General features: G+C 71.3%; 102 protein-coding genes, 1 tRNA gene, 11 pseudogenes and 1 riboswitch (2 of these 115 running past the window's edge). Of the genes and pseudogenes, 56 read left to right on the top strand and 58 right to left on the bottom strand.

Going from position 1 to position 110,340, the window contains the following annotated elements; all coding sequences use genetic code 11:
• On the bottom strand, window positions 1-899 hold the 5' portion of the coding sequence (locus tag ACOBQB_RS27070) for an NAD(P)-dependent oxidoreductase (RefSeq protein ID WP_423595103.1). The gene continues 37 nt to the left of window position 1, outside the view; 899 of the gene's 936 nt are visible here — the first part of the coding sequence; the start codon lies at window positions 897-899; its stop codon lies off the left edge, out of view.
• Between the two features lie 55 nt (window positions 900-954).
• Between ACOBQB_RS27070 and ACOBQB_RS27065 the strand changes: the two genes are divergently transcribed.
• On the top strand, window positions 955-1,350 hold the full coding sequence (locus tag ACOBQB_RS27065; protein ID WP_423595101.1) for a winged helix-turn-helix transcriptional regulator: 396 nt from the start codon (window positions 955-957) through the stop codon (window positions 1,348-1,350).
• 143 nt (window positions 1,351-1,493) lie between these two features.
• Here the strand turns inward: ACOBQB_RS27065 and ACOBQB_RS27060 are convergent, their stop codons facing one another.
• The 3 genes from ACOBQB_RS27060 to ACOBQB_RS27050 form a co-directional block, all read right to left on the bottom strand.
• Complete coding sequence (locus ACOBQB_RS27060) at window positions 1,494-2,741, bottom strand: MerR family transcriptional regulator (RefSeq protein WP_423595099.1); 1,248 nt, start codon at window positions 2,739-2,741, stop codon at window positions 1,494-1,496.
• A 73-nt stretch (window positions 2,742-2,814) separates the two neighbouring features.
• On the bottom strand, window positions 2,815-3,228 hold the full coding sequence (locus ACOBQB_RS27055; protein WP_423595097.1) for a VOC family protein: 414 nt from the start codon (window positions 3,226-3,228) through the stop codon (window positions 2,815-2,817).
• Between the two features lie 10 nt (window positions 3,229-3,238).
• Window positions 3,239-3,658 carry a helix-turn-helix transcriptional regulator gene (locus tag ACOBQB_RS27050; RefSeq protein ID WP_423598792.1) on the bottom strand — a complete coding sequence of 140 codons (420 nt, stop codon included), beginning with the start codon at window positions 3,656-3,658 and terminating at the stop codon, window positions 3,239-3,241.
• 162 nt (window positions 3,659-3,820) lie between these two features.
• Here ACOBQB_RS27050 and ACOBQB_RS27045 point away from each other — a divergent pair.
• The 4 genes and pseudogenes from ACOBQB_RS27045 to ACOBQB_RS27030 all read left to right on the top strand — a co-directional run.
• A pseudogene (locus ACOBQB_RS27045) lies at window positions 3,821-4,057 on the top strand (carboxymuconolactone decarboxylase family protein); the annotation flags it as partial.
• Between the two features lie 73 nt (window positions 4,058-4,130).
• Window positions 4,131-4,643 (top strand): helix-turn-helix domain-containing protein, encoded by a 513-nt coding sequence (locus ACOBQB_RS27040; protein WP_423595095.1) that lies wholly within the window; start codon window positions 4,131-4,133, stop codon window positions 4,641-4,643.
• A gap of 33 nt (window positions 4,644-4,676) precedes the next feature.
• Complete coding sequence (locus ACOBQB_RS27035; protein ID WP_423595093.1) at window positions 4,677-5,339, top strand: hypothetical protein; 663 nt, start codon at window positions 4,677-4,679, stop codon at window positions 5,337-5,339.
• A gap of 181 nt (window positions 5,340-5,520) precedes the next feature.
• Window positions 5,521-5,853 carry a DUF2516 family protein gene (locus ACOBQB_RS27030; protein ID WP_223775391.1) on the top strand — a complete coding sequence of 111 codons (333 nt, stop codon included), beginning with the start codon at window positions 5,521-5,523 and terminating at the stop codon, window positions 5,851-5,853.
• 101 nt (window positions 5,854-5,954) lie between these two features.
• Here the strand turns inward: ACOBQB_RS27030 and ACOBQB_RS27025 are convergent, their stop codons facing one another.
• From ACOBQB_RS27025 to ACOBQB_RS27015, 3 genes are all read right to left on the bottom strand, one after another.
• The gene (locus tag ACOBQB_RS27025) at window positions 5,955-7,454 is read right to left on the bottom strand and encodes a PP2C family protein-serine/threonine phosphatase (RefSeq protein WP_423595091.1); all 1,500 of its coding nucleotides are present in this window, start codon (window positions 7,452-7,454) and stop codon (window positions 5,955-5,957) included.
• Window positions 7,455-8,555: 1,101 nt separating this feature from the next.
• On the bottom strand, window positions 8,556-9,662 hold the full coding sequence (locus ACOBQB_RS27020) for an NlpC/P60 family protein (protein ID WP_423595089.1): 1,107 nt from the start codon (window positions 9,660-9,662) through the stop codon (window positions 8,556-8,558).
• A gap of 325 nt (window positions 9,663-9,987) precedes the next feature.
• Entirely contained in the window at window positions 9,988-10,791 is an 804-nt protein-coding gene (locus ACOBQB_RS27015; RefSeq protein WP_423595087.1) for a class I SAM-dependent methyltransferase, read from the bottom strand.
• A gap of 168 nt (window positions 10,792-10,959) precedes the next feature.
• Here ACOBQB_RS27015 and mshA point away from each other — a divergent pair, with 168 nt between their 5' ends.
• From mshA to ACOBQB_RS27000, 3 genes and pseudogenes are all read left to right on the top strand, one after another.
• On the top strand, window positions 10,960-12,369 hold the full coding sequence (gene mshA / locus ACOBQB_RS27010; RefSeq protein WP_423595085.1) for a D-inositol-3-phosphate glycosyltransferase: 1,410 nt from the start codon (window positions 10,960-10,962) through the stop codon (window positions 12,367-12,369).
• Window positions 12,362-12,967, top strand: a complete 606-nt coding sequence (locus ACOBQB_RS27005; protein WP_423595082.1) for a YbjN domain-containing protein — start codon at window positions 12,362-12,364, stop codon at window positions 12,965-12,967. Before mshA ends, ACOBQB_RS27005 begins: the two co-directional genes overlap by 8 nt.
• Before the next feature lie 113 nt (window positions 12,968-13,080).
• Window positions 13,081-13,698 (top strand): annotated as a pseudogene (locus tag ACOBQB_RS27000) (hypothetical protein); the annotation flags it as partial.
• Here the strand turns inward: ACOBQB_RS27000 and ACOBQB_RS26995 are convergent.
• Window positions 13,640-14,983, bottom strand: a complete 1,344-nt coding sequence (locus tag ACOBQB_RS26995; RefSeq protein WP_423595080.1) for an MDR family MFS transporter — start codon at window positions 14,981-14,983, stop codon at window positions 13,640-13,642. The pseudogene ACOBQB_RS27000 and the gene ACOBQB_RS26995 sit on opposite strands and share 59 nt — an antisense overlap.
• A gap of 173 nt (window positions 14,984-15,156) precedes the next feature.
• Between ACOBQB_RS26995 and ACOBQB_RS26990 the strand changes: the two genes are divergently transcribed.
• On the top strand, window positions 15,157-15,918 hold the full coding sequence (locus ACOBQB_RS26990) for a phosphoglyceromutase (protein WP_423595078.1): 762 nt from the start codon (window positions 15,157-15,159) through the stop codon (window positions 15,916-15,918).
• Window positions 15,919-16,004: 86 nt separating this feature from the next.
• Here ACOBQB_RS26990 and ACOBQB_RS26985 read toward each other — a convergent pair whose 3' ends face one another.
• A complete protein-coding gene (locus ACOBQB_RS26985; RefSeq protein WP_423595076.1) occupies window positions 16,005-16,193 on the bottom strand; it encodes a hypothetical protein in 189 nt (62 codons plus the stop codon).
• A 539-nt stretch (window positions 16,194-16,732) separates the two neighbouring features.
• Window positions 16,733-17,594 (bottom strand): annotated as a pseudogene (locus tag ACOBQB_RS26980) (tyrosine-type recombinase/integrase); the annotation flags it as partial.
• Here ACOBQB_RS26980 and ACOBQB_RS26975 point away from each other — a divergent pair.
• A pseudogene (locus tag ACOBQB_RS26975) lies at window positions 17,579-17,875 on the top strand (NUDIX hydrolase); the annotation flags it as partial. The pseudogenes ACOBQB_RS26980 and ACOBQB_RS26975 sit on opposite strands and share 16 nt — an antisense overlap.
• Before the next feature lie 46 nt (window positions 17,876-17,921).
• Window positions 17,922-18,334: pseudogene (locus tag ACOBQB_RS26970) on the top strand (ATP-binding protein).
• Here ACOBQB_RS26970 and ACOBQB_RS26965 read toward each other — a convergent pair.
• Complete coding sequence (locus ACOBQB_RS26965) at window positions 18,300-18,608, bottom strand: hypothetical protein (protein WP_423595074.1); 309 nt, start codon at window positions 18,606-18,608, stop codon at window positions 18,300-18,302. The pseudogene ACOBQB_RS26970 and the gene ACOBQB_RS26965 overlap by 35 nt on opposite strands.
• Window positions 18,609-19,192: 584 nt before the next feature.
• On the opposite strand from ACOBQB_RS26965, the gene ACOBQB_RS26960 reads away from it, so the two are divergent.
• The gene (locus ACOBQB_RS26960) at window positions 19,193-20,212 is read left to right on the top strand and encodes a hypothetical protein (RefSeq protein ID WP_423595072.1); all 1,020 of its coding nucleotides are present in this window, start codon (window positions 19,193-19,195) and stop codon (window positions 20,210-20,212) included.
• A gap of 1,639 nt (window positions 20,213-21,851) precedes the next feature.
• Here ACOBQB_RS26960 and ACOBQB_RS26955 read toward each other — a convergent pair.
• A pseudogene (locus ACOBQB_RS26955) lies at window positions 21,852-22,199 on the bottom strand (ATP-binding protein); the annotation flags it as partial.
• A 17-nt stretch (window positions 22,200-22,216) separates the two neighbouring features.
• Between ACOBQB_RS26955 and ACOBQB_RS26950 the strand changes: the two are divergent.
• Window positions 22,217-22,780: pseudogene (locus ACOBQB_RS26950) on the top strand (GntR family transcriptional regulator); the annotation flags it as partial.
• On the opposite strand, the gene ACOBQB_RS26945 reads toward ACOBQB_RS26950, so the two are convergent.
• The 4 genes from ACOBQB_RS26945 to phoU form a co-directional block, all read right to left on the bottom strand.
• The gene (locus tag ACOBQB_RS26945) at window positions 22,719-23,159 is read right to left on the bottom strand and encodes a hypothetical protein (RefSeq protein ID WP_423599016.1); all 441 of its coding nucleotides are present in this window, start codon (window positions 23,157-23,159) and stop codon (window positions 22,719-22,721) included. The pseudogene ACOBQB_RS26950 and the gene ACOBQB_RS26945 overlap by 62 nt on opposite strands.
• A gap of 106 nt (window positions 23,160-23,265) precedes the next feature.
• Entirely contained in the window at window positions 23,266-23,481 is a 216-nt protein-coding gene (locus tag ACOBQB_RS26940; protein ID WP_423595070.1) for a hypothetical protein, read from the bottom strand.
• Window positions 23,482-23,673: 192 nt separating this feature from the next.
• Window positions 23,674-25,662: a YncE family protein gene (locus tag ACOBQB_RS26935; protein ID WP_423595068.1), complete on the bottom strand. Its 1,989-nt coding sequence runs from the start codon at window positions 25,660-25,662 to the stop codon at window positions 23,674-23,676.
• Between the two features lie 616 nt (window positions 25,663-26,278).
• Window positions 26,279-26,965 carry a phosphate signaling complex protein PhoU gene (gene phoU / locus ACOBQB_RS26930; RefSeq protein ID WP_423595066.1) on the bottom strand — a complete coding sequence of 229 codons (687 nt, stop codon included), beginning with the start codon at window positions 26,963-26,965 and terminating at the stop codon, window positions 26,279-26,281.
• Window positions 26,966-27,239: 274 nt separating this feature from the next.
• Here phoU and ACOBQB_RS26925 point away from each other — a divergent pair, with 274 nt between their 5' ends.
• Entirely contained in the window at window positions 27,240-28,556 is a 1,317-nt protein-coding gene (locus tag ACOBQB_RS26925; protein WP_423595064.1) for a sensor histidine kinase, read from the top strand.
• Window positions 28,553-29,233 carry a response regulator transcription factor gene (locus ACOBQB_RS26920; RefSeq protein WP_127911779.1) on the top strand — a complete coding sequence of 227 codons (681 nt, stop codon included), beginning with the start codon at window positions 28,553-28,555 and terminating at the stop codon, window positions 29,231-29,233. Before ACOBQB_RS26925 ends, ACOBQB_RS26920 begins: the two co-directional genes overlap by 4 nt.
• Window positions 29,234-29,310: 77 nt before the next feature.
• On the opposite strand, the gene ACOBQB_RS26915 is transcribed toward ACOBQB_RS26920, so the two are convergent.
• On the bottom strand, window positions 29,311-30,048 hold the full coding sequence (locus ACOBQB_RS26915) for a copper chaperone PCu(A)C (protein WP_423595062.1): 738 nt from the start codon (window positions 30,046-30,048) through the stop codon (window positions 29,311-29,313).
• Between the two features lie 648 nt (window positions 30,049-30,696).
• On the opposite strand from ACOBQB_RS26915, the gene ACOBQB_RS26910 reads away from it, so the two are divergent.
• The 7 genes from ACOBQB_RS26910 (at window position 30,697) to ACOBQB_RS26880 (ending at window position 37,539) form a co-directional block, all read left to right on the top strand.
• Window positions 30,697-31,179, top strand: coding sequence for a CarD family transcriptional regulator (locus tag ACOBQB_RS26910; protein ID WP_003953493.1), 483 nt, complete (start codon window positions 30,697-30,699; stop codon window positions 31,177-31,179).
• Window positions 31,180-31,469: 290 nt separating this feature from the next.
• Entirely contained in the window at window positions 31,470-32,201 is a 732-nt protein-coding gene (ispD, locus tag ACOBQB_RS26905; protein WP_423595060.1) for a 2-C-methyl-D-erythritol 4-phosphate cytidylyltransferase, read from the top strand.
• On the top strand, window positions 32,191-32,700 hold the full coding sequence (ispF, locus tag ACOBQB_RS26900; protein ID WP_423595058.1) for a 2-C-methyl-D-erythritol 2,4-cyclodiphosphate synthase: 510 nt from the start codon (window positions 32,191-32,193) through the stop codon (window positions 32,698-32,700). The genes ispD and ispF overlap by 11 nt, the downstream gene beginning before the upstream one ends.
• Window positions 32,701-32,783: 83 nt before the next feature.
• On the top strand, window positions 32,784-33,188 hold the full coding sequence (locus ACOBQB_RS26895) for a PPOX class F420-dependent oxidoreductase (RefSeq protein WP_423595056.1): 405 nt from the start codon (window positions 32,784-32,786) through the stop codon (window positions 33,186-33,188).
• A gap of 81 nt (window positions 33,189-33,269) precedes the next feature.
• Entirely contained in the window at window positions 33,270-34,673 is a 1,404-nt protein-coding gene (gene cysS / locus ACOBQB_RS26890; protein WP_423595054.1) for a cysteine--tRNA ligase, read from the top strand.
• 109 nt (window positions 34,674-34,782) lie between these two features.
• The gene (rlmB, locus tag ACOBQB_RS26885) at window positions 34,783-35,727 is read left to right on the top strand and encodes a 23S rRNA (guanosine(2251)-2'-O)-methyltransferase RlmB (protein WP_423595052.1); all 945 of its coding nucleotides are present in this window, start codon (window positions 34,783-34,785) and stop codon (window positions 35,725-35,727) included.
• Between the two features lie 102 nt (window positions 35,728-35,829).
• Window positions 35,830-37,539: a DoxX family protein gene (locus ACOBQB_RS26880; RefSeq protein ID WP_423598790.1), complete on the top strand. Its 1,710-nt coding sequence runs from the start codon at window positions 35,830-35,832 to the stop codon at window positions 37,537-37,539.
• Between the two features lie 149 nt (window positions 37,540-37,688).
• Here ACOBQB_RS26880 and ACOBQB_RS26875 read toward each other — a convergent pair whose 3' ends face one another.
• The 3 genes from ACOBQB_RS26875 to ACOBQB_RS26865 form a co-directional block, all read right to left on the bottom strand.
• Window positions 37,689-38,408, bottom strand: a complete 720-nt coding sequence (locus ACOBQB_RS26875) for a nucleotidyltransferase family protein (protein WP_423595050.1) — start codon at window positions 38,406-38,408, stop codon at window positions 37,689-37,691.
• A gap of 36 nt (window positions 38,409-38,444) precedes the next feature.
• The gene (locus tag ACOBQB_RS26870; RefSeq protein WP_423595048.1) at window positions 38,445-38,906 is read right to left on the bottom strand and encodes a hypothetical protein; all 462 of its coding nucleotides are present in this window, start codon (window positions 38,904-38,906) and stop codon (window positions 38,445-38,447) included.
• 351 nt (window positions 38,907-39,257) lie between these two features.
• Complete coding sequence (locus ACOBQB_RS26865) at window positions 39,258-40,394, bottom strand: ABC transporter ATP-binding protein (RefSeq protein WP_423595046.1); 1,137 nt, start codon at window positions 40,392-40,394, stop codon at window positions 39,258-39,260.
• Window positions 40,395-40,613: 219 nt separating this feature from the next.
• Between ACOBQB_RS26865 and ACOBQB_RS26860 the strand changes: the two genes are divergently transcribed.
• Window positions 40,614-40,687: transfer RNA gene (locus ACOBQB_RS26860), tRNA-Thr, on the top strand.
• 75 nt (window positions 40,688-40,762) lie between these two features.
• Here ACOBQB_RS26860 and ACOBQB_RS26855 read toward each other — a convergent pair.
• Window positions 40,763-42,187, bottom strand: coding sequence for an NAD(P)/FAD-dependent oxidoreductase (locus ACOBQB_RS26855; RefSeq protein WP_423595044.1), 1,425 nt, complete (start codon window positions 42,185-42,187; stop codon window positions 40,763-40,765).
• A 179-nt stretch (window positions 42,188-42,366) separates the two neighbouring features.
• Between ACOBQB_RS26855 and ACOBQB_RS26850 the strand changes: the two genes are divergently transcribed.
• The 3 genes and pseudogenes from ACOBQB_RS26850 to ACOBQB_RS26840 form a co-directional block, all read left to right on the top strand.
• The gene (locus tag ACOBQB_RS26850) at window positions 42,367-43,200 is read left to right on the top strand and encodes a thioredoxin domain-containing protein (RefSeq protein WP_423595042.1); all 834 of its coding nucleotides are present in this window, start codon (window positions 42,367-42,369) and stop codon (window positions 43,198-43,200) included.
• Window positions 43,201-43,242: 42 nt separating this feature from the next.
• Window positions 43,243-44,145: an aminoglycoside phosphotransferase family protein gene (locus ACOBQB_RS26845; protein ID WP_423595040.1), complete on the top strand. Its 903-nt coding sequence runs from the start codon at window positions 43,243-43,245 to the stop codon at window positions 44,143-44,145.
• A gap of 103 nt (window positions 44,146-44,248) precedes the next feature.
• Window positions 44,249-44,719 (top strand): annotated as a pseudogene (locus tag ACOBQB_RS26840) (GNAT family N-acetyltransferase); the annotation flags it as partial.
• 80 nt (window positions 44,720-44,799) lie between these two features.
• Here the strand turns inward: ACOBQB_RS26840 and ACOBQB_RS26835 are convergent.
• The 3 genes from ACOBQB_RS26835 to ACOBQB_RS26825 form a co-directional block, all read right to left on the bottom strand.
• Window positions 44,800-46,191: a GNAT family N-acetyltransferase gene (locus ACOBQB_RS26835; protein ID WP_423598788.1), complete on the bottom strand. Its 1,392-nt coding sequence runs from the start codon at window positions 46,189-46,191 to the stop codon at window positions 44,800-44,802.
• 84 nt (window positions 46,192-46,275) lie between these two features.
• Entirely contained in the window at window positions 46,276-47,292 is a 1,017-nt protein-coding gene (locus tag ACOBQB_RS26830; protein ID WP_423598786.1) for a zinc-binding dehydrogenase, read from the bottom strand.
• A gap of 66 nt (window positions 47,293-47,358) precedes the next feature.
• Window positions 47,359-48,555, bottom strand: a complete 1,197-nt coding sequence (locus ACOBQB_RS26825; protein ID WP_423595038.1) for an FAD-dependent oxidoreductase — start codon at window positions 48,553-48,555, stop codon at window positions 47,359-47,361.
• A gap of 123 nt (window positions 48,556-48,678) precedes the next feature.
• On the opposite strand from ACOBQB_RS26825, the gene ACOBQB_RS26820 reads away from it, so the two are divergent.
• Window positions 48,679-49,383 carry a pentapeptide repeat-containing protein gene (locus ACOBQB_RS26820; RefSeq protein ID WP_423595036.1) on the top strand — a complete coding sequence of 235 codons (705 nt, stop codon included), beginning with the start codon at window positions 48,679-48,681 and terminating at the stop codon, window positions 49,381-49,383.
• Between the two features lie 650 nt (window positions 49,384-50,033).
• On the opposite strand, the gene ACOBQB_RS26815 is transcribed toward ACOBQB_RS26820, so the two are convergent.
• Genes ACOBQB_RS26815 through ACOBQB_RS26805 form a run of 3 tightly spaced genes read right to left on the bottom strand, consistent with a single transcriptional unit; the run spans window position 50,034 to window position 52,335 of the window.
• Complete coding sequence (locus tag ACOBQB_RS26815) at window positions 50,034-50,531, bottom strand: hypothetical protein (protein ID WP_423595034.1); 498 nt, start codon at window positions 50,529-50,531, stop codon at window positions 50,034-50,036.
• 29 nt (window positions 50,532-50,560) lie between these two features.
• Entirely contained in the window at window positions 50,561-51,205 is a 645-nt protein-coding gene (locus ACOBQB_RS26810) for a response regulator (protein WP_423595032.1), read from the bottom strand.
• Entirely contained in the window at window positions 51,202-52,335 is a 1,134-nt protein-coding gene (locus ACOBQB_RS26805; RefSeq protein WP_423598784.1) for a sensor histidine kinase, read from the bottom strand. The genes ACOBQB_RS26810 and ACOBQB_RS26805 overlap by 4 nt, the downstream gene beginning before the upstream one ends.
• A gap of 340 nt (window positions 52,336-52,675) precedes the next feature.
• Between ACOBQB_RS26805 and ACOBQB_RS26800 the strand changes: the two genes are divergently transcribed.
• From ACOBQB_RS26800 to ACOBQB_RS26785, 4 genes are all read left to right on the top strand, one after another.
• A complete protein-coding gene (locus ACOBQB_RS26800) occupies window positions 52,676-53,233 on the top strand; it encodes a GlcG/HbpS family heme-binding protein (protein ID WP_423595030.1) in 558 nt (185 codons plus the stop codon).
• A 49-nt stretch (window positions 53,234-53,282) separates the two neighbouring features.
• A complete protein-coding gene (locus tag ACOBQB_RS26795; RefSeq protein ID WP_423595028.1) occupies window positions 53,283-53,651 on the top strand; it encodes a hypothetical protein in 369 nt (122 codons plus the stop codon).
• On the top strand, window positions 53,648-54,802 hold the full coding sequence (locus ACOBQB_RS26790) for a hypothetical protein (protein ID WP_423595026.1): 1,155 nt from the start codon (window positions 53,648-53,650) through the stop codon (window positions 54,800-54,802). The genes ACOBQB_RS26795 and ACOBQB_RS26790 overlap by 4 nt, the downstream gene beginning before the upstream one ends.
• Before the next feature lie 74 nt (window positions 54,803-54,876).
• Window positions 54,877-56,340: a M1 family metallopeptidase gene (locus ACOBQB_RS26785; RefSeq protein ID WP_423595024.1), complete on the top strand. Its 1,464-nt coding sequence runs from the start codon at window positions 54,877-54,879 to the stop codon at window positions 56,338-56,340.
• A 67-nt stretch (window positions 56,341-56,407) separates the two neighbouring features.
• Here ACOBQB_RS26785 and ACOBQB_RS26780 read toward each other — a convergent pair whose 3' ends face one another.
• The 3 genes from ACOBQB_RS26780 to ACOBQB_RS26770 all read right to left on the bottom strand — a co-directional run bounded on the left by ACOBQB_RS26780 (window position 56,408) and on the right by ACOBQB_RS26770 (window position 58,479).
• On the bottom strand, window positions 56,408-57,430 hold the full coding sequence (locus ACOBQB_RS26780) for a hypothetical protein (RefSeq protein ID WP_423595022.1): 1,023 nt from the start codon (window positions 57,428-57,430) through the stop codon (window positions 56,408-56,410).
• Window positions 57,408-57,761: a PadR family transcriptional regulator gene (locus ACOBQB_RS26775; protein WP_423595020.1), complete on the bottom strand. Its 354-nt coding sequence runs from the start codon at window positions 57,759-57,761 to the stop codon at window positions 57,408-57,410. The genes ACOBQB_RS26780 and ACOBQB_RS26775 overlap by 23 nt, the downstream gene beginning before the upstream one ends.
• Window positions 57,762-57,903: 142 nt before the next feature.
• A complete protein-coding gene (locus ACOBQB_RS26770) occupies window positions 57,904-58,479 on the bottom strand; it encodes a TerD family protein (RefSeq protein WP_359645620.1) in 576 nt (191 codons plus the stop codon).
• A 210-nt stretch (window positions 58,480-58,689) separates the two neighbouring features.
• Between ACOBQB_RS26770 and arfB the strand changes: the two genes are divergently transcribed.
• The gene (arfB, locus tag ACOBQB_RS26765) at window positions 58,690-59,118 is read left to right on the top strand and encodes an alternative ribosome rescue aminoacyl-tRNA hydrolase ArfB (RefSeq protein WP_423595018.1); all 429 of its coding nucleotides are present in this window, start codon (window positions 58,690-58,692) and stop codon (window positions 59,116-59,118) included.
• A 134-nt stretch (window positions 59,119-59,252) separates the two neighbouring features.
• Here the strand turns inward: arfB and ACOBQB_RS26760 are convergent, their stop codons facing one another.
• Window positions 59,253-59,744 carry a flavin reductase family protein gene (locus ACOBQB_RS26760; RefSeq protein ID WP_423598782.1) on the bottom strand — a complete coding sequence of 164 codons (492 nt, stop codon included), beginning with the start codon at window positions 59,742-59,744 and terminating at the stop codon, window positions 59,253-59,255.
• A 427-nt stretch (window positions 59,745-60,171) separates the two neighbouring features.
• Here ACOBQB_RS26760 and cdgB point away from each other — a divergent pair, with 427 nt between their 5' ends.
• Both cdgB and ACOBQB_RS26750 read left to right on the top strand, forming a co-directional pair.
• Window positions 60,172-61,803, top strand: coding sequence for a diguanylate cyclase CdgB (gene cdgB, locus ACOBQB_RS26755; protein WP_423595016.1), 1,632 nt, complete (start codon window positions 60,172-60,174; stop codon window positions 61,801-61,803).
• Between the two features lie 87 nt (window positions 61,804-61,890).
• Window positions 61,891-62,883, top strand: coding sequence for a carbohydrate-binding protein (locus ACOBQB_RS26750; protein WP_423595014.1), 993 nt, complete (start codon window positions 61,891-61,893; stop codon window positions 62,881-62,883).
• 99 nt (window positions 62,884-62,982) lie between these two features.
• On the opposite strand, the gene ACOBQB_RS26745 is transcribed toward ACOBQB_RS26750, so the two are convergent.
• The 4 genes from ACOBQB_RS26745 to ACOBQB_RS26730 all read right to left on the bottom strand — a co-directional run bounded on the left by ACOBQB_RS26745 (window position 62,983) and on the right by ACOBQB_RS26730 (window position 67,073).
• The gene (locus ACOBQB_RS26745) at window positions 62,983-63,831 is read right to left on the bottom strand and encodes a class II fructose-bisphosphate aldolase (protein WP_423595012.1); all 849 of its coding nucleotides are present in this window, start codon (window positions 63,829-63,831) and stop codon (window positions 62,983-62,985) included.
• A gap of 70 nt (window positions 63,832-63,901) precedes the next feature.
• Window positions 63,902-64,837 carry a 1-phosphofructokinase family hexose kinase gene (locus ACOBQB_RS26740; protein WP_423595010.1) on the bottom strand — a complete coding sequence of 312 codons (936 nt, stop codon included), beginning with the start codon at window positions 64,835-64,837 and terminating at the stop codon, window positions 63,902-63,904.
• 104 nt (window positions 64,838-64,941) lie between these two features.
• Entirely contained in the window at window positions 64,942-66,099 is a 1,158-nt protein-coding gene (nagA, locus tag ACOBQB_RS26735; RefSeq protein ID WP_423595008.1) for an N-acetylglucosamine-6-phosphate deacetylase, read from the bottom strand.
• Window positions 66,099-67,073, bottom strand: a complete 975-nt coding sequence (locus tag ACOBQB_RS26730) for an ROK family protein (RefSeq protein WP_423595006.1) — start codon at window positions 67,071-67,073, stop codon at window positions 66,099-66,101. Before ACOBQB_RS26730 ends, nagA begins: the two co-directional genes overlap by 1 nt.
• Before the next feature lie 244 nt (window positions 67,074-67,317).
• Here ACOBQB_RS26730 and ACOBQB_RS26725 point away from each other — a divergent pair, with 244 nt between their 5' ends.
• Entirely contained in the window at window positions 67,318-68,355 is a 1,038-nt protein-coding gene (locus ACOBQB_RS26725; RefSeq protein ID WP_423595004.1) for a beta-propeller fold lactonase family protein, read from the top strand.
• A 73-nt stretch (window positions 68,356-68,428) separates the two neighbouring features.
• On the opposite strand, the gene ACOBQB_RS26720 is transcribed toward ACOBQB_RS26725, so the two are convergent.
• A complete protein-coding gene (locus ACOBQB_RS26720) occupies window positions 68,429-69,322 on the bottom strand; it encodes an SIS domain-containing protein (protein ID WP_423595002.1) in 894 nt (297 codons plus the stop codon).
• A gap of 276 nt (window positions 69,323-69,598) precedes the next feature.
• Here ACOBQB_RS26720 and ACOBQB_RS26715 point away from each other — a divergent pair, with 276 nt between their 5' ends.
• The 4 genes from ACOBQB_RS26715 to ACOBQB_RS26700 all read left to right on the top strand — a co-directional run bounded on the left by ACOBQB_RS26715 (window position 69,599) and on the right by ACOBQB_RS26700 (window position 72,562).
• The gene (locus ACOBQB_RS26715; RefSeq protein WP_423598780.1) at window positions 69,599-70,816 is read left to right on the top strand and encodes an ABC transporter substrate-binding protein; all 1,218 of its coding nucleotides are present in this window, start codon (window positions 69,599-69,601) and stop codon (window positions 70,814-70,816) included.
• A gap of 9 nt (window positions 70,817-70,825) precedes the next feature.
• The gene (locus tag ACOBQB_RS26710) at window positions 70,826-71,059 is read left to right on the top strand and encodes a DUF3263 domain-containing protein (protein WP_223775346.1); all 234 of its coding nucleotides are present in this window, start codon (window positions 70,826-70,828) and stop codon (window positions 71,057-71,059) included.
• A gap of 19 nt (window positions 71,060-71,078) precedes the next feature.
• On the top strand, window positions 71,079-71,957 hold the full coding sequence (gene otsB, locus ACOBQB_RS26705; RefSeq protein ID WP_423595000.1) for a trehalose-phosphatase: 879 nt from the start codon (window positions 71,079-71,081) through the stop codon (window positions 71,955-71,957).
• Between the two features lie 86 nt (window positions 71,958-72,043).
• Window positions 72,044-72,562, top strand: coding sequence for a hypothetical protein (locus ACOBQB_RS26700; RefSeq protein WP_423594998.1), 519 nt, complete (start codon window positions 72,044-72,046; stop codon window positions 72,560-72,562).
• Here ACOBQB_RS26700 and ACOBQB_RS26695 read toward each other — a convergent pair.
• The gene (locus ACOBQB_RS26695) at window positions 72,559-73,977 is read right to left on the bottom strand and encodes an alpha,alpha-trehalose-phosphate synthase (UDP-forming) (protein WP_423594996.1); all 1,419 of its coding nucleotides are present in this window, start codon (window positions 73,975-73,977) and stop codon (window positions 72,559-72,561) included. The two genes, ACOBQB_RS26700 and ACOBQB_RS26695, sit on opposite strands and share 4 nt — an antisense overlap.
• Before the next feature lie 52 nt (window positions 73,978-74,029).
• On the bottom strand, window positions 74,030-74,974 hold the full coding sequence (locus ACOBQB_RS26690) for a glucosyl-3-phosphoglycerate synthase (protein ID WP_423594994.1): 945 nt from the start codon (window positions 74,972-74,974) through the stop codon (window positions 74,030-74,032).
• A 152-nt stretch (window positions 74,975-75,126) separates the two neighbouring features.
• A riboswitch (SAM riboswitch) is annotated at window positions 75,127-75,255 on the top strand.
• A gap of 17 nt (window positions 75,256-75,272) precedes the next feature.
• Here ACOBQB_RS26690 and thrC point away from each other — a divergent pair.
• The 4 genes from thrC (at window position 75,273) to groL (ending at window position 79,593) form a co-directional block, all read left to right on the top strand.
• Window positions 75,273-76,568, top strand: coding sequence for a threonine synthase (thrC, locus tag ACOBQB_RS26685; RefSeq protein ID WP_423594992.1), 1,296 nt, complete (start codon window positions 75,273-75,275; stop codon window positions 76,566-76,568).
• Between the two features lie 113 nt (window positions 76,569-76,681).
• Complete coding sequence (locus ACOBQB_RS26680) at window positions 76,682-76,957, top strand: ubiquitin-like small modifier protein 1 (RefSeq protein WP_128432056.1); 276 nt, start codon at window positions 76,682-76,684, stop codon at window positions 76,955-76,957.
• Between the two features lie 454 nt (window positions 76,958-77,411).
• A complete protein-coding gene (locus tag ACOBQB_RS26675; RefSeq protein WP_005315736.1) occupies window positions 77,412-77,615 on the top strand; it encodes a cold-shock protein in 204 nt (67 codons plus the stop codon).
• A gap of 352 nt (window positions 77,616-77,967) precedes the next feature.
• A complete protein-coding gene (groL, locus tag ACOBQB_RS26670; RefSeq protein ID WP_223775341.1) occupies window positions 77,968-79,593 on the top strand; it encodes a chaperonin GroEL in 1,626 nt (541 codons plus the stop codon).
• 99 nt (window positions 79,594-79,692) lie between these two features.
• Here groL and ACOBQB_RS26665 read toward each other — a convergent pair.
• The 7 genes and pseudogenes from ACOBQB_RS26665 to ACOBQB_RS26635 all read right to left on the bottom strand — a co-directional run bounded on the left by ACOBQB_RS26665 (window position 79,693) and on the right by ACOBQB_RS26635 (window position 83,470).
• Window positions 79,693-79,956, bottom strand: a pseudogene (locus tag ACOBQB_RS26665) (Txe/YoeB family addiction module toxin).
• A complete protein-coding gene (locus tag ACOBQB_RS26660) occupies window positions 79,953-80,204 on the bottom strand; it encodes a type II toxin-antitoxin system Phd/YefM family antitoxin (protein ID WP_423594988.1) in 252 nt (83 codons plus the stop codon). The pseudogene ACOBQB_RS26665 and the gene ACOBQB_RS26660 overlap by 4 nt, the downstream one beginning before the upstream one ends.
• An 85-nt stretch (window positions 80,205-80,289) precedes the next feature.
• Window positions 80,290-80,964 (bottom strand): Uma2 family endonuclease, encoded by a 675-nt coding sequence (locus ACOBQB_RS26655; protein WP_423594986.1) that lies wholly within the window; start codon window positions 80,962-80,964, stop codon window positions 80,290-80,292.
• A 59-nt stretch (window positions 80,965-81,023) separates the two neighbouring features.
• Window positions 81,024-81,911: a hypothetical protein gene (locus tag ACOBQB_RS26650; protein WP_423594984.1), complete on the bottom strand. Its 888-nt coding sequence runs from the start codon at window positions 81,909-81,911 to the stop codon at window positions 81,024-81,026.
• A 224-nt stretch (window positions 81,912-82,135) separates the two neighbouring features.
• Window positions 82,136-82,381: a DUF397 domain-containing protein gene (locus ACOBQB_RS26645; RefSeq protein ID WP_423594982.1), complete on the bottom strand. Its 246-nt coding sequence runs from the start codon at window positions 82,379-82,381 to the stop codon at window positions 82,136-82,138.
• Between the two features lie 2 nt (window positions 82,382-82,383).
• On the bottom strand, window positions 82,384-82,647 hold the full coding sequence (locus ACOBQB_RS26640; protein WP_423594980.1) for a DUF397 domain-containing protein: 264 nt from the start codon (window positions 82,645-82,647) through the stop codon (window positions 82,384-82,386).
• Complete coding sequence (locus tag ACOBQB_RS26635; protein ID WP_423594978.1) at window positions 82,631-83,470, bottom strand: helix-turn-helix domain-containing protein; 840 nt, start codon at window positions 83,468-83,470, stop codon at window positions 82,631-82,633. Before ACOBQB_RS26635 ends, ACOBQB_RS26640 begins: the two co-directional genes overlap by 17 nt.
• A 115-nt stretch (window positions 83,471-83,585) precedes the next feature.
• Here ACOBQB_RS26635 and ACOBQB_RS26630 point away from each other — a divergent pair, with 115 nt between their 5' ends.
• Together ACOBQB_RS26630 and ACOBQB_RS26625 are read left to right on the top strand one after the other, a co-directional pair.
• Window positions 83,586-83,801 (top strand): hypothetical protein, encoded by a 216-nt coding sequence (locus ACOBQB_RS26630; RefSeq protein WP_423594976.1) that lies wholly within the window; start codon window positions 83,586-83,588, stop codon window positions 83,799-83,801.
• Window positions 83,794-84,018: a hypothetical protein gene (locus ACOBQB_RS26625; protein WP_423594974.1), complete on the top strand. Its 225-nt coding sequence runs from the start codon at window positions 83,794-83,796 to the stop codon at window positions 84,016-84,018. The genes ACOBQB_RS26630 and ACOBQB_RS26625 overlap by 8 nt, the downstream gene beginning before the upstream one ends.
• Window positions 84,019-84,044: 26 nt before the next feature.
• Here ACOBQB_RS26625 and ACOBQB_RS26620 read toward each other — a convergent pair whose 3' ends face one another.
• The 4 genes from ACOBQB_RS26620 to ACOBQB_RS26605 all read right to left on the bottom strand — a co-directional run bounded on the left by ACOBQB_RS26620 (window position 84,045) and on the right by ACOBQB_RS26605 (window position 87,559).
• Entirely contained in the window at window positions 84,045-84,656 is a 612-nt protein-coding gene (locus ACOBQB_RS26620; RefSeq protein ID WP_423594972.1) for a DUF642 domain-containing protein, read from the bottom strand.
• A gap of 72 nt (window positions 84,657-84,728) precedes the next feature.
• A complete protein-coding gene (locus tag ACOBQB_RS26615; protein ID WP_423594970.1) occupies window positions 84,729-85,376 on the bottom strand; it encodes a DUF642 domain-containing protein in 648 nt (215 codons plus the stop codon).
• A gap of 254 nt (window positions 85,377-85,630) precedes the next feature.
• The gene (gene murQ / locus ACOBQB_RS26610; RefSeq protein WP_423594968.1) at window positions 85,631-86,581 is read right to left on the bottom strand and encodes an N-acetylmuramic acid 6-phosphate etherase; all 951 of its coding nucleotides are present in this window, start codon (window positions 86,579-86,581) and stop codon (window positions 85,631-85,633) included.
• Window positions 86,582-86,632: 51 nt separating this feature from the next.
• The gene (locus ACOBQB_RS26605; protein ID WP_423594966.1) at window positions 86,633-87,559 is read right to left on the bottom strand and encodes a MurR/RpiR family transcriptional regulator; all 927 of its coding nucleotides are present in this window, start codon (window positions 87,557-87,559) and stop codon (window positions 86,633-86,635) included.
• Between the two features lie 71 nt (window positions 87,560-87,630).
• Between ACOBQB_RS26605 and ACOBQB_RS26600 the strand changes: the two genes are divergently transcribed.
• Both ACOBQB_RS26600 and ACOBQB_RS26595 read left to right on the top strand, forming a co-directional pair.
• Window positions 87,631-87,987: a hypothetical protein gene (locus ACOBQB_RS26600; RefSeq protein ID WP_423594964.1), complete on the top strand. Its 357-nt coding sequence runs from the start codon at window positions 87,631-87,633 to the stop codon at window positions 87,985-87,987.
• On the top strand, window positions 87,984-88,250 hold the full coding sequence (locus ACOBQB_RS26595; RefSeq protein ID WP_423594962.1) for a DUF4031 domain-containing protein: 267 nt from the start codon (window positions 87,984-87,986) through the stop codon (window positions 88,248-88,250). Before ACOBQB_RS26600 ends, ACOBQB_RS26595 begins: the two co-directional genes overlap by 4 nt.
• A 52-nt stretch (window positions 88,251-88,302) precedes the next feature.
• Here the strand turns inward: ACOBQB_RS26595 and ACOBQB_RS26590 are convergent, their stop codons facing one another.
• Together ACOBQB_RS26590 and ACOBQB_RS26585 are read right to left on the bottom strand one after the other, a co-directional pair.
• A complete protein-coding gene (locus tag ACOBQB_RS26590) occupies window positions 88,303-89,535 on the bottom strand; it encodes a Cmx/CmrA family chloramphenicol efflux MFS transporter (RefSeq protein ID WP_423598778.1) in 1,233 nt (410 codons plus the stop codon).
• A 167-nt stretch (window positions 89,536-89,702) separates the two neighbouring features.
• Window positions 89,703-90,359: a hypothetical protein gene (locus tag ACOBQB_RS26585; protein ID WP_423594960.1), complete on the bottom strand. Its 657-nt coding sequence runs from the start codon at window positions 90,357-90,359 to the stop codon at window positions 89,703-89,705.
• A gap of 100 nt (window positions 90,360-90,459) precedes the next feature.
• Here ACOBQB_RS26585 and ACOBQB_RS26580 point away from each other — a divergent pair.
• From ACOBQB_RS26580 to ACOBQB_RS26570, 3 genes and pseudogenes are all read left to right on the top strand, one after another.
• Window positions 90,460-90,836, top strand: a pseudogene (locus ACOBQB_RS26580) (MFS transporter); the annotation flags it as partial.
• Window positions 90,837-91,081: 245 nt separating this feature from the next.
• Window positions 91,082-91,768: a maleylpyruvate isomerase family mycothiol-dependent enzyme gene (locus tag ACOBQB_RS26575; protein ID WP_423594958.1), complete on the top strand. Its 687-nt coding sequence runs from the start codon at window positions 91,082-91,084 to the stop codon at window positions 91,766-91,768.
• A gap of 16 nt (window positions 91,769-91,784) precedes the next feature.
• Window positions 91,785-92,477, top strand: coding sequence for a CatB-related O-acetyltransferase (locus tag ACOBQB_RS26570; RefSeq protein ID WP_423594956.1), 693 nt, complete (start codon window positions 91,785-91,787; stop codon window positions 92,475-92,477).
• Window positions 92,478-92,519: 42 nt separating this feature from the next.
• Here ACOBQB_RS26570 and ACOBQB_RS26565 read toward each other — a convergent pair whose 3' ends face one another.
• The gene (locus tag ACOBQB_RS26565) at window positions 92,520-93,500 is read right to left on the bottom strand and encodes a hypothetical protein (RefSeq protein WP_423594954.1); all 981 of its coding nucleotides are present in this window, start codon (window positions 93,498-93,500) and stop codon (window positions 92,520-92,522) included.
• A gap of 214 nt (window positions 93,501-93,714) precedes the next feature.
• Here ACOBQB_RS26565 and ACOBQB_RS26560 point away from each other — a divergent pair, with 214 nt between their 5' ends.
• The 4 genes from ACOBQB_RS26560 (at window position 93,715) to ACOBQB_RS26545 (ending at window position 98,228) form a co-directional block, all read left to right on the top strand.
• On the top strand, window positions 93,715-93,933 hold the full coding sequence (locus ACOBQB_RS26560) for a heavy-metal-associated domain-containing protein (RefSeq protein WP_423594952.1): 219 nt from the start codon (window positions 93,715-93,717) through the stop codon (window positions 93,931-93,933).
• Window positions 93,934-93,994: 61 nt separating this feature from the next.
• Window positions 93,995-96,307: a heavy metal translocating P-type ATPase gene (locus ACOBQB_RS26555; protein WP_423594950.1), complete on the top strand. Its 2,313-nt coding sequence runs from the start codon at window positions 93,995-93,997 to the stop codon at window positions 96,305-96,307.
• Window positions 96,308-96,467: 160 nt separating this feature from the next.
• A complete protein-coding gene (locus ACOBQB_RS26550) occupies window positions 96,468-97,157 on the top strand; it encodes a copper homeostasis protein CutC (protein WP_423594948.1) in 690 nt (229 codons plus the stop codon).
• A 549-nt stretch (window positions 97,158-97,706) separates the two neighbouring features.
• Window positions 97,707-98,228, top strand: a complete 522-nt coding sequence (locus tag ACOBQB_RS26545; RefSeq protein ID WP_423594946.1) for a DUF2165 domain-containing protein — start codon at window positions 97,707-97,709, stop codon at window positions 98,226-98,228.
• On the opposite strand, the gene ACOBQB_RS26540 is transcribed toward ACOBQB_RS26545, so the two are convergent.
• Together ACOBQB_RS26540 and ACOBQB_RS26535 are read right to left on the bottom strand one after the other, a co-directional pair.
• Window positions 98,225-100,270 carry a HelD family protein gene (locus ACOBQB_RS26540; protein WP_423594944.1) on the bottom strand — a complete coding sequence of 682 codons (2,046 nt, stop codon included), beginning with the start codon at window positions 100,268-100,270 and terminating at the stop codon, window positions 98,225-98,227. The genes ACOBQB_RS26545 and ACOBQB_RS26540 overlap by 4 nt on opposite strands.
• A gap of 293 nt (window positions 100,271-100,563) precedes the next feature.
• Window positions 100,564-103,059, bottom strand: a complete 2,496-nt coding sequence (locus ACOBQB_RS26535; RefSeq protein ID WP_423594943.1) for a helicase-associated domain-containing protein — start codon at window positions 103,057-103,059, stop codon at window positions 100,564-100,566.
• 464 nt (window positions 103,060-103,523) lie between these two features.
• Here ACOBQB_RS26535 and ACOBQB_RS26530 point away from each other — a divergent pair, with 464 nt between their 5' ends.
• Window positions 103,524-105,167 carry a DNA repair helicase XPB gene (locus tag ACOBQB_RS26530; protein WP_423594941.1) on the top strand — a complete coding sequence of 548 codons (1,644 nt, stop codon included), beginning with the start codon at window positions 103,524-103,526 and terminating at the stop codon, window positions 105,165-105,167.
• Here the strand turns inward: ACOBQB_RS26530 and ACOBQB_RS26525 are convergent.
• Window positions 105,125-106,219, bottom strand: a complete 1,095-nt coding sequence (locus tag ACOBQB_RS26525) for a glycosyltransferase 87 family protein (protein WP_423598776.1) — start codon at window positions 106,217-106,219, stop codon at window positions 105,125-105,127. The two genes, ACOBQB_RS26530 and ACOBQB_RS26525, sit on opposite strands and share 43 nt — an antisense overlap.
• A 595-nt stretch (window positions 106,220-106,814) precedes the next feature.
• On the opposite strand from ACOBQB_RS26525, the gene ACOBQB_RS26520 reads away from it, so the two are divergent.
• Complete coding sequence (locus ACOBQB_RS26520) at window positions 106,815-107,828, top strand: hypothetical protein (protein ID WP_423594939.1); 1,014 nt, start codon at window positions 106,815-106,817, stop codon at window positions 107,826-107,828.
• A 15-nt stretch (window positions 107,829-107,843) separates the two neighbouring features.
• On the opposite strand, the gene ACOBQB_RS26515 is transcribed toward ACOBQB_RS26520, so the two are convergent.
• The 3 genes and pseudogenes from ACOBQB_RS26515 to ACOBQB_RS26505 all read right to left on the bottom strand — a co-directional run.
• On the bottom strand, window positions 107,844-108,842 hold the full coding sequence (locus ACOBQB_RS26515; RefSeq protein ID WP_423594937.1) for an ABC transporter substrate-binding protein: 999 nt from the start codon (window positions 108,840-108,842) through the stop codon (window positions 107,844-107,846).
• Window positions 108,843-108,869: 27 nt separating this feature from the next.
• Window positions 108,870-109,702 (bottom strand): annotated as a pseudogene (locus ACOBQB_RS26510) (ABC transporter ATP-binding protein).
• Window positions 109,699-110,340: the 3' portion of a FecCD family ABC transporter permease gene (locus tag ACOBQB_RS26505; protein ID WP_423594935.1), read on the bottom strand. The gene runs 426 nt beyond the window's last position; only the last 642 of its 1,068 coding nucleotides appear in the window; the start codon falls outside the window, past its right edge; it ends in the stop codon at window positions 109,699-109,701. Before ACOBQB_RS26505 ends, ACOBQB_RS26510 begins: the two are co-directional and overlap by 4 nt.

Below are 110,340 nucleotides of genomic sequence, written 5' to 3'. Positions count from 1 at the left end.
CCGTCGGTGCCGTGGCCCGCGGCGATGACGCGGCGCGCCAGGCCCTCGGCGGCTCGCATCACGCCCGCCTCGATGCCGTGGGCCTCGGAGGTGTGGATGATGTGGGCCATCGTCGAGGCCGTCGACGTGATGGGGTTGTTCTCGCCCGAGAAGGTGCCGTCGTCGATGTCCCCGCCCAACTCATCGAAGATCGGCGGCAGGATCTCGCCGATGCCCCGGGCGAACGGGACGAGCTCCCGAGCGGAGATCCCCTCGGCCTTCGCCACCGCCACGGCGTGCAGGTAGCCGGTCATCGCCGTCCAGAAGATGTCGAGCAGCGCGATGTCGTACGCCGCCGCACGGCCGATGTCCTCGCCCAGGTGGGTGTGGGTGCCGCCCAGCGCTTCGAGGGCGGGGCGGTGCCGCTCGTAGAGGTCTGCCGGGCCGCTGTGGATGAAGACCCCGTCCGCCGTACCAATGGTGGGGATCGGCGTCATGATCGCCCCGTCCAGGTACGCGATGCCGTGCTCGGCGGCCCACCGCCCCGTGTCCCGCGCGCGGTCGGGGGTGTCGGCGCTGAGGTTCACAAGGGTGCGTCCCTTGAGCACGGCGGCGACGGCGTCGCGGCGCAGCACGGCGTCCGACGCGTCGTAATTGACGACGCAGACGATGGTCAACGGACTGCCCGCCACGGCCTCCTCAACCGTACGGGCGCCGATCGCGCCCCGCCCGACCAGCACGGTGTCCCGCCCCGGCGTGCGGTTCCATACGGTGGTCCGCACCCCGGCCGCCAGGAAGGCGGAGGCCAGGGCGCGGCCCATCGGGCCGAGGCCGAGAACGGTGACGGCCGGGGCGTCGGTGACGGCAGCCTGTTCGGAGTACGACGGCGACGGCGATGACGACGGCGATGACGATGACATGAGTCAGCTCCTGTGCGACAAATAAAGGGATAAGAAGGACTGAGGGGGACCCAAGATGACGCGCAGCCGTGCCCAGGACCCGAATGTGTGCGGTGTGACCGCCGCGATCGCCGTGATCGACGGCAAATGGAAGACGGCGCTGCTCTGGCCGCTCGAAAGCGGCCCGCACCGGCCCGGCGAGATGCTGCGCCTGCTGCCGGGGCTCACCGAGAAGGTGCTGACGCAGGCGCTGCGCGAGATGGAGGCGGACGGCATCGTGCACCGGGAGGTGTACGACGTACGGCCGTTGAAGACCGTCTACTCCCTCACGGAGTTCGGCCGCGACCTCTGCGAGGCGCTGGCCCCCCTGTCGGACTGGGGGCACCGCCGCCTGGACCGGCTCGCCGCGTCCCGGCCGGCGTTCCAGCCCGAGTCGAGCGGCGCCAACGGCGCACTGGAACAAGCCTCCTGAGGTTTCGTCATACCGCCCCTTCCGTGCGTCGCGGCGTGGTCACCAGGTTGGCCCGAGACGCGGCGTACGCCAAGTACCCACAAAAAAGTGGCCATGCGCCGGAGCGCGAGGTGCCAGCGCTCCACCGGTACGAGTCCGAACGCCTACGGCCCGGCGTTCCGCGCGCTGGTCTTCGGCGTCACGTGGCCCCGAGCGGACGGATCGGCACTCCTGACCACGTCCGCGATGACACAGCTGACGTTGTCGGGGCCGCCGGAGCGGTTGGCGAGGGCGACGAGTTCGCGTACCGCCTGGTCGGGGTCGCGGGCCGCCGTGATCACCCGGTGGATGTCCGCGGTGGGGACGACGGTGGTCAGGCCGTCGGAGCAGAGCAGGTAGCGGTCGCCGGGCCGGGCGTCGTGCAGCCGCAGGTCGCAGGTGGCCTCGCCCGCGCCCAGGGCGCGGATCAGCAGGGAGCGCTGGGGGTGGGAGGCGGCCTCCTCGGGGGTCAGGCGCCCCTCGTCGACCAGCGACTGGACGACCGTGTGGTCGTGGGTGACCTGGAAGAGGGTGCCGTCCCGCAGGACGTAGGCGCGGGAATCTCCGATGTGGACGAGGGCGAGCTGCGATCCGGTCCAGAGCATCGCGGTGAGGGTGGTGCCGGCCTCGGCCGACGAGGGCCCGTTCGCGGCGCTGTTCGCGGCGCCGGTCGCGGTGCGGGTCGCGGTGCCGGTCTCCGTGCCGGTCGCAGCGCCGCCGTCTGCCGCCCCGCCGTCTGCCGCCCCGTCGCCGGGGGTCGCGCGTACACCCCGTACGGCGTTGTCGGCCTGTTCCACGGTGTCCTCAAGGGTGTTGAGGAGATGGCCCGCCGGGACACCGGCGGTCTCCAGGTGCTTGAGCGCGTCGATGGCGGCGGCCCCGGCGGGCGCCCCGCCGCGGCCGAAACCGTCGGCCACGGCGAGCAGACGGGTCCCGGCGTACGCGGTGTCCTGGTTGGTCTCGCGGACCAGGCCGGTGTCGGACAGTGCCGCGTAGCGGATCTCCAGCGGTTCGGCGAGCGGGGTCGGGCTCATGGCGGGGTCCTTCCTGGACAGGTGGTCGACGAGGAAGACGGCCAGGTCCCGCCGCGCGGCGGTCTCCGCCTCGACCCGGGCCCAGAACGCGCGGATCTCCTGAGCGGCCGCCGCGTCGTCCAGCGTGCGGACGTGCTGGATACGGGCCAGCGGCATGCCGAGGCGTCGCAGCCAGGCCACCAGGCGGGCCTGGTCCAGCTGTTCGGGTGCGTAGAGGCGATAGCCGCTGGCCGGGTCGACGCGGGCGGGGGTCAGCAGGCCCAGCTCGTCGTAGAGCCGCAGTGCCTTCGGTGACAGCCGGGACGCCTTCGCGAACGCCCCGATGGTCAGCAACCCCATGCCCGCCCCTCATCGGTAGGGCCGGGCACGCCGCCCGGCCCTACCGATGCTGCGGGCTCCCCCAAGGTGAAGGTCAACTACGGGGCTTTCGGAACCGCAGCATGTTCCCCGCCGGGTCACGGAACGCGCAGTCCCGTATGCCGTACGGCTGGTCCATCGGCTCCTGGAGGACCTCGCCGCCCGCGGCGCGGATCTGTTCGAACGTGGCGTCGACGTCGTCCGTACGGAAGTTGACGCCGCGCAGGAGGCCCTTGGCCAGCAGTTCGGCGGCCGCCTGCCGGTCGGAGTCCGTGGCGTTCGGGTCGGCGAGCGGCGGTTCGAGGACGATCTCCACACCGGGCTGCGCGGGCGAACCGACGGTCACCCAGCGCATCCCCGCGTATCCGACGTCGTTGCGCACCTCCAGACCGAGAACGTCGCGGTAGAAGGCGAGGGCCTTGTCGTGGTCGTCGACGGCGATGAAGCACTGTGCGAGGTTGATTTCCATGCCCTCCACGCTAGGAACCGCCGGGGGCTTTTGCTTCTCCATTCCTGACCGGTCTGGTGTGGATCTTGGCGAGGCAGGCGGGGAAGGCGGAGCCGGGTCCATGGTCGCGGGCCCGGTACGAGCTCGGGCTCTCGCCGACCAATTCCGTGAACCGCGAGCTGAACGACCCCAGTGACGTACAGCCCACCGCCATGCACACCTCCGTCACCGAGAGGTCCCCGCGCCGCAGCAGCGCCATGGCCCGTTCGACCCGGCGCGTCATGAGATAGCTGTACGGGGTCTCGCCGAAGGCGGCGCGGAAGCTGCGGGAGAAGTGGCCCGCCGACATGAGGGCGTCCCGGGCCAGGGCGGGCACGTCCAGGGGCTGCGCGTAGTCACGGTCCATGCGGTCGCGGGCCTGGCGCAGGCGGACGAGGTCGGGGAGAGACACCACACGGGGAACGTTACCGACTGCCTCTGTCACATTCGCGGCTCCACCGGTGTCTTCATGGCGGGCAGCCGGACAGCCGGACAGCCGGACCGCCGAGCAGCCGAACGGCCAGGCATCCGGACCGCCGGGCATCCGGACAGCGAACGAATACAGGAGGCCGACATGGCGCCGCGCATCCCGAAGGCCGAACTCCCCGCCGAGCTCAAGGAGAACATGATCAAGCAGCTGGGCGAGGTGCCGGAGCCCGTCGACGTGGTGTGGCACAGCCCCCAGGTCGCCACTTCCACCCTGGAGTTCTCCGCCAAGCTGAGCGAGTGGGACGCGGTCGACGAGAGCCTCAAGTCGTTCGCGCACATGGCGGTCGCTGGGCAGGTCGGTTGTCGCTGGTGCCTCGACGTCGGCGGGCGTGGCGTGGCGCACTTTTGCAAGCATGTGCTTGCAAAAGTTAGCAAGGGTGTCGCACCATGGAGGCATGGCATCACTCAACGTCGGCAATCTCGGCGAGTATCTGCGTGAACAGCGGCGCAACGCGCAGCTGTCGCTCAGGCAGCTCGCCGATGCCGCCGGGGTGTCCAATCCGTATCTGAGCCAGATCGAGCGCGGCCTGCGCAAGCCGAGCGCCGAGGTGCTCCAGCAGGTCGCCAAGGCCCTGCGGATCTCCGCCGAGACGCTGTACGTGCGCGCCGGGATCCTCGACGAGAAGGAGCGGGACGAGCTGGAGACGCGCGCCGTCATCCTCGCCGACCCCTCCATCAACGAGCGCCAGAAGCAGGTGCTGTTGCAGATCTACGAGTCGTTCCGCAAGGAGAACGGCTTCGAGACCTCGTCGTACGCGGAGACGTACGCGCGGACGTACGCGGATGTGGCCCCCGAGACCGTTGACGCGGTCGACGCGGTCGACGCCGATGAAGCCGTTGAGGCCGATGACGGCACCCGCGCCGCCGACGGCAGTGATGCCGGCCCGAAGACACCACCCCCAAGCTGAACCAGCTGACGCGACTCCGGGAGGACCATCGTCATGGCCATCACCGATGACCTGCGCAAGACCCTCACCAACACCACCCCCGCATACTTCGTCGCCGGGTCCGCGGACCTCGCGTTCCAGCAGGCGAAGAAGGTGCCGGGCATCGTAGAGCAGCTGATCGCCGAGGCGCCCTCCCGCTTCGAGGCGGTGCGCAACACCGACCCCAAGGCCGTGCAGGACAAGGCCGCCGCCCGCGCCAAGGAGGCGCAGGAGACCATCCAGGCCAAGGTCACCGAGGTGCTCGGCACCCTCGACACCGACCTGAAGAAGCTCGGCGAGACCGCCCAGGACCTCGCGCTGCGCGGTGTCGGCGTGGCCGCCGAGCTCGCGGTCAAGGCCCGCGAGAAGTACGACGAGGTCGCCGAGCACGGCGAGCAGGCCGTGAAGACCTGGCGCGGCGAGGCCGCCGAGGAGATCCTCGACCTGGCCGAGACGGTCGAGCCGGACGCCGAGCCGAAGCCCGTGGTCCCGGCGCCCGCCACCGCCACGACGGAGCCGAAGACGGCCCCCGTGGCCGAGCCGAAGGTGAGCGCGGCCTCCGAGAGCGAGAGCGTGGACACCGCCCCGGCGAAGAAGCCCGTCGCCAAGAAGGCCCCGGCCGCCCCGGCCCGCAAGACGACGACCGCGACGGCGAAGAAGACGCCCCCGGCCAAGTGACCCGCGGCGCCCGGTAAGTGGGCGACGGGCGGGTCGGGAAAGCCCTCAGGGGCGGGTTCTCAGGGCGGGTTCTCAGGGGCGGGCACTCAGGTAGTGTCCGCCCCGTTGACAGAGGTAGCGGGTACCGTGGCCGCGTGATGACGAGCCGAGACTGGCGAGACTGGTGGTGGACGTTGTGCTGATGCAGGGTTTCGCGAACTTCATGTGGCTGCTGTCGCTGGCCCTGATCCTGTTCAGCGGATTCGCGCTCATCGACGCCGCTGTCCGGCGCGAGGACGCCTATCGGGCCGCGGACAAGAAGACGAAGCCGTTCTGGCTGATCATCCTCGGGCTCGCCTTCGTGGTGAACCTGATCTTCAACATCCTGTCGTTCCTGCCGATTCTCGGCCTCATCGCCACCATCGTCTACATGGTGGACGTGCGGCCCGCGATCCGGCAGATCACCGGCGGTGGCGGCCGCCGCGGCGGATCCAGCAGCGACGGTCCGTACGGCCCGTACAACGGCGGCCGGTAACACCCCCGCCAACTCCCGCGCTCCTGCCCGCGCTTACCTACGCGCCACGCCTACGCCGTGCCCGCGCCTACGCTGTGCCCACGCCTACGCCGTGCCCGCGCCTACGCCTGCGCCGCCGCCGGAGGCCAATGGTGGCCGCCCGGTGCCCGGTCGAGCAGCAGGATCGCCACGTCGTCCGTCAGGTCGCCGCCGTTGAGGTCCCGCGCCTCGTTCACGGCCGCTTCGAGCAGTTCGTCGCCCTGGAGCCCCGAGGCGATCTGGCGGCGGACCATCTCCACCATGCCCTCCTGGCCCAGCCGCTCCTTGCCCTGGCCGATCCGGCCCTCGATCAGGCCGTCCGTGTAGAGCATCAGGCTCCACTTCCCGCCCAGCTCCACCTGGCGGCGCGGCCAGCGGGCGCGCGGCAGCAGGCCGAGGGCGGGGCCCCCGTCCTCGTACGGGAGGAGTTCCGCGAGGCGGCCCTCGCGCGCGATCAGCGGTGCCGGGTGGCCGGCCAGGCAGAGTCCGGCGCGGCGGCCGTCGGGGGCGATGTCGACCGTGCAGAGCGTCGCGAAGATCTCGTCGTCCGCGCGCTCGTGCTCCAAAACCTTCTGGAGGGTGGAGAGCAGTTCGTCGCCGCACAGGCCCGCGAAGGTCAGCGCGCGCCAGGCGATCCGCAGCTCCACGCCGAGCGCGGCCTCGTCGGGGCCGTGGCCGCACACGTCGCCGATCATGACGTGCACGGAGCCGTCGGGGGTGCGCACGGTGTCGTAGAAGTCGCCGCCGAGCAGCGCGCGGGAGCGGCCGGGACGGTACCGGGCGGCGAAGCGCAGCGGCGAGCCGTCCAGGAGCGGCGTCGGCAGCAGGCCGCGCTCCAGGCGGGCGTTCTCCTGGGCCCGCAGCCGGGACTCGGTCAGCTGGCGCTGGGCGGCGTCGGCGCGCTTGCGCTCCACCGCGTACCGGATGGCGCGGCTCAGCAGCCGTCCGTCCAGCTCCTCACGGAAGAGGTAGTCCTGCGCGCCGACGCGCACGGCTTCGGCGCCGAGCTCGGAGTCGTCGTTGGCGGTGAGCGCGAGGACGGCGTGGCGGGGCGCGAGGCGCAGCACGTGCTTGAGGGCGGCGAGCTCGTCCTCGTCCGCGTCGGCGGCCCCCGAAGTGGTGCTGGAAGCGGCACCGGAAGCGCTGGCGGGGCCGGACGCGGTGGCGGGGACGGTCAGGGCGAGGTCGAGCAGGATGCAGTGCACGTCGTCCGTGAGCAGCCGCTCGGCCTCGGTGAGGTTGCGGGCGGTGCGGATACGGATGGGCTTGCCCGCGGAGTCGAGCATGCGGGGGACGCTCAGCGACCCCGCCGGGTCGTCCTCGATCACCAGCAGGCTGAGGCTGGTGCCGGATCCGCGCTCGGACTCGCTGATGGGCCGGGGCCGGGGCAGGGGCCCGCGCTCGGGTCCAGTGACGGGGTCCGGGGCAGGGGCAGGCGCAGGCGCAGGGCATGGGCCGGTGTCGCGGCCGCCTGTGTCGGTCGTGTCACGGGGAGCCGCCGCGGTGTCGTGCGGGGGCGCTGACTGAGCCTGACCGCCTTCCGCGGCCGGGATCGCTCTCTGCCGCGGTATGGGTACGGGCATCGCTTGATTCCTTCCCTCCCCCGAGGGCGTGGCGCCACGCAGGTCGACGCGGCACCGACGGGGACCTTAGCGGTAGCCACGCCTCCATAGGAATGGCGCGAGGCAAACGGCCACCGTCATATGCCGCGTCCAGGAACGCACTTGGGCATGGCGCGGCTCGGCCCGGATGACGAACATCACGCCCTAGGAGCCGGCCGGAGGGCCGCCGGGAGGCCTGGGTCACACCCTGCGGCGGCCCGCGCCGGGAGGCCTGGGTCACACCCTGCGGCGGCCCGCGCCGGGAGGCCTGGGTCAGACCCCGCGGCGGCCCGACCGAGACGCCGCCATGTGTGGGCCCAACGTCCTGAGCCGGACACGCCGCTACTGCCCGGACTGCCGCCAGGTGCCGGGCGCGCCGCCACGTGCGGCGACCCCAGCGCCACGTGCCGGACCCGCCCACAGACCCGGACTCGCCGCCACATGCCGGGCCCGCCTCACGTGCCCGGGCTCCCGACGCCGTATGCCGGGCCCCGCCATATGGGGTCCGACGCCAGGCGCCGGACGCGCCGCCGCGTGTGAGACCCGTCGGCAAGTGCCGGACCCGACGCTACATGCCGGACACACCGCCACGTGTGAGACCCGACGTCACGTATGGGACGCGCCACCGCGTGTCGGACCCCACCGCTATCTGCCGGACCCGCCGCACCTGCTCAGGCCTCCGCCGCTATGTGCCGGACCCGCCGCCGCATGCCGGACCCGCCCACCTGCCCGGACGCGCCGCCACGTGTGGGGTGCCAGGCGCCGGGCCTGCCGCTACCTGCCGGACCCGCCGCCACGTGCCGGGCCCGCCTTACGCGCCCGGGCCCCCGCCGCCACCTGCCGGGCCCGCCTCACGCGCCCGGGCCCCCGCCGCTACTGCCCGGACGTGCCGCCAGGTGCCGGACGCGCCGCCACGTGTGGGACGCCAGGCGCCGGGCCTGCCGCTACCTGCCGGACCCACCGCCACCTGCCGGACCCCATTGCCACCCACCGGCCCCCACCGCCACCTGCCGGACCCCATTGCCACCCACCGGCCCCCACCGCCACCTGCCGGACCCCATTGCCACCCACCGGACCCTGCCGCTACCCGCCGGGCCGGACGACCCCGAGGATCTTCATCGAGCCCGCTCCCGCGATCGTCACGTCCCGCCCCGGCCGCGGGGCGTGCACGATCGCGCCGTCGCCTACATATATCCCGACGTGGCTGGCGTCGGCGTGGTAGATGATCAGGTCGCCGGGGCGCATGTTCTTCATGTCGATGTGCGGCAGCTGCTTCCACTGCTCCTGGGAGGTCCGCGGGATGCCGCGCCCGGCCGCCGCCCAGGCCTTCGAGGTGAGCCCCGAGCAGTCGTACGACCCCGGGCCCTCGGCGCCCCATACGTACGGCTTGCCGATCTGGGCCGTGGCGAACTCGACCGCCCTCTTGCCCTCGGGCGTCATCTTGCCGCCGATGTCCTTCAGGGCGCCCGAACCCACCCACGCAGACTGCTTCTTGAGGGCGGCCTCCTCCTCCAGCTTGCGCAGCCGCTCCCGCTCCTTCTTCTCCAGCCGCGATTCGAGCTTCTCGGCGTCGGCGATCTTCTTCTTTATCTTCTTCTTCGACGCGGCCTTCGCCTTGCGGTTGGCTTCCAGCTTCTTCCAGCGGGCGGTGGCGTCCTCGGCGTAGATCCGCAGGTCTTCCTGGGTCCTCTTCAGCTCCGTCAGCATGCCCTTGGTGGCCTTCTCGCCCTGCCGCATGCGCCCGGCGCCGTCCAGGAACTGGCGTGGGTCGTCGCTGAGCATCAGCTGGGCCTCGTCCGGCATGCCGCCGCCGCGGTACTGCGCGCGGACCGCGGCGCCCGCGCGGGCCTTGAGTTTCTTCAGTTTGGCCTGGCCCTCGGTGATGTCCTTGGCCAGCTTCACGATCTGCTCGGACTGCTTGTCGGCCTTCTCCTCCGCCGCGTTGTACGCGTCGGTGGCCACGCCCGCGTCGTGGTACAGCTTCTCGATCTCCTTGCGCACTCGCTCAAGGGACTCGTCCGATCTGGGCGTCGGCTCCGCGGGGCTGGAGGGAGGCGGGGGACTCGCGTACGCCGCTCCCGGCGCGGTCACCACCACCGCCGCGCAGATCAGCGCCACAGTCGCCGCCGTCGAGTATCGCTTGCCGGTCACGTCCTGCCACCCCCAAAGCTGATTTACCGTCAGTAACATCTGGTCGCCACCGGGATGGTGCCATGTCGGCGCCCAATGCGACAGAGCCCGACAACAAACTCCGAGCCCCCACCCGCCTCATCTGACGAACCGCCCACGATGTTCGTTCCCCGCAGGTCAGGGCCTCAGGGAAGTCTCCGGGTTCCCTCAGGGAAGCCTCAGGGGCGCCGTCGGGGATGCCCCGGGGTCACCCTTGCGGAGGCCTTCGGGTGGGCGCGGGAGTTCACTTGCGGGGGCCTTCGGGTGGGCGTGGGAGTTCACTTGCGGAGGCCTTCGGATGGCCGCGGGAGTTCACCTGCGGAGGCCTCCGGATGGCCGCGGGAGTTCACACCGCCCGAGGCGCCAACGCCTCCCAGCGCACCGTCACTTCACCCTGCCGCCACCGCGAAGTCCCGCCGACGACCGGCCAGTCGGCGCTGACGTCACGCACCGCCCTGATCCAGCGCTGCCGCGCCCCGTACGAGGCGTACGGCGCCGCGGCCGCCCAGGCCCGGTCGAAGTCCCGCAGGAACGCGTGCACCGGCTCGCCCGGCACGTTCCGGTGGATCAGCGCCTTCGGCAGCCGCTCGGCGAGGTCGGAGGGCCGCTCCAGGGATCCGAGCCGCGCCGCGAACGTCACCGTGCGGGGCCCCTCAGGGCCGAGCGCGACCCATACGTGCCGCCGGCCGATCTCGTCGCAGGTGCCCTCGACGAGCAGCCCGCCGGGGGCGAGCCGCGCGCACAGCCGCTCCCACACGGCGGCGACCTGCTCCTCGTCGTACTGCCGCAGGACGTTCGCGGCCCGGATCAGCATCGGGCTCCCCGGCAGCGGCACCTCGAAGCCGCCGTGCCGGAAGGTGAGCCCCTCGCGCTCGTACGGCCGTGCGGCGGCGACCCGCGCCGGATCGATCTCGATGCCGACCACACGCGTGTGCGGCGCGACGGTACGCAGCCGCAGCAGCAGTTCGACGGCGGTCCAGGGGGAGGCGCCATAGCCGAGGTCGACGGCGACGGGGGTGGGGGCCGGGGAGCGGCGCAGGGCGGCGCCGTGCGTGGCGGCGATCCAGCGGTCCATGCGGCGCAGCCGGTTCGGGTTCGTGGTCCCGCGCGTCACCGTTCCCACGGGGCGGGAAGGGGTGCGTGGGGCCATGGGGAAAGGGTATGCGGGGGCGGCGGAACGCAGACACCGGGTAACGCTTTGGCAAAAAGAGGCGAAGGGGCGGGGGAGGGGAAATGGAGCGGACGCTTCCGGTGTTGCCCCTGCGGAGGTACGTACGCCCTCCGCCTCGTCATGCCCGTACGCAAGGAGGACCGCCACGTGAGCCAATACGTGTCCAGGCTCGGGCGTCGCTTCCCGGCGGCACCCTCTCGGCTCCGTATACCCGGCATTCCCGCTAATCCCGCTAACCCTGGTACTCCTGGCATTCCCGGCTCCCATGGCTCCCACCGGCGTCCCCGCCGTGTGGCCATGCTGAGTGTGCACACCTCGCCGCTGCACCAGCCCGGCACGGGCGACGCGGGCGGCATGAACGTCTACATCGTCGAGCTGGCCAAGCGTCTCGCCGCGATCAACATCGAGGTCGAGATCTTCACGCGCGCCACCACGGGCGCCCTCCCGCCCGCCGTGGAACTGGCGCCCGGCGTCCTCGTACGCCACGTCGACGCGGGCCCCTACGAAGGCCTCGCCAAGGAAGAGCTGCCGGCGCAGCTCTGCGCCTTCACGCACGGCGTGATGCAGGCCTGGGCGGGCCACCGACCCGGCTACTACGACCTCGTCCACTCCCACTACTGGCTCTCCGGCCACGTCGGCTGGCTCGCCGCCGAACGCTGGGGCGTGCCCCTCGTCCACGCCATGCACACCATGGCCAAGGTCAAGAACGCCGCGCTCGCCGAGGGCGACACCCCGGAGCCGGCCGCCCGCGTCATCGGCGAGACGCAGATAGTGCGCGCCGCCGACCGCCTCATCGCCAACACCTCCGAAGAGGCCGACGAACTCGTACGCCACTACGAAGCCGAGCCCGGCAAGGTCGCCGTCGTCCACCCCGGCGTCAACCTCGACCGCTTCCGCCCGGCCGACGGGCGCGCCGCGGCCCGCCACCGCCTCGGGCTGCCGCAGGACGCCCTGGTCCCCCTGTTTGCGGGCCGTATCCAGCCCCTGAAGGCCCCTGACGTGCTGCTCCGCGCGGTGGCCGTACTCCTGGACGAACGGCCCGCCCTGCGCTCGAACATCGTCGTCCCTGTTGTCGGCGGCCCCAGTGGCAGCGGCCTCGCGAAGCCGGAGGGCCTCCAGAAGCTGGCGGCGCGGCTCGGGATCGCGGACGTCGTGCGCTTCCAGCCGCCGGTGGGCCAGGACCAGCTGGCGGACTGGTTCCGCGCGGCGTCCGTGCTCGTGATGCCCTCCTACAGCGAGTCCTTCGGGCTCGTCGCCATAGAGGCGCAGGCGGCGGGCACGCCGGTCCTCGCGGCCTCGGTGGGCGGCCTGCCCGTCGCGGTGCGCGACGAGGTCACCGGTTTCCTGATCTCCGGCCACGAACCGGCCCACTACGCGCGCGTGCTCCGCGATTTCGCCGACCATCCACAGCTTGTGGACCGCATGGGGACGGCCGCGGCCCAGCACGCGCAGTCCTTCGGGTGGGACACGGCGGCGTCCGCGACGGCCGACGTCTACACGGCGGCCATGTACGACTTCCGCAGCTCAGGCCGTCACGTACGCTCGCACCATGGCTGAGCCCGAGCAGGCGGACACGGACACGGACGCGGACGCGCATACGGACGCGGACACCGACACGGACACCGACACGGACGCGGACACCGACACGGACACGGACATCGACACGGACGCGGACACCGCGACGATCATCGAGCGGACGCTGGACGACGCCGAACTGGAGTGGGAGAGCCCCGAACCGGGCTCCTACGTAGTCAAGCTCCCCGGCACCCGCAAACTGTCGACGACCCTGTCGATGATCGTGGGCAAGCACTCGCTGTCCTTGAACGCGTTCGTGATCCGCCATCCGGACGAGAACCACGAGGCGGTCCACCGCTGGCTCCTGGAGCGGAACCTCCGCCTCTACGGCGTGAGTTACGCGATCGACTCGCTCGGCGACATCTACCTGGCGGGCAAGCTGCCGCTCTCCGCGGTCACCCCCGCCGAACTGGACCGCCTTCTCGGCGCGGTCCTCTCCGCCTCCGACGACTCCTTCAACACGCTCCTGGAACTGGGGTTCGCGTCGGCGATCCGCAAGGAGTACGAGTGGAGGGTCTCGCGGGGCGAGTCCACGCGAAACCTTGACGCGTTCACGCATCTGACTCGGCCTCAGGGGTAGCGGGACTGGCCCTGCGGGGCGAGGTGCGGGGCGTGGGGCGTGGGGCGTGAACAAGGACCCCGTGTCCTGGCCGCCCCGCAGGAAGCTTTCGCGTCCCTCGTGCCGCAGGGGGGTACGACTGTTGGGCGTACGACATCGTCGTACGCCATGTGGACAACGGTTTCGGCCTGGTCGCCGCCTCCGCCTGCACCCTGCGCCGCACGCGCGTGGCGGGCCGCGGCTCGCACCACCCGTACTTCTGCCGCGAGGGCTCGCACGACAACCTCGTCGACGACTTCAGGATCGACGCCCGCACCACCCCGGCCCCACCCGGCACCCAACTCCACGGCATCAACGTGGAAGGCCTCTCCTCCCACAACGTCTGGTCGCGCGGCCACATGGAGATGGGCACCTTCGGCAGCCACCGCGGGATGCCCTTCGCGAACGTACGTACGGACATCACCGTCGACAACACCGGCCGGCGCGGCGGCGACGTGAGCGCGGGCCCCCTCTTCGGTGCCCGCTTCACCCACTGGAACATCCGCGTCACCAACGGACGCGCGGGCCTCATGAAGATCGACGGCCTCGCGCCCCACAGCGCCACCGTCGGCCTCAACACCGTCCGCGAGTTCGACCAGATCGACGTGCCCGACTTCACCGGCGACCTGCACACGCGCCTTGAGCTGTACGGGACTACGGACGCGGTGCGGCCGCGGAATCTGTACGAGGCGCAACGGACCCTGCGGCACTGATCCCCTCGCCCCCGGAGCCGCCTCGGGCAAAGGCCTCGGCGCCGCCCTGGTCGGGAGCCTCGGCGCCGCCCTCGGCGAGGGCACCCTTAGGAAGCCCTCGCATCAGCCCCCAGTACCCCAGCGCCGCCCCGGTCCCGAGCACCGCGCACGCCGCCCACAGCCACTCCGCGCCGAACCGGTCGATCATGAACCCGGACATCAGCGGGGCGACGAGCGCGGCCACGGACCACGACATCGTGTACATGCCCTGGTAGCGCCCGCGCCCGTGGGTGGGGGAGAGGGCGACGACGAGGCCCGTCTGGGTCGGCGCGTTGACGATCTCGGCGAGCGTCCACACGCAGACCGTCAGCGCGAAGATCCCGACGGACCCGGCGAAGGCGGTGAGCCCGAAGCCGTACCCGGCGACGAGGGAGGAGATCACCAGCAGCCGGCGCGGGTCACGGTGTTCGATGAAGCGCGTGACGGGGATCTGGAGGGCGACGATCAGCACACCGTTCACGGCGATCGCGAGCCCGTAGTCGGCGGGCGTGAACCCGGCCTCGCCCATCGCGACCGGCAGCCCCACGGACCCCTGCTGGAAGATCAGCGCGACGACGAACGAGAGCCCCACCACGCCCATGAACCGCCCGTCCCGCAGCACGGTCCCGAGCCCGACCACCGGCTCGGCGGCCTTCTCCTGCGCCGTCCGCACGGGCCGCGACTCCGGCAGCTTAATGAAGACGACGATCGCGCAGACCATCGTCATCGCGGCCTCGATCAGGAACCCGGCCCGGTAGCTGTACGAGGCGATGAACCCGGCGCCGGCGGAGGAGACGGCGAAGCCGAGATTGATGGCCCAGTAGTTCAAGGAGAAGGCCCGCACCCGGTCCTCGGGCCGCACGATGTCCGCCATCATCGCCTGCACGGCGGGCCTGGACGCGTTGCTCGCCATGCCCACGAGGAACGCGACGCCCGCGATCGCCACCGGGTGCTCCATGAAGCCGAGCACCGCCACGGAGAGCGCCGTCGAGGCCTGCGCGATCAGCAGCGTGGGCCGCCGCCCGAGCCGGTCCGCCATCACCCCGGCGCCCAGCGAGGACGCGACACCGCCGAGCCCGTGCAGCGCGGCGACGAGACCCGCGTACGAGGCGGAGTAGCCTCGCTCCAGCGTCAGGTACAGCGCCATGAACGTGGCGACGAAGGCGCCGAGCCGGTTGACCAGCGTGCTGATCCACAGCCACCAGAAGGCGCGCGGAAGCCCCGACACGCTCTCGGTGACGGCACGTCTCATGGCGGCGAAGGTCATGCGGTTTCCCCCGGGGTGTAAGCGTCTCAGGCGGTGAGCACACATTACGAGCCAGTCGCTCCGCCACGCCACCCATTTGACGCGAACCGTCAATCACCACCACGCACTCCCTCTGCCACCCCCTCTGTGCCCGCGCGCGCGAGGCCCATCGGGGTTCGATTACGCTCAGAGGCATGGCCGACGCACCGTACAAGCTGATCCTCCTCCGCCACGGCGAGAGCGAATGGAACGCGAAGAACCTGTTCACCGGCTGGGTGGACGTCAACCTCAACGAGAAGGGCGAGAAGGAGGCGGTCCGCGGTGGCGAGCTCCTGAAGGACGCCGACCTCCTCCCCGACGTGGTCCACACGTCGCTCCAGAAGCGCGCGATCCGCACCGCGCAGCTCGCGCTGGAGGCGGCCGACCGCCACTGGATCCCGGTGCACCGCAGCTGGCGCCTGAACGAGCGCCACTACGGCGCCCTCCAGGGCAAGGACAAGGCCCAGACGCTCGCCGAGTTCGGCGAGGAGCAGTTCATGCTGTGGCGCCGCTCGTACGACACCCCGCCGCCCGCCCTGGACCGCGACGCGGAGTACTCCCAGTTCTCCGACCCGCGCTACGCGACCCTCCCCCCGGAGCTGCGCCCGCAGACGGAGTGCCTCAAGGACGTCGTCGTCCGCATGCTCCCGTACTGGTTCGACGGCATCGTCCCCGACCTCCTCACGGGCAAGACGGTCCTGGTCGCGGCCCACGGCAACAGCCTCCGCGCCCTGGTCAAGCACCTGGACGGCATCTCCGACGCCGACATCGCGGGCCTGAACATCCCCACGGGCATCCCGCTCTCGTACGAACTGGACGCCGAGTTCAAGCCCGTGAACCCGGGCGGCACGTACCTCGACCCGGAGGCCGCGAAGGCGGCGATCGAGGCGGTCAAGAACCAGGGCAAGAAGAAGTAAGCGGTACCGAACGAGCCCCCTACCTGCGGTTTCTTCGCGGCTAGGGGGCTCGTTGCTGCGCTGGGGCCGCCGCTGGGCCGTGGCGCTTAGATACGGGTGATCGTCATGCGAACCGAAACGACGAGCGCCACCAGGGCGGCGACTGCTACGTCAGTGTCGGCCCCGACGCCCAGCCAAGCGCCGCCGAGACCGATGAGCGGGAACGGCAGAGGGCGGGGGGTGAGGTCGATGCGGAGGCCTCGGCGTGGCACCATGGCCTTCTCCATGTGGGTCATGCGTTGTCCTTTCTGTAGGCGATAACCGATCCCATGGAAAGGAGAGGCCGCCCCGGTACGGGCGGCCTCTCCGGTATATCGGTGGCAGGACCTTACTTGCCGTACGGGAGCAATAACAAACCCGCAGCTAAAGCGGCTGTTCTCCGCCCCTAACTCGCATGCTCGCTTCTCTGGGTGGCTTCACTGACGGTTGATGACCCCGGTAGGCCTTGCCTTACTTTGCCCGCAGGGAACCGTTGGGTCCTCGAACCAGAAATCCATTATTCCATTGAACCATTGATCCGTTGAACCGGGCCTCGGCCGGGCGGCCGGGCGGCCGGGCAGGCGGGCGGGCGGGCGAGCGGCCAGCTGGTTTTGTTGGAGATTGTGGATCCGAGGGAGCTTTCACGGATGACATTTACACTTTCAGTCGCCCATGGTTTTGTTGGAGATTGTGGATCCGAGGGAGCTTTCACGGATGACATTTACACTTTCAGTCGCCCATGGTTTTGTTGGAGATTGTGGATCCGAGGGAGCTTTCACGGATGACATTTACACTTTCAGTCGCCCATAGTTTCAACGGATGAGCGGCTCACAGCGAGGGAGAAGGCAGAGGCCACAGCGTTACGCGTACTCCCTGCTTGACGGCATGAGGTGCGCGTACACGCGGAACGTCAGGCCCGGGTCTGAGTGGCCGAGGTACTCGGCAAGGGCCTTGATGTTCTCTCCGGCGTCCAGGAGCACCGAAGCGTAGAAGTGGCGGAGGGCATGCATGCCGTTCTCGCGGGACTCGGCGTACGACCCCGCCCGACGCCCGCTCGGGGATCACGCTGGCCGAGCCAGAGCCCGCTTCCACGCCTCCTCGTTGAGGGACATCCGCCAGACGTGACCGCCGCGCGGTCCGGTGAAGATCAGCCGCTTGGTCATCGGAGGCCCGTCCGCCACCTTCCACGGCAACGTAATGTCGACCGACGGGAACCGCTTCATGTGCCCCCGCAGGGCGTCAGCAACCGGCCCGGGAAGTGGCACATCCCGGAGCTTGCCACCCTCGGGCGGGGCGAAGAGGGCCTTGCTTCGGCTTAGCTTGAGTTGCTGGACCACGTGAAGCGTGTCCGACGTGAAGTCGATCGCGTCGACGGCCACGCCGAGGATCTCGCCCTGTCTCAGCCCGCAGCCGCCAGGAAGGTGCCCGTCGTCCACTGCCGCGCTGAGAGCGGCGCCCACGTTGGAGTAGATGGTGCGGGCGTATGAGCCCCGGATGCCTTTCTCGCTCAGCTGCCGCATCCAGTCACGGATGTGCGCAGGCTGGAAGGAGCCGAGCGGGCGCGATCCCAGGTACGGGAAGGCGTGCAGCCGAAGCTGCGACTCCATCGAAGCCTGAGTGTTCGGGTCGGCTCCTTGTGTGGATACCCACGTCTCGGCAACGCGAAGTCCTCGAAGAGACCGGGATCAAGATCGCGCTTCCCGCGACCCTCACTGGCGTCGACAAGAACATGACGGGCCTCATCGTCTCGCCGGTGTTCCGCTGTGAGGCGGCCGACGGTACGCCGAGCACTGGCGACGAGACTCGTGCACTGCGCTGGGTGACCCGTGACGACGTCTCCGAACTTGCCGACGAGGCGTACGCGATCCGCGTCATTGACGCACTCGACGCGGCGTCCCCGCCGGCCGTCCGCGCCCACGACGGCGTGAAACTCGTCTAGTCCGAACCCGCTGCACATGGCGGACTACCAGCATGAAGGAACTTGTATGCACGAGCATATGAGTACTGCCCGGGTGGGGGGCTGTCTTGCCCAGGTTTCCCGGAAGAGGTCAGCCGGGCCCGGCGCTGGACACGCGGCATCCTGCGCGGCTCCCCTTTTGCGGAGGACGCCGAGCTCAGCGCGAACGCGATCCTCCACACGGCGAGCGGACACAAGTCCGGCACCTTCCACCTGGCCGTCGCCGTCTCGGCTCAGGTGGTCGCGGTGTCGGTGACGGACTCCGGAGGCACGGGCACGGCCCCGAAGATCGAGCACCAGGACCAGGACGCCGAACACGGCCGGGGACTCGGCATGGTCAGCGCGCTCGCCCACCGGATCGTCGTCTACGCCAGCGAGGCCGGCCACACCATCACCGCGGAGCTCCTCACCGACGTAGGCCGAGGAGGGCAGCCGTGCTGAGGACGACGACCAGACCGGGGTTCTGGGGCGGGTGCTGGATACAACGACTGGAGGGCCGACGCCCACCGACGATGCTCGGATCCTTCGACGCGTACTCGGCGGTCGAGGCGAACAACTGGGTGGCGACGATCCTGCGCACCATCTCACCGGCCCTCGACACGGCCGCTTCCCAGGAGGCGTGGACACGACTCGACGACGACCAGATCGACACGAGGCGAGCACTGTTGTGCCGCGAGCCCTGGACGGTGTCCATCACGCACGTCAGCACGCGCATCACATGGACAGTCCGCCCAGCACTCTTCCTATTCCTGGCACACCGTCAGGGTCAGAACTCCCGGCCTGCGCGAACGACTTCAAGCCCCGCACGACCGACTGAGTTACAACTTTCTCTACTGGTTCAAGCCCGGCTGCGCTCCGCTCCGCCGGGCGCGCTCCCGGCTCCGTGTCGCGCTGCGTTCCTGTCTTCGGCCCGCTCCGCGCACGCTACGCCGACGCGCGCCCACTCAAGGAGCAGCACCCGGAGGAGAGGCGAGCCTCGCACCACCGGGGCCACGGTGAAAGACATGCCTCCGGCGGGGCGCTCAGGCTCCGAGATGGCGGGGGCGCCGCGGGCGAGTGCCGGCCGAAGGCGGCTGATGCTGGGAGCGGGTGGTTCTGTGGCAGAACAGCCCAGCGTGAACTTCGCCATCTCACCACATCCGGCTCCAACTGGCCGCTAGTGTCGCGCTATCGCTTACGCATGAACTAAGCGAGTCTTCGGTGGGGCAAGCACGGTAGGGGGACATGGGCTCAGGCTGCCGCCGACTAGGCAATTCCGTAATCCTATCGGTCCATTTCCAACTAATCAGAATGTGCCGCATGCGCGTACTAAAAAGCTTCCAGCGGGAAGAAGTGTCCGACGCGGTAATGGCAAAGTTTGCAATGGTGGCGCCAGTTATCGAAGCCACGCTGCACTCAGTCGCCATGGATCGCATCGATCGCCTCGGAGGGTACCCTGCCTGGACACTACACGATCTCGCAAGGGAATTTCTGGAAGGTTTCGGTGATGCCGGAATCTGTTTCGAATTGGCAGTACATGAGGCCATTGCCGGTCGCAATGCCTTGATTTGGCCTCTCGCTAGCGAGGTTCTAGAGGATTTCTGCGGCATCTCGGGAGGAGCTGACTCCATCCTATTCGGCCCAGAAAAGGAGGGAAGGATCCCCATCCTTGAGTCGATCCAGGACTCACTTACTGACGATTCGCGGGTGTATGTCGGAAATCGAGGCCAGCCTCCGAAGCTGAAGCGATATATTCCGCAAATCTTTCGGGCCTTCCATCGTAATGAAGAACGAAACAACCTCCCACGGTCGATTAATGGCCTCTGGAAGGCCGATCTGTTCATTGGTAATCCATCGGTCGATCGCTGGGTGGGAACCACCGTAAAGGTGAAGCCGGGCGCACTGGAAAGCGCCCAAGGGCTACGGGTTGGAATTTACCCCAAAGCCAATGCGGCCGACATTCCAAGGGTGGATGACAGGCTAAACCTGATCCGCCTACCGCTGCCGTACGATTCCGCCTTCATGGAGCTCTTCTATAAGAGCTTCAATCTAATGCGGGCGTTCCTGCGGTGTGACGCTAGAGTCCCACCACCGGTGGACCTTCCGGACGCAGAAGACCGATTCACCGTCAGGGAACTTGAGATTCGGAGAGGATTCCCCATCCTGGACGTACTGGCCGCAATTCGCAATATGTCCCAATGGACTCTGCTGGATTCTGATTCCATTGAATCCTTGCCCCCTACCGCCTCTCTATCGGAGGAGGAAGGGCTTACCGACTCTCCGGAAATGTTTGTCGACTCGGATCCCATCTCCATTTCCCCGGCGGCAATTAGCGAATGACCGGTGACCTCGTGGACCCGCCGGCGAGTTGGAGTTCACCGGCGCGGCCTCTGCGTATCCCCTGCTGACAACTAGGCGAGGCTTATCGGGCCAGGAGGGGGACTGCACTTCCGGCGCTTGACTCTCGCGCTGCTGGCCGTCATCGCCGCGGAGATAGCCGGTCGGCATGATCGCGAAGGCGATGGTGGCTAATTCGTGGACGACGAAGGTGTGCTGATAGCGCGCGCGGCCAGCGCTGGCAGGGCACTCTTGGCCACCGGCGGAGCCTGGTCGTCGGTTGGGTCCCGTGGTTTTCACCGGCCCGCCCCCGGACAGACCCAGGGATGCAGCTGCACTACAGAGCTGGACGCCTCGGAAGCCGACCGCGCGCAGGTGGACGCTATCCCGCGGCACCAGCAGACGGTAGCGAGGACCGTGCCACATCCGTGCCAGATTGTGGGGGAACCACGGGGAACGAGGGGCGTGTTCGGGCTCTGGAGCGTCGATCAGCTCTCGCAGCGTCTGCGCAGTCAGGCGGAGGTTCGCCCTCCCGCTCTCCTAAAGCGGGTGTCGCAGGTTCGAATCTGCCGACGGCACCAGCCGAAGGCCCTGGACCGATCATGGTCCGGGACCTTCGACATCTGGCTTATGCCTTCCGGAGCACGGGACGGCCTATGGGGAGGGCTGAGAGCGAGAACTCTCCGGTTGCCCCTGCTCGGTACGGGTCTGTTTGAGGTCCCGCCAAGCAATCCGAGCGCGATGCGCTGAGGCGAAGACATCAGGCAATTGGTCGAGGAACCCCCGAATAGCGAACAGCAGAATCGATAGAACCCCGAAGATCGCGAGGATGCCGAGCGTCACGGCCGCGTCCAACAGTCTCAGTACCTTTCAAGTCAGGTGACCGAGCCGGGTCTCTTGTGCAGGGCATTCGTCAGCTCGGCCACGGTGAAGTGGCTCGAACCGAGAAGCCCTACGCTCGACGCAACGCTGGGTGTCTCAGTGGCCGAGGCGGGTGCGCTCGGCAAAACGTGGTGTAGCTAGTGGGTCCATAGAAAGCCGAATGCTCCTCAAGCGACTTTGCGGGCCGACATCGATTGGGCCGGGACTTGCAGGTATATGACCCTGCGCGCCCCGCCCCGGTCCCGCGCCTCCTGGAACTCCCTGCACCATCGGGGCGCAGATCACAAGAAGCGACGCAAAGGGCTTCGACTGCGCGCAGGATGTTGCACTCCAGCGCGCAGAACTGATGGTAGGTCAAGCCCAGGCAAGATCGCAGCTCGATCCAGGAACAAGTGAGCCCCGTCTCAATTCCCTTGGCTGTCACGGCAGATGGGGTGACCGTGGGTTACCCATACGGCGCTGGGCGTGTTCTGCTCGTCTCCGCCGTCGACCGAACGCGTCCTCGTACCGGAAAGCTGGGCCGTCTCTGGGGCGTCCGAGGTAGTTCGATGGTGGCCAACGACGACCAATGACGACCATTTGGCCGGCCATGAGCACTGCCCTGTACAGCAAAAGCCCAGATCACCAAGATCCTCGGCAAGACCCAGGGCAAGAAGAAGTAGCCCTGCTTTAGCTTTAAGCCCCCTGCCTGCGGGTTCGCTGCCGGTAGGGGGCTTGTTGCTGCGGCTGGGCAGTCTCTGGGCCGTCAGCTGAGCCTCCCTCAGGCAGGCCACGCATCGGTCATCAGGAAGGCGACCACCGTCCCGCCGAATCGGCTGGGACCGGCATGCGGGGGCTCGGCGATGGCGTCGACCAGGAGCAGTCCGCGCCCATGGGCGTCGTCGGCGTCCGGCCGGCGAAGACGTACGTTCGCCGGAAAGCCCAGGTTGTGCACCTCAACACGGAGCGAGGTTCCTTCCCGGAACCACTCCACGCGTACGCGCCACTCCTCATCGGCCCGCCCGTACGTGATGGCGTTCGTCACCAGCTCGGAGATCATCAGCGCACAGTCGTCGACCGAGCAGGCCGAGGTGTACGGGGCGATGAACTTCCGGAACCAGCGCCGAGCCCCATCGCGATCGCGGTATGGCGAACACCGACAATGACCGTCGGCCCAAGTACCAACGGATCGCAGACACTTTGCGCGAGGCCGTTCAGTCGGGCGAATACGGTCCTGGTGATCGGCTTCCGGGGGAGAACGACCTCATGGCCACGTACGGCGTGGCCCGTATGACCGCCCGACATGCCCTGGGTGTCCTCCGGGACGAAGGTGTCGTCGAAGCCCGCAAGGGCGCCGGTGTGTTCGTCCGGGCGTACCGCCCGCTTCGACGCCGGGGCATTCAGCGTCTGGCCCGGCAGCAGTGGGGTGGCGGCCGTTCCATCTGGTCGGCGGACATCGAGGACCGCAACCTGGAGGTGGACCAGGTAACCGTGTCGGAGGAGGCGGCGCCCGACCGAGTCGGTGCGGTCATGGAGTTGGCCGCCGGGGAAGCGGTCTGTGTGCGGCGTCGGCGCTTCGTACTCGACCAGAAGCCCGTCCTGCTCGCGACGAGCTACCTTCCCATGTCTTTGGTGGCCGGCACCGCGATCACCCAGCAGGACACCGGACAGGGCGGGACGTACGCGAGGCTGGCCGAAATCGGCTTCGAGCGCCCTCCGCGGTGGAGCGGGCCGTGTCCACGGTCATGCCCATTGACCGGAAGAGGCTGATCAGAGCGCCGTTGTGCTCGGGGTGATCGTCGATCCAGAGGATTCTGCCGCCCTTCAGCGTGTCCGCCGCGTGCTCCAGCCTGCTCAGGACTCCACGCCTCGCGGTCGGCGTCACCGGCGTCTCGCTGCGCTCGGCGACCTGGTCCAGTAGCTGGCCTGCCATTTCCACCTCGACCCCGAGCGCCCGCAACGCGGTGACCCGAGGGACCAGGCTGTGGATGATCGTCTCTCGCAACGACAGATAGACGATGATCGCGAAGCACGCCCAGAAGAGGCTGGGCAGCGTGCCGATCAACTTGATCCATATCGCTTCCGGCATGGAGCCATGATCGGCCCGGACCGTCGGCGACGTACGGCAAATGAGTACATCGCGAGGTACCTCGCGCTATCTCGCGGTAGCTCCTGAGCCTGCGAGCCTTACGGCCTCACGGGCCCCCCGACTCCGAAACCCCCCGCGCCACCTCCCCCACCACCTCCGCGATCCACTGCCCGAACCCCGTCGGGGCGACAAGGACGCCGAAGACCAAGACGATGGCCACGGTCAGTTGTTCGTCGTTGCGGCTGCGCGCCTGGGTGCGTCTGCGCAGGCGCAGGATGATGACGACTGCCAGGAGAACCGCCACGTTGATCGTCAGCACCATCGGCCAGGCCCCCTCGTATGCCTCGCATGAGCACGTCCCGGCCTTCTTGTGTAGCCGCCGCTCCCCTCCCCGGCCGCCCAGTTGCCCGCACTTGGCAGCAAAACGTTCCTCCGCGGCCGGATCAGCACGTGCGGAGCGCGTATGCCAAGAGGCCAGGAGGGGGCAACCGGGCGCCCCGGCCGGCGTGGTGCCTCAGCGTGTGAAGTTCAGGTACTTCCACCCGCCGTGCGTCGTCGCGTTGACGTTGTCGCCCGACGAACCGTTCACGTACGACGAACGGATCCGCGCGCGGATGCCGGACTCGCCGGGCGCCTCCAGGCGGACGGGCGACGTGCCGTCAGGCGCCAGGCCGAAGTACTGCGAGCCCGCCGCGTGCCACTTGCGGTCGGCGCCGTAGACCTCGATCTCGAAGCGCTGCTTGCGGCCCTTGTAGTACGTCATCTTCGTCGCGAGCACGGGGTCGGTGTTCTTGTGGAAGTAGTGGTACTTCGTGGAGCCGATCTTGCCCGTCTTGTAGTGCTTGGAGACGGCGCTGGAGATCCTCACCTTGGCGTACGCCGTCGACGTGGCCTTCGCGGACGCCGAGCGCGCGTCTCCGGAGAAGACCGCCGTGACCTTCGTGTCGCGCTTCATGTCGACCGTGGCCCTCAGGTCGCCGTGGGAGTTGACGGCGCCCTTCTTCAGCAGCTTCTTCGGCTTGTCGGCGCCGTAGGGGTCGGCCCAGATCTCGACGGTGCGGTTCTTGTACGTCTTGCCGAGGTGCGCGGTGAAGGAGACGTCCGCGCCGTAGCCGTAGACCTTGCCGTTCTTGTCGAGGGTCAGCGTCGTCTTGGAGCGCGCGACCTCGATCGTGTCCGACGCGGAGGCCGCGGCGTGCGTGGCGTCGCCCGCGTACGTCGCCTTGCCGCCGGCCGGCGGGCTGTCGGTGAAGGAGAACGAGCCGTCCGCCTTCGTCTTGACGGCGGGCAGCGCCTTGCCGGAGGGCGCCTCCACGTCCGTGCGCGTGATCGTCACGGGCGTGCCGGCCGGCAGCGGCACCGTGTCGGTGAGCTCGCCGGTGACGGTCAGGGGCTTGGCGCGGGGCGCCTTCTCCGGGGCGTTCAGTGTCAGGGCCGGCAGGGACTTGCCCGGCTCGACCATGGTGCGCAGCGTGAAGGTGCCGTACGAGTTCACGGACACCGCGAAGACACGGCTCGCGTCCGGGGCCCAGGCGAGGGCGGCGGGCACCAGTTCGTCGGCGCCGCTGGTGTTGCCGGTGTTCGGGAAGTCGTACTCCCGCACCGGCACCTTCACACCCGGCCGGTAGATGTGCACGTCGGGCTCGTACCAGGACATGCTGCCGCCCGCGATGGTGCCGTCGGGGGCGATGGCCACGGCGTTCGGGTACGGGTCGGTGGGGTAACGCGTCTCCTGGGTCAGGTCCTTGGTGGAGTACGCCGGGAACGCGTACCCGTAGCCGTCGTCCCAGGTCGTCAGGACCTGTTCGCCGTCCGGCGTCAGATCCAGGTCCTTGAAGTTCCCGGTGAGGGTCTTCGTGGTGCGCAGGGCGGGCTCGGCACCCGCGACGTCGTACACCGCCACATCCGCCCAGGTCCCGGCCTTCTCACCGGCCACCAGGACGCCGGGGGCCTTGGGGTCCGCGCCGAGCAGCGGCGCGCCCTCCCAGTCCACGCCTGTGCCCTGGGCGAGCTTCACGACCGGCTCGGTGCCGGAGGTGTCGAGCGAGCCGATGCCGCCCTCATAGCCGAACCACACCTTGCCGTCGACCGTTTCGAGCGTGGCCGGGCCCTTGGCGCCGGTGAGGTCGTAGCTCGCGGTCTGCGTGTAGGTGGCGGTCTCCACGGACACGATGCGGTTCTTGTCGGTGACCGCGGCGAAGACCTGCCCGGAATCGGCCGACAGCGTCAGGCCGGAGACGCCCGGCAGGCCCGCGAGGGTGCCCTCGACCTTGCCCGCGTAGTCAGTGACGACGATCTTGCCGACGAGCGGGTCGGAGACGTACACCCGTTGGTGCGCCCCGTCCACGACGATGTCCCCGACCGCGGAGACGGGCAGCTCCTTGGCCGAGTCGGCCGCCACGGTGCCCGCCGTGCCGACGGTCAGCGCCACCGAGCTGAAGAGGACTGCGAGCGCCGTCGCGGTCGAGATTCTGCGCGTACGAGCGCTCAGTACTGCGTGCATGTGATGTGACCCCCCACATGAGTGGGCCCGGGCCCACTGCCCGGGCCTGTGCCCCCGTCAGAGCGCAGGTTATGGCATGTCTGTGACAGCTGAGGAGGGTGTTTCACCCGTGGGGCTCGCTCGGCGGCCGGTCGCGATGGCGCACGCGCACGTGCCCGACGGCCCACGCGCACGTGTCCGACGGCCCACGCGCACGTGTCCGACGGCCCACGCGCGCGTGTCCGATGGCTGACGCCCACGTGCGCCGTTGATGCGCCCTGCCCCGCAGGGTTGCAATGGGAGGCAGGCAGTACGCGAGTACAGCGGTACGCCGTTACACCAGTACGCCTTCGAGGAGGAGACCCATGGCCGAGTCCCCCAAGCCCGTCGTCATACCGATGAACTGCTCCTGCGGCCCCGGCTGTAGCTGCGGCTGTCAGTCCGGCGGCTCCTGCCAGTGCGGCGGCGGCTGCGGCTGACGCCCACCTGACAGACCTGACAGACCTGACAGACCTGACAGACCTGACAAGCCTGGCAGGACCTAGCAGGAGCTGGCAGGACCTGCAAGACCGTGCCCCGCACGACCACCTGACGTCGTGCGGGGCACCGTGACGCGCGCGGGGTGACCCGAAAGGGCCTACGCCCCTTCCACCGGCGCCGGACCCGACGACGCCTGGATCTCGTCCGCGTGCTCACCCGTGACCAGGTACACGACGCGCTTCGCCACCGACACCGCGTGGTCCGCGAAGCGCTCGTAGTAGCGGCCGAGCAGCGTCACGTCGACGGCCGTCTCGATGCCGTGCTTCCAGCGGTCGTCCATCAGGTGCTGGAAGAGGGTGCGGTGCAGCTGGTCCATCTCGTCGTCGTCCTGCTCCAGCTGGAGGGCGAGGTCGACGTCCTTGGTGATGATGACCTCCGCCGCCTTCGCCATCAGGCGCTGCGCGAGCTGGCCCATCTCCAGGATCGTGGCGTGCAGGTCCCGCGGCACCGCCGAGTCCGGGAAGCGCAGCCGGGCCAGCTTGGCGACGTGCTGGGCGAGGTCGCCCGAGCGCTCCAGGTCGGCGCTCATCCGCAGCGAGGTCACGACGATGCGCAGGTCGGTGGCGACCGGCTGCTGCCGCGCGAGCAGGGCTATCGCGCGCGCCTCCAGCTCGTGCTGGAGATCGTCCACCTTCTGGTCGGCGGCGATCACGCTCTCGGCCAGCTTCAGATCGGCGTCGAGCATGGCCGTCGTGGCGCGCCCGATCGCGGACCCGACCAGGCGGGCCATCTCGACCAGGCTCTCCCCGATCGAGTCAAGTTCCTCGTGGTACGCGTCCCGCATGTGGCTGTCCCTCTCTCGTACGTCTCAGGGGGCTGGCCCCTACGCTCCCACGGTGTGGCCCGGACGCGTCCGTTTCCGGCACCTCGAATGAACCATCCCTGTCATCAAGGTGAACTGTGGGCGACACGGGGCGACATCGCCGATCACCCCCCGGACCGGGCCCTTCGGCAGAAATGAACCGGTGCCGTCCCCCCGGTGAACTCTGGGCGACGAGTGTTCGAGGCCGTGCCCGAATGGCTGTGGACGGCGCTCACCAGGCGCATAACCTGGAGACATGGACGTGAACGCGGCGGTCGCCGCAGCGGCAGCGATCGCCGGAGTGTGCACCGGCGTCATCGCCATGCTGGCGTTCCGCTGGAGCGAGCGCGACCAGAAACGCCCCACCCGGAGCTCCCTGCACACCGACGCCGTACTGCCTCCGGGCGTGGACACGGTCCTGTCCGTGCTGCGCTCCTCGGCCGTCGTCCTGGACGAGGCCGACAGCGTGGTCAAGGCCAGCTCGGCGGCGTACGCCCTCGGGCTCGTGCGCGGCGGCAAGCTCGCCGTCGAGCCGATGCTCAAGATGGCCCGCGACACCCGCCGCGACGGCGAGATACGCCAGGTCGAACTGGATCTGCCCCGGCGCGGCACCGGCCGCGGCGAGGCCCTCGCGGTCTCCGCCCGCGTCGCCCCGCTCGGCTCCCGGCTCGTGCTGCTCCTGGTCGAGGACCTCACGGAGGCCCGCCGCATCGAGGCGGTACGCCGCGACTTCGTCGCCAACGTCTCCCACGAGCTGAAGACCCCCGTGGGCGCCCTCAGCCTCCTCTCCGAGGCCGTCATGGACGCCTCCGAGGACCCCGAGGCCGTCGAGCGCTTCGCGGGCCGCATGCAGATCGAGGCGACCCGCCTGACCAACCTCGTGCAGGAACTCATCGACCTCTCCCGCGTCCAGAACGACGACCCGCTGGAGGACGCCGAGCCCGTACCGGTCGACGAACTGGTGGCCGAGGCGATCGACCGCAGCCGTCACCAGGCCTCCCACAAGCAGATCACCCTGGCCGCGTCGATAGGCGGGGCCGCGAGCCCCTCCGCCGAAGGGGACCCCGGGGGACGCGAGAGCGGCGCCGCCGCGCTCCAGATCTGGGGCAACCGCGGCCAGCTCGCCGCGGCCCTCGGCAACCTCGTGGAGAACGCGGTGAACTACAGCCCCGCCCGCACCCGCGTGGGCATCGCCGCCCGCCGGGTCAGCGCGCCCGGCGGCGACATGATCGAGGTCGCCGTCACCGACCAGGGCATCGGCATCTCGGACAAGGACAAGGAACGCATCTTCGAGCGCTTCTACCGCGTCGACCCGGCCCGCTCCCGGGCCACCGGCGGCACCGGCCTCGGCCTCGCCATCGTCAAGCACGTGGCCGCCTCCCACGGCGGGGAGGTCACCGTGTGGAGCTCCGAGGGACAGGGCTCCACCTTCACCCTGCGGCTGCCGGAGGCGGCCGCGCACCGCGACCGCGGACCAGGTCACGGCGGTGGATCCGGCGCCGAAGCCGGTACCGCCCCGACCGACGAGACCACTACGTACGAACCCATTCCTGCCCCGGAGGTCCTTCCGTGACCCGAGTGCTCGTCGTCGAGGACGAGGAATCCTTCAGCGACGCTCTGTCCTACATGCTCCGCAAAGAGGGCTTCGAGGTCGCCATCGCGGCCACCGGCCCGGACGGACTCGACGAATTCGAGCGCAACGGCGCCGACCTCGTCCTGCTCGACCTGATGCTGCCCGGCCTGCCCGGCACCGAGGTCTGCCGTCAGCTGCGCAGCCGCTCCAACGTCCCGGTGATCATGGTCACTGCCAAGGACAGCGAGATCGACAAGGTGGTCGGTCTGGAGATAGGAGCCGATGACTACGTCACCAAGCCCTTCTCCTCGCGCGAACTGGTCGCCCGCATCCGCGCGGTCCTGCGCCGCCGGGGCGAGCCGGAGGAGGTCGCTCCGCAGGCCCTGGAGGCGGGTCCCGTCCGCATGGACGTCGACCGCCACGTGGTCACCGTCTCCGGCTCCAAGATCGACCTGCCGCTGAAGGAGTTCGACCTCCTGGAAATGCTCCTGCGCAACGCGGGCCGCGTCCTGACCCGTATGCAGCTCATCGACCGCGTCTGGGGCGCGGACTACGTGGGGGACACCAAAACCCTCGACGTCCACGTCAAGCGCCTGCGCGCCAAGATCGAGCCGGACCCGGGAGCCCCGCGCTACCTGGTGACGGTCCGCGGCCTCGGCTACAAGTTCGAGCCGTAAACCGCGAGCGGCGGGACGTGAGACGTGAGAGAGGGCGGGAACCCGGTGGGGTTCCCGCCCTCTCGTACGTACGTCGATCAGTGCTCGGCGCCGGTACCGGTGCCGGTGTCCGCGCTGTGCGAGGCGGCGTCCGACGGGTCCATGTCGGCGGCACCGGAGGCGTCCCCCGACGGGTCGGTGGCGGCATCCGACGCGGAGTCGGACGGCTTACCGGACTCGCCCGGCTTCCCGGACTGCCCCGGCTTCGCGGACTTCTCCGCCTCGGCGCCCGGAGCCTGCGGCACCTCGGTCGGGCCCCACTTGGTGAAGTAGCTCTCGGCCGGTACGACGAACGCCTCCAGCTTCACGTCGCCCGTCTTGCTGAAGGCGAAGGTGACCTGCTGCGCGTCGCCGTCCTTGACCGCTTCGCGGCCGCTGGGCAGGACGGCGGAGGCGTTGTCCTTGCCGCCGATGACGACCGAGCCGCCGGCCGGGATGGTCAGCGAGCCGTTCCGCTTGGCGGCCTTGTCGTCCTTGGCCGGCGTGATCTTGGCCTTCTCGTCGACACCCTTGAGCGTGACCGAGTCGAGGGTCTGGTCGGTCGTGCCTCCGTTGAAGATCGTCGCGGAGACGACGGCCGGGCCCTTGGCCTTCAGGTCCGGCTGGGTGATGACCATGGCGTTCTGGATCTTGATGTCACCGACGGAGGTCGCGGCGTGGTCCGGCCGGACCCCCAGCGTCTGGGCGTTGTTGCCCGCGCCGCACGCGGCGAGCGAGGCGAGCGAGAACGCGATGGCGGTGGCGGCGAGGGCGCCGCGTCGAAGGCTGCGGCTCACGGCGGCGGCAACTCCTTGAACGTGGGCGGTACGGGAGGGTCGGGCGGCGTAAAGCCGCCCTAAGGGTGTGTCAGCGCGCTTAGGTTACCGAGCCGTTCCCGGGCCGCCGCACCCGACCCGCCCCTGGGGGACGCGGACCTCTTCCCGGCGGTTCCCGGGGCCCGTGGCCGGCCCGCCCCATTGCTCTCTCGTTCGGCTGCTCTCTCGTCCGGCATCGTCCGGCATTCACATAAGCGCCCTCAAGTGCCGCGGGCGGGCTGTCCCCGGTATTTGCGGCGAGGAAGGCGAGGAATTACGGGGCTGCCAGAAAATCGATCACCGGGCAGCTTGATCAATTCCGGAATCACGTCGGACCGCGTGCCGCACGCCTCTCCGGCGACCGAACGGAGTAGCGAAAGTTCACCGCTTGGAACCGCGCAAACCGGGACGTTCGGACTCTTGGGACACTCTTGAGGGGGGCGTATCGCCCACGTTTCTGCCTCCCCGAAGAGCCGCTCCGACCTGCGAATACCCCGTTCCGGCGGCCCTCCGCAGCACGTTCCTGTTGCTGTTGTCAAGCCCCGAGATATGCCCTGACCTGCGAAAACGCCATTCAGAAGAGGCGATTCTCGTGTTAGGATGGATAGCCACGGAAGGGGTACCTGTCACATGACGTTCAAGGTTGGCGACACCGTGGTCTATCCCCATCACGGGGCCGCGCTGATCGAGGCCATCGAAACTCGCCAGATCAAAGGCGTGGACAAGACCTACTTGGTGCTGAAGGTCGCCCAGGGCGACCTGACGGTGCGTGTGCCAGCGGACAATGCGGAGTTCGTCGGCGTGCGTGATGTGGTCGGTCAGGACGGGCTGGACCGGGTCTTCGAGGTGCTGCGCGCGCCGTACGCCGAAGAGCCCACGAACTGGTCGCGTCGTTACAAGGCAAATCTTGAGAAGCTCGCCTCCGGCGATGTCATCAAGGTCGCGGAAGTCGTGCGTGACCTGTGGCGTCGGGAGCGTGAGCGTGGACTGTCCGCCGGCGAGAAGCGCATGCTCGCCAAGGCTCGGCAGATCCTGGTGAGCGAACTCGCCCTCGCGGAGAACACGAACGAGGACAAGGCCGAGGCCCTGCTGGACGAGGTCCTCGCGTCCTGATGCCGATGGCCTGAGGCGCATGCCCCGGCTGTCCATGGCGCAATGATGCCGCGGTGCCCGCTGACCCTTAACCGGAGTCGCCGGGCGCTGCGGCATGTTCGTACCCAGATGTTGCCCACATGTTGTGCGAACCAGGCAGACATGGTGGCGGCCCCCAGAGACCGTGTTGGCGTGCCGGGCCCGGGCAGCTGGCTCGACCAGATGTCACGGAAGGGTCCGGTCACGATGTCGCGCCCGGCACGGTGTGGCCATACCCACGTCGGCCGAGCACACAAACCTGAACGGAACCGATGTCTAGCGAATCCCGTACCGCGGTGGTCATCCCCGCGGCAGGACGGGGCGTGCGCCTCGGCCCTGGCGCCCCCAAAGCGCTCCGCGCGCTGAACGGCACCCCGATGCTCATCCACGCCGTCCGCGCCATGGCGGCCTCCCGCGCCGTCTCCCTCGTCGTCGTCGTGGCCCCGCCGGAGGGCGCGGCCGAGGTCAAGACGCTCCTCGCCGACCACGCGCTGCCCGAGCGGACCGACTTCCTCGTGGTGCCCGGCGGCGAGAGCCGCCAGGAGTCCGTGCGGGCCGGCCTGGACGCGCTGCCGCCCGGCATCGACATCGTGCTCGTGCACGACGCGGCGCGCCCGCTCGTGCCGGTTGACACGGTCGACGGCGTCATCGAGGCCGTACGCGACGGGGCGCCCGCCGTGGTGCCCGCGCTGCCACTGGCCGACACCGTCAAGCAGGTCGAGCCCGCCGCGACCCCCGGCGAGCCCGAGCGCGTCGTGGCCACCCCCGAGCGGGCCCGGCTGCGCGCCGTGCAGACGCCGCAGGGCTTCGACCGCGCCACGCTCGCGCGCGCCCACGAGAGCGTCACCGACAACGTCACGGACGACGCCAGCATGGTCGAACAGCTCGGCCTGCCCGTCGTCGTCGTGCCCGGCCACGAGGAGGCCTTCAAGGTCACGCGGCCCCTCGACCTCGTCCTCGCCGAGGCCGTGCTCGCCCGCAGGAGGGCCAACGATGGCTTCTGACCCGCCCGCCCCGGCCCCCGTACTGCCCCTCGTCGGCATCGGCACCGACATCCACGCCTTCGAAGAGGGCCGCGAGCTGTGGTGCGCCGGCCTGAAGTGGGAGGACGAGGGCCCGGGACTCGCCGGGCACTCCGACGCCGACGTCGTCGCGCACGCCGCGTGCAACGCGCTGTTCTCCGCGGCCGGACTCGGCGACCTCGGCGCGCACTTCGGCACCGGCCGCCCCGAGTGGTCCGGCGCCCCCGGCCTGACCCTCCTCGCCGAGGCCGCCCGCATCGTGCGCGACGCGGGTTTCACCATCGGCAACGTCGCGGTGCAGGTCATCGGCGCCCGCCCGAAGATCGGCAAGCGCCGCGACGAGGCGCAGAAGGTGCTCTCCGAGGCGGCGGGCGCGCCCGTCTCGGTCTCCGGGGCCACCACCGACGGGCTGGGCTTCCCCGGCCGCGGCGACGGACTCGCCGCCATCGCCACCGCGCTGGTCGTCCGTACGACGCCCTGAGGCGGACACCGCGGATATCGGGTAGGTGTATGGCTCGTACAGGCGAGGCTCTCGCAGCCAGCTGTCCACGAAGGAGTGAAGCCATGTCCGCCGCACTGTCCGACCAGCTCAAGGCCCTTCTCGACGCCCCGTCGTTCATCATCGTCGCCACCATCCAGCCCGACGGCAGCCCGCAGCTGTCGCCGGTCTGGGTGAAGCGGGACGGCGACGACGTGCTGTTCTCGACGACGATCGGCCGCCAGAAGGAGAAGAACCTCCGCCGCGACCCGCGCGTGACGGTGCTGCTCCAGCCCTTCGACGCCCCGTACACGTACGCGGAGATCCGCGGCACGGCGGAGATGACGACGCAGGGCGGTCAGGAGCTGATCGACGAGCTGTCGCTGAAGTACTCGGGCAAGAAGTACGCGGAGTTCAACCCCGACTCGGTGAACGACTCCCCGCGGGTCGTGGTTCGGGTGTCGCCGCGCAAGGTCGTCGGGCGGGTCTGAGGGCGGCCGGACGTCACGGTCGCGTTGCCCTGTGGGGGCAGGGGGCGTGGGGCACTGTCCCGCGCCCACTACCCTGGAGTGGTGACGATTCGCCTGTACGACACCAGCGCCCGGCAGATCCGTGACTTCAGCCCCCTCAACGACGGCTGCGTCTCGATCTACCTGTGTGGTGCCACCGTGCAGGCGGCCCCGCACATCGGGCACATCAGGTCCGGCCTGAACTTCGACATCATGCGCCGCTGGTTCGCCTACCGCGGCTACGACGTGACGTTCGTGCGCAACGTGACCGACATCGACGACAAGATCATCAAGAAGTCGGCCGAGCAGGGCCGCCCGTGGTGGTCGATCGGGTACGAGAACGAGCGCGCCTTCAACAGCGGTTACGACGTGCTCGGCTGCCTGCCGCCCACCTATGAGCCGCGCGCCACCGGCCACATCACCGAGATGGTCGAGATGATGCGCGGCCTCATCGAGCGCGGTCACGCGTACGAGGCCGACGGCAACGTCTACTTCGACGTGAAGTCCTTCCCCGGCTACCTTGAGCTCTCCAACCAGGACCTCGACGACCTGCGCCAGCCGTCCGGCGAGGGCGAGACCGGCAAGCGCGACTCGCGTGACTTCGCCATGTGGAAGGCCGCCAAGGAGGGCGAGCCCAGCTGGGAGACGCCCTGGGGCCGCGGCCGTCCCGGCTGGCACCTGGAGTGCTCGGCGATGGCCCACAAGTACCTGGGCACCGAGTTCGACATCCACGGCGGCGGGATCGACCTGGTCTTCCCGCACCACGAGAACGAGATCGCCCAGGCCAAGGCCTTCGGCGACGCGTTCGCGCGCTACTGGGTGCACAACGGCTGGGTCACCATGAGCGGCGAGAAGATGTCGAAGTCGCTGGGCAACTCGGTGCTCGTCTCCGAGATGGTCAAGGAGTGGCGGCCCATCGTGCTCCGCTACTACCTCGGCACCCCGCACTACCGTTCGATGATCGAGTACAGCCCGGAGGCCCTGCGCGAGGCCGAGTCCGCGTTCGCCCGCATCGAGGGCTTCGTGCAGCGCGTGGTGGAGAAGGCCGGCGGGGCCGTCGAGCCCGCCGCCGAGGTGCCGCCCGCGTTCGCCGACGCCATGGACGACGACATGGGCGTCCCGCAGGCCCTCGCCATCGTGCACACCACGGTCAGGCAGGGGAACAGCGCCCTGGCCGCCGACGACAAGGAAGCCGCCGTCGAGCGGCTCGCCGAGGTGCGTGCCATGCTCGGCGTCCTCGGCCTCGACCCGCTCGACCCGCACTGGGCCGGTGGCGAGAGCGACCGCGGCGAAGACCTCCACGGCGTCGTCGACAGCCTCGTACGCCTGGTCCTCGACCAGCGCGAGGCCGCCCGCGGCCGCAAGGACTGGGCCACCGCCGACGCCATCCGCGACCAGCTCGGCCAGTCGGGCCTCGTCATCGAGGACAGCCCGAGCGGGCCCCGCTGGACGCTCGGTGCGCGCTGACCGACACCGCTGATGTGCCGCCCGGCCTCGTGGGCGGCACACTGCATAGACGTACACCTCGCGCGTACGGACGTACGCGCACCCACGCAACACGACAGACAGGTAGGTCATGGCCGCTAACAACCGCCGCATGTCCGGCAAGAAGGGCGCGCAGGTCGGCAGCGGCGGCAATCGGCGCCGCGGCCTTGAGGGCAAGGGTCCGACGCCGCCCGCCGAGGCGCGCAAGGGGCATGTGAAGAACCGCATCGCCACCGCCAAGGCCAAGAAGGCCACGGGCCGCCGCCCCGCGCCGAAGGGGCGCGGCGGCAAGTCGTCCTCCGAGATGGTCGTCGGCCGCAACCCGGTCTTCGAGGCGCTGCGCGACGGCGTGCCCGCCACCACGCTCTACGTCCAGCAGTTCATCGACAACGACGAGCGGGTCCGCGAGGCGCTCCAGCTCGCGGCCGAGCGCGGCGGCATCCACCTCATGGAGGCCCCGCGGCCCGAGCTGGACCGCATGACGAACGGCCTCAACCACCAGGGCCTCGTCCTCCAGGTCCCGCCGTACGAGTACGCGCACCCCGAGGACCTCGTCGCCGCCGCGCACGGCACCGGCGACGACCCGCTGATCGTCGCGCTCGACGGCGTGACGGACCCGCGCAACCTCGGCGCGATCGTCCGCTCCGTGACGGCGTTCGGCGGCCACGGCGTCGTCGTGCCCGAGCGGCGCGCCGCCGGTATGACGGCCGGTGCCTGGAAGACGTCGGCCGGCACGGCCGCGCGGACGCCGGTCGCCCGCTGCACGAACCTGACGCGCGCCCTGGAGGCGTACAAGAAGGCGGGCATCGCAATCGTCGGCCTCGCGGCGGACGGCGAGCACGAGGTCGGCGACCTGGAGGCGCTCAGCGGCCCTGTCGTCATCGTCGTCGGCAGCGAGGGCAAGGGCCTCTCGCGGCTCGTGGGGGAAACCTGCGACTTCCGGGTGCGGATTCCGATGCCGGGTGGGGCGGAGTCGTTGAACGCGGGTGTCGCGGCTGGTGTGGTGCTTTATGAGGCGGCCCGCCGCCGCAAGTAGTCACGCACGGATGTCCGGGCCGCGGTGATCTTTTGACGCGGTCCGGACATTTCTGCGTGGTCAAGGCAGTGTCCTAACCACACGTCACTCGGTTAGATGAGTGTGGACACCAGAACACCCCGCACTCCCACGGGGGGAAGCTCGTCAGGCTTCGACGAAGCTCCCGCGCTGAGCATGGTGAAGGTGCCGAGCGACCCGGCGCAGGTCATCGTCTCGCACGCGAGCTTCCGCGTGCAGCTCCCCGCCGCTGGGCGCATCCAATCCCCGCGTATCTCACGGCACTTGGGCCTCTCCGACGAGACGGTGCGCATCCCCGCCGTGGCGGCCGCCGCCAAGCGCCGCGCGCCCGTCGTCTGGAGCGGGAAGTCCGAACCCGGCGACCCCGGCGCGACCGGGCTGCTACAGGCCGTGCGCGGCAGCGGCGTGCGCCGTTCGGCCGAAGAGGCAGGCCCCTATGACGACGGGAGCGCGACCCAGGTCATCCCGCGTGTCGCCCTCGACGACGGCCCCGGGACCTCCCGGACCTCCGGGACCGTCGCGACACCCGCCGTCGGACCCGCCCCCCAGACCCAGCTGCTGCCGCAGATGCGGATGCCCAGCAGCGACTACGACGAGCGGCTCGCCGAAGAGAACGACCGGTTCGGTGAGTACGAGCACGAGCACGAGTACGAGTACGAGTACGACAACGCGTACGCGGAGGGCGACGGCGCCGACGCCGAGGCCGCCACCGAGGAGCGCAGACGGCGGCAGGGCGCCGACCCCGTGCGGCACGCCTACTACCCCGGGCGCCGGATGAACCTCGGCGTCGTCCTCCTCCCGCTGCGCGTCTTCCTCGGTTTCATCTCCATCTACGCCGGCATGGGCAAGCTCTGCGACCCCGTCTACTTTGACGGCGGCCGCCGCGGCTCCATGGTCAAGTGGCTGACCTCGCTGCACCCCTGGGAACTCGCCGAGCCGCTGCGCGACTTCGCCCTCCAGCACCCGGTGGGCGCCGGTCTCAGCATCGCCTTCCTCCAGGTCATCGTCGGCGTCCTGACGGTGCTCGGGCTCTGGCAGCGCGTTGCCGCCTCGGTGGGCGTGCTGCTTTCCGCCGCGCTCATCGTCACCGTCAGCTGGAAGACCGTCCCCGCCTACGACGCGCCGGACATCATCTACCTCGCCGCGTGGTCGCCGCTGATCATCGCGGGTGCCCCCGTCTACTCCGTCGACGGACGCCTGGCGGGCGAGGCCTGGCGCAGGCTCGGGCCGCGCGCCGACATCTGGGACCTGCGGCGGCGTGTGCTGCGGCGCGGCGGGCTCGTCGGGGCGGTCGTCATCGGCCTCACGCTGCTCCTCGGTTCGCTGCTCGGCGGCGCCGTGCGCGACGCGGACCGGGTCACCGTGCCCGGCCCCGGCGAGGCCCCGCGGAACGTGCTGCCGGGCTCCCCGCTCCCCGAGGACCCCGCCAAGAAGCGGCGGGAGAAGCGTGCGCAGAGTCCCTCGGCCTCCTCCGGGTCGGAGTCGCCGACGCAGGGCAGCGGCTCCGCGAGCCCCTCGCAGGGCGCGACGGCGCCGGGAGCCGTCCCCGAGACCGGTGCGGCCGGGGCGGGGCAGCCGAGCCAGACGCAGGGCAGCAGCACGGGCCAGGCGCCGCCGCAGCAGTCGGCGCCACAGCAGCAACAGCGGCAGCAGCAGCCGCCGGCCTCGACCACGGGGCCGGCGTCCAGCGGCGGTGGCGGCACCGGGGGCGGCACGGGCGGCTCCGGTGGCTCGGGTGGCTCCGGTGGGGCCGAGGAGCCGGGCGGACTACTGGGCGGTGTCCTCGGCAACTGACTCCGTAGTGGTACGTCAAGTACGTCTGGTACGTCTGATACATCAAGTACGTCTGGTACGTCTGATACATCTGGTACATCGAAGGGGCCCCACACCGTGGGTGTGCGGGGCCCCTTCGACGTACGTAAGGCGGAGCAGGTGGGGGGCGCTCAACGGGCCTGTGCGGCCAGTTCCTTGGCGGCCTCGGTGAGGTCCTTCGCCGTGTCGATCGCGCGCCAGTAGGCGCCCTGCGGCAGCGGGAAGCCCGCGAGGCGCTTATCGCGGGCCAGGCGCGGGAACGTGGTGCGCTCGTGGTCGCCGAGGTCCGGCAGGAGCGCGGTGAAGGACGCGGAGAAGACGTACACGCCGGCGTTGATGAGGTACGGGGACGGCGGCGCCTCGACGAAGTCCGTGATGTGGCCGAAGGTGTCCGTCTCGACGGCGCCCCACGGGATGCGGGGGCGGGCCAGGGCGAGGGTCGCGGTGGCGTCGCGCTCGGCGTGGAAGGCCGCCATGTCGCGCAGCGAGAAGCGGGTCCAGATGTCGCCGTTCGTCGCGTACCAGGGCTGGTCCGCGTGCGGGAGGTGGCGGGCGGCGTATTTGAGGCCGCCGCCGCGGCCGAGCGGTTCCTTCTCGACGACCGTGGTGACGTTCAGTGGCAGGTCGGCCGAGTCCAGCCACTCCTGGAGGACCTCGGCGAGGTGGCCGCAGGAGACGACGGCGTCGGTCACGCCCTCGGCGGCCAGCCAGGCAAGCTGATGGCCGATGATCGGGGTCCCCGTGCCGGGGATCTCGACCATCGGCTTGGGCCGGTCGTCGGTGTACGGGCGGAGGCGGGAGCCCTGGCCTCCGGCCAGGACTACGGCCTGCGTGGGGTTCAGCGTGGTCATGCCGGAAACCCTACGCGGCGGTAGGCGCCGCCCCGCTCAGCCGTTCTGATGGGCGGCGGCCACGCCCGACGCGAAGGACGTGTCGCAGACGGGCCTGGCGTAGGACTGGGCGCGGACCGGGCCGTACTTCTGGACGGCGGCGCGGCCGAGGGCGCGGGCGATGGCCATGCAGTGGCGGGCCAGCGACGGGTGGCGGTTCACCTCCTGCTGGAGATGGGTGAGCGCGACGCCCGGGTTCTTCTCCTGGAGCTCCAGGAGAAGCCGGTCGCGCAGGATGTCCTGCGGGGCGCGGGACTTGGCCGGTACGGAGAGGTCGTCGGCGGATGCGGTGAGCATCGAGTCCGAGGAGCTTCCCGACCAGTTGACGCTGGTGACCGCGAGGGTCCCGGAAAGCACCAGCATCACGGGCAGGACGAGAGCGAGCGTGCGGCCGATGCGGTGGGCGGGGCCACGGTGGGCTCGGCGCGGCTTCTGGGTGTAGTTGGCGGAGTGCGTCACGCGAGGCAGCGTAGCGCTCGGTGATGATTTGGCGACATTTTGTCACTCGGTCGAGCGACGGCGAAGTGGGTTTCCCTGGCGCGGTGTTGACGTGGCCGGGGCGCGGGAGGGGTGAAATGCCTGGTGTGCCGGGGTATTTGTCGACAACAGGGTCGTCGCTTCCGGGCCCGGCGGCTACGCCAAGGAGCCCCGCACCGGAGTGCGGGGCCCCTCGCTCGTTCTGTCCCGTGACCGGTCCGTACGCCGATCAGTCGGAGAGGGGCTCGCCCGTGATCAGTCGGCGAGACGTTCGCCGGTGATCAGTCGGCGAGACGTTCGCCCGTGATCAGTCGGAGAGGCGTTCACCCGTGATCAGTCGGAGAGGCGTTCGCCCGTCGACGTCGAGAAGACGTGGGTCTCGCCCGGACGCGGTACGACGTGCAGCTGGGCGCCCTTCTCCGGGACCCGGCGGCCGTTGACGCGGACGACGAGGTCCTTGTGCTCGCCGCTGACCTCGGCGGAGCCGTAGACGTAGCCGTCGGCGCCGAGCTCCTCGACGACGTTCACGGAGACGGCGAGGCCGGCCGGGGCGTCCTCGGTCGCCTTGGAGAGGGACTTCGCGGTGGCGCCGTCCTGCTCGACGATGTCGAAGTGCTCCGGGCGCACGCCGACGGTGACGGTGCGGTCGCCGCGGTCGGCGGCGGCGCTCAGGGCCTCGCGGTTGACCGGCACCACGGAGTTGCCGAACTTCACGCCGCCGTCGGTGATCGGGACCTCGACGAGGTTCATGGCCGGGGAGCCGATGAAGCCCGCGACGAAGAGGTTCGCCGGGCGGTCGTACATGTTGCGGGGCGAGTCGACCTGCTGGAGCAGCCCGTCCTTGAGGACCGCCACCCGGTCGCCCATGGTCATGGCCTCGACCTGGTCGTGCGTGACGTACACGGTGGTGATGCCGAGGCGGCGCTGGAGCGAGGCGATCTGCGTACGTGTCGACACGCGCAGCTTGGCGTCGAGGTTGGACAGCGGCTCGTCCATGAGGAACACCTGCGGCTCGCGCACGATGGCGCGGCCCATGGCCACGCGCTGGCGCTGACCGCCGGAGAGCGCCTTGGGCTTGCGGCCCAGATACTCGGTGAGGTCCAGGATCTTCGCCGCGTCCTCGACCTTCTGGCGGATCTCGGCCTTGTTGACGCCGGCGATCTTGAGCGCGAAGCCCATGTTGTCGGCGACGGTCATGTGCGGGTAGAGCGCGTAGTTCTGGAACACCATGGCGATGTCCCGGTCCTTGGGCGGCAGGTGCGTGACGTCGCGCTCGCCGATGCGGATCGCGCCCTGGTTCACGTCCTCCAGGCCCGCGAGCATGCGCAGGGAGGTGGACTTGCCGCAGCCGGACGGGCCGACGAGGACGAGGAACTCGCCGTCCTCGATCTCGATGTCGAGGCCGTCGACGGCGGGCTTGTCGGAACCCGGGTAGACGCGGGTCGCCTTGTCGAACGTAACAGTGGCCATGGTGAGGGCCCCCTTCACCGGCAGGAACGTGCCGGACGATCCGAGTAGAGGGAGTGGTGTAGTCCACCGGGGTGAACTGCTCGTGACCGTACCCCGGGGCTCTGTGGTCTGTCAGTAGTCGGGGCGGGCCGATCTCGCCGGTCTTCGCGGATATTTTCGACGGGCGGGGTCAGGTCGTTGGTTACACTGCACGGGCACGATCCGTAGGGGTCCGTGCGCGCCTCCTTAGCTCAGATGGCCAGAGCAACGCACTTGTAATGCGTAGGTCGTCGGTTCGAATCCGACAGGGGGCTCCGCAAGCGAAAGGCCCAGGTCACCGGTGTGGTGGCCTGGGCCTTCGGGTGTTCGGGGGCTGCCAGTCCGGGAGGTCAGTGCCGCCCCGCCACCCGGTCCGCGAGGCGGGCCAGGCGGGAGGAGGCCGTGGTGTGGGTGGTCTGCTCGCGGTGGTCGGCCGCGTTGTACGTGGCGTACAGGCCGTGGACGCCCAGCCAGCGGAAGGGTTCCGGCTCCCACTTGCGGACCTTGTGGTTGACCCAGGGGAGCGTCGTGAGGTCCGTGGGGCCCGCCTGGCCCGAGTCCTGCTGGACCAGGTCGCGCAGGGTGCGGGCGGCGAGGTTGGCGGTGGCGACGCCCGAGCCGACGTAGCCGCCCGCCCAGCCGAGGCCCGTCGCGCGGTCCAGGGTGACCGTCGCGCACCAGTCGCGGGGGACGCCGAGGACGCCGGACCAGGCGTGGGTGACGCGGACGCCCGTGAGCTGGGGGAAGAAGCGGGTCAGGATGGCGTGGAGCGCCTCGATCGTGGCGGGTTGGGTGCGGCCGTCGTTGTCCGTCTTCGATCCGTAGCGGTACGGCATGCCGCGGCCGCCGAGCGCGATGCGGCCGTCGGCGGTGCGCTGGGCGTACATGTACGCGTGGGCCATGTCGCCGAGGGTCTCGCGGCCCTCCCAGCCGATGGACTCCCACTGGGCGGGCGTCAGGGGTTCCGTCGCGATCATCGAGGAGTTCATGGGGAGCCAGGTGCGGCGCTGGCCCTTGAGGGAGGCGGTGAAGCCCTCCGTGCAGCGCAGGACGTAGGGGGCGCGGACGGTGCCGTACGGGGTGACCGCGTGCTTCGGCATGATCTCCGTGACCGGCGTCGACTCGTGGATCGTCACGCCGAGGGCCTCCACGGTCCGGGCCAGGCCCTTGACCAGCTTCACCGGGTGCAGGCGGGCGCCGTGCGGGGTCCAGGTGGAGCCGACGGCGCCCGCGACGCGCACGCGTTCGGCGGTCTCGCGGGCGCCGTGCAGGGTGCGGCCCTTCTCGCCGTAGGAGAGTTCCGCCTCGTGGAAGGCCTTCAGGCGGGCCAACTGTGCCGGTGTGTAAGCGATTTCGAGTACGCCGCCCTGGTGGATGTCCGCCTCGATCGACTCCTCGGCCGCGGCGCGGACCACCTCGTCGACCGTCTCGTTCATGGCCTGCTGGAGGCGGACCGCGGCTTCGTGGCCGTGCAGCTTGGCGTAGCGGTCGCGGCCCGCGACGCCGTTGTAGAGCCAGCCGCCGTTGCGGCCGGAGGCGCCGTAGCCGCAGAACTTCTGTTCCAGGACGGTGATGCGGAGGAAGGGGGCGGCCTTCTTCAGGTAGTACGCCGTCCACAGGCCGGTGTAGCCGCCGCCGACGACGCAGACGTCCGCCGTGGCGTCGGAGGTCAGGGGTTCGCGGGTCGTGGGCAGGCCGTCGTCCGCGTACCAGAACGATATGCCGCCGTTGACCGGGCCGTTCGCGTTGTCCGTGTGGGTCGTGCTGCTGCTCATGGGCGGACGGTACTGCGCGGGTGGGGGCGGTGGGGAGGGGGTGAGTAGTGGGTGGGAAGGGGGTGGGCGGGGTTCGGTGGGGTTCGGGGAGGGGCCGGGTGGGGTCAGGGAGGGGTTCCGATACTTTGAGCGGGACCTGTCGGAGATCGAACCGATCGAACACCTGGAAGGCTCAACTCATGGCCGTACACAAGGCCGGGCGCAAGGCCGGGCGCGTCGCCACCGCGGTGGTGGCCGCGGCGCTGATCGGGGTGGCCGCGTCCGCCTGTGGTCCCGACGGTGGCGACAACGGCGGTGCCGACAAGGGCGGGAAGGCCGGGGAGTCTTCGTCCGCCGCGCCGGAGTCCAAGGCGCCGGAGTCCGAGACGCCCGAGGCCAAGGCGCCCGAGGCCGGTGGCTCCGGCGCTCCGGAGGCGAAGGCTCCGCCGGCCTCCGGGGAGCGGCTCGCCAAGGTGCCCGCCTCGGTGAAGGGCGGTGTGATCACCGTCGGCGACCCGAAGGCCGCGCACACGGTCAAGGTGTACGAGGACTCGCGCTGCCCGTTCTGCAAGAAGTTCGAGGAGGGCGGGGCGCAGGCCCTGGTCGGGCCGGTGGCCGACGGCAAGGTAAAGATCAAGTACACGATCGCGTCGTTCCTCGACAACAACCTCGGCGGCAGCGGCTCCGTGAACGCGGCGAACGCGCTGCGGGCCTCGGTGGAGGCGGGCAGGTTCCCGCAGTTCCACGCCGCGGTCTTCGCCAACCAGCCCGAGGAGGAGTCGGACGACGCCTACACCCCGGCCTTCCTGCTGAAGATCGCCGACAAGGTCGACGGGCTGCGGGGCGCCGCCTTCGACAAGGCGGTGACCAACGGGACGTACAAGAAGTGGGTCGGCGAGGCGATGAAGGCTTTCACCGATGACGGGATCGAGGGCACGCCGACCGTCTTGATCGACGGGAAGAAAGCGGCGGCCAACTCGCTCTACGAGCAAGGGGCGTTCGCCAAGGAGCTGAAGGCGGCCGGGATCTCCTGACGCCGGAAAACGCGTGTGCGGGGACGCGCACGCGTCGGTAGCGTGGCGGGCGTGATCGATATTCGCGTTCCGGACGAGCTGGTCGCCTCGCAGCACATGTACGCCGGTGCTGCCGGGCGCGCCTTCATCGACGTACTGCCCGCGCGCGTAGGGGAGTTCGTCGAGCGGTGGGATCTGACGCCGGACGGGGAGCCGATGCACGGGCAGGCCGCGCTCGTGCTGCCCGTGGTGCGCGGCGACGGGACGGCCGCCGTGGTCAAGTTCCAGGTGCTCGACGAGGAGACCGAGGGGGAGCCGGTCGCGCTGCGGGTGTGGGGTGGCGACGGGGCCGTACGGCTCCTGGACCATGACCCCGAGACCGGCACGATGCTGCTCGAACGCCTCGACGAGGGGCGGATGCTGTCGACGATGGCCGACACGCGCGCGGCCGTCCTCGTCGTCGCCGAACTCCTCGCCCGGCTGACCGCGGGGCCCGCGCCGGAGGGCATGCGGCGACTCGGCGACATCGCGGCGCGGATGGTCGAGGACCTGCCCGCCGCCCTGAAGGCGATCCCCGACCCGGCCGAGCGCGCGCTCGTCGAGCGGTGCGGGGGCGCGGTGCGCGAGGTCATGGGTGAGCCGGGCGACCGGATGCTCCACTGGGACCTGCACTTCGAGAACGTCCTGGCCGCCGAGCGCGAGCCGTGGCTCGCCATCGACCCCAAGCCGCTCGCCGGAGACCCCGGGTTCGACCTGTGGCCCGCCCTCGACAACCGGTTCGAACCGGACGAGGTGCTGTGGCGGTTCGACGCGATGACCGAGGTCCTCGGGCTGGACCGGGAGCGGGCGCGCGCCTGGACGCTGGGGCGGGTGGTGCAGAACGCGCTGTGGGACATCGAGGACGGGCGACCGCTGCCGGAGGACCACATGGAGATCGCGCGGCGGTTGACGGCGTCCGGGCGGTGACGCGGCGGTTGGCCGGTGGGCCCTCGGCGGCCCGGCGGGCGTGAGCGCCCGCGTGGTGAGACGGCGTTGACCCCGGCGTGCCGTCGCTGGCTAGCCTGCCCGCATGATTCGTACCGCCACGCCTGCCGACATCCCCGTCATCCACGCCTTGATCCGCGACCTCGCCACGTACGAGAAGGCGCCCGAGGAGGCCAAGGCCACCGAGGAGCAGCTGCGCGAGGCGCTGTTCGGCGAGCGGCCCGCCGCGTTCGCGCACATGGCGCAGGACGACGCGTCCGGCGAGGTGGTGGGCTTCTCCCTGTGGTTCCTCAACTTCTCCACGTGGCGCGGCGTGCACGGGATCTATCTGGAGGACCTGTACGTACGTCCTGAGGCGCGCGGCGGCGGGCACGGCAAGGCGCTGCTCACCGAGCTCGCCCGCATCTGCGTCGAGCGAGGCTACGAGCGGCTGGAGTGGTCCGTCCTCGATTGGAACGAACCGTCCATCAACTTCTACAAGTCGCTCGGCGCGCGGCCCCAGGACGAGTGGACCGTGTATCGGCTGACCGACGACGCGCTCACCGCACTCGGGTCGACGGTCAGGGTCGACGGTCAGGGCCGACGGTCAGGGGCTGAGTCCCGCGGGGAGAACCCGCGGGGCTTGAACCCGCGAGGCTAGAACTCGTCCACCGTGTGCGGCAGGAGGGCGGTGCGCAGCGCCGCGTCCAGGGCCGTCGCCGTGCCCGGCGTGTGCTCCTGGGCCAGGCCCGCGCGGACCAGGGCGGCGATGTCCGTGCCGCCCAGATAGGCGGCCGCCAGGTCGCGCACGTCGAGGGTGAGGTCCGCGGGGTCGTCCGTCCGCTCGTACGCGCAGCTCCCGGGGGCGGCTGTCAGGCGGTGGCGGCCCGCGTTGGCGGGGAGCCGGTCGTCGCGCACGTCGAGGACCGCGTCCACCGGGGCCGCCCAGGAGCGGGCGGTCAGCGCGGCGCGTACGTCGATGAGGCGGACCCACAGCGCGGGGAACTGTCCCGTGACCCGTACCTGGTCGCGATCGGCGGCGAAGAGCAGCAGCGGGTCGTCCAGGGGGCGGCCCCAGGCGCGGACCGTGCCCGTCAGGTCGATGGCGGTGAGGTAGCGCCACAGGGCGGCCGCGACGGCCGGGGTGTCCGCCTCCAGGTCGTCCAGGCGGACCAGGCCGGGGGCGTCGTCGCGGGTCTTGGTGCGGTAGATCGCGTAACCGGCGATGGGGGTGGGGGTTGTTGGGGTGTCGGGTGTGTGGGGTGCGTGGGGTGCGTGGGGTGCTTCGGGCGTGTGGGGTGCGTCGGGGGTGTGGGGCGCGTGGGGTGCGTCGGGGGGTTCGGGGGTGGTGCGGGAGAGGGCTGTCGGGTTTTCGACGGTGACGACTCGGGGCGGGGACAGTTCGTCGTCGTCCTCGTCCTCCTCCGCCATCCACTCCTCGCGCCACCACGCCTCCGTGCGGGCGAGACGGCCGGCGCGCCCGGTGCGGGTGCGGTCGTAATACGGGCCGAGCACCTCCGGTACGTCGGAGGGGTCAAGCAGGCGCAACGGGCGGTCGTCCGGCGTGATGCGCAGGGCCAGGGGGCGGCGGGAGTCGATCTCCACGGTGTTGCCGAGAGTGGCCGGGCCGAAGCCGAACCTGCCGTAGATCGCGTCCTCCGAGGCCCACAGGGCGGCGATCGGGGCGCCGTCCGCCGACGCCTTGGCGAACATCTCGGCGATCATCCCGGAGAGCACACCGCGTCGCCGGTGCGTCGGTGCCACGGACACGAACGTCAGGCCGGGGCAGGGGACTTCGCCACCGGGGACGGAGACGGTGAAGGGGAACGCCGCGAGGAACCCGACGAGTTCCTCGCCGTCGTACGCGCCGATGCGGACGCAGTCGAGCAGCAGGTCGCGGTGGTGCTTGCGCTTCTCGTCCTGCGGGCTCTCGTGGAAGACGAGGTACGCGAGGGACAGGGCGCGGTCGATGCCGGCCTCGGGGATGTCGCGGAACTGGATGTCGCGGAACTGGATGGGGGGTGCGGCTGGGGGGTGGACAGCTTCCATATCCATATAACGGACGTTAGTTCCCGGGTGCTGTGCGGACGAGTGGTTTTCGGCCGTGGGGGAGGCGCCGCGAGGGGCGTGGGTTCAGGGGATCAGGACCACCTTGCCCATCGTGGCGCGGGTCTCCAGCGCGCGGTGCGCCGCTGCCGCCTCCGCGAGGGGGAAACGCTGGACGGCCGGGGTGAAGTGGCCGGTCGCCGCCTCGGTGAGGGCGGCCAGTTCCAGGGTGCGGACGGGGTTGTCGCCGCCGGCCTTGCGCATCATGGCCGGGCCGAGGACGTTGAGCTGCGTGATGCCGCGGGCGGCGAGCTCAGCCTCGTCGAACGTCAGCGGCTCGCCGTCGTGCAGGCCCTTGCCCGACCAGCCGAAGACGACGTGACTGCCACCGGAGCCGAGCAGGTCGACCGCGGCCAGGCCCGCCTCGCCGCCCACGCCGTCGAACACGATCGTCGCGGCGCGGCCGCCGCGGCTCTCCCTCAGGTACGTGCGGACCTCGTCGGGCCAGGCCGGGTTCTTGTAGTCCACGGCGAGGTCGGCGCCGTTCGCCCGGACACGGGCCGTCTTCTCCGGGCCGCCCGCCAGACCGATGACCGTGGCGCCCCGGTGCTTGGCGTACTGCGCCAGCAGCGTGCCGATGCCGCCCGCCGCCGCGGGGATGATCACCACCGAGTCGGGGTCCGGCTCCGCGAACCGGACGATTCCCATCGTCGTGCGGCCGGTGCCGATCAGCGCGACCGCCTCCGCGAAGTCCAGGTCGGCGGGGATTTCGTGCAGGCGGGAGGCCTCGGTGACGGTCTGCTCGGCGTAGCCCCCGGGGGCGAAGCCGAGGTGGGCGACGACGCGCTTGCCGAGCCAGGCCGGATCGACTCCCTCGCCCAGGCCCTCGACCGTGCCGGCCACCTCGCGGCCGGGGATCGTGGGCAGAGGCGGGAGGTGGGGCAGCGGGCCCTGGAAGCCTTCGCGGATCGCGGTGTCCAGGAGGTGGACGCCGGCTGCGGCGACCTTGACGCGGACCTGGCCGGGGGTCGGTTCGGGGGCGGCCGTCTCCTCGTATACGAGGTTTTCGGCGGGGCCGAAGGTGTGGAGGTGGATCGCGTGCATGGTGGGCATGGCGGGCATGGTGAGCATGGTGGCTCCTGGGTGAGGGCGGGCGGTTGCCCTCACTGTTCAACCTGAAGCGGACTTGAGGTCAAGCCTGTCAAGCCTCGACCCGGTCAACGCCAGCGTCACCGCCTCCACCGCGCTGTTGAACGACACCTCGGACAGCAGGCCGGGCGCCGCGACCTGGTCGCCCGCCAGGTAGACGCCGTGGCCACGGTCGATCTTCGGGCGGTCGCGCCATGTCGTGCCAGGGCGGTCCAGCGCGCCCGTGCGGCCGTTCGCCACCGAGGCGCGGCGCCACGTCAGGCGGTCGCGCCAGCCGTCGAAGCCGAGGTCGAGCAGGTGCTCGGCGCGGGCCACGCCGGTCTGTTTCGTCTCGTCCGGGGCGAGGGGTATCTGTGCCTGGACGAGCTGTTCGCCCTCGGGGGCCAGCGTGCGGTCCTGGGCGGTGAAACGCTCCACCCAGCCCGTCCCGTCCAGGTCCGACACCGCGAACGCGTCTCCCCTGCGGGCGCGGAACGCCACGTCGACGAGGGCGGTGCGGCCGCTCTCCCAGCGCAGGGAATCGTCGCCGCAGAGGCGGCGGGCCGCGTCGAGGGACGTCGCCACGACGACCGGGCCGTTGCGGGTGACGTCGGCGAGGCTGTCGACGCGGGCCAGCGTCTCCACGCGCACGCCCAGGTTCCAGGCCAGCGCCGCCATGCGGTCGATGACCGAGGCCCAGCCGCCGCGGGGATAGTGCGCTTCTGGGGGCAGTTTCGCCGCGCGGCGCAGACGTTCCTGTACGAAGCGGGCGGAGAGGGAACCCGGGTCGTGGTGGAACGTCGCCACGGCGACGTAGTGCGCGGCGGCCCGCGCGCCCTCCTCGCCGACCTGGGCCGTCGCCCACGTGGTGAAGTCCTGGTCGACCGGGGCGCGTTCGGCCTTGCGGCGCAGCAGCTTGAGCATCGCGAGCGGTGGTACGCGGTGCAGCGTGCCGTGGTGGTGCAGGCGCAGCCGGGTGCCTTCGATGGGCGGCAGCGGGGCCAGGGGGCCGATGAGGTCGCGCTGTTTGAGCCAGGTCCAGTGGGGGCCGCCGTTGTAGAGGGCGTGCGGGCCCTCGTTCGTGCGGTACGGGCCCTCGGCGGTGCGGGCACGGCCGCCGAGGGTGTGGTGGGCCTCGTGCAGGGTGACGCGGGCGCCGGCCTCGGCGGCGGTGATGGCCGCGGTGAGGCCGGCGAAGCCGCCGCCGATGACGGTCAGGTGGGTGGTCGCTCGGGGCATTGCGGGCTCCCTCGGGGCGCGGGGTGTTTGTCTTCTCGACGCGCGAGGGCGGGTTGGATGTGACATCGCGGGTGATGGCCTGATGGGCGGGGCGTTGTCAGTGGCGGCGGGCACGATGGGGGCATGGCTCAGAAGGCGAAGGTTGTGCGGGGTACGAAGGCCGTGGGCGTCGTGAAGCAGGCGCGGCGGGCCGAGGTGCGGTTGCCGCCGCTGTCCCCCTTCGGGGGAGGGGAGCTGGAGCCCGACGGGGATTACGACGGGGTCGAGTTCCGCGGGCTCGACCTCGGGGGGCAGGACGCGGGCGGGGCGTTCTTCATGGACTGCGCGGTGGCGGGGTGCGGGGTCGGGGAGACCCGGCTGGCCCGGGCGCGGTTCGTCGACTCCGGGCTGAGCGAGCTGCGGGGTGTGGGGACGGACCTGGCGGAGGCGTCGCTGCGGGATGTGGAGGTGGTCGACGCGCGGCTCGGGGGCGTGCAGTTGCACGGGAGCGTGCTGGAGCGGGTTGTGGTGCGGGGCGGGAAGATCGACTACCTGAATCTGCGGAAGGCGCGGTTGCGGGACGTGATCTTCGAGGAGTGCGTGTTGGTGGAGCCGGACTTCGGGCTCGCGTCCTTGGAGCGGGTGGAGTTCCGGGGCTGTGTGCTGCGGGGGGTGGACTTCAGTGGGGTGCGGATGAAGGACGTGGATCTGCGGGGTGCGGGGGAGCTGGATGTGGTGCGGGGGTTGGGGGCGTTGGCCGGGGCGGTGATCAGCCCGGAGCAGTTGATCGAGCTGGCGGCGGGGTTTGCGGCGGAGGTGGGGGTGCGGGTGGCTGGGCCGGGGGAGTAGGTGAGGGGTTGCCGGGTGTGGGTTGTGGGTGGCTGGGCCCGGGTTGTGGGTGGCTGGGGTCGCCTTGGGTGTGTGGGTGGGGCGGGGCCGCGGGGGTACGTCCGTGCTCGCCATCTTGGCGCGGAGGCTTGGTTGCTTCGGTGCCCTGGTGACCACCACTGTGCTCCGCGCGCACATACCCCCGCGTCCCCTCGGGCACGCGGGCGACTGCGGCCCGTCGTCGGCTCATGGCTGCCCATGCCCCCGACCTCAACGTCCCGACGCCGGTTTGCGGGCACACCCGCCCGCCTCTACGTCGCCCGCCCTTACATCGCTATCCCGACGCCGGTCAGGGGCCCCACTCGCCCCTACCTCGACGTCTCGACGCCGGGTATCGGGCGGGTGGGTGGGAGAGGTCCGGCGTGGAGCGGTTCCGTTCCGTGGCGGGGGCATGCGCTCACCCGCTCCGCCTCTACCTCGACGTCTCGATGCCGGGTATCGGGCGGGTGGGTGGGAGAGGTCCGGTGTGGAGCGGTTCCGTTCCGTGGCGGGGGCGTGCGCTCACCCGCTCCGCCTCTACCTCGACGTCTCGATGCCGGGTATCGGGCGGGTGGGTGGGAGAGGTCCGGTGTGGAGCGGTGGGGTGGGGGATACCGCCGGGTGCCGCCAGGTCAGAGGCGAGGGTGGCGGGACTGGAGGGCCCAGAGCGCGGGGTTGCCCGCGAGGGACCCGTGGAGGTCCGTGAGGTCCGCGATGAGGTCATGGAGGAAGTCCCGCGCCTCGCGCCGCAGCTCCGCGTGGGAGAAGGTCAGGGGCGGCTCCTCGGCGTCCATCCAGTCCGCCTCGATGTCCACCCAGCCGAAACGGCGGGTGAAGAGCATGCGGTCCGTGGACTCCGTGAAGTCCAGTTCCGCGTACTGGGGGCGGGACGCCCGGCTGCCGAGGGGATCCTGGTCCAGGCTCTCCACGATGTCGCACAGCGCCCACGCGAAGTCCAGGACGGGCACCCATCCCCAGGCTGTGGACAGCTCCCGGTCCGCCTTGGTGTCCGCCAGGTACACGTCCCCGCAGAACAGGTCGTGCCGGAGCGTGTGGACGTCCGCCCTGCTGTAGTCCAGCTCAGGGGGGTCCGGGAAGCGGGCGGAGAGGGCGTAGCCGATGTCGAGCACAGGTCGATGGTGTCACGCCGGAGGGGGCCTCACGGCAGTAGTCGCTGCTCCTTCGCCACCGCCACCGCGCCCGCTCGCGTGTCGACGCCCAGCTTGTCGTAGATCCGGCCCAGGTGGGTCTTGACCGTGGCCTCGCTGATGAACAGGGCGCGGGCGATGTCGCGGTTGCCGAGGCCGCGCGAGAGCTGGCCGAGGATGTCGCGTTCGCGGTCGGTGAGGGTGGGGCGCGGGGCGCGCATGCGGGCCATGACGCGGGAGGCGACCGGCGGCGAGAGCGCGGTGCGGCCCTGGGACGCGGCGTGGATGGCGGAGAAGAGTTCCTCGGGGCGTTCGGCCTTGAGGAGGTAGCCCGTCGCGCCCGCCTCGATCGCCCGCGTGATGTCCGCGTCCGTGTCGTAGGTCGTCAGGACCAGGACGTGGGGCGGGGCGCCGGAGGACGGTGACGTGATGCGGCGCGTCGCCTCCACGCCGTCGATGCCCTCGCCCAGCTGGAGGTCCATCAGGACCACGTCCGGCGTCAGCTTGGCGGCCAGGGCGACCGCCTCCTCGCCGGTGCCCGCCTCGCCGACCACCTCGATGTCCGGCGCGCTGCCGAGCAGGGCGAGCAGGCCCGCGCGTACGACGACGTGGTCGTCGCAGACCAGGAGACGTACCGGCGGGCGGGGTGTGTTCATGACGGGGACTCCAACGGGATCGATACGGACAGGACCGTGCCCTCGCCCGGCGCCGACTCGATGGTCAGTGTGCCGCCCAGTTGGCCCGCCCGAGCGCGGATCGCGGGCAGGCCGTGGCCCCGTACGCCCGCCGCGGACTCGCCCGCCGCGTACGGCTCGAAGCCGCGGCCGTCGTCTGCCACGTCCAGGACCACCTGGTCGCCCAGGAGCGTGAGGGTCAGCGCCGCCGTGGTGGCGTCCGCGTGTTCGCGTACGTTGGCCAGCGCGCCCTGTGCGATGCGGACAAGCGCCGAGCTGACCCGGTCCGGCAGCGGCACCGGCGTGCCCTCCGCGTGGAAGCGGACGGTCAGCGTCGCGTCCGACTCCCGCCGCGCCAGCGTCCGCAGGGCCTCGGCGAGGCCGCCGCCGTCCGCGAGGTCGGCGGGCGCCAGGTCGTGCACGAAGCGGCGGGCCTCGGCGAGCCCGCGTTCGGTGATCGACTCGGCGGTACGGACGTGGGTGCGGGCCCTGGCCGGGTCGGTGTCCCATAGGCGGTCGGCGGCCTGGAGCAGCATCTGCTGGCTGGACAGGCCCTGGGCGAGGGTGTCGTGGATCTCCATGGACAGCCGCTGACGTTCGGCGAGGGTGCCCTCGCGGCGTTCGGTGGCGGCCAGTTCGCGGCGGGTGCGCAGGAGATCGTCGATGAGTTCGCGCTGACGCGCCGCCTGGCGCTGCATGTAGAGGAAGACGGCGCTCGCCACCGCCGCCCACGCGGGCGGCGCGAACAGCAGGTTCGGGTCGAAGTGGCCCGCGAGCTGCAACTGCGCGGCGACCACGAAGGCCGTCAGGACGGCCACCAGGAGCAGGGCCGCGCGGGGCGGCAGCGTACGGAGCCCCGTATAGAAGAGCGGCACCGCGCACCAGGCGAAGCTCGGCGCGAGGCTCACGAGGACGCTCCAGGCCGCCACGACGAGGATCAGCCAGGCGAGGCGGTGCGGGGTGGACCGGGTGCCGAGCGCGGGGCCGGACACGTAGAGCAGCGCGAGGCAGACCGAGAGGGCGATGATCCAGGGGGTGCGGGGCTCACCGGGGTGCCGGAGCAGGAAGCGCACCAGCGAGGAGCCGAGGAGCAGGAAGAACGCCGTGTGCATGACGGCCGCGAGCCAGCGGGCGTCGGGGTCGGGCGTCCCCGCCTCCACGGCCACCGGGTCCGGGTCCGGATCCAGGGCCGGCGCGTGCTGTGCCACCGCGGGGCCTCCCTCTCGTATGCGTGACGCCCTCGTTGAACTGCGCAAACACCCTCATTGTGACCCGGCGGGACCACGCGCGGGTCAACCGATTGGCTGACCCCCGTGTCGGCCGAGTCACGCGCGGCATCCAGCCGGTACGCCGAGGGGTGCGGGCCGGGACCGGCCACAGGATTGAGGCGAGGCAGAGGAAGGCACCACCCCGCCTCGGTCCCCTCACCCCCCTTCCCCCCAGGAGCCCCCGATGCAGAAGCTCTCCCGCCGGACCCGCGTCCTCACCGGCGCCGTCGCCCTCGCCGCCCTCGGCGCCGGGACCTTCGGTGCCGTCTCCGCCAGCGCCGGCACCCCGGACGCCGCCGCCAAGGCCGCCGTCACCGCCGACGCGGGCGACAAGAACCTCACCCACTCCACGCACCTCACCGTCGCCGCCGCCACCAAGGCCGCGCAGGCCACCCTGGACGCCGCGAAGAAGGAGAACCAGCGCGTCACCGTCGCCGTTGTCGACCGCAACGGCAACACCGTCGTCACCCTGCGCGGCGACGGCGCGGGCCCCCAGTCGTACGAGTCCGCCGAGAAGAAGGCCTACACCGCCGTCTCCTGGAACGCCCCCACCTCCGAGCTCGCCAAGCGCCTGGAGCAGGCCCCGAACCTGAAGGACATCCCCGGCACGCTGTTCCTCGCGGGCGGCGCCCCGGTGACCGCCAAGGGCGCGCCCATCGCGGGCATCGGTGTCGCGGGCGCCCCGAGCGGCGACCTGGACGAGAAGTTCGCGCGGGCGGGCGTGGCGGCCCTCGGCCGCTGAGGGCTGACCAGCCGCGATCCCGGCCCGTACGACGAGGAGAAGGCCCCCCATGAACACCGCCGCCGACCAGCGGCTGCTCGACGCCGCACGGGCCGGGGACACCGCCCGGGCCTCGGTGGCCGCGGGCGCCGACGTCGACGCGCAGGACCACCGTGCCGACAGCCCCCGGCTGGTCACCGGCGTGCCGGGCGGCGTCGCCATGCTGCGCGTCCCGCTGCCCGCGGGGCCCGACCTGACGCCGCGCGACTGTCTCGGCGGCATCTCCGTCACGGGCATCGACGTCGACCACGTCAACGACGCGGGCCGGGCCGCCCTGTTGGAGGCGGTCGGCGAGGCCGGGCGTCGCGCCCGCGGCGAGCAGCGGCTCCACGACCTCCTGGTGCGCGCGGCCGCCGTCGCCGAGGGGCACGGCTCGTGAGGCCCCGACTGACGCGCCGGCCGCGTCCCCGGGCCCCGCTCGCCACCGCCCTCCTGAGCACCGTGCTCCTCGTCGGCTGCGGCACCTCCGGCGACGGCGGTGACAGCGGCGAGGCGTCCGCCGGTCCGCCCCGGGTGACGGCCACCGCCACCCTCCCCGCCGGCCACCGCACCCCCGAAGGCACCCTGCTGGTCGCCGACTTCGGGTCCGACACGGTGACCTTCGTCGACCCGGAGCGCGGGCCCGTCGGCTCCGTCGAGGTGGGTGAGGCCCCTTACGGGCTGGCCGTGGGGGACGACGGCCGTGCCTGGGTGGCGACGGCCGAGGGCGTCGCCGTGGTCGACACCCGTGCCCGTCAGCGCGTCGCCCTCATCCCGTACGAGACGGAGAGCGGGCCGGTGGCCTCGGGCGAGTACCGGGGCGGCGGCATGGGCATCGCCCTCGCGCCCGACGGCGGCCACGCGTATGTGGGCGTCAACGTCCCCGGCGCGCACGGCGTGTTGGAGGTGATCGACACGGACGCGCGGAAGGTGACCCGGGCCGTTCCCGTCGGGCGTCGCCCCTTCGACGTCGACGTGTCCGAGGACGGGCGCGAGGTCTACGCCACCGGTCACGACTCCTTCGACGTGACGGTCGTGCGCACCGACGCCCCGAAGGCGGAGCCGCGCCGGATCGACGTCGCCCCCTACGGGACCGAAGGCGGTCTCGGCTCCTGGCTCAAGCCGCACTACGCCGCCGTGCGGCCCTTCGACGGGCGGCTCCTGCTGCCCTTCGAGGGCGAGCGGCTCGTGGTACTCGATCCGCGCACCGGCGAGTACGACGTCGAGGAGACGACCGCCGGCACGCACCAGCACGGCGTGACGGTCACCGCCGACGGCACGCTGTTCGCGGTCGGCACCGGGCCCATCGACCCGGCCGAGGACGCGGGGCCCTCACTCACCGTCCGGACGGAGGACGGCGAGGAGCGGGCGTACCCGCTGGACGGCCCGCACGAGGACGTCGCCGTCTCGCGGGACGGGCGCACCGCGTACGTCACGGGCGGGTTCACCCGCGACGGCTACTGGAACGGCGTCTCCGTCGTCGACCTCGACAGCGGCGACGTACGCCGACTCGCGGCCGGGCGGCGGCCGTTGGGCATCGCCGTGCTGTGACGCCGGTCCGCCGGGGTCTCAGGGGCGGGCCCGGCCACCCCGAGACCGAACAATTGCCGCATAAGATCACCGGCGTGGACCTGCGATCTCCGGCCGTCCGAGCCGCCACCGTGCCCCGTACCGCCACCGTGCCCCGTACCGTCGCCTGCGCCCTCGCGCTGCTCGTCGCCGTCAGCGGGTGCGGCGGCTCGGGCGTGGACGGCACCCCGGGCGCGAGCGGTGTGCGCGACCCGTACTTCCCGAAACTGGGCAACGGCGGCTACGACGTCACGCACTACGGCCTGACCCTCGGCTACGACCCCGACGGCCGCCACCTCACCGGCACCGCCGAGATCACCGCCCGCGCCGCGAAGAACCTCAGCTCCTTCAACCTCGACCTCAAGGGGCTCGACGTCTCGGCGGTCACCGTCGAGGGCAAGGCGGCCCGGTTCCAGCGCGCGGGCCAGGAGCTGCGGATCCGCCCGGCCGACGAGCTCGACCGGGGCGAGACGTTCGTGGCGACCGTCCGCTACTCCGGCACCCCGGAGACCATCACCGACGCGGACGGCTCCGAGGAGGGCTGGCTCAAGACGGCGGACGGCGCGCTCGCGCTCGGCCAGCCGGCCGGCTCCATGGCGTGGTTCCCCGGCAACCACCACCCGAGCGACAAGGCGTCGTACGACATAGAGGTCACCGTGCCCAAGGGGCTGACGGCCGTCTCCAACGGCGAGCTGACGCGCGAGTCGACCAAGAACGGCCGCACCACCTTCGCCTGGCACAGCGCCGAACCCATGGCGAGCTACCTGGCGACCGTGGCCGTCGGTAAGTACGAGATGAAGACGACGGCGACGGAGGACGGGCTGCCCGTCATCACGGCCGTCGACCCCTCGCAGGCGAAGGCGAGCAAGAAGGTCCTCGCGAAGATCCCGGACATCCTGGAGTGGGCGGAGTACAACTTCGGGCCGTACCCGTTCTCCTCGGCCGGCGCGATCGTCGACCGCGAGGAGGACGCCGCGTACGCCCTGGAGACGCAGACCCGTCCCGTCTTCCCCGGCGCCCCGGAGACCGCACTCGTCGTCCACGAGCTGGCCCACCAGTGGTTCGGCGACTCCGTCACGCCCAGATCCTGGCGCGACATGTGGCTCAACGAAGGCTTCGCGACGTACGCGGAGTGGCTGTACGAGGAGGACCAGGGCGGCGACAGCGCGCAGGACGTCTTCGACGCGCTGTACGAGGGCGACTACTACGAGGACGACGCGGACAACGAGGCGATCTGGGCCTTCCCGCCCGCCCGGCCCACGGACGCCGCGCACATCTCGGACGCCCCGGTCTACGAGCGCGGCGCGATGGTCATCCACAAGATCCGCCGGGCGGTGGGCGACGACGCGTTCTACGACATCGTGCAGGGCTGGGCGAAGACGTACCGGCACAAGAACGCGGACACCCGGGACTTCACCGAGTACGTCGAGGAGCACGCGGGCAGCGACGAGGCGCGCGGGAAGGTCGGCCGGATCTGGGGCGACTGGCTGTACGGCGACGGCAAGCCCGACCGCCCCTGAGGCAGGGCCGGGCCGCTGACACCGCCCCGGCAGGGGCGCGGGGGACTGCGCGCTCAGCCGGGGCGGGCTAGCGGGCCTTGCGCCACTCGGCGATCAGGGTCCAGAGCCAGGCACTGGACGCGCCCACGTAACAGGCGACCCAGCCGGACGAGGGGCCCGCTTCGAGCGCCTCGTCGACGGCGAGGACACCGAACACCACGGCCACCGCCGCCGCGCGGTACATCTTGTTCCGGGCGAGCCGCTGCCGCTTGCGGGGGCCGTCGGCGAGCCGCATGGCGTAGACCTCGACGTCACCGAAGGCGTCCTCGGCGCGCTCGCCGTCCGCCCCGCCGAGATGCTGCCGGGCCTCCCGCACATGACCGCGCGCCTCGGCGGCCGGCATGGCGTGCCGCCCGCGCAGCAGCCCTTCGAGCCGCGCCAGCCACTGCTCGTCGTCGGCGGGCGGGCGCGGTGCGAGCCGGCGGTCGAGGACGGCTTCGGGGAACGCGTAGGCCCCGACGGTCCAGGCGACGCAGCCCGCCATCAGCACCGGCACGGGCACCTCGAACAGCCGCTCGGCGGGCGCGGTGGCGGCGACGGCGGACCCGCCCGCGACGGCGCAGACGGCTCCGGCGACGAAGCCCCACATGCCCCGGACGCGTCCGGCGCCACGGGCGACGAAGGCGAGGGCGACGAGTGACACGGCGGCCACGACCGTCGCGCACCCGGCGGCCGAAGCCCAGCTCCCCGTCACCCACAGCCCGTCCTCGATCCAGTACAGGGCGCACAGGACGAACCCGACGAACCCGAGCGTCCCGAAGGCGGCGCAGAGGGACTCACCGGGCGTCAGGCCGCGCGCGTCGGCCCTGGCCCGGTACTCCTCGCTGACGCGTTCGGCGGCGACGGCGGACGCGTAGGCCTCCGGGGCGCCGAGCACCTCCTGCGCGGGCAGCCCCGCCTCGTGCACCATCTGATGGGCCTCGGCGAGCACCTCCTCGGCGAGCCCGACGGGCACGTCGTGGTCGAACGCGAGCCGTACGTGGACGGTGTCGGCCCACTCCTGGTCCTCCTCGCGGGCCCAGACGAGGTCAGTCGTACGTGTCTTGCCCACTGTCGTCCCCCTTGCCGAGGAGCGAGGCGACGGTCCGGGTGAAGTCACCCCACGCGGCCTGGTCACGCCGCAGCCTCGCCCGCCCCTCCTCGGTGATCCGGTAGTACTTCCGCCCGGGGCCGCCGTCGCCGGCGCCCCACTCGACCTCGACGGCGCCTTCCTCTTCGAGGCGCGCGAGGGCGGGGTAGAGCGTGGCGGGTTTGACGCCGTCGAGCCCCGCGTCGGCGAGATGGCCGAGCAGGGCGTAGCCGTAGCTCTTCTCCTCGCTGTCGAGGACGCCGAGCAGGCACAGGGGCAGCGCGGCGCGGGTCCATGCGGTGACGACGACCACGGTCGCCCTCCCCTCGCTCTTCCTGGTGACGGACTATTACGGAAACCATACTAGAGGCCCATGGGTCCGCTCACGCCAGAGGGCCCCGGCGTGGATGCCGGGGCCCTCTGGGAAATCAGCGTGCGCTGGTGGCGACGTCCGGTCAGACGTTCACACCGAAGTCCTGGGCGATGCCGACCAGGCCCGAGGCGTAGCCCTGGCCGACCGCGCGGAACTTCCACTCCGCGCCGTTGCGGTACAGCTCGCCGAAGACCATGGCGGTCTCGGTCGCGGCGTCCTCGGAGAGGTCGTAACGGGCGATCTCCGTGCCGCCGGCCTGGTTGATGATGCGGATGAACGCGTTCCGCACCTGGCCGAAGTTCTGCGAGCGGTTCTCCGCGTCGTAGATCGAGACCGGGAAGACGATCTTCTCGATGTCGGCCGGCAGACCCGCCAGGTTGACGTTGATCTGCTCGTCGTCGCCCTCGCCCTGGCCCGTGACGTTGTCACCGGTGTGGACGATGGTCTGGTCCGGCGTCGCCTTGTTGTTGAAGAAGACGAAGTGCTGGTCGGAGTAGACCTTGCCCTGCGTGTTCACCGCGATCGCGGAGGCGTCCAGGTCGAAGTCGGTGCCGGTGGTGGTACGGACGTCCCAGCCGAGCCCCACGGTGACGGCGGTCAGGCCCGGAGCCTCCTTGGTGAGCGAGACGTTGCCACCCTTGGACAGGCTTACTGCCATTGTTGGGAGTCCCTTCCCTCGTTTACGACGCACCGCGTGAAAGTCAGTGCGTACGGGCTTCGTACTGGGGACGAAGCTACCTTCACCGGTACCAACGCCGACCGAGGTCCCGAAGGTTCCGCATGGCTTTGCTTTCTTTACCCGGGGTGATGGGGAGGAGTGCGGGAAAAGGGTGTGACGTGAGCCCGACAGACGCGGGACCATGGGGTCATGTCCGGTCCCCATCTCATCCGCGGCTCCGTCTCCCTGCCCGAGGCCGAGCTCATCTGGCGTTTCTCGCGGTCGTCCGGGCCGGGCGGTCAGCACGTCAATACCAGTGACACCCAGGTGGAGCTGCGGTTCGACCTCGCGAACACCGACGCGCTGCCCGAGGTGTGGAAGCGGCGGGCCCTGGAGCGGCTCGCCTCCCGGCTCGTCGACGGCGTCATCAGCGTACGAGCCAGCGAGCACCGGTCCCAGTGGCGGAACCGGGAGATGGCCGCCACCCGGCTGACCGCCCTGCTCGCCGAGGTCACCGCCCCGCCGCCGAAGCCGCGGCGCGCGACCAAGGTCCCGCGGGGCATCAACGAACGCAGGCTGCGGAACAAGAAGCAGCGCGGCGAGACGAAGCGGGGCAGGTCCGGGCAAGGCTGGGGCTAGGGCCCCGACAGCGGCCCGGGGAACTGCGCGAGCAACCACAAAGAAGCCGCAGACGCGTCTGCCGGGACCTCGGCAGTTGCGACTGCGGCTTCTCGCGGGCTGAGCGCGCAGTTCCCCGCGACCCTGAGGGGCGCTCAGCCCAGCTGCCGATACCGCCCCCGGAAGTACAGCAGCGGGCCCCCCTCACCACTCGGCAGCGACGCGCTCAGCACGCGGCCGATCACCAGCGTGTGATCGCCCGCCGCCACCGTCTGCTCCGTACGGCACTCCAAGGTCGACAGCGCGCCGCCGATCAGCGGCGCGCCCGACTCCGTACCCCGTACGTAGGGGATGTCCTCGAAGAGCAGCCGGTCGCTGATGCGGCCCTTCATCGCGAAGCGGCCCGCGATGTGCCGCTGGCCCTCGGCGAGCACCGAGACCGCCCACAGCGGCTGCTCGGCGAGCAGGTCGTCCATCCGGGAGCCCTCGCGCAGGCTCACCATGACCAGGGGCGGGTCCAGGGAGACGGACAGGAAGGCGGTCGCCGTCATGCCCACCTCCTCGCCCGCGGGCGCGCCCGGGTCGTCGGGGTCCAGGCCCGGCTCGCGCGCCGTCACCAGGACCACGCCCGCCGCCAGGCGGGACATCGCCGCGCGGAACTCGTCGTTGCTCACCCCATCAGCATGCCCACCCGGTGACGGGTGACGGGAGGTAGGCGGGGCCGGGGGAGCCGGGGGAGTCTTCAATACGTGAGCCACGGGACGACGCTAGCCCGGACAGCCCCCGCGCCACATCGGCCCCGCGGCCGAGACCGGTCCTAGGACCGAGGGCCGAGAAGAGTGGCACGCGGTGCCGCGCGGGGCGGTGGACCAGACCAAGGGACTGGACCAACGGCGGCGCCCCATCTGTGACTTGAGTCACAGGACCCATATTTTGTTGACCCTGTGTACCGAGTGGGCAGCTCGCTGTGATTCAGTGACGGTGGCAATAAGACACTGAGGGCACAAGGGCACAGAAAGACACTGCGGGCGCCGCGCATCCTGGATTGCTGTCGAGGTCTCGGGGAGAACGAGCATGGAGACCGAGTCGGAGCCGTACGTCCGTCTTGCGACCTTGCGGCAGCTGCATCAGGTGGTAGCGGAGCTGAACACCGCCCGGAGCCTGGCGGACACGCTGCAGACCGTCGCCGACGGCGTCGTCAACGGCCTTGGCTATGAACTGGCCTGCGTCAACCTCGTGCGCCCGGACGGCGATCTCGTCGTCGCCGCCTTCGCGGGCAACCCTTCCGCCGAGGCCCTGATCACCGGACGCGTCGGCTCCCGTGACGCCTGGGAGCGCCGCCTCGCCATGGGTGAGCCGTGGGGCGCCCTGCGCTTCATCTCGTACACCGAGGGCTGGGTCCTCGACGACGACGACGTCCCGCAGTGGTACACCGAGGGCCCCGAGCCCCGCTTCGAGGACGAGTGGCACCCCGCCGACCGCCTCTTCGCCCCCATGTACGCGACCGGCGCGGCCGGCGGCGAGCTGCTCGGCGTGATCTCCGTGGACCGGCCGCGCAACGGCCGCAGGCCCGGCGCCTGGGGCCGCGAGGCCCTCCAGATGTACGCGTTCCAGGCCGCCATCGCGATCAGCAACGCCCGGCTGCGCGCCAACATGCAGCGCGCCCTGGTCCGCCTGGAGCGCGAGCAGCAGGCACTGCGGGCCAGCGAGGAGTCCTTCCGGCAGGCCTTCGAGTACGCCCCCTCCGGCATGGCCATCGCCGAGATGGGCGGCGACCAGCACGGGCGGCTCCTGCGGACGAACGACGCCCTGTGCCGCCTTCTCGGCCGCCCCGCCTCCGCCATGCGGCGCTACTCCTTCTCCGACCTCGTCCACCCCGAGGACATCGGCACGCTCCTGCGCACCTCCGCCGAGGGCGGCCGGGCCGAGCTGCGCCTCGCGCGGCGCGACGGGACGTATGTGTGGGTGTCCTTGCGCAACTCCGTCGTCGCGGACGCCGCCGACGGGCCCCGGTTCCTGCTCACGCACGTCGAGGACATCGAGGAGCGCAAGCGCCGCGAGCTCCAGCTCGCCCACCGGGCCAGCCATGACTCGCTCACCGGGCTGCCCAACTCCGCCGAGCTGCGGGCCCGGCTCGGCGCCCGCCTGTGCCGCAGGCCGCACGCGGGGCGGCCCAGCGCAGTCGACTCCCTCGACGCCGCCTACGAACACGGCTTCGACTTCGGGCACGCCTCGCTCCAGCAGGACGAGGGCTTCGACCACCACGTCCACACGGTCGCCCCCGAGGAGGGGGAGGTGGACGACGGGACCAAGGGGCTCGCGGTCCTCTTCTGCGACCTCGACGGCTTCAAGTCGATCAACGACCGCTTCGGGCACCACACCGGCGACGCCGTCCTCATCGAGGTGGCGAGAAGGCTCACCAGCGGGGTGCGCGACGGGGACACCGTGGCGCGGCTCGGCGGTGACGAGTTCGTCGTCCTCGCCGACGGCCTCGGCCGCGCCGACGCCCAGGACCTCGCGGTCCGGCTGCGGAACGCGATCATCCCGCCGATCCGCGTCGACGGCAGGGCGGTGCGGGTGGGCGCCAGTTTCGGCATCGGCTGGGCGCACTGCGGGATGTCGGCGGACGAAGTGTTGCACTCCGCCGACCAGCGGATGTACGTGGAGAAACGCTCCCGTGCCAAGCAGCAGCGGCGGGCCGGCTGACGGTATCGATGAGGTCAACGCCACCCGGTGGGCCCAGCCGGACCGGGTAGGCTCCCCGCGTCAGCGATGCGAGGGAGTGACCTGGGAATGACGCCCGGCAATAACGGCGAGAACACGCCGAGCGCGCCGCAGGGCGACGACGATCCGTTCGGCTACCTGTACGAGGACGGACAGGCGGCCGGCGCGACCCCGCCGGGCGGTGGGGGCGGCTATGGGTACCCGGGTCCCCGCTCCTCGTACCACCACGTACGGGCGGTCGGTGACCGGCGTCCGGCGTACGGCCAGGGCCAGGCGGCGCAGCCGACGTACGGCCAGCAGGTCCCGCAGCCGCAGCCGCAGCAGGGCTACGGCCGGCCGAACCCCCACTACACCGCGCCCGAGGCGCAGCCCGCCGGCGCGCCCGTCACCTCGCCGCAGTACACGCCCGCGGGCGGTGGCGGCGGCCGCGGCCGGGGGCCCAACACCAAGGGGCTGCTGATAGCCGCCATCGCGGTGGTGGCCGTCGTCGCCATCGGCATCGGCGCCGCCATGCTCTTCGGCGGCAAGGACGAGGACAAGGGCGGCGACGCGCAGGCCGGCGGCAAGCCGTCGCAGGCCACGTCCGTCGAGCCCAGCGAGAAGCCGGCCAAGAAGCCGAAGGAGAAGACGGAGCTGCCGAAGACGGACGCGAAGGCCCTGAAGCTGGAGGGCGGCACCACGACGGCGTCCGACGTGCCGGGCGCCAAGGCCGACGGCGGGATGTACGTCGCCGGGTTCGACAAGGTCGGCGCCCAGGTGACGTGGACGGTCAACGGCATCCCGAAGGACGGCGCATACACGCTCTTCGTGGGCTATGGCGTACCGGGCAAGGCCGCTGAGACCACGTTGACGGTGAACGGCAGCCAGTCCGAGCGCAAGGTCAACATGGACAACTTCGCCCGCGCGGCGGAGGGCGCCTGGGACAAGGGCTGGACGAAGACCTACGTCTATGTCGAGCTGTCCAAGGGCACCAACACGCTCACGGTCTCCTGCGAGCAGGGTGACCAGTGCAACGCCAACCTGGATCAGTTCTGGCTGAAGGCCGGGCACGTGACGAGCTGACCGCGCGAACGCGAACCGCGAGGCGAGGGGCTCGACCGGGATTCCCGGTCGGGCCCCTCGCGCGTGAGCGGGTCGCGGTGAGCTGGTGGAGCGACGTACTCAAGCGAGGAGGCGCTGGAAGCGGGCCGTTGTCTCTGCCATCGCCTCTCGGGCGTGAGTCAGGTACTTGCGCGGGTCGACGCCCCCCGGGTCGCCTTTCAGGTACGCGCGCACCTCCCCCGTGAACGCCGCGTTGAGCGCCGTGCCCACGTTGATCTTCACCATGCCGGAGGCGACGGCTCGGCGGATCTCGTTGTCCGGGACGCCACTTGAGCCGTGCAGGACCAGGGGGACCGGTACCGCGGCGCGCAGGGACGCGATCAACTCGTGGTCCAGGGATGCCGTTCGCTCCGTCATCGCGTGTGAGGAGCCGACGGCCACCGCGAGTGCGTCCACGCCCGTGTCGGCGACGTACGCGGCCGCCTCCGCCGGGTCCGTGCGCACCCCGGGCGCGTGCGCGTCCAGCGGCGGCTCGCCCTCCTTGCCGCCCACCTCGCCCAGTTCGGCCTCGATCCACATGCCCCGCTCGTGGCCCCAGCGCACCGCGTCCGCCGTCGCCTTCACGTTCTCGCCGTACGCCAGTTTCGACGCGTCGAACATGACGGAGCTGAAGCCCTCCGGGTGCGCGGCGCGCAGCAGTTCGACGTCGGTGACGTGGTCCAGGTGGAGGGCGAGGCGGGCCGGGGAGGCGTGGGCGACCGCCGCCGTCGCCGCCGCGATCGCCGACAGCCGGCCGCCGTGGAACTTCACCGCGTTCTGAGAGACCTGGAGGATCGCCGGGGTGCCCGCGCGCTCGGCGCCCAGCGCGATCGCCTCCGCGTGCTCCAGGGTGATGACGTTGAACGCCGCGACGCCATGGCCCGCCGCGCGGGCCTGTTCGACGAGTTCGCCGGTGCTGACCAGTGGCACGGTGCTCCCCAGTTCCCGGGGCCCTGCGCCCCGTTGTGCGGTGCGGATACGGCTCTTGGTGGGCGCTGTGTCAGGCTGCCGCGGGGCGGCCGGTCACCGTGACCCGTGCCAGCAGGTCCTCGTACGTCGCCCGGTCGAACTCGCCCGCCACCGGGGCCGCCACGGTCGCCGCCGACAGGGCCAGGGCGCGTGCCAGCCGGTCCGGCCAGGGCAGGCCCTCGGCGAGCCCGGAGAGCAGCCCGGCGACCGCCGAGTCGCCCGCGCCCGTGGGGTTGCCGCGCACCGGGGCCGGGGGCCGCGCCTGCCAGCCGCCGTCCGGGGTGAGGGCGACCAGACCGTCCGCGCCGAGCGAGGCGACCACGGCGTGCGCGCCCCTGCGGCGGGCGTCGCGGGTGGCCCGCGCGGGCTCGTGGGAGCCGGTCAGCTCGGCGAGTTCCTCGGCGTTGGGCTTGATGATGTCGGGCCGGGCCGCGACCGCGCGGCGCAGCGGCTCGCCGCTGGTGTCGAGCAGCACCGGGACGTGGGCGGCGCGCGCGGCGCGTACGAGGAGGGCGTACGCGCCGACGGGGACGCCGGGCGGCAGGCTGCCGCAGAGCGCGACCGCCGTGGTGCCCGGGCGGTGCACCAACTCCTCGTAGGAGTCCAGGAAGGCGGCCCACTCGGCGGGGGTGACGGCCGGGCCCGGTTCGTTGAGCTGGGTGGTGTCGCCGGTCGCCGCGTCGGCCACGGCGAGGGTGCGGCGCGTGGCGCCGGCGATGGGGGCGAACGCGACCGTCACGCGCGGCTCGTCGGCCAGGCGTTCGCGCAGGACGCGTCCGGTGTCGCCGCCCGCGAAGCCGGTGACGGTCACGTCGTGGCCGAGGGCGGCGAGGACGCGGGCGACGTTCACGCCCTTGCCGCCGGGGCGTTCGATCACCTCGGTGACGCGGTGGGTGGTGTGCGGGGTGAGGGCGGGCACGCGGTAGGTGAGGTCGAGCGCCGCGTTCAACGTGACGGTGAGCATCACTCGTACCACCCCCGAAGTGCCTGTGCGCTGCCGCTCTTTCGCCGGTTCTGATCATGCCAAACAGAAGGCGGTTGGCCCAGGGGTGAGGGCCAACCGCCTCGCGCTCACACGGGGCTGACCACCCATTCGCCCTTGCGCATGACACCCTTGAGGTCGAAGGACGCGTCCAGGACCACGAGGTCCGCGTCCTTGCCCGGCTCCAGGGAGCCCACGGTGTCCTCCATTCCCAGGAGCCTCGCCGGGTTGGCGCACAGGGCGCGGACGGTGTCCTCCACGGAGATGCCGTCGACGGTCACCGAGCGCTTGAAGGCGCGGTCCAGGGTGAGCGTGGAGCCCGCGATCGAGCCGCCCTCGACGAGCCGCGCCACGCTGTCCTTCACCTCGACCTCCAGCGGGCCGAGCATGTACCGGCCGTCGCCGAAGCCCGCCGCGTCCATCGCGTCCGTGATGAACGCGACGCGGTCGGCGCCCGCGCGGTGGAAGGCCAGCTCCAGGGCGGCCGGGTGCAGATGCGTGCCGTCGTTGATCAGTTCGACGGTGATCCGCTCGTCCTCCAGGAGGGCGGCGATGGGGCCGGGCGCGCGGTGGCCGAGGCCCGGCATCGCGTTGTAGAGGTGGGTGGCGACGGTGGCGCCCGCGTCGATGGCCTCCACCGTCTGCTCGTACGTGGCGTCGGTGTGCCCGATGGCCGCGATGACGCCGTGCTCGGCGAGTAGGCGCACGGAGTCGAGGCCGCCGGGCAGTTCGGTGGCGAGGGTGAGCATCTTCGCCCGGCCGCGGGCCGCGTCGATCAGCTTGCGCACGTCCGCGGGGTCGGGGTGGCGCAGCAGGTCCTCGCTGTGCGCGCCCTTGCGGCACGGCGAGATGAAGGGGCCCTCGAAGTGGATGCCGGCGATGTCGCCCTGCTCGGCCAGCTCGCTCAGGAGTCCGGCGCGCTCGGCGAGGAAGTCCATCTCGCCGGTGACGGTGGAGGCGACAAGGGTGGTCGTGCCGTGCAGGCGGTGCGTGTGGACGCCCTTGAGTACGTCCCCCACGGTGCCGGAGGTGAAGGAGGCGCCGCCGCCGCCGTGGTTGTGGATGTCGACGAAGCCGGGGACCACCCAGTGGCCGGTGAGGTCGAGGGTGTCGGCGTGCGGTTGCGCTTGCGCGTCGGCTGGGGCGTTCTCGGCGATGCGGGTGCCGTCCACGGTCACGCGGCCGTCGGGGACGGTTCCGGTGGGCAGTACCACCTGGGCACCGGCGAGAACCTTGCGAGTGGCCATCAGGCGGTTACCTCCGGGGGGTCGATGTCCGCTGGGTGTGCGGGGGCTGCCGGCTCGTCGAGGAGGTCCCAGGCGAGCAGGCCCGCGCCCAGGCACCCGGCGGTGTCGCCGAGGGCCGCGGGCACGATCTCCGGCAGCGTCTGGAACTGGACGACGCGCGCCGCGACGGCGGCCCGCAGCGGCGTGAACAAGGTTTCCCCCGCCTCGGCCAGACCGCCACCGATGATCAGGGTGCGCGGGTCCAGCAGAGTGAGGGCGGTGAGCAGGCCGTCGGCCAGGGCGTCGACGGCGTCGCGCCAGACCTCCTGGGCCCTCGGGTCGCCGGACTCCACGGCCTTGGCGCAGTCCGCGGCGTCCGCCTCGGGGTCGCCGCTCGCCTCGGCCCACGCCGTGCTCACCGCGGACGCGGAGGCCAGGCGTTCCAGGCAGCCGCGCTGGCCGCAGCCGCAGGGCGGGCCGCCGGGGCGTACGACGATGTGGCCGATCTCCCCGGCCGAGCCGTGGGCGCCGGGTTCTATGGCGCCGCCGATGCCGATGGCTCCCGCGATGCCGGTGCCCAGGGGCACGAACAGGAAGCGGTCGGCGTCCTTGCCCGCGCCGAGGCGGCCCTCGGCGAGGCCGCCGGTGCGCACGTCGTGGCCGAGGGCCACGGGGACGCCTGCCAGGCGGGCGCTGAGGAGGTCCCGCAGGGGGACGTCGCTCCAGCCGAGGTTGGCCGCGTAGACCGCGATGCCGCGGGCGGCGTCGACGATGCCGGGCACGGCGACGCCGGCCGCCGCGGCGGGTTCGCCGAGGTGGGCGATGCCGTGGGCGCGGAGGTCCGCGGCGAAGTCGAGGATGGACGCGACGACCGCCTCGGGGCCGCGGTCGCGGCCCGTCGGGCGGCGGGCCTCGTGCAGCAGGGTGCCGTCCGCCCCTACCAGGGCGGCCTTCATTCCGGTGCCGCCCACATCGAGGGCGATGACGTGTCTCACGGATACAGTCTCGCCCGTCACCCCTTGAAAGGTCTAGTCCACCTGGGTGGCGGGCGGGTGAGGCGTGGCAGTAGATGCTGCTGTCATATGACTCCCGCAAGTATGCGAAATGGACGATTTGCCGCAAAAGCCGCCATGCGAAAGAACGAATCCCTGTTCCGGCCGTGTGGGACGGCCAGGTCGAGCGTTTGACCCTGCGCGTTCGTCCCGGACTCCCGGACTCCCTACAGCCAGAGGTGGATCCATGCTGAGACTCTCCGCAGGCAGCGGCCGCTTCCGTATCCGTCTGACGCTCGGGTTCGTGCTCGCCGTCATGGCCTGCACCTCCGCCGCGGCACCCGGCGCGCCGCCCCCGGCACCGGAACCGGCGGCGAAGGACACGCCCGCCAAGGGCTTCCCGATGCGCATCGTCGCGTACGTGGCCAACAGCGGCTCCGGGACCGTCTCCTCCTTCGACGTCCGCCTGGAGCGGCCCGTCGCCACCACGACGGTGGGCAGCGGACCGACCGGCGTGGGCGCGGCCCCCGACGGCTCGCACGTGTACGTGGCCAACGGCCTGTCCGACTCGGTCACCTTCATCGAGACGGCCAGCCGCAAAGCCGTGGCGACGGTGCCGGTCGGGTCCTATCCGTTCTCGGCCTCTCCGAGCCGTGACGGGCGGTGGGTGCTCGCGGCGAACTGGGGCAGCGGCAACGTCTCCGTCATCGACACGGCCGGCCAGAAGGTCATCGCGACGCCCGCGACGGGCGAACTCCCGCACAGCGTCGCCACGTTGCCCGACGGGACCGCCTACGTCACCAACAGCGGCAGCAACAACGTCACCGTCCTGTCCAGGGGACATGAGCCCGTGGCCCGGATTCCCGTGGGCGACTTCCCCAGCGGGATCACCGCCACGGTCAAGGGGGACAGGGTCTACGTCGCCAACACGGGCTCCGGGACGGTCTCCGTCATCGACCCGGCCACCCGCAAGGTGACGGCCACCTGGCCGGCCGGCAAGGCCCCGCTCGGCCTGGGCGTCAGCCCCGACGGACAGCGGCTGTACGCCGCGGACTCCGGGGCCGACGTACTCCTTGTCATCGACACCGCGACCGGTGGTGTCCTTTCCGAGGTGCCCGTGGGCAAGACACCGCAGGGCGTGGCGGTCAGCCCGGGCGGCAGCCGGGTCTGGGTCACCAACGAGGACTCCGACACGGTTTCGGTGATCGACCCGGGACTCGCGAAGGTACGCACGACCCTGCGCACCGGCCATCAGCCGGAGGGCATCGCCATCACTCCCAGGTGAGTGGGCGGGGCACGGCGGCATGAGTCGCCGCCCTGCCCCTGTACCCCTGCCCCCGTACCCCGCCGCCGTACCCCTAGCTCAAAATCACGCTGCGGGTGAGGTTTTTGGGGCGGTCCGGGTCGAAGCCGTGGGATTCGGCCAGGGCCACCGCGAGGCGCTGGGCGCGGATCAGGTCGGCCAGTGGGTCCGCGTCCTGGCGGGCGACGAGTTCGCCGCCGACCCGGGCCACGTCACCGGCGAGACCCTCCGGCAGCGTGCCGAACATCCACGCCACGCGGCCGGGGCCCGTGATGGAGATCGGCCCGTGGCGGTACTCCATCGCCGGGTACGCCTCCGTCCACGCCCCCGCCGCCTCCCGCATCTTCAGCGCCGCCTCCAGCGCGAGACCGTACGTCCAGCCGCGCCCCAGGAACGTCCACTGCTCCGCCCCGAGCACCGCCGCCGGCAGCGGCTCCGTCACCGCGAGCTCCGCGTCGACCGCCGCCTCGGCCACCGGCTTCACGCCGGGCACGTCACCGAGCCCGGCCCGCAGGAAGGCGAGCGCGGTCGTCGCGAAGCGCGTCTGGACGACCGACTCCTCGTCCGCCCAGTCCAGGACCGCCACGGTGTCGGCCGCGTCCATGACCGGGGTCTTCGGGTCGGCGGTCAGCGCGAGCGTCGGGACCGAGCCCTTGAGCCGCCCGAGCAGCTCAAGCACCTCCGTCGTCGTACCGGAGCGGGTGATCGCGACCACCCGGTCGTAGCGCCGCCCGGCCGGGAACTCCGAGGAGGCGAAGGCGTCCGTCTCGCCCTGTCCCGCCGCCTCGCGCAGCGCCGCGTACGCGATGGCCATGAACCATGAGGTCCCGCACCCGGTGACGGCGACCCGCTCACCCGGCTGCGGCAGCCCCGTGAAGGAGGCCGCCGCCTCCGCCGCCCGGTGCCAACAGGCGGGCTGAGTGGCTATTTCTGCTGCGGTACGCGACATGCGGCAAGGCTCCTCGTCGTGCGGGACGTGAACGTGTCGTGCTTAGCAGGCCGGGGACGGGGCTGCAATGGGTGCCCGTGGGCGTCCGTGGGCGTCCGTTGCACAAGTGATACTGGGCTGGTGTAGACCTTGTGTTCGGACCCGGGGGAAACTCGGGGGAAAATCGCAGTTCGACAGCGGTGGGGCGCACCGGCCCCGGTACGCGAAAGCAATGAGGGTGGGACAGCTGTGCAGCGGCGCGTGACAGGACTGACCGCGGCGGTGGCCGCACTGGGCATGGCGGGCGTGCTCGCCGGCTGCGGTGGTCCCGGCGACTCCGGCGACGTCACCCTCAAGCTGGTGGCCGCCGACTACGGCGACTCCGCGGCCAACAGTTCCAAGAAGTACTGGGACAAGCTCAGCAAGGCCTTCGAGGCCGAGAACCCCGGCATCAAGGTCGACGTCACCGTCCTGTCCTGGAACGACGTGGACCGCGAGGTCAAGGAGATGGTCAAGAAGGGCGACGCCCCCGACCTGGCGCAGATCGGCGCGTACGCCGACTACGCCGCGCAGGGCAAGCTCTACGAGGCCGACGAACTGCTCTCCATCGCCACCCAGGCCGACTTCATGACCCCGCTCGCCCAGGCCGGCGAGGTCAAGCGCATCCAGTACGGCATGCCGTTCGCCTCCTCCACGCGCCTGCTCTTCTACAACACCAAGCTCTTCAAGGACGCCGGTCTCACCCCGCCGCAGAGCTGGAGCCAGCTCCAGGCCGCCGCGAAGGCCCTCAAGGCGCGCGGCGTGAAGATCCCGTACGCGCTGCCGCTGGGCCCCGAGGAGGCGCCCGCCGAGACGCTGATGTGGATGCTGAGCGGCGGCGGCGGTTACACCGACAACGTCGGCTCGTACGACATCGACTCCAAGCAGAACGCCAAGACGTTCGCCTGGCTCCGGGACGAGCTGGTCGGCAAGGGGCTGACCGGGCCGAAGGCGCCCGGTCAGATGAACCGCGCCGACGCGTTCGCGGCGTTCTCGCGCGGGGAGGTCGGGATGCTCAACGGCCACCCGACGCTGATGAAGATGGCCGCGAAGAAGGGCGTGAAATTCGGCATGGTGCCGGCGCCCGGCGTCAACGGCAAGGCGAAGGCCACGATGGGTGTCGCCGACTGGATGATGGCGTTCAAGCAGAACGGTCACCGCAAGGAGGCCGGCAAGTTCCTCGACTTCGTCTACAGCAAGAAGAACGTGCTCGACTTCTCCAACGAGTACGACATCCTGCCCGTGACGACCTCCGCGTTCGACCAGATGTCCAAGGACCGCGGCCACACCGAGCTGGGCAAGTTCCTCAAGGAGCTGCCGACCTCCCAGCTCTACCCGGTGGGCAAGACGTCGTGGGCGCAGGTCTCGGCCGACATCAAGAACAACATCGGCAAGACGGTCACCGAGAACGGCAACCCGTCCATGATCCTCGGCCAGATCCAGAACAAGGCGGCGACCGCGGAGGACGCGGAATAACGTGACGGCATGACCGAAGAGGAACTGTCCGAGCGGGACCGTGCCGTCCTCGCCCTGGAGCGGCGCGACTGGCCGGGGCCCGGCGCGAAGGAACGCGCCGTCCGCGAGGAGCTGGGCATGGTCCCCGTGCGCTACTACCAGCTCCTGAACGCCCTTCTCGACGACCCCCGGGCCCTCGCGCACGACCCGATTACGGTCAATCGGCTGCGCCGGGTGCGGGAGTCGCGGCGCGAGGAGCGCTGACGCGGTTAAGGTCGGGCCCATGGGTGACCCTACGTACGCGCAGCCCGACCGGCACGGGCGTCCCGCACTGCCGGAGCCCGTGACGGCGGCGGGCCGTGACGGTCTCGCCGCGTTTCTCGCGCGGCCCGAACGGGCCGTCGTGGCCCTCGACTTCGACGGCACGCTCGCCCCGATCGTCGCCGACCCCGAGCAGGCCCGCGCCCACCCGGACGCCGTGCCCGCGCTCGCCGCCCTCGCCCCGCGCCTGCGGTCCGCCGCGGTGGTCACGGGCCGCCCGGCGGGCGTCGCCGTGCGCTACGGCGGCTTCGCGGGCGTGCCCGGCCTGGAACAGCTGGTGGTCCTCGGGCACTACGGCGCCGAGCGCTGGGACGCGGTCACCGGCACCGTCCAGGCCGCCGAGGCGCATCCCGGCGTCGCGGCCGTCCGCGCCGAACTGCCCGGGTTCCTGGACACGATCGGCGCGTGGCGCGGCACGTGGATCGAGGAGAAGGGCCGCGCCGTCGCCGTCCACACGCGCCGCGCGCAGGACCCGCAGGCTGCCTACGACACGCTGCGCGCACCGCTCGCCGAACTGGCGGCCCGGCACGGCCTGATCGTCGAACCGGGCCGCATGGTCCTCGAACTGCGCCCCCCGGGCATGGACAAGGGCGTGGCCCTCGCCGCGTACCTGCGCGAGGTCGGCGCGGAGTCCGTGCTCTACGCGGGCGACGACCTGGGCGACCTCCCCGCCTTCGCCGCGGTGGAGAAACTCCGCGCGGACGGCGTCGCGGGCCTCCTGGTGTGCAGCGGCAGCGCGGAGGTGACGGAACTCTCCGACCGCGCCGACCTGGTGGTGGACGGCCCGGCGGGAGTGGTGAACCTGCTCGCCTCCCTCACCGCCGGCCTGCCCGGGGCCTGACCGCGCGAGACGCTCACTGTCGGACCGCGTCAGCGCGACGGCCCGTACAAGAAAGGCCCCCGGATGGCGATGTGGACGGCGCATTCATGACGAGGCCCCAGCGGAGCGCGCGCCGATACGGCGGTGGGGTCTGGGCCGTGGTGGTCTGTCTGGCGGTCCTGACCGGCTGCTCCGAGGACGGGGGCGGGGCGGACGGCGCCGGCCGGGGGGCACGCCCGACGGCCGCCGGGAGTTCGTCCGCGGGCGGTGATGAGGAGTTCGGCGAGCGGGTGAGGAAGGCTCTGGGCACGGAGTCGATCGACGACAGTGATCCCCTGTTCGTCGAGTCCGGACTCGAACGCGTCGGCGACGGAATCCATGCCCGGCCGAAGCTGCGGCCGGGCACGGTGTACGAGGTCGTCGTCGCCTGCGCGGGGAAGGGACGGATCGATCTGTCGATCGCCGGGAAGGGCCCCACGCACCGCACCGTCGACTGCGACGGGGTCCCCACCACCGCGCGCACCACAGGCGCGCGGGACGAGCTGCGCCTCGACGCCACCGGTCGGTCCGGCGCCGCCGGCATGGTCGGGTGGCGTATCAGCGAAGTGGCGGGAGGGGCGGGCTAGGCGGCGTCGCCCGTCAGGGCGTGGAGCTGGTCCAGGAACCACCGGGTCGGGGGCAGTGCCGTCGCCGCCGCCGTGAGGCGTTTCGTGCGTTCGGCGCGCTCGCCGGGTGGCATCGAAAGACCGGCGTGCAGCGCCTCCGCCGTGGCCGAGATGTCGTAGGGGTTCACCCCCAGCGCGTCCTCACCCAGCTCCTCGTACGCCCCCGCCTCCCGCGAGAGCACCAGCGCGCAGCCCTCGTCGGAGACCACCGGGACCTCCTTCGCGACGAGGTTCATGCCGTCGCGGATGGGGTTGACCAGCGCCACGTCCGCGAGGCGGTACGCCGCGAGCGAGCGGGCGAAGTCGTCGTCGACGTGGAGGAGCACCGGGGTCCAGCCGGGCGTACCGAACTCCGCGTTGATCTGCTCCGCGACGCGCGAGACCTCCGCCGTGTAGTCCCGGTACACCGCGAGGTCCTGCCGCGACGGGTAGGCGAACGCGACGTGGACGACCCGCTCGCGCCACTCGGGGCGGGTCTCCAGCAGCTCCCGGTAGGCGTGCAGGCCGCGCACGATGTTCTTGGACAGCTCGGTCCTGTCCACCCGCACGATCGTCTTGCGGCCCTCGCCCACCTGCCCCCGCAGCGTCGCCATCCGCTCCTCGACGTCCTCGCGCCGCGAGCGCTCCCGCAGGAAGTCCGCGTCGGCGCCGAGCCCGTGCACCCCGATCCGCGTGCCGGACGTGCCGCCGAGCACGCGCACACAGCACTCCGTGAACGCGTCCGCCCACCGCCCCGTCAGGAACCCGAGGCGGTCCGCGCCGAGCATGCCGCGCAGCACCTGTTCGGCCACGTCGTCCGGCAGCATCCGGAAGTAGTCGGCCGGCGCCCACGGGGTGTGCGAGAAGTGGCCGATCCGCAGGTCCTCGCGCAGCTCGCGCAGCATGCCCGGCACCAGCGTGAGGTGGTAGTCCTGCACGACGACCGCCGCGCCGGGCGCCGCCTCGGCCGCCAGCGCCTCGGCGAACGCGCGGTTGTACGTCTCGTACGCCTCCCACTGCGCGCGGAACTCCGGGCCGAAGACCGGTTCCAGGGGCGTCTGGTAGAGCATGTGGTGCACGAACCACAGGACCGAGTTGGCGATGCCGTTGTACGCGGCGGCGTGCACGCCCTCGCGTGAGCCCGCGTCGATGTCGAGCATCCGCACGCCCGGCTCACCGACGCCGCGCCGCACCGCCTCCCGGTCGCCCTCGCCGAGCGCCGCGCACACCCACAGAGCGTCCGCCTCGTCGCCGATGGCGCTCAGTCCGGAGACGAGGCCGCCGCCGCCGCGCTTGGCCGTCAGCTCACCGTCCTTCCCCACTGTGTACGAGACGGGGCCGCGGTTGGACGCGACGAGTACCTGCGCTGCTGCTGACTTAGCCGGATCGGACACCATGTGCCAAAACGTAGCCCGTCCGGGCGGCGGGCAAACGTATGGTCCCGGCCGCTCACGCCACGCGTCGGTGCGCGTACTCCGCGACGCCGGTCATGGGCGGCCGTTCCTCGGTGTCCACCGCGTGGGTGCGTGGCGTGAACCCGCCCTCTCCTCGCTCGAACTGCGTCAGCTCGGGCCGTACGAGATGCCCGCGCGCGAGCCGCACCTGCGCCGTCCGGTAGATCGCCGCCGCCATCCGCCCGAGCGCCTGCCCGTCCTGGTGGCGGTGCTTGCGCACCCCGACGTCGACCTGCGCCAGCGCGTCCAGGCCCACCGTGTGCAGCGCGTCCACGAGCAGCCCCAGCTCCACGCCGTACCCGACGGGGAACGGCAGCCGCTCCAGGAGGGACCGGCGGGCCGCGTACTCACCGCCGAGCGGCTGCACGAAACCGGCCAGCCGCGGCCAGTGCATGTTCAGTAGCGGCCGCGCCATCAGCTCCGTCACCCGGCCGCCCTGCCCGGCGGCCTCGCCGAGCGGCCGGTCGTACATGGCCTTGACGAACGCCACGTCGGGGTCGGTCAGCAGCGGGCCGACGATCCCCGAGACGAAGTCGGCGGAGAACTCCCGCAGGTCCGCGTCGACGAACGCCACGATGTCGCCGCCCGTCACCAGCAGCGAGCGCCACAGCACCTCGCCCTTGCCGGGCAGCGGCGCGATCCGCGGCAGGATCTCGTCCCGGTGGACGACCTTGGCGCCGGCCTCGCCGGCCACCTCGGCCGTACGGTCCGACGAGCCGGAGTCGATCACCACCAGTTCGTCGACGAGCGGGGCGCGCTCCATCAGCGCGCGGCGGATCTCGGCGACGATCGCGCCGACCGTCTCCTGTTCGTCGAGGGCGGGCAGCACGACGCTCACCGTCGCGCCGGACGCGCGCTTGGCGGCGACGAGGCGGTCCAAGGGGCGGTCGGCGACCGACCAGGAACGCCTGTTCAGCCAGCGCTCGACCTCTTCCAGCACGGTCAGGGTCCTCCCATATGTGATCCATCTCGCGGTTCGGACGACTATCTCAAGGGTCCAGGGCTTCGGTTACAGTCTTGAACAACGCCGGTGACCATCGCATGTCGGGGTCGCCGCAGCATGATCTACAACTGAAACCCACAATCGAATACCGCTCATCCAGAGGGGCAGAGGGATACGGCCCGTTGAAGCCCCGGCAACCCTCCCGCCGACCGCGAGGTCACGGTGGGGAAGGTGCCAATTCCGTCTCGCGGCGAGATGCGTCGCGAGGAAGATGAGGAGAAAGGGCCTCGCCTCCATGGCTGTGCAGACTGTCGCCACCGAACGCACCACCCCTTCCGTCGACCTCGGCCCCGCGTCCGGCCTCTCGTGCCGTGAGTGCGGCACCCGCTTCCCGCTGGGCCCGATCTTCGCCTGCGCCGAGTGTTTCGGCCCCCTCGAAGTCGCGTACGACCTGCCCCTCGGCGACCCGGAAGCCCTCCGCGAGCGCATCGAGGCCGGACCCGCCAACATCTGGCGTTACGCCCCGCTGCTCCCCGTCCCCGCCGACGTCGCCGACAAGCCGAACCTCAACCCCGGCTGGACCAAGCTCGTCAAGGCCGACAACCTCGCGCGGGAACTCGGCGTCGAACAGGGCAAGTTGTTCGTCAAGGACGACTCCGGCAACCCCACGCACTCCTTCAAGGACCGTGTCGTCGCGCAGGCGCTGGAGGCGGCCAGGGCCTTCGGCTTCACCACGCTCTCCTGCTCCTCCACCGGCAACCTCGCGGGCGCCGTCGGCGCCGCCGCCGCCCGCGCGGGCTTCCGCTCCTGCGTGTTCATCCCGCACGACCTGGAGCAGGGCAAGGTCGTCATGGCCGCGGTCTACGGCGGCGAGCTCGTCGGCATCGAGGGCAACTACGACGACGTGAACCGCTTCTGCTCCGAACTGATCGGCGACCCGCTGGGCGAGGGCTGGGGCTTCGTCAACGTCAACCTCCGGCCGTACTACGGCGAGGGCTCCAAGACCCTCGCGTACGAGATCTGCGAGCAGCTGGGGTGGGAGCTGCCCGACCAGCTCGTCATCCCGATCGCCTCCGGGTCGCAGCTCACGAAGATCGACAAGGGTCTGAAGGAGCTGATCGCGCTCGGTCTCGTGGCGGACAAGCCCTACAAGATCTTCGGTGCGCAGGCGGAGGGGTGTTCGCCGGTCTCGGCCGCCTTCAAGGCCGGTCACGACGTGGTGCGCCCCCAGAAGCCGAACACCATCGCCAAGTCGCTGGCCATCGGCAACCCCGCCGACGGGCCGTACGTGCTCGACATCGCGCGCCGCACGGGCGGGGCGGTGGAGGACGTGAACGACGAGCAGGTCGTCGACGCCATCAAGCTCCTGGCGCGGACCGAAGGCATCTTCGCGGAGACCGCCGGAGGTGTCACGGTGGGCGTCACGAAGAAGCTGATCGAGGCGGGGCTCATCGACCCGGCGCTCACCACGGTGGTGCTGAACACCGGGGACGGCCTGAAGACGCTGGACGCCGTCGCCGAGACCTCGCAGGCCACCGCGACGATCAAGCCGAGCCTTGAGGCGTTCCGCTCCGCGGGCTTGGCCGGTTAGCCGCCGTAGGGCCTGAGCTCTCCTTTCCGGCTGCGGGGCCGTCGTGGCTGGTCGCGCAGTTCCCCGCGCCCCTTCCAGGGGCGCCCACTCCACGTATCCCAGAGGTGAACCCCATGAGCGTCAACGTCCGGATTCCCACCATCCTTCGTACCTACACCGGCGGGCAGGCCGAGGTGGCCGCCGAGGGGGCGACCCTCGGGGAGGTCATCGCCGACCTGGAGAAGAACCACACCGGCATCGCCGCCCGCGTCCTGGACGACCAGGGCAAGCTGCGCCGCTTCGTGAACGTGTACGTCAACGACGACGACGTCCGCTTCGAGCAGGGCCTGGAGACGGCCACCCCGGACGGCGCGGGCGTGTCGATCATTCCGGCGGTCGCCGGCGGATGATCTGCCGGTGATCTGCTGCTGATGTGCTGGTGATCCGTTTCTGCAACTTCCCTGCGTAACCTGAATTGCCCTCTCCCGCTGACAAACGGAGGGGGCAATTCTGCATGGTTGAGCGCGGTACAGTTGGGAATCCTGTTTCGCCGTTTGTGCCGAGCGCATATACGAAGTCGGCCCGGAGCCGACAAGAAGCAGCCAAAGCGAGCCGCCCTTTTGAGCCCTTCGTGGCATTTGTCGGGCCCGACTTGCCCTGAATCCTGGTGGACACTCCGTATATCGCCGATCCGGCATGCCCAGAATTCTCGTCCGATTGACCTGTTGCAGAGGGCAGTTGGACAGATACATTCAGCGGCGGTCGACGCGTTCCGGCGCACACCCCCATCCATTGGCGGGTGAGGTCTGACCCGGGTCCGCGAAGTGCGGTCCTGTGCAAGGGCCAGTAATAGGGGAGTTAGGCATGGCTCAGGGCACCGTCAAGTGGTTCAACGCGGAGAAGGGGTACGGCTTCATCGCGGTCGACGGTGGTGCGGATGTTTTCGTCCACTACAGCGCGATCCAGATGGACGGCTACCGCACCCTTGAAGAAGGTCAGCGAGTCGAGTTCGAGATCTCGCAGGGCCAGAAGGGTCCACAGGCGGACATGGTCAAGCTCGCCGTCTAGCTCGGCGCGATCGACCACCGAAGCAAGCATCGCGAGGGGTCCGTATCCCACTGGGGTACGGGCCCCTCGTGTGCGCCCGCGCGCCCGCGGGTAGGGACGGGCGCGCCCGCGGGTAGGGGCGGGTGGGTCCGGATCGCGCCCCCCGGATCCGGGAGAGGCGCTTGCACTCGCAGGGGTCGAGTGCTAATCATTGGGCTTAGCACTCTCCCAGTGAGAGTGACAGAACTTGGATCGGGTCGGTGAGGTCCGCGGGCCGCGTGGGGCAAGGAACCACACGGTGCGCAGTCCGTCCGTCGCGGGCACCAGCACGGTCCGTTTGCGTTTCCACCCCTGTCCGGGAGGACCACTTCACATGGCCAAGATCATCGCGTTCGACGAGGAGGCACGGCGCGGCCTCGAGCGCGGCATGAACCAGCTCGCCGACGCCGTCAAGGTGACCCTGGGCCCCAAGGGTCGCAACGTCGTCCTCGAGAAGAAGTGGGGCGCCCCCACGATCACCAACGATGGTGTTTCCATCGCCAAGGAGATCGAGCTCGAGGACCCGTACGAGAAGATCGGCGCCGAGCTGGTCAAGGAGGTCGCGAAGAAGACGGACGACGTCGCCGGTGACGGCACGACGACCGCGACCGTCCTGGCCCAGGCCCTGGTGCGCGAGGGTCTGCGCAACGTGGCCGCCGGTGCCAACCCGATGGCTCTGAAGCGCGGCATCGAGAAGGCCGTCGAGGCCGTCTCCGGTGCGCTCCTTGAGCAGGCGAAGGATGTCGAGACCAAGGAGCAGATCGCTTCGACGGCCTCCATCTCCGCCGCCGACACCCAGATCGGCGAGCTCATCGCCGAGGCCATGGACAAGGTCGGCAAGGAAGGCGTCATCACCGTCGAGGAGTCCCAGACCTTCGGTCTGGAGCTGGAGCTCACCGAGGGTATGCGCTTCGACAAGGGCTACATCTCGGCGTACTTCGCCACCGACATGGAGCGTATGGAGGCGTCGCTCGACGACCCGTACATCCTGATCGTCAACTCCAAGATCTCCAACGTGAAGGACCTCCTTCCGCTGCTGGAGAAGGTCATGCAGTCGGGCAAGCCGCTGCTGATCATCGCGGAGGACGTCGAGGGCGAGGCCCTGTCGACCCTGGTCGTCAACAAGATCCGTGGCACCTTCAAGTCCGTCGCCGTCAAGGCCCCGGGCTTCGGTGACCGCCGCAAGGCCATGCTCGGCGACATCGCCATCCTCACCGGTGGCACCGTCATCTCCGAGGAGGTCGGCCTCAAGCTGGAGAACGCCGGTCTCGACCTGCTCGGCCGCGCCCGCAAGGTCGTCATCACCAAGGACGAGACGACCATCGTCGACGGCGCCGGTGACAGCGACCAGGTCCAGGGCCGCGTCAACCAGATCCGCGCCGAGATCGAGAACTCGGACAGCGACTACGACCGCGAGAAGCTGCAGGAGCGCCTGGCGAAGCTCGCCGGCGGTGTTGCGGTCATCAAGGCCGGTGCCGCGACCGAGGTCGAGCTCAAGGAGCGCAAGCACCGCATCGAGGACGCCGTTCGCAACGCGAAGGCGGCCGTCGAGGAGGGCATCGTCGCCGGTGGCGGCGTGGCCCTGCTCCAGGCCACCCAGGTCTTCGAAAAGCTGGAGCTGGAGGGCGACGAGGCCACCGGTGCCGCCGCTGTGAAGCTGGCCCTTGAGGCCCCGCTGAAGCAGATCGCCGTCAACGCCGGCCTTGAGGGCGGCGTCGTCGTCGAGAAGGTGCGGAACCTTACGGTCGGCCACGGCCTGAACGCCGCGACGGGTGAGTACGTCGACATGATCGCCGAGGGCATCCTCGACCCGGCGAAGGTCACGCGCTCCGCCCTGCAGAACGCCGCGTCGATCGCCGCGCTGTTCCTCACCACCGAGGCCGTCATCGCCGACAAGCCGGAGAAGGCGGGCGCTGCCCCGGCCGGCGGCGGCATGCCGGGCGGTGACATGGACTTCTGATCGACCTCTGGTTGATCACTGTCCTGACGTTCGCGTCCCGAGGGCGGCACTCCTTCTCAGGAAGGGGTGCCGCCCTCGGGCGTTGTCGGCGCGGACACTTCAGCGTTCGTAGTGATAGCGGCAGGCCGCGACGCGGACCTCGTCCTCGACGACCTTGTAGACGAGCCGGTGCTCGTCGGTGATGCGGCGGGACCAGTAGCCCCGGAAGCCGGGCTTCAGGGGCTCCGGTTTGCCGGTGCCCTCGTCGGGACCGTTGCGGGCGATGTCCTGGAGGAGAGTGTTGATGCGCTTCAGTACCTTGCGGTCCTGCTCCTGCCACCGGACGTAGTCGGATCAGGCCTTCTCTTGCCAGACGAGCTTCAATCGAGCAGCTCCCTGACCGTGCCGCCGCCGTTCTCCAAGTCCTCGATGGCGGCCAGAATGCGCCGCGCGTTCTCCGGGCTGCGCAGGAGGTACGCCGTCTCCTTCAGGGACTCGTACTCCGAGAGCGCGACGATCACCACCGGTTCGTGCCCCGCACGGGTCACTACCACCTCTTCGCGGTCGTCCACCACCGCGTTGAGCGTCTCGGCGTACTTGGCGCGGGATTCGGTGGCGGTCATCGTGCGCATGGTGACTCCTTCATGACGTACGGGATCCTGTACGTACAGGAATGTGTACGTTAGGCGTTTCCCCCGGGGGAGCGTGGCCGTGGGGTCAGGCGGTGTAGTCCTTCAGCTTCTCGGTTTCGAGGGTGATGGCGACGGGGGAGGGGAGGCGGACCGTGGAGCCGTAGTGGTACGGGCGGCGGTTCTGGTAGACGCCGTTCCGGGGGGCGCTGTGGACGACCACGGTGTCGTTTTCGCGGTCGATGAGGAGGTAGACGGGGATACCGGCATAGGCGTAGGCGCGCGGCTTCTCCTGGCGGTCGCGGCGTTCGGTGTCGCGGTCGCCGGACGTGACCTCGGCCGTCATCAGGACGCCTTCGGGGGACGCCCACTCGTCCTGCCCGGCGAAGTAGCCGACGGGTGCCAGGGCCCCGTCGGGCTTGATGCAACCCTTTCGGTAAGTGTCGATGCGCAAGCCCTGTTCGGGGTACAGGGCGAGTTCGGGTCGCTGCATCATGCATTGGCGCAGCAGCCACATGATGATCTCGCCGTGGTCACCGTCCGGCACGGGCTTGACCTCTAGCTTTCCGTTGATCAGTTCGAGCGTGACCGTTTCGGGGGCCACGCGGGCGAGTTCCTCGAAGTCCTCGACGTAGATCGGACCGTGCTTGACGGACACCCTGCCGCCGAGGAATTCGAGCGACACGGTCTCGGGAGCGCGGCGGGCCAGCTCCTCGAACTCTTCGACGGACATCTGCGGGCGTTCATCGGTGCCAGGGGTCATGGTGGTGCCTCCTCCCTTCCATCGTGCCCCGGACCTATGTCGTCGGACCGTTGGAGAGGTCATGTGTGTGTTCTTTGCTGTGGAACGTTGGCGGCGGCACGGGCCGCCGTCGCGTGGGCGCGGACGGCCTCGGGTGTCAGGGGCGCTGTGCCGCCCGGTGCCGGTTCGCCTCGGCAGGGGCCGCAGAGGCCGCCCGGCAGGGCCTCGGGGCGGCCGGGGGCTCCGCAGTGGGCGCATTCCAGGATGCGGAGGGTGGCGCGGGGCGGCGGGGGTTCCGGGGGCAGCTTGGAGGTCAGGCGGCTGCGGACCAGGGCCGCCGGGCTGTGGATGGGGGTGGGGAGGCCGGCGGTGAGGGCGCGCAGGATGTCCGGCTCGGTGGCGCCGCGCGCGAACCACTGCGTGACCTGCGGTTCGAGGCGTACGCAGTCGATGTACGAGAGGGACAGCGCGGGCGCGGTCCTGCCCAGCGCCGCCAGCAGGATGAAGGCACGGCTGCGGGTGGGCCGTTGCCGGGGCCGGTCCGGCTCGGCCTCCTCCGGTACGCCGCCCCGCGTGAACGCCGTCCACCAGTCGTCGTCCCTCGCGGTACGGGAGAACCACGTTCGGGTGATCCAGCGGGCGCTGCCGGTGCCGCGCACGTGTTCCCTGCCGCGCCGCAGGTGGCCCGCCGCCTGGATTCTGTTCAACGCCGTGCGCAGGGCGCACTGTCCGTACGGCAGCTCTTTGGCCAGGGTCTTCACGGAGATGTCGGCGCCGTCGGGGAGCCGGTCGACGTAGGCGGCGATGGCCGCCTCGCGGGGCGGGAGGTGCGCGAAGTCGTGGTTGGTTCGGGGCGGTTGACCGGGCGTCGAACGCTTTCCGTAACCCGGACTGGCCATCGGGTGCGGGGTCGTGGGCGGGGTCACGTGCGCGGCGCAGGGGGCAGTACTAAGCTGGGCGTCAGCCATGGGTCGAAGGCTCGATTCGATCTCGTGGTCAAACCCCCGCAGGTGTTGGCGCACCTGGCGGGGGTTGTTCGTTATGTGGGCACGCTAGAGCGTCGTCACGGTGCGTGGCAAGCCGAACGCGGAAAGTCCGCGATCATGTCAACTCCAGGGGAGGGAGGGCGGGTTGAGACCCGCCTCCCGTTCCGTAGAAGCAGCGCTCGGGGCTTGTGGCTTGAGCTTCGGGGTCAGTTTTTCTTGAGGTGCGCGACGAACGCGGACCAGGGAGCTGTGCGGAACACGAGCTTCGGGCCTTGGGGGTTCTTGGAGTCGCGGACGGGGATGACGGTGGGGTTGCCGTCGGCTACTTCGAGGCAGTCGCCGCCGTCCCCGCCGCTGTGTGTGGACTTGCGCCAGCGGGCGATCTCCAGGCATTCGCCGCCGTCACCCGCGCTGTAGCTGGACTTGTGCCAGGTCGCGCCGCTCAGGTCCATGGTCAGGCGTCCTTGAGGTGTGTGACGAACGTGGACCAGCTCGCTGTGCGGAACACGAGCTTGGGGCCTTGGGGGTTCTTGGAGTCGCGGACGGGGATGACGGCCGGGTTTCCGTCGGCGACTTCGAGGCAGTCACTGCCGCTGCCGCCGCTGTGGGTGGACTTGCGCCAGCGGGCGATCTCCAGGCAGTTCCCGCCGTCGCCCGCGCTGTAGCTGGACTTGTGCCAAGTTGCCGTAGTCAGGTCGTGCTCAGGGATGTTCCTCATGGGCGTAATCCTCTGCCACTGAACGGATCAGGGCCAGGGATTCTTGTGGTGACAGTGCGCTGGCCCCTACCAAATCGTAGGTCAGTTCGTGCTGGGCGACGATGGCCGGATCGTCTTCCAGTCGTCCCATGCCGAGGCCGTCCACAAAGGCGAGTGGGGGCGCATCGGCGAACTTCATCAGCTTGAGCGTGCCGCCCATGGACATGTGCGCGCCCGCCGTGAACGGCAGTACCTGCACGATGATCCTGCACCTCTGTGCCAATGCCGCAACGTGCAGCAAGGCCTCGGCCATCACGGCCGCGCCACCGACCCTTCGACGTAGTACAGCTTCGTCAAACACCGTCCACAACAACGGGGTTGTTGGGTCGTCCAGGAGAAGTGTTCGTTCCAGCCGGGCGGTCACCAGCTCGTCGATCACGTCCTCTGTCGCTGTCGGCTGATACGCGCGGAAAACGGCCCGCGCGTAGCCCGGGGTCTGCAACAGCCCAGGGATCAGCAGCGGTGCGTACTCCCTGATCGCCGTCGCTTCCGCCTCCGCCTCCGCCGCCTCCGCGAAGTGATCGGGGTACTTCGACTTCGCGAGCGCCCCGCAGTTGCGGGTGAAGAAGTCCTCCGTGCCGAGGGTCTCGTCGAAGTGGCGCGCGTACTCCAGGTGCATCCGGCGCGTACCGGACTCCAGTTGGCCGATGAACGTGCCGCTCACGAACAGCGGTGACCCCAGGGCTTCCTGGCTGAGGCCGGCCCGTTCCCGCGCGTGGCGCAACTCCGCGCCCAGGAACGCTCGCGGGTTGGATGAGGGGTCGAGGTCCTTGGGGCGGGTCATGGGCAACTCCTCCACCGCGCAGTGGCTTTTGTTGGGTCGGCTGCGCTTTTCAGCCTACGCAGGACCGGCCACGCTAGGTGACGTAACGACGACACTCGGTAGAAAGGCGGAGCCCATGGCGCTGACGGCGGAGGAACGGTTGCGGGCGGCGGAGGAAGCCGTACGGCAGTTGAAGGCGGGGCTGGAAAGGGCCGGGGTCACGCTGCCGTCGCTGCGGGTGGACCCGCTGAGCGTGGCGAACGAAGCTCTGCCCCTGGTCGAGCTGGGGCGCTGCAATCTCGACACGGCGCTGCGGCTGGCCTGCGTACTGGAGGGGCCGCGCGGTGAGTGAGGACCCGGGCGTGCCGGAGGCGGGGACGTACGCCATCGACTTCCGGGACGGCAGTGTCGGGCAGGTCATGGGCTGCGAGGGCGGCCTCGTACAGCTGCGGCCGCTGGGCGGCGGCCGGGAATGGGCCTGCCCGCCGGGGGCTGTGGGGGCGGCCCCGGCGGGCGAGGTGCTGCGCGAGAAGGTGCGGCAGGTCAACCGGGAAGGGCGGCTGCCGTGAGCGGCGGCGCCCCTCGGTGTGCGGGGTCAGGGGAGCGGGGTGAGGGTCACGCGGCTGATCTGCGGACCGCAGTGCGGCAGGGTCTGGGGGTCGGCCTGTGAGTCGAACCGGATGGAGGTGTCCCCCTCCTCCGCCGTGAAGACATGGCTCTGGGCCTGCCATTCGGGGCGGTGCCCCGTGCCCGTGGGACGGTGGGTGACCGGGCGGGCCTGGTTGACGCCGACCTCGTACTCCTGGTCGGTGGCGTTCTTGTCCAGGCAGCTTTCCTTCTCGGGGTCGTGGGCGCCGGGGCTCTGGGGCGCACCGGGCCAGGTGTCCGGCGCGTCGTACCACGTGAGTTCGTAGGTCTGGCCGGGTTCGAGGGCCACGCTCTGGTGGATGGAGCCGTTGCGTGAGCCGTTGAGGTTCGCCGCCTGCGCGCCGTCCAGGTGGGCCAGCTCGGCGCTGTAGAGGTCGATGTCCCCGCGGTCGACGGACCAGCCGGGCAGGCCGCCGGCGCTGGTGATGCGCTGGTACTGGCCGGCGGGGACGGCCGGGCTGGCGAAGTCGCCGTTCCTCAGCAGGGGTTCGGCCGCCGCGGCCGGGTTCGCGAGCAAGGCCGCCACGGCGAGCAGGGCCGCGGTGAGGGTGCGTTTCATGGAGATGCCTCGTTCCGGGTGGGGGTGGGGCGCGCTTCGGTGAGTGGCGCGCCCCACCGGTACGGGTTCGGGTCAGCTGCTGCTCGTGCCGGAGGACAGCTCGCGCAGGGACACCTTGGTGATCAGCGCGCCGCAGTGTGCCGGGTCCACGTTGTCGTCGGACTGGGAGATGAACGCGATCTTCGTGTCTCCCTCGGCCTCGAAGTCGATGGTCTTGGGGTCGGGCGCCAGCCACTTGCCCGTGGGGGTGTAGTACTTGGTGCGCGTGCCCGTCACGGCGACTTCGTAGCTCTGGTTGCGGGCGGGCTTGCGGTCGCAGCCTTCCCATGTCTCGGTGCGCTCCATCCAGGTGAGCTGGTAGCGCCTGCCCTGTTCGGTGTCCGGGATGCTCTGCTCGACGGTGACCTTCCTGTTGCCGGTGATGTTCGCGGCCTGGAGGTTGTCGGGGTGGCCGGCTTCCTGTTTGGAGAAGATGTGCAGGTCCCCTTCGGTGCTGACGCGCCAGGGACTGATCTGCGAGTCGTTGTTCGAGTTGACCGGCTTGTACCGCTGCTCCCGGGTGACGGCGGGCTGGTCGAAGCTGCCGTTCTTGACCAGGTTCTTGCCGATGGGCCGTTCCACCGCAGGCGCTGCTTCGGGGTCGGCCTGGGCCTGGGTCAGTGGCAGGGCGGTGAGCATCGCCACTGCGAAGACGGTGATGGTGCGTGCGGGAATCCTCATGGGAGGCCCTTTCGTGGGAAGGATGCGGTCCAGTCACTCGCGGTGTGCGAGAGTGACTGGTTGTCACCGTGGTTCTTCCGCTGGGCCATTCGGGTACACACGGACCTCACCCGTTCGAGCGAGAGTGCCGGAAGCATTTGCCGCGTGCGGCCGGTGATGAGTCCTGCGACGGCGTACGGCCCGTCGCGTGCGAGTGGAGCGAACAATTTCCCGTGCGCGAGCGCGAATTGGTGCGCCCCCGTCCTCGGAGTGAGTCAGCGGGTACGGGAGTGTTCCAGCGCCGCGCGCAGGTGGCCGCCCGACGTGATGAGGAGGTCCGTCGCCGTGCGGGCGTCAACTCCGGTAAGGACGACGAGGATCGCGTTCTTCACTTCGCCGTCCGTCGCGGCGAGGGCGGCCTCGATCTCGTCGTCGGCGGCGCCCGTGGCGAGGGCGACGATGCGGCGGGAGCGGGCGCGCAGCTTCTCGTTCGACGCGCGGACGTCCACCATGAGGTTCCCGTACGTCTTGCCGAGACGGATCATGGTGATCGTCGAGATCATGTTGAGGACGAGCTTCTGGGCCGTGCCCGCCTTCAACCGGGTGGAGCCGGTGAGGAGTTCGGGGCCGACGACGATCTCGATGCCGTGCTCGGCGGCTGCCGCGAGCGCGCTGTCCGCGTTGCAGGACAGGCCGATGGTGAGGGCACCGTAGCGCGTACGGGCGTGCTCGACCGCGCCGATCGCGTACGGGGTGCGGCCCGACGCCGAGACGCCGACGACCACGTCGGCCGCCGTGAGGCGCAGGCCGTCCAGGTCCTTCGCGGCGAGTTCCTTGCTGTCCTCGGCGCCCTCGACCGCCTCGACCATCGCGCTCGGGCCACCGGCGATGAGGCCGACGACCTCGCCCGGGTCGGTGTTGAAGGTGGGCGGGCACTCGGAGGCGTCGAGCACGCCGAGGCGGCCCGCCGTGCCCGCGCCCGCGTAGATCAGGCGGCCGCCGCCCGCCATGCGTTCGGCGGTGGCGTCGATCGCGGCGGCGATGGCGGGCAGTCGCTCCGCCACGGCCGCGGGGACGGTCGCGTCCTCGCCGTTCATGATCCGCGCGATCTCCAGGGTGTCCAGCCGGTCGATCTCGGACAGCTCGGGCCGGAACGCCTCGGTGGTGAGGGTGGCCAGCTGGGCGCGGAGCTCTCCGTAGTCTTCGTAGTCTTCGGTGGAGGTCATGGTGGTGGCGGCTCTTTCGTATCCGGTGGGGGGTTGGCAGAGCGAAACGGTTCAGCGGTTGGTGCCGCCGCGCGGGCTGTGGCGGTGCGCGAGGGCTTCGTAGGACGCGGCGAGCGCGGGCGCGGCCGTCTCGTACGTCCGCTGCGCGACACCGACGAACAGGCAGTCCACGACGAGGAGTTGGCTCGTACGGGACGACATGGCGGCGGGCCTCAGCTCGCTCTCGCGCGCCGTCGAGGTGGTCAGTATGTGGTCGGCGTACTGCGAGACGGCCCCGTCGGGGCGGCCGGTGATCGCGACCGTGGTCGCGCCGTGCTCGAAGGCGACCCGCAGCGGCTCGATGACGTCACCCGTGGAACCGGAGTGGGTGATCGCGATGGCGACGTCCTTCGCGCGCAGCGTCACGGCGTTGGTGACGGCGAGATGCGGGTCGGAGTGGGCGTGCGCGATGTGGCCGATGCGCAGGAGTTTCTGGGCCAGGTCCTGGGCGACGAGGCCCGAGGCGGCGACGCCGTAGATCTCCACGCGGGGCGCGGTCGCGAGCGCGGCCACGGCGGCGCCGAGCTGCACCATGTCGAGCGCGGCGGCGGTGTCGGCGAGGGTCTGCTGCTCGTCGTAGGCGAGCTTGGCGACGACGTCTGCCAGGGGGTCGTCCACGGCGATGTCCGCGGTGACGGCGGGCGCCCGGCCCGACTGCTGCTGGGCGGCGAGGCCCGCGAGCGCGAGGCGCAGGTCGCGGTAGCCGGGGTAGCCGAGGAGGCGGGCGGTGCGGACCACCGTGGCCTCGCTGGTGCCGGTGAGCTCGGCGAGGCCGGTGACCGTGAGGGCGGCGCATCCCGCGGGGTCGCCGGCGACGGCCTCGGCGACGCGCTGCATGGAGCGGGTCATCGACGGGGCGAGGGTCCGGACCTTGGCCGCGAGGGCGGCGGGGGCCGGGGGAGCGGTGCCCGCGAAAATTTCCTTCACTTCATTGGTCACACCTGAAAGGTATTTTCACGGGCGGGGGCGGTCAAGGCTGCGTGAGCTCCGCGTCGGGTGACAATGGCTCCATGGACACGATCGACCCCCTGGAGCAGGCGCTGCACGCCGCTCGCGCACTCGTTCTCGCCGACCTCGTCGCCCGCGAGGTCGCCGAGGCCGAGGTCGTCTCGCTCGTCGAGAAGTCGGTGGCGCACCGCCGCTGGTGGGTCGAGCAGTGGCCCGAGGGCATCTCGTACGTCGCCGGGCTCGTCGCCCAGGACGTACAGGACGCCCTGCTTGAGCGCTACGGACGCTGGCCGCTGTGCCCCGTGTGCGGCTCGGGCGACCCGCACGCCCTCGACGTCGAACCGGAGCTGGGGCCCGACCCGCACTGGGTGTGCGGCAAGGCGGGCGTCGTCGTGGCCGCCGTCGGCCAACTGACATGACCCTCTACATCGACCCGCCGACCTGGCCCGGCCACGGCCGCATGTGGTCCCACCTGGTCAGCGACGACAGTTACGAGGAACTGCACGCCTTCGCCGCCGCCATCGGCGCGCCGCGGCGCGCCTTCGAACGCGACCACTACGACATCCCCTCGGACCGGTACGAGGACGCGGTGCGTGCGGGGGCCGTCGAGGTCGGGTCGAAGGAGCTGGTGCGCAGGCTGACGGGGGCGGGGCTGCGCAGGCCCAAGGGGCGGCCGGCGTGATGGTCCATGGGGCGCCTGGCGTAATGGTCTATGGGGCGCCCGGCGGGATGGTCTATGGGGCGCCCGGCGTGATGGTCTGTGGGGCGGCTGACGTGGTCTGGGCCTCGGTCGTGGGCGAAGCCGTCACCACGCGGCTCGGGGCCCTGCGGTGCAGGCGCAGCGACACCGCCACCGCCGCGATCGCCGTCGCCGTCATGGCCGCGCCCGCCCACGCCGTGGACGCGTAGCCGAAGTCGAGGTCGATGACCGTGCCGCCGAGCCAGGGGCCGCCGGTGTTGCCGAGGTTGAACGCCGCCGTCGTCGTCGCGCCCGCCAGGGTCGGGGCCGCCCCCGCGACGTTGAACATGCGGGCGTTCAGGGCCGGGGCCGTGTAGAACGCGCTGACCCCGAGGAGGAACGACAGGGTGATCGCCGCCGCCGGGGTCGCCGCGAACAGCGCCAGCGCGACGAGGAAGACCGTGGACGCCGCGATGCCGCTGAGCAGCACCCCGAAGAGGTGCGCGTCCGCGACCCGGCCGCCGATCGTCGTGCCGACCAGGGCGCCCGCACCGAAGAGGCCGAGGACCGACGGGACCCAGCCCTCGGAAAGGCCCGCCACGTCCGTCAGGAGCGGGGAGAGGTAGGAGAAGGCGCAGAAGACGCCGCCCGCGGCGAGCGCGGTGATCGTGACCGAGAGCCAGACCTGGCGGTCGGCGTAGATCGCGACCTCCTTCTTGAGCCGCGGCTTCTCGGCGGGCAGCGGGATGCGCGGGATCAGCGTGAGGACGCCGACGAGCGCGACCGCTGAGGCCGCGCCGACCGCCCAGAAAGCGGAGCGCCAGCCGAAGTGCTCGCCGAGGAAGGCGCCGGCCGGGACGCCGAGGACGTTCGCGATGGACAGGCCACCGATCATCACCGCCATGGCGCGGGCGCGCTGCCCGAAGTCGACCATCGCGATCGCCACGGCCGCGCCGACCGCCCAGAACCCGGCGCAGGCCAGGGCGCTGACCACGCGGGACGCGAAGAGGATCTCGTACGAAGGCGCGAGGGCGCCGGCGACCTGGCCGAGGCCGAAGACCGTGATGAGCGCGATGAGGGTGGTGCGCCGCGGCAGGCGCAGCGTCGCCACGGCGAGCAGCGGGGCGCCGATGACCATGCCGATCGCGAAGGCGGAGATGAGCAGGCCCGCGCGGGGGATCGAGACGTGCATGTCGTCGGCGATGGGCGGCAGCAGCCCGGAGAGCATGAACTCGCTCGTGCCGAGGGCGAAGACGGCGAGGCCGAGCATGTAGACGGCGACGGGCATGCGGGTGGGCATGCGGGTGGGCGCCGCCGTGCCCGTGGCCGCGGGCGTGGGTATTCGGGGAGGCGTGGGGGAGGGACCGGCGTCCGGCTGTGCTGTCTGGTCAGGAGTCGGCATGATCATCTGCAACGCCGCGGGGGGCGTCGGCATTCCTGGGTTCCCGGGTCGTCTCAGGCGTCCAGCAGCGCCAGTTCCGTCGTGAGGTTCTCGCGGGCCGCCGTCTCCCATTCGGCCGCGCCGTGCGGTGTCCTGAACAGGCGGGGCAGTGCGAGGAGGTGCCGCAGGACGTCCGCGCGGCCCGCGCGGAACGCCTCGTCCGGCACGAAGGCGTACTCCTCGCGGACGGCGGCGGCGTAGGCGGCGTACGCGTCCGGGGCCGCCGCGAGGATCGCGAGATCGGCGTCGCACAGCACCTCGCCGTTGCGGTCGCCCTCGGCGGGGTCGTGGGTGACGGTGAGGCGGACGAGGCGGGCCACCTCCGCCGTCCGGTCCGCCGCGAGGCCCGCCTCGGGAAGGGCGCGTTCGGCCAGCCGGGCCGAGCGCTCCTCGTTCTCGGAGCGGTCGGGCGCGTACACCGCGTCGTGGAACCAGGCCGCGAGCCGCACCAGCTCGGGGTCGTCGGCGTGGCCCTCAAGGACGTCGATGTGGTCGAGCACCGCCGTCAGGTGGTCGACGGTGTGGTAGCGCCGCTGGGGCTCGGCCCAGCGGGCGAGAAGGCTGTCGGCGAACCGGTAGGGGTCATAGACGCACTCGTCGGTGTCCCGTGCGCGCAGCAGCGTCCGCAGCCAGCGGGCTCGGAGGTCCTTGGCGTGGTGGTGGTCGGCCATGTGGGGAGCGTATCCCTTGCCTACCCCCCAGGGGTATGCTGGCTTCCTCTGCGACCGGTATCCCCCTGGGGTATCCAGCCGGTTGGGCTCTCTGGAGAGAATCGCCGGGCTCCTCGTCCTCGCGCTCGGACTGCTGTGGCTCGCGCAGGTCGGCCCGACCGGTTCGTTCGTCATCGACGTGCTGCCCGCCTCGCTGGTCGCCGCGCTCGGCATGTCCCTCGCCTGCATACCGGCGATGATGGCCGCCGTGTCCGGCGCCCCGCAGGAGCAGGCCGGACTCGCCTCCGGCATCGTCAACACCACGTACCAGGTGGGCTCCGCGCTCGGCCTGGCGGCGCTCACGGCGCCGGCGACCTCGCAGGCGCGGGCGAGCTGGGGAACCTTCCCGCGCTGACGGACGGGTTCAGCGCGGCGTTCACCGGCGCGGCGGTCCTCGCGGCGCTGGGCGGTGTGATCACGCTGCTGGTGATGCGGGGGGGAGTCGGCGCGGGTGAAGGGGGCGGCGGCGGAGTCGGTGGACGCGTAGCGCGGTGGGCGTCGACCGTCGGCTTCGCCGGACTCGTCCTCATGCGCCGGACGGGCTTGAGACGGCTTCGGACGGGGCTGGTACGTCTTCGGGCGGGGCTGGTACGGCTTCGGGCGCAGCCTGTACGTCTTCGGGCGGGCCGGATGATTCCAGCCCGCCCGTTGCCATGCGCGGCCAGGAGCGATTGGCTTCCGTCATGACGACGAGCACACCCGAAGAGACATACGAGCCCGAGCGCGCCGGACGCCTTCTGCGTACCGAACGCGACGCCCTGATCCCGCTGTTGAGGTCCGCGCCCGACGGCGCGTTCGCGCTGCGCACCTGCTGCCCCGGCTGGACCGTGCGGCATGTGATCGCGCACTGCGGCTCCGCGCTGATGCGGGTCGTGGAGAACCGCTTCGAGGAAGGCGTCTTCAGCGCGGAGAGCAACGAACGGGACATCGCCGAGCGCGCCGACTGGCCGAACTCCCGCCTCGTGGACGAGCTGGAGCGCGGCATGACCGAGGCCGGCCCCGTCATGGCCGCGGCCAAGGGAATCCTGGACGGCATCGCACTCGGCGAGTGGGTGCACGCGGGGGACATCCGCGAGGCATGGGGCGAGCCGGGGGCGTACGGCGGGGACGGCCTGGCGGACGCGCTGGCGCTGATGGAGCTGCACAGCCGGGGCTCGCACAGCGCGGCGGCGCCGGGGCTCGCGGTGCACGCGGACGTGGACGGGCGCGACGAGCCGCTGGTCCTCGGCGCCACGGACGGGCGCCGGCCTCCGGCCCGCTACATCGGGGACGCGCCGACCCTCGTCCGGTTGTGCGCGGGACGGCCGCTGACGGGGACGCGGTACGAGCTCGCGGGCGCCGTCGAAAAGGAGTTGGCGCTCTTCGACTGACCTGGATCATGGGCACATGAACTCTGATCCCGGCTCCGGCGCACCGCTCGTCCCCGCCGATCCGAACGTGCTGCACCCCATGCCCGGCCAGGAGCGCGTGGTGCTCCTCAAACCGCTCGTGACCTCGCCGCTGATCGAGGTCGGCGACTTCACGTACTACGACGACCCCGACGACCCGACCGCCTTCGAGACCCGCAACGTCCTCTACCACTACGGTCCCGAGCGGCTGGTCATCGGCAAGTTCTGCGCGCTCGGCGAGGGCGTGCGGTTCATCATGAACGGCGCGAACCACCGGATGGACGGGCCCTCCACCTTCCCGTTCCCGATCATGGGCGGGTCCTGGAGCGACCACTCCGACCTGATCAGCGGGTTGCCGGGGCGCGGTGACACGGTCGTCGGCCACGACGTGTGGTTCGGCTACCGCTCCACCGTCATGCCGGGCGTCACGATCGGGCACGGCGCGGTCATCGCGTCGGGCTCGGTGGTCGTCGACGACGTGCCGGACTACGGCATCGTCGGCGGCAACCCGGCCAGGCTGATCCGCCGCCGCTTCAGCGACGAGGACGTCGCACGCCTCCTCGAACTGGCCTGGTGGGACTGGCCGGCCGAGCACCTGACCCGGCATGTCCGGGCCGTCATGTCGGGCAGCGTGGCGGAGCTGGCCGCCGTGGCGCCGGACGGCAACGCGCCTGCCCCGAAGGCCGATTGACCTACGGGGCAGGTGTGAGGCGGGGCGGGTGGAGGGCGGCGGTCAGTGCTGGTGGCCGCCGTCCTTCTCCGCCTGGTCGCCGTTGTCCTTCTCCGCGTGGCCGTCACCGCCGCCCGCGTGCACCGTGAACGCCGCCGTGCGGACCTTCCCCTCGTGCTTGAAGTCCAGGAAGAGGCGGTAGGCCCCCGCGCTCGGCGCCGTCGCCGTGAAGGAGATGCCGGGGCCCGCCTTCGTCCTGCCGTCGCCGGGCTCGCCGTTCGGGTGGACGTGGAGGTAGGCGAGGTCACCCGACCGCAGGGCCACCAGGTGGCCGTAGGCGCCCAGGTAGGGCTGGAGGTCGGTCACCGGGATGCCGTCCTTCGACACGTTCAGGGTGAGGGCGCCGCCCCTGCCCGTCTTCAGCCCGCCCTTCAGCGTCACGTCGTACCCGTCCACCCTCGCGGTGGTGCTGTGCGCGGGCAGCTTCTTCGGCGCGGCCTCACCCGCCACCGCGAGGTCGGCGCCGAGTGTCAGGCCCTCCTTCGCGCCCTCGGGGCGGAAGTCGGCGAAGACGCGGTAGCCGCCCGCTTCGGGCAGCTCGACCTCGGTGGACCAGGTGCCGTCGGCCGCGCGGACGGGGTGCAGGTGGCGGTAGACCGTCAGGTCGCGTGAGGCGACGATGAGGTGCAGCTCCTTGTCGTGCTCCTTCTGGTACGCGGTGACCTCGCGCCCCGTGGAGTCCTTGACGACGGCGAAGCGCAGCTCTTCCTTGCGGTCCGCCTCGACCCGCGGTGTCCGGAAATCCAGGGTGTAGCCGCGCTCGGAGATCTGTAGGCCTCCGGCGGCGGCACCGCCATGGCCTTGGTGCCCCGCGCCCGCGTCCGCGTCCGCCCCTGTGCCGTGCTTCTCGCCGTCGTGTGCGCCGTGCCGGGCCGCCGGCGCCCTGTCCGTGACGGGGTCGACGGCCTGGCCCACTCCGTACGCCGTACCGAAAGTCGCGGCGACGGTGGCGGCGAATGCGGTGATCTTCAGTCCGGTGTTCATGACGGCTCCCTGAGTGATCCCCGTCCGGCTCTTCCGGTCGGTCGGACTCGACGCGTCTGCCTCGATGCCTATGAAGGTACCCCCTGGGGGTATGAAGTCAAGTGCTGATTTCCTCCGGTCCACCCTTGCGGTTGATACCCCCCAGGGGTATAAAGGGACTCGTCGATCGGTACCCGCCCCGGGTACCGCCCGGAAGAAACCGCAGGAGGCACCCATGGCCGCGCTCACCACCACGTACAAGGTCGACGGCGTTCACAGCGCGCACTGCCAGGGAGTCGTCACCGACGTCGTCGGCGGCCTCGACTTCGTCACCGCCGTGCAGGTGCGCATCCCGGAGGGCCTGGTCACCGTCACCACCGCCGCCGAGCCGGACGACGCGCGCATCGCCGAGACCGTCGAGGACGCCGGTTACGACTACGTCGGCCGCGTCTGACGCACCCGGCCCGTCAGTCCGTCCCCCGCCAGTCCGCCCACGTCACGAGGAGCCCGCAGCCATGTCCACCACCACTCCAGGCGCCCCCGAGGCCGCTTCCACCGCAGAAGTGGAACTCGCCATCGGTGGCATGACCTGCGCCTCGTGCGCCGCCCGGATCGAGAAGAAGCTCAACCGCATGGACGGCGTCGAGGCGACCGTCAACTACGCCACCGAGAAGGCCAAGGTCAGCTACCGCGGCGAGGACATCTCCGTACAGGACCTGATCGCGACCGTCGAGGCCACCGGGTACACGGCCCAGAAGCCCGCGCCCGTACGTGACCAGGCCGCCTCGTCGTCGGACGGCGACGGCGGCGGTGACGGCGGCAGCGAGGAGCGGCGGGCGGACGACGCGCTGCGGCCGCTGCGCGAGCGGCTGATCACGGCGGTGCTGCTCTCCGTCCCCGTGATCGCGATGGCGATGGTCCCCGCCCTCCAGTTCGAGTACTGGCAGTGGCTCTCCCTCACCCTCGCCGCACCCGTCGTCACCTACGCGGCCTGGCCCTTCCACAAGGCGGCCTTCACCAACGCCCGGCACGGCGCGGCCACCATGGACACGCTGATCTCGGTCGGCACCACGGCCGCGTTCCTCTGGTCGCTCTGGGCGCTGTTCTTCGGCACCGCGGGCACGCCCGGCATGACCCACCCCTTCGAGCTGACCATCGCCAGGAGCGACGGCGCCGGGAACATCTACCTGGAGGCCGCGGCCGGCGTCACCGCCTTCATCCTCGCCGGGCGCTACTTCGAGGCCCGTTCCAAGCGGAAGGCCGGCGCCGCCCTCAAGGCGCTGCTCCAGCTCGGCGCCAAGGACGTCACCGTGCTGCGCGACGGCGGCGGCGAAGAGACCATCCCGGTGAGCGAGCTGAAGACCGGCGACCGGTTCCTCGTCCGGCCCGGCGAGAAGATCGCCACGGACGGCAAGGTCGTCGAGGGCGCCTCGGCCGTGGACGCGTCCATGCTCACCGGCGAGTCCGTGCCGGTGGAGGTCGGCCAGGGCGACGCGGTCACCGGCGCCACCCTGAACGTCGGCGGACGCCTCGTCGTCGAGGCCACCCGCGTCGGCGCCGACACCCAGCTCGCCCGCATGGCCAAGCTGGTGGAGGACGCGCAGAACGGCAAGGCCGCCGCCCAGCGCCTCGCCGACAAGATCTCCGCGGTGTTCGTGCCGGTCGTCATCGGCCTGGCGCTCGCCACGCTCGGCTTCTGGCTCGGCAACGGCGCCGGTCTCACCGCCGCCTTCACCGCGGCCGTGGCCGTCCTGATCATCGCCTGCCCGTGCGCCCTGGGCCTCGCCACCCCGACCGCCCTCATGGTCGGCACCGGGCGCGGCGCCCAGCTCGGCATCCTGATCAAGGGCCCGGAGGTCCTGGAGTCCACCCGCAAGGTCGACACCATCGTCCTGGACAAGACCGGCACGGTCACGACCGGCAAGATGACGCTGCTCGCCACGCACACGGCCTCCGGCACCTCGGTCTCCGAGGTCCTGCGGCTCGCGGGCGCCCTGGAGCACTCCTCCGAGCACCCCATCGCCCAGGCCGTCGCGGCCGGGGCCGCCGAGCAGGTGGGCCCGCTGCCCGCCCCCGAGGACTTCGCGAACGTGGCGGGGCTCGGTGTGCAGGGCATCGTGGAGGGCCACGCGGTCCTGGTGGGGCGTGAGCAGCTGCTGGGGCAATGGGAGATCCGTCTGCCCGTCGAGCTGGAGCGGGCCAAGGCCCAGGCGGAGGCGGCCGGTCGTACGGCCATCGCGGTGGCCTGGGACGGCGAGGCACGGGCGGTCCTTGAGGTCGCCGACGCGGTGAAGGACACCAGCGCCGAGGCGATCCGGCGGCTGCGGGCGCTCGGCCTGACGCCGATCCTGCTGACCGGCGACAACAAGGCGGTCGCGGCGTCGGTGGCCGCGGAGGTCGGCATCTCCGCGGAGCACGTGATCGCCGAGGTCATGCCGCAGGACAAGGTGGACGTGGTCAAGCGGCTCCAGGCCGAGGGCCGCTCGGTGGCCATGGTCGGCGACGGCGTGAACGACGCGGCGGCGCTCGCCCAGGCCGACCTGGGCCTCGCGATGGGCACGGGCACGGACGCGGCGATCGAGGCGGGCGACCTGACGCTCGTACGAGGTGACCTGCGGTCGGCGGCGGACGCGATCCGGCTCTCGCGGCGCACCCTCGGCACGATCAAGTCGAACCTGTTCTGGGCATTCGCCTACAACGTCGGCGCGCTGCCGCTGGCCGCGTCGGGGCTGTTGAACCCGATGATCGCGGGGGCGGCCATGGCCTTCTCCTCGGTGTTCGTGGTCGGCAACAGCCTGCGGCTGAGGGGGTTCAAGCCGCTGTCGTGACGGGCGGCCCGTCGGCTCTGACGCACCCCGGTGTGAGCGGCTTCGCTCGCGCCGGGGTGTTCTGCGCGTAGGCTGGGCTCAATTGGACTAGACCTGTGGACGCCTGTGTGGACCTGTGTCCTGTGTGAGCCGGGTTCTCGACGAGAAGGAAGAGATATCCATGAGCAAGCGTGCAGTCCTGGAGGTGATCGCCCTCGACGTCGAGGACGCCGTCGCCGCCCAGGCCGGAGGTGCGGACCGCCTCGAACTCGTGACCGACATGGCCGCGGACGGTCTCACGCCGTCGCGTGAGACCTTCGCCGCGATCCGGTCCCGCGTCGACATCTCGCTGCGCGTCATGCTGCGGCTCGCCGACGGATTCGCCGCCGGGGACGTCGACGCGCTCGTACGCCATGCCCGTGAGCTCAGGGCGGAGGGTGCCGACGAGTTCGTCCTCGGTTTCCTGGACGAGGCGGGCGGGCCCGACCTCGCCGCCGTCGAGACGCTGGTGGCGGCGCTCGACGGCTGCCGCTGGACCTTCCACCGGGCGATCGACCGGGCCGCCGACCGCGACGCCCTGCGCAAGCAGCTCGCGGAGCTGCCGGGCCTCGACACGTACCTCACGGCGGGGGCCGCGGGGGGCGTCGACGAGGGGCTGCCGACGCTGGTCGCCGAGGCGGCGCGGCGGGGCGAACCGGGGTACGAGCCGAGGCTCCTGGTGGGGGGTGGGCTGCGGCTGGAGCACCTGCCGCAACTGAAGGCGGCGGGGCTCGACGCGTTCCACATCGGGGGTGCGGCGAGGCCGGAGGGGTGGGCGGCGCCGGTCTCTGCGAGGGCTGTGGCGAAGTGGCGGGCGGCGGTTGACGCGTAGCGGTTACTCGTTCGCCGGGTGCGACCGCGACGTGGTTGCTCGCGCGGTTCCCCGCGCCCCCCTGCCGGGGGCTTCGGTGGGGGGTCTTGGGCCCCGTCAGGGGCGGGGGGAACTGCGCGACCAGCCACGTCGCGGTCGCAGACGAGATGCGGCCGTTCTGCGGGTGCGGGTGGGTGGGGGTTGCTCGCGCGGTTCCCCGCGCCCCCCTGCCGGGGGCTTCGGTGGGGGGTCTTGGGCCCCGTCAGGGGCGGGGGGAACTGCGCGACCAGCCACGTCGCGGTCGCAGACGAGATGCGGCCGTTCTGCGGGTGCGGGTGGGTGGGGGTTGCTCGCGCGGTTCCCTGCGCCCCCCTGCCGGGGGCTTCGGCGGGGGCTCGGGCCCCGTCAGGGGCGCGGGGAACTGCGCGACCAGCCACGTCGCGGTCGCAGATGAAGTGCGGCCGTTCTTTGGGTGCGGGTCGGTGGGGGCGGGCCGCGCAGTTCCCCGCGCCCCTTACGGGGGCTTCGGTGAGGGCTGCGGTACAACTGGGGGGAGAGGGAGGGGAGTTCATGAACGTATCTGCCAGTCGCGCGCTGCCCGCCGCCGGGGCCGTGCTCACCGGGACCGTCGCGTTGTACATGGCGCTCGTCGTGTTCGGGAACATCACGGACTTCGGCACCAACCAGCAGTTCGTACGGCATGTCCTCGCGATGGACACCACCTTCAAGGACGACGACCTGATGTGGCGCGCGGTGGAGTCCACCGCGCTCCAGGACGCCGCGTACGTCGCGATCATCATCTGGGAGGCCGCCGCCGCGCTCGCCCTCGTCGCGGCGACCGTGCTGTGGGCCAAGGCCCTGCGGCGCCACGCCGGTCACCGGAGCGCGCGGCGCCTCGGTACCGCCGGCCTGCTGATGGTCCTGCTGCTCTTCGGCGCCGGATTCATCGGCGTCGGCGGCGAGTGGTTCGCCATGTGGCAGTCCGAGGACTGGAACGGCCTGGACGCCGCCACCCGCGTCGTCACCCTGGCGGGCCTCGCGCTCATCGTCACCCACCTGCCCGGCGCCCAGGCCGAAGAGAACTCCCGCTAGGCCAGTTGACCCGGCAGCGGTGCCGCGTGCACCACGATCAGGCCGGACACCGCACGGGTCAGCGCCACGTACAGGCGGCGCAGGCCCGTCCGCTCGTCGGGCTCGCCGTCGACCACGGCGGCGGGCTCGTCCAGTACCACATAGTCGTACTCAAGACCCTTCGCCAGGGACGCGGGCACGAGCGTGAGCCGGGTGTCGGGCGTGGTCTCCTCGCCGGGGGAGAGATACGTGACCCCGGCCGCCGTCAGCGCCTGAGCCAGCGCCGGTACGCGCGCGTCCGCCGCGATGAGCCCGATGGACCCCTCCCGCCGCAGCGACTCGGCGCAGGCCTCCAGGCAGGCCGCGTCCAGGTCCGCCACCTCCCGCACCGCGAGCGAACCGGGCGACTCACGCACCGAGGCGACCTCCGCGAGCCCCGGCGCGATGGCGGGCAGCAGCCGTGACGCGTACGCGATGACCTCGCGCGGCACGCGGAAACCGGCCGTCAGCTCCTCCACGACCGCGTCCCCCTTGCCGAGATGAGCCAGCGCCTCGGCCCAACTCCGGGTCGCCCACGGTGTGGTGCCCTGCGCGAGGTCGCCGAGGACGGTCGCCGAACCGGTCGTGCAGCGCCGCCCCACCGCGCGGTACTGCATGGGGGACAGGTCCTGCGCCTCGTCGAGCACGACATGCCCGAGGGAAGGCGTACGCGAGACGAGATCCTGGGCCTCGTCGATCAACACCGCGTCGGCGGCCGACCACTTGGCGGACTTCACGCTCCTCGGCGGCTTCGTCCACAGCAGCGCCTTCTGCTCGTCGGCGTCCAGAATCCCCTCGGCGTGCTCCGCGAGGAACTCCGCGTCGGACAGCAGCCGCAGCACCAGCTTCGCCGGGTCGACCGGCGGCCACGTGGCCTTCACGGCCGCCTTCACCGCCGGGTCGCGGGCCACGGCGTCCTGCACGCGGTCGTCCGGGGCCTCGCCCGACTGCTCCATGCGGACGAGCACCGCGTGGGCGATGCGCTGCGGCAGGGCGTCACGGGCGGCCCCGTAACGGATGTCCCGCGCGAGCAACTCCAGCACCGTCTCCTCAAGTTCGTACGCGGGTACGCGCCACCGGCGGGAGCCGCGCACGACCACCACGGACTCCGTCGGCAGCGTGACGTGGGAGCGCACGGCCCTGCGCAGCACCTCGGCCATGCGGGCGTCGCCCTTGACGAGGGCGGCGGCGGTGTCGTCCGTGCCGCGCACCTCCACGTGGGCGACGAGGTCGTCGACCGTGGCCTGCTTCACCTCCAACTCGCCGAGGGCGGGCAGCACTTGCTCGATGTAGTGCAGGAAGGAGGCGTTCGGCCCGATGACGAGGGTGCCGGTGCGGGCAAGGCGTTCCCGGTGGGCGTAGAGCAGGTAGGCGACGCGGTGCAGGCCGACGGCGGTCTTTCCGGTGCCGGGGCCGCCCTGCACGCACACGCTGCCGCCGAGCCCGCTGCGGACGATCTCGTCCTGCTCGGGCTGGATCGTCGCGACGATGTCCCGCATGGGGCCGACGCGGGGCCGCTCGATCTCCCGCTGGAGCAGCTTGCTGGCCCGCTCGGCCTCGGTCGCGTCGCTGAGGTGCTCGTCCTCGTACGCGGTGAGGTCGCCGCCGGTGTACCCGAAGCGGCGGCGCAGCGCGACGTCCATGGGCTTCTTCTTGGAGGCGCGGTAGAACGGCTGGGAGACGGGCGCGCGCCAGTCGATGACCATCGGGTCACCGTCGGCGTCGTGCACGTGCCGCCGCCCGATGTAGAACTGCTCGCCCTCGGCGCCCTCGGCCCGGTCGGCGCCGGGGGCGTGGAGGTAGTCGAGCCGTCCGAAGAAGAGGGGTGTGTGGGCGAGGTCGGCGAGGGACTTGATGCGGTCGTCGATCTGCCGTTCGAGGACGGCGGCGTTCACCCAGTTCGCGGTGACGTCGCGGATGTCGAGGGCCTCGGCGTCGGCACGCATGGCGCGCAGGGCCGCGCGGGACGCGGTGAGGTGCGCGCGCTCGTGGGCGAGGGGGTCGGTGTGGTCGTGCGCCTGCACGGGTGCCTCCGGCGGTTCAGCGGGGTGGGTCTGGTGCTGCTGCTGCCGGCCGGTTTCCGTCCGGACGGCGGCGCTCCGCGGGGGAGGCCGGGGAAGGGGGCATCTTAGGCGGGGGGTGGAGGGCGGTGCACGTGGTTTTTGGGGTGCGTGTGTGGGGGCCGCTCGCGCAGTTCCCCGCGCCCCTAGGGGGTCGCGCCCGCGCCCCTTTCAGGGGTGTGGGTGGGCGCCCCTTCAGGGGCGCGGGGAACTGCGCGCTCAGCCCCCGGCCAGCCGCACCTGAATGGCCCCGCCGGTCACTCGTCGTCGGCCAGTTCCGCCACGCCCGTGATCCGGTGGAGGGCGAACGTGCGGACCTCGTCCGCCGTGTGGTCGTACGCCGTGACGAAGCCGCCCTCCACCCGGACCGGAGCGATCACCCGCTGGCTCGCGGCGCCCTCGGCGTTGACGTAGCCGATCCACACCGCCTCGCCCGTCATCACAGCGGCCTGCATCGTGGCGAGGGTCTCCGCGGGCGTCGTCCGGGGCAGCGAACCGCTCGGCGTCTCGTGGACCTCCTTGCGGGGCGCGGTCGACGCCAGGTCGCCCGCGCGGATCGCCCGCACCGCCGCCGCGACCAGGGTGTCGTCGGGCAGCGGCGGCCCGTCCGGCACCGGCTCGGGCGCCGAGCGGGGCGGCGTCCGGTGGGCGTGGGCCCGGGTGATCAGGACGTCGCCCTCCGGGGACTCCGCGGCGGGCGCGAACCCCATCGACCGCAGGCCCTCGAGGAGCGTGCCGGGGTCCGCCTGGGCGGCCAGCACGGTCGGCGCGAGGCGGCGCAACCGCAGGCCCTGGGACCGCTTGTCGGCCAGGATCTCGTTGAGCAGCGCCTCGTCGTCGCAGCGTACGTAGGCGGACGCGGCGCCGATGCGCAGGTGGCCGTGGCGGCGCGCCACGTCGTCGATCAGGTACGCGAGGGGCTGCGGGACCGGCGTACGGGAGTGGGCCGCGAGGAACGCGTGCAGGTCCGAGGCGGACTGCCCCGCGTCCAGCGCACGCCGCACCGAGCCCGGCGTGAAGCGGTAGACGGTGGCGCCGCCCTTCGACTCGACGTCGGCGAGCACGGAGAGGGCCTCGGCGAGCGGCCGCTCCAGCGGGCCCGGCGCCACGGCGGTCAGGTCGGCCTGGAGGAGGACGTGGTCCAGCGGCTGGGGCAGGAGCGGGGCGAGGAGGCGGGCGGCGGCGGCACCGCGGGCCTGCGCCGTCGTGGGCGCGGCGTCGTCGTCCAGCAGCACCCTGCCGTGCTGCGACAGCGCCCCGCGTCCCGTCACGCCCAACAGCTCCGCCTCGTTCAACGTCCACCGCGCGATACGCGACCGCAGGTCCTGCGCCGCCGGGGACGGCCGTTCCCAGCGCAGCCGGGCCAGCAGCGAGTCCGCGTCGGGCTCCGCGCCCTCGGGGAGCCCGGCGAGCAGCGCGAGGACCCGGCGGCGTACCTCCGGGGCCGCCGAGCGGTCCAGATGCGGGCCGAGCGCCGACAGCGTGCGGTCCTTGCCGTCACGGCCGCCGATCAGACCCGCCGTGCGGGTCGCCGACAGCCAGGCCGTGGCGAGGACCGCCCAGCGCTCGGGGGCGGGCAGCTCCTGCCACTCGTCGTAGGCGGGCGTCGCCGCGTACCGCTCGTCGGCCTCGCCGTCGGAGGCCACCAGGCCCGCCGCGTAGGCCAGTTCGACCCAGAACGCGGCCAGCGGCTCCGGCAGGTCGAGCGCCACCGCCGTCCGCTTCAGATCGCGCACGCTCAGGCCGCCCGCCCGCAGCACGGCGGGGCCGCCCTCGTCCCACTCCTTCAGCAGCTCCTCGACGGTGGCGAGCGCCGTGTACGCCTGGCCGGCCGCCGTCGCGTCCACAACCTGTGGACGGTGCTCGCGCGCCGCCACGACCGGCGGCGGCGTCGGCTCGGGCGCGCGGTGCGCGCGGCCCGCGCGCAGGTGCAGGGCGGCCTCGCGGGGCAGCACGACCGTGCCCGGCGCCGTCGGCAGCAGCAGCCCCCGGTCCAGGAGCCAGCGCAGGTGACGGGCCGGGTCCGCGGTGACCTGGCCGTAGGGCGGGCCCCAGACCAGGCGGGACAGCACCTCCACCGACTCGGCCGGGGCCTCGTCGAGCAGCGCCGACATGCGGGCGCGGTCCGTGAACAGGGCGGTAAGGGACTCCACCGCCGAGACCGGGTCGTGGGTGGTGGGCAGGCCCGCCGCCGCCACGATGCCCTGGACGCGGGTGGGCGACATGCCGGCCGTGGCCTCCGCCACGGTCGGGCCGAGACCCGTGGGGGAGGGGTGCTGCGGGCCCGGGGCGAGCAGCTCCCGGGCTGTGCGGACCAGGCGCAGACGGTCGTCGGGGCCCCAGACCAGGGCCTGCTCGTGGAGGGCGCCGAGGGCGCCGGGCAGGGCCTTCGCCACGGCCGGGTCCCCGTCGTCACCGGCGAGCAGCCCGAGCACCTCGTCGTACGTCGTGGGCTCCGGGGCCACGGCCAGGGTCTGCGCCACCTGCTGAGCGAACCGGTCGAGGCGCTCCAGGGCGCGCACCACGGAGGCCCGTGTGCCGGCCCGCGTCGCGAGCTGCGTCAGGTCGGTGGGGACGGGGTTGAGCAGGTCGGGGCGGGCGTGCAGCAGCACCGCGAGGGCGTTGTCCTCGCGGGTGCGGAGCGCTTCGGCGAGGGAGCGGGGGGTGTCCGCGGGGCGCGAGGGCGAGGGCGCGGGGGCGCTGGCGCTGGCGCCGGCGCGGTCCGGGGGCTGCGGCGGCTCGTCGGTGCTCATCCGACTCACGTTAGCGGGCCGGGGGCCTCGGCGGGGCCCTGCGGGGCCCTGCGCGGCTTGGGTGGGGCTTGGGTGGGGCTTCGGGTGCGGGTTGTCTGTGGCCGGTCGCGCAGTTCCCCGCGCCCCTTGGGGGGCTTGCGGTGGTGTTTGCGGGTGCGGGGCGGTGGGGGCTGGTCGCGCAGTTCCCCGCGGCCCTTGAGGGGGTGGTGCGTGTCGGTTCTTGTGCGTGCGGGGCGGTGGGGGCTGGTTGCGCAGTTCCCCGCGGCCCTTGAGGGGGTGGTGCGTGTCGGTTCTTGTGCGTGCGGGGCGGTGGGGGCTGGTCGCGCAGTTCCCCGCGGCCCTTGAGGGGGGCCGGGCGTGGCGGGGCCCGTGTCCCTTTCGGGGGGCGGGTGTCGTCGACGTCACCATCCGGGGTCCGCTCGATGCGGCACACTGGACGTTTGGCCTAAGGAAAGGGCACGCGCGTGAACGGTCCCCTCATCGTCCAGTCGGACAAGACTCTCCTGCTGGAGGTCGACCACGAGCAGGCCGACGCCTGCCGCCGTGCCATCGCTCCCTTCGCGGAGCTGGAGCGGGCGCCCGAGCACATCCACACCTACCGCGTCACCCCGCTCGGACTGTGGAACGCCCGTGCCGCCGGGCACGACGCCGAGCAGGTCGTGGACGCGCTCGTGGAGTTCTCCCGGTACCCCGTGCCGCACGCGCTGCTCGTCGACGTCGCCGAGACGATGGCGCGGTACGGGCGTCTCACACTCTCCAAGCACCCCACCCACGGGCTCGTCCTGACGACCACCGACCGGCCCGTCCTCGAAGAGATCCTGCGTTCGAGGAAGGTCCAGCCGCTGGTGGGCGAGCGGATCGACCCCGACACCGTCGTCGTGCACCCCTCCGAGCGCGGGCAGATCAAGCAGACGCTGCTGAAGCTGGGCTGGCCCGCCGAGGACCTCGCCGGGTACGTCGACGGCGAGGCCCACAAGATCGACCTCGCCGAGAACGGCTGGTCGCTGCGGCCCTACCAGCAGCAGGCCGTCGAAGGCTTCTGGCACGGCGGCAGCGGTGTGGTCGTCCTGCCCTGTGGCGCGGGCAAGACCCTCGTCGGCGCCGGGGCCATGGCGCAGGCCAAGGCCACCACGCTGATCCTGGTGACGAACACGGTCTCCGCCCGGCAGTGGAAGCACGAACTGGTCAAGCGGACCTCCCTGACGGAGGACGAGATCGGTGAGTACAGCGGGACGCGGAAAGAGATCCGGCCCGTCACCATCGCCACCTACCAGGTCCTGACGACGAAGCGGAAGGGCATCTATCCGCACCTGGAGCTCTTCGACTCCCGTGACTGGGGCTTGATCGTGTACGACGAGGTGCATCTACTGCCCGCGCCCGTCTTCAAGTTCACCGCCGACCTCCAGGCGCGGCGCCGCCTCGGCCTGACCGCGACGCTGGTGCGCGAGGACGGGCGGGAGTCCGACGTGTTCTCCCTCATCGGGCCCAAGCGGTTCGACGCCCCGTGGAAGGAGATCGAGGCGCAGGGCTACATCGCGCCCGCCGACTGCGTGGAGGTGCGGGTCAATCTGACGGACGGCGAGCGGCTCGCGTACGCCACCGCCGAGGCCGAGGAGAAGTACCGCTTCTGCGCGACGACCGCGACCAAGCGGAAGGTGACCGAGGCGCTGGTGCGGAAGTTCGCCGGGCAGCAGATCCTCGTCATCGGGCAGTACATCGACCAACTCGACGAGCTGGGTGAGCACCTGGACGCGCCCGTCATCAAGGGCGAGACGTCGAACAAGGAACGGGAGCGGCTCTTCGACGCGTTCCGGAACGGCGAGATCAACGTCCTCGTCGTGTCCAAGGTCGCGAACTTCTCGATCGACCTGCCGGAGGCCACCGTCGCCATCCAGGTCTCGGGCACCTTCGGGTCACGCCAGGAGGAGGCCCAGCGGCTCGGCCGGGTGCTGCGGCCGAAGGCGGACGGGCACCAGGCGCACTTCTACTCGGTGGTCGCCCGCGACACCATCGACCAGGACTTCGCCGCGCACCGGCAGCGGTTCCTGGCGGAGCAGGGATACGCCTATCGCATCGTCGACGCGGACGAGTTGCTGGCCGGGAGCTGAGGTACGGGGGCCGGACGGGGCACGCGCGTACGCGTTCGCGCGTACGCGCCGCCCAGCAAGGGCAGCAGCGCCAGGGCCAGCAGGGCGTACGGTGACGCCGGCGGGTGCTGCCACCAGGGCAGGTGCAGGTCCAGGTCGCCCTGGTGCGGGAGCAGCCAGAAGGTGCGGGCCGTGAAGAGTACGGCCACGGCGGCGGCCAGACGTCGCCTGCCCTCGGCGACGAGGAGGGCCAGGAGCGGTACGCACCACACCCAGTGGTGGGACCAGCTGATCGGGGCGATGAGCAGGGTCGTCAGTGCGGCCAGGAGCACGCCGCGGGGGCTGTCGGCGGGGGCGCGGCGGGCGAGGAGCAGGCCCGCGGCCGCCGTCGCCACGGCGGGGAGTGCCCAGGCCAGGCCCGGGTCCGCCGCGTGCGTGACGCGGGCGATCAGGCCCTGAAGTGACTGGTTGTCCACGATCCACGCCTTGCCGACGCGGCCCGTCTCGAAGACGCGCCGCGTCCAGAACTCGGCGGTGGCGGCGGGCAGGACGAGCCCGCCCAGCAGCACGGTCGAGGCGAAGCCCGCCAGTGCCGTCGTCGCCTCGCGTACCCGGCCGGTGAGGAAGAGGTACGCGATGAAGACCGCCGGCGTCAGCTTGATCCCGGCGGCCACGCCCAGCGCGAAGCCCTTGCCGGGCGCGTTCTTCGGCCTGGTCAGGTCCCAGAGGATCAGGCATGCCAGGGCGAGGTTGATCTGCCCGAAGACGATGGTCTGGAAGACGGGCTCCAGCCAGAGGGCGAGGGCGGTGGCGGCGCAGAGGTGGTGGGGGCGGGGGCGGAGGGCGGTGAGGCGGCAGGAGAGGTGGACCAGTACGGCCAGGAGCGCGGTGTTGCCGAGGAGGAAGGTGAGCTTGAGGGCGGAGACGGGTAGCCACGTCGTCGGCACGAAGAGGATCGCGGCGAACGGGGGGTAAGTGGCGGGGAGTTCCCACTCCGTGACGGTGAACCCGTAGAGGTCACCGCCGCCGGCCACGGCTTCGCCTTCGGCGCGGTAGACGAGGGCGTCGGCCATGGGGATGTGCTGGGTGGCGCAGAGGGCGGCGAGGGCGGTGAGGGAGAGGGCGAGGAGGGAGAGGGAGAGGGGGAGCCGGAGGGGGAGGGGGAGGGGGAGGGGGAGCGCGGCGGTGCGGTGTTTCACGGGTGGGGACCCTAGTGGGTGACGTGCGCGCGATGTCCGTTTTTGGTGCGGGTTGGCGCCTTGAGTTCGTCTGTGGGGCGGGCCCGCGGGGGTATGTCCGTGCTCGCCATCTTGGCGCCGGCCTGCGGTTGCTCATCGGCTGGGCATGACCACCACTGTGCTCCGCGCGCACATACCCCCACGTCCCCTCGGGCCGCCTGGCGCCCGCGGCCCGGTTCCACTCCCTGTCCGTTCCCCCACTTCACCTCGGGTGTCTCACCACCGGGTCACGCCTCCCGAGCAACGGGCACCCCGCTCGCCCCTACTCCAACCTCTCGACGCCGGTGGCTGGGTGGGGGACATCCGCCGCGGAGCGGCGGGCCGGGGGATACCGCCGGGTAGGGCCGGCCGCTGTTGCGGGCACACCCCGCGGAACCGGTACCGTCAAGGCCTGGCAGAACGTCAACGCCACCACCCCGGAGGGGACTTCGTGGGGATCGAGAGCGATCAGCTCGTCTACGACTATCTGAGCCGGGTCGGAGACCTGGCCCAGCAGCGGCAGCTGCCCTCGGGCGCCCGTATGCGCCTGGTCGCCGACCTGCGCGACCGGATCGACCGCAGCCGCGCCAACGCCACCGACAGCCCCGCCGCCGTCCGCCGCATCCTCGCCGGCCTCGGCACCCCGGAGGAGATCGTCGACGGGGCGGACGGCGCCCCCGGCGACGTACCGAAGGCGCCGCCGGGCAAGAGCGGGCCCCGCCCGGCCGTACCCACCCAGCGTGCCCCCCGGGAGCCCCGGGGCAAGGAGGGGCGGCGGCTCGTGCCCCGGCCCCGGCGCGGCGCCAAGGAGCTGCCGCAGGACCTCGTGGAAGGGCCCCGGCCCTCGCCCCCGCACCTCGCCGGCTCCGACGAACTGGGCCCCAGCGGCTCCGAGCCCGACTGGTGGCGCCTGGACAGCGGTCCGTTCGGCGGCGCCGACACCGTCCCCGGCTTCGTCGGCGGCGTGGAGATCCCCGAGATACTGAAGCCTCCGCCCTCCCCCGACGACGACACCCCCGGCGACGAAGCCGCGGAGGTGGTGGAGGGGGAGTTCATCGAGGAGTCCGTCCCGGGCGCGAACCGGCGGCGTTGGCTGCCCAGGCTGCCCGCCCGCGGCGCCGGCGCCGGGTTCAGCAACCCCCTGCTCCTGCTCGCCGCGGCCCTGCTCCTCGCGGGCGCCGTCCTCGGCAGCCTGCCCGCCCTCGGCGGCGGCTGGCTCATCGCCTACCTGTCCCGCCGGCTCACCCCCGCCGAGGCCAAGTGGACCGTGTTCGGGATGCCGGGGCTCGCGGTGGCCGCCGGGTTCACCTGGCTGTGGGGGCGTTCGGACGGGCGGTGGGGGGAGCCGATCCGCGACGGGCACATGAGCGATGCCATCGGCGAGGCCTGGCCCTGGGTGCTGCGCGGCGCGGCCGTCGCCTCCGCGCTCTTCCTGGTGTGGAGGTCGCAGCGGCGACGGCTGTGAAATGAGGAGACGGGTCTACTTGGTCTTCGTCAAGTCCGTCCGCAGCTCGTCGAGGATCTTGTCCGCCGCCGTGTAGCCGATGCCCTGGAGCCACAGCTCGTCCGCGACGGTGTGGACGTTGCCCGACTTCACCGCCTTCATGTTCTTCCACAGGCCGCTGCCCGTGGTCTGCGTCTGCTTGGCCTTCTTCGGGTCGCCGTACGTGGACCGGAAGATGACGTCCGTGTCCGCGAGGTCGATCTTCTCGGGCGACAGGTCGTAGGAGAAGCCGTCCTTCGCCTTCGCGGAGATCGGCGCGCGGCCGAGGCCGACGTCCTTGAGGATCGTGGCGATGTAGCTCTGCTCGCCGTAGAGGCGGATGTCGGCGCCCTCAATGAAGCGGATGACGTTGACCTTCGTCGCCTTGGCCTTCGCGGGGCCGCCGATGGCCTCGGTGACCTGCTTGGCGTGCGCCTGGTACGCGGCGACGACCTTCTTCGCCTCGGGCTTCTTGCCCAGCGCGTCGGCGTGCACCTGGAAGTTCTCCTTCCAGGGGTAGCCGGTCGTCTCCGTCATGACGGTCGGCGCGATCTCCTTGAGCTGGTCGTACTTGGCGGCGTGCCGGACCTTCGAGGTGAGGATCAGGTCCGGCTTGAGCGCGGCGATGGCCTCCATGTTGGGGTTCAGCATCTCGCCGACGTCCTTGATGCCGCTGACCTTGTCCTTGGGCAGGTAGCCCGGGAAGCCCGACTCCGCCTCGACGTGCGTGGAGCCGACCGGCTTGACGCCGAGCGAGATCGCGGAGTCCAGCTCGGCGGTGTCGAGGACGACGACCCGCTTCGGGCTGGCGGGGACCGACACGTCGCCCATGGCCGTCTTGACGGTGTGCGTCCTGCCCGAGCCGGACCCCTCGGCGGAGCCGGAGTCCGAGGAGCCGCAGGCGGTCAGCGCGAGCGCGCCGGTCAGGGCCAGGGAGCCGGTGAGGAGCGCGCGGCGGCGCAGCGGGGAGCGGGAATGAGAGGAAAAACGCTTCATGGGGATGCCTTTCGTGCGGCTATTCGGTTATGCGGAGGTGCTGGTGTGGGCGGGCGTGGTCACGGTCGCGGACCACGGCGCCCCGGGGACGACCAGGGGGAGCCGGTCACGGGGTCCGGCACGACCACGCACCGCAGGCCGAAGACCTCGCGCACGAGGTCCTCGGTGACGATTTCCGAAGGGGGCCCCTCGGCGACGACCTCGCCGCTCTTCATGGCGACGAGGTGGTCGGCGTACCGCGCGGCCTGGTTGAGGTCGTGCAGGACGACGACGACCGTGCGGCCCCTGTCGTGGTTCAGCTGGCGTACGAGGTCGAGGACCTCCACCTGGTGGGAGATGTCCAGGTACGTCGTCGGCTCGTCGAGGAGGAGCAGCCCGGTGTCCTGGGCCAGGGCCATCGCGATCCATACGCGCTGGCGCTGGCCGCCGGAGAGTTCGTCGACGGAGCGTTCGGCGAGCGTGGACACGTCGGTGCGCTCCATCGCCTCCGTCACCGCCTTCTCGTCCTCGTCGGACCACTGCTGCCACCAGTGCTGGTGCGGCTGACGGCCGCGCGCGACGAGGTCGGCGACAGTGATCGCCTCGGGTGCGACGGGCGTCTGCGGGAGCAGGCCGATCTGCTGGGCGATCTTCTTGGTGGGCAGCTTGGCGAGCGCCTCGCCGTCGAGCAGGACCGCGCCGCTCTTCGGCTTGAGCAGCCGACCGAGCGCCCGCAGCGTCGTGGACTTGCCACAGGCGTTGGGGCCGACGATCACCGTGACCTTGCCGTCGGGGATCGCCAGGTCGAGGCGGTCGACGACCGTGCGGTCCTCGTAGGCGAGGGTCAGCTCGCGGGCCGTGAGACGGGCGGCGGCTGTCACGACGTGCCTCCATTGCGGACGGAGCGGCTGCGGATGATGAGCCAGATCAGGTACGGGGCGCCGACCGCCGCCGTCAGGACGCCCACCGGCAGCTCCGTGGGCGAGAAGGCGCGGCGGGCGAGGAGGTCGGCGAGGACCACGATCAGCGCGCCCGTCAGCGCCGAGCACAGCAGCGGGATCTGCGCGGTGCGGGTGAGGCGGCGGGCGATCTGCGGGGCCAGCAGCGCCACGAACTCGACGGGGCCCGCGGCGCTGGTCGCCACCGAGGCGAGGACGACGCCGAGCAGGACGAGACCGAGGCGTACGTGCCCCAGGCGCACCCCGAGGGCCGTCGCCGTGTCGTCGTCCATGGTGACCGAGCGCTGGGCGCGGGCCGCCCAACAGAGGAAGGGCAGGAGCGCGAGCAGCGTCCAGGTGAGCGGGTTCGCCTCCGCCCAGCCGCGGCCGTTGAGGGAGCCCGTCATCCAGATCTGCGCCTGCTGGGCGACGAGGTAGTCGCCCTTGGTCATGAAGAGCGTCGTCACCGAGCGCAGGGCGATCGCGAAGCCGATGCCGATGAGCACGAAGCGGGTGGCGTGCAGGCCGCCGCGCCACGCGAAGACGTACACGAGGGCGGCCGCCGTGACGCCACCGAGCAC

The organism is Streptomyces sp. G5(2025) (assembly GCF_049542075.1).
Classification (GTDB): Bacteria; Actinomycetota; Actinomycetes; order Streptomycetales; family Streptomycetaceae; genus Streptomyces.
This window is presented reverse-complemented; position numbering and strand designations above follow the sequence as displayed.

Coding starts and splice junctions, on each gene's coding strand:
- ACOBQB_RS27065 (WP_423595101.1), top strand. CDS start 955: ATGACGCGCAGCCGTGCCCAGGACCCGAATGTGTGCGGTGTGACCGCC.
- ACOBQB_RS27060 (WP_423595099.1), bottom strand. CDS start 2,741: ATGGGGTTGCTGACCATCGGGGCGTTCGCGAAGGCGTCCCGGCTGTCA.
- ACOBQB_RS27055 (WP_423595097.1), bottom strand. CDS start 3,228: ATGGAAATCAACCTCGCACAGTGCTTCATCGCCGTCGACGACCACGAC.
- ACOBQB_RS27040 (WP_423595095.1), top strand. CDS start 4,131: ATGGCATCACTCAACGTCGGCAATCTCGGCGAGTATCTGCGTGAACAG.
- ACOBQB_RS27035 (WP_423595093.1), top strand. CDS start 4,677: ATGGCCATCACCGATGACCTGCGCAAGACCCTCACCAACACCACCCCC.
- ACOBQB_RS27030 (WP_223775391.1), top strand. CDS start 5,521: ATGCAGGGTTTCGCGAACTTCATGTGGCTGCTGTCGCTGGCCCTGATC.
- ACOBQB_RS27025 (WP_423595091.1), bottom strand. CDS start 7,454: ATGCCCGTACCCATACCGCGGCAGAGAGCGATCCCGGCCGCGGAAGGC.
- ACOBQB_RS27020 (WP_423595089.1), bottom strand. CDS start 9,662: ATGTTACTGACGGTAAATCAGCTTTGGGGGTGGCAGGACGTGACCGGC.
- ACOBQB_RS27015 (WP_423595087.1), bottom strand. CDS start 10,791: ATGGCCCCACGCACCCCTTCCCGCCCCGTGGGAACGGTGACGCGCGGG.
- ACOBQB_RS27005 (WP_423595082.1), top strand. CDS start 12,362: ATGGCTGAGCCCGAGCAGGCGGACACGGACACGGACGCGGACGCGCAT.
- ACOBQB_RS26995 (WP_423595080.1), bottom strand. CDS start 14,983: ATGACCTTCGCCGCCATGAGACGTGCCGTCACCGAGAGCGTGTCGGGG.
- ACOBQB_RS26990 (WP_423595078.1), top strand. CDS start 15,157: ATGGCCGACGCACCGTACAAGCTGATCCTCCTCCGCCACGGCGAGAGC.
- ACOBQB_RS26985 (WP_423595076.1), bottom strand. CDS start 16,193: ATGACCCACATGGAGAAGGCCATGGTGCCACGCCGAGGCCTCCGCATC.
- ACOBQB_RS26965 (WP_423595074.1), bottom strand. CDS start 18,608: ATGCGCGTGCTGACGTGCGTGATGGACACCGTCCAGGGCTCGCGGCAC.
- ACOBQB_RS26960 (WP_423595072.1), top strand. CDS start 19,193: ATGCGCGTACTAAAAAGCTTCCAGCGGGAAGAAGTGTCCGACGCGGTA.
- ACOBQB_RS26945 (WP_423599016.1), bottom strand. CDS start 23,159: ATGCCGGAAGCGATATGGATCAAGTTGATCGGCACGCTGCCCAGCCTC.
- ACOBQB_RS26940 (WP_423595070.1), bottom strand. CDS start 23,481: ATGGTGCTGACGATCAACGTGGCGGTTCTCCTGGCAGTCGTCATCATC.
- ACOBQB_RS26935 (WP_423595068.1), bottom strand. CDS start 25,662: ATGCACGCAGTACTGAGCGCTCGTACGCGCAGAATCTCGACCGCGACG.
- phoU (WP_423595066.1), bottom strand. CDS start 26,965: ATGCGGGACGCGTACCACGAGGAACTTGACTCGATCGGGGAGAGCCTG.
- ACOBQB_RS26925 (WP_423595064.1), top strand. CDS start 27,240: ATGGACGTGAACGCGGCGGTCGCCGCAGCGGCAGCGATCGCCGGAGTG.
- ACOBQB_RS26910 (WP_003953493.1), top strand. CDS start 30,697: ATGACGTTCAAGGTTGGCGACACCGTGGTCTATCCCCATCACGGGGCC.
- ispD (WP_423595060.1), top strand. CDS start 31,470: ATGTCTAGCGAATCCCGTACCGCGGTGGTCATCCCCGCGGCAGGACGG.
- ispF (WP_423595058.1), top strand. CDS start 32,191: ATGGCTTCTGACCCGCCCGCCCCGGCCCCCGTACTGCCCCTCGTCGGC.
- ACOBQB_RS26895 (WP_423595056.1), top strand. CDS start 32,784: ATGTCCGCCGCACTGTCCGACCAGCTCAAGGCCCTTCTCGACGCCCCG.
- rlmB (WP_423595052.1), top strand. CDS start 34,783: ATGGCCGCTAACAACCGCCGCATGTCCGGCAAGAAGGGCGCGCAGGTC.
- ACOBQB_RS26875 (WP_423595050.1), bottom strand. CDS start 38,408: ATGACCACGCTGAACCCCACGCAGGCCGTAGTCCTGGCCGGAGGCCAG.
- ACOBQB_RS26865 (WP_423595046.1), bottom strand. CDS start 40,394: ATGGCCACTGTTACGTTCGACAAGGCGACCCGCGTCTACCCGGGTTCC.
- ACOBQB_RS26855 (WP_423595044.1), bottom strand. CDS start 42,187: ATGAGCAGCAGCACGACCCACACGGACAACGCGAACGGCCCGGTCAAC.
- ACOBQB_RS26850 (WP_423595042.1), top strand. CDS start 42,367: ATGGCCGTACACAAGGCCGGGCGCAAGGCCGGGCGCGTCGCCACCGCG.
- ACOBQB_RS26835 (WP_423598788.1), bottom strand. CDS start 46,191: ATGGAAGCTGTCCACCCCCCAGCCGCACCCCCCATCCAGTTCCGCGAC.
- ACOBQB_RS26830 (WP_423598786.1), bottom strand. CDS start 47,292: ATGCACGCGATCCACCTCCACACCTTCGGCCCCGCCGAAAACCTCGTA.
- ACOBQB_RS26825 (WP_423595038.1), bottom strand. CDS start 48,555: ATGCCCCGAGCGACCACCCACCTGACCGTCATCGGCGGCGGCTTCGCC.
- ACOBQB_RS26820 (WP_423595036.1), top strand. CDS start 48,679: ATGGCTCAGAAGGCGAAGGTTGTGCGGGGTACGAAGGCCGTGGGCGTC.
- ACOBQB_RS26810 (WP_423595032.1), bottom strand. CDS start 51,205: ATGAACACACCCCGCCCGCCGGTACGTCTCCTGGTCTGCGACGACCAC.
- ACOBQB_RS26805 (WP_423598784.1), bottom strand. CDS start 52,335: ATGCACACGGCGTTCTTCCTGCTCCTCGGCTCCTCGCTGGTGCGCTTC.
- ACOBQB_RS26800 (WP_423595030.1), top strand. CDS start 52,676: ATGCAGAAGCTCTCCCGCCGGACCCGCGTCCTCACCGGCGCCGTCGCC.
- ACOBQB_RS26795 (WP_423595028.1), top strand. CDS start 53,283: ATGAACACCGCCGCCGACCAGCGGCTGCTCGACGCCGCACGGGCCGGG.
- ACOBQB_RS26770 (WP_359645620.1), bottom strand. CDS start 58,479: ATGGCAGTAAGCCTGTCCAAGGGTGGCAACGTCTCGCTCACCAAGGAG.
- arfB (WP_423595018.1), top strand. CDS start 58,690: ATGTCCGGTCCCCATCTCATCCGCGGCTCCGTCTCCCTGCCCGAGGCC.
- ACOBQB_RS26760 (WP_423598782.1), bottom strand. CDS start 59,744: ATGTCCCGCCTGGCGGCGGGCGTGGTCCTGGTGACGGCGCGCGAGCCG.
- cdgB (WP_423595016.1), top strand. CDS start 60,172: ATGGAGACCGAGTCGGAGCCGTACGTCCGTCTTGCGACCTTGCGGCAG.
- ACOBQB_RS26750 (WP_423595014.1), top strand. CDS start 61,891: ATGACGCCCGGCAATAACGGCGAGAACACGCCGAGCGCGCCGCAGGGC.
- nagA (WP_423595008.1), bottom strand. CDS start 66,099: ATGGCCACTCGCAAGGTTCTCGCCGGTGCCCAGGTGGTACTGCCCACC.
- ACOBQB_RS26725 (WP_423595004.1), top strand. CDS start 67,318: ATGCTGAGACTCTCCGCAGGCAGCGGCCGCTTCCGTATCCGTCTGACG.
- ACOBQB_RS26720 (WP_423595002.1), bottom strand. CDS start 69,322: ATGTCGCGTACCGCAGCAGAAATAGCCACTCAGCCCGCCTGTTGGCAC.
- ACOBQB_RS26715 (WP_423598780.1), top strand. CDS start 69,599: ATGGCGGGCGTGCTCGCCGGCTGCGGTGGTCCCGGCGACTCCGGCGAC.
- ACOBQB_RS26710 (WP_223775346.1), top strand. CDS start 70,826: ATGACCGAAGAGGAACTGTCCGAGCGGGACCGTGCCGTCCTCGCCCTG.
- otsB (WP_423595000.1), top strand. CDS start 71,079: ATGGGTGACCCTACGTACGCGCAGCCCGACCGGCACGGGCGTCCCGCA.
- ACOBQB_RS26700 (WP_423594998.1), top strand. CDS start 72,044: ATGACGAGGCCCCAGCGGAGCGCGCGCCGATACGGCGGTGGGGTCTGG.
- ACOBQB_RS26695 (WP_423594996.1), bottom strand. CDS start 73,977: ATGGTGTCCGATCCGGCTAAGTCAGCAGCAGCGCAGGTACTCGTCGCG.
- thrC (WP_423594992.1), top strand. CDS start 75,273: ATGGCTGTGCAGACTGTCGCCACCGAACGCACCACCCCTTCCGTCGAC.
- ACOBQB_RS26680 (WP_128432056.1), top strand. CDS start 76,682: ATGAGCGTCAACGTCCGGATTCCCACCATCCTTCGTACCTACACCGGC.
- ACOBQB_RS26675 (WP_005315736.1), top strand. CDS start 77,412: ATGGCTCAGGGCACCGTCAAGTGGTTCAACGCGGAGAAGGGGTACGGC.
- groL (WP_223775341.1), top strand. CDS start 77,968: ATGGCCAAGATCATCGCGTTCGACGAGGAGGCACGGCGCGGCCTCGAG.
- ACOBQB_RS26660 (WP_423594988.1), bottom strand. CDS start 80,204: ATGCGCACGATGACCGCCACCGAATCCCGCGCCAAGTACGCCGAGACG.
- ACOBQB_RS26655 (WP_423594986.1), bottom strand. CDS start 80,964: ATGACCCCTGGCACCGATGAACGCCCGCAGATGTCCGTCGAAGAGTTC.
- ACOBQB_RS26650 (WP_423594984.1), bottom strand. CDS start 81,911: ATGGCTGACGCCCAGCTTAGTACTGCCCCCTGCGCCGCGCACGTGACC.
- ACOBQB_RS26645 (WP_423594982.1), bottom strand. CDS start 82,381: ATGGACCTGAGCGGCGCGACCTGGCACAAGTCCAGCTACAGCGCGGGT.
- ACOBQB_RS26640 (WP_423594980.1), bottom strand. CDS start 82,647: ATGAGGAACATCCCTGAGCACGACCTGACTACGGCAACTTGGCACAAG.
- ACOBQB_RS26635 (WP_423594978.1), bottom strand. CDS start 83,470: ATGACCCGCCCCAAGGACCTCGACCCCTCATCCAACCCGCGAGCGTTC.
- ACOBQB_RS26630 (WP_423594976.1), top strand. CDS start 83,586: ATGGCGCTGACGGCGGAGGAACGGTTGCGGGCGGCGGAGGAAGCCGTA.
- ACOBQB_RS26620 (WP_423594972.1), bottom strand. CDS start 84,656: ATGAAACGCACCCTCACCGCGGCCCTGCTCGCCGTGGCGGCCTTGCTC.
- ACOBQB_RS26615 (WP_423594970.1), bottom strand. CDS start 85,376: ATGAGGATTCCCGCACGCACCATCACCGTCTTCGCAGTGGCGATGCTC.
- murQ (WP_423594968.1), bottom strand. CDS start 86,581: ATGACCTCCACCGAAGACTACGAAGACTACGGAGAGCTCCGCGCCCAG.
- ACOBQB_RS26600 (WP_423594964.1), top strand. CDS start 87,631: ATGGACACGATCGACCCCCTGGAGCAGGCGCTGCACGCCGCTCGCGCA.
- ACOBQB_RS26595 (WP_423594962.1), top strand. CDS start 87,984: ATGACCCTCTACATCGACCCGCCGACCTGGCCCGGCCACGGCCGCATG.
- ACOBQB_RS26590 (WP_423598778.1), bottom strand. CDS start 89,535: ATGCCCGTCGCCGTCTACATGCTCGGCCTCGCCGTCTTCGCCCTCGGC.
- ACOBQB_RS26585 (WP_423594960.1), bottom strand. CDS start 90,359: ATGGCCGACCACCACCACGCCAAGGACCTCCGAGCCCGCTGGCTGCGG.
- ACOBQB_RS26575 (WP_423594958.1), top strand. CDS start 91,082: ATGACGACGAGCACACCCGAAGAGACATACGAGCCCGAGCGCGCCGGA.
- ACOBQB_RS26570 (WP_423594956.1), top strand. CDS start 91,785: ATGAACTCTGATCCCGGCTCCGGCGCACCGCTCGTCCCCGCCGATCCG.
- ACOBQB_RS26565 (WP_423594954.1), bottom strand. CDS start 93,500: ATGAACACCGGACTGAAGATCACCGCATTCGCCGCCACCGTCGCCGCG.
- ACOBQB_RS26560 (WP_423594952.1), top strand. CDS start 93,715: ATGGCCGCGCTCACCACCACGTACAAGGTCGACGGCGTTCACAGCGCG.
- ACOBQB_RS26555 (WP_423594950.1), top strand. CDS start 93,995: ATGTCCACCACCACTCCAGGCGCCCCCGAGGCCGCTTCCACCGCAGAA.
- ACOBQB_RS26550 (WP_423594948.1), top strand. CDS start 96,468: ATGAGCAAGCGTGCAGTCCTGGAGGTGATCGCCCTCGACGTCGAGGAC.
- ACOBQB_RS26545 (WP_423594946.1), top strand. CDS start 97,707: ATGAACGTATCTGCCAGTCGCGCGCTGCCCGCCGCCGGGGCCGTGCTC.
- ACOBQB_RS26535 (WP_423594943.1), bottom strand. CDS start 103,059: ATGAGCACCGACGAGCCGCCGCAGCCCCCGGACCGCGCCGGCGCCAGC.
- ACOBQB_RS26525 (WP_423598776.1), bottom strand. CDS start 106,219: ATGGCCGACGCCCTCGTCTACCGCGCCGAAGGCGAAGCCGTGGCCGGC.
- ACOBQB_RS26515 (WP_423594937.1), bottom strand. CDS start 108,842: ATGAAGCGTTTTTCCTCTCATTCCCGCTCCCCGCTGCGCCGCCGCGCG.